The organism is Roseobacter sp. GAI101 (assembly GCF_000156335.1).
Lineage (GTDB): Bacteria > Pseudomonadota > Alphaproteobacteria > Rhodobacterales > Rhodobacteraceae > Sulfitobacter.
Genome location: NZ_DS999213.1, coordinates 2,083,501 through 2,171,487 on the forward strand (window position 1 = coordinate 2,083,501; position 87,987 = coordinate 2,171,487).

An 87,987-nucleotide genomic window follows, 5' to 3' on the forward strand; every position below is an offset into this window, starting at 1 on the left:
GCGATGATATTCGCCACCAAGGTTGCGCGGGCAAATTTACGGGTTTCCTCGTGCCCCATCAATCCTGCGCCCAGCGCATTGCACCAGACCATGATCGGAAGGCACGGCAACAACCACCAGATCAGCAAAGGCCCGTCGCCAAACGGAATCAGCGCCGGCAGCACCGTCATCCCGAAAGCAATGGACACGAGGGCCGCAGTCACCGCCGTTGCGGCCAACACGAGCAGCGTATGACTGACGATCATCGCCTGTCGCGGCGCATCACCCGCAGCTTTGGCAACTGCGCCGGTCAGGCTGAAGGCCAAACCCATGGTCGCAAGCGCCGCCACCATGCCCGTGACATTCTGCAAGATGCCATAGATGCCCAATCCCGCGGTCCCCAAAATGACGGTGACGAACTTGTACCGCACGAACGCGGCGGCCACGTTCAGCATCGACACGAACCCGATCTGCACCGTGCCAAGGCGCAATTTTTGCCGGGATGCCTCTTCGTCAGGAACTGCCGTCACAGGTACGGCACCGGCCTGATTCCCGCGGTCAGACAGTGCTGCTGTCCGGTGCTTCGGCGTTGGCATTCTTGACGCGGAAATTCGGCCACTTAAAATCCAAACCGATCTATCATTGGGGGACCTATGTACTATGGTACCTCAGTATTTAGACTAATTTCGAATAGAGACCAAGCATTTGGAAAAGACGCTCGAAAGCAGACCCGATAGCGAACCGCAAGAAAGCCGATCCGTCACTTTGACACGGTTTCAGAAGGGCTTGATCGTTGCAGGGAACGCGTCAACAGGCGACCCTAAGAACAACATGCCGCTGCTGGTCGAATTCGCGGGTGCAATTGACAATGACAGACTGCGCGCCGCCTTTTCGCAGGTGGTCAAGAAACACACCGCCTTGCGTACACGCATCCATGACCGAGACACCGCCGAGGTTATCCCCGCAGCCGAGTTTCCCGTCGAGACCGATATCATTCCTCTTGCAAAGACCGATCTGCAAGCGTGGGTCAAAACCGCCTCCGCACGCCCCTTCGATCTGACCAAACGGGCCTTAAGGAGCACGCTGCTTGATCACGGCGACGCAGGGTTTTCGTGGTTCCTGATCATGCATCACGCCGTGACCGACGGCAGGTCCGCTGTTTTGATGGTTACGGAAACGGCAAAAGCATATGCTGATGGCGTGCTTGAAGGGTCAAATCTTTACGCCGTCACACCAACGCCCCCTTCCGCGCCGATGACCTTCGACACGGTCACCAAAACCGGCCCGCTCTATTTTCCCACCTCCTTGGGCGGGACCGATGCGACCCAGCTTTCCTTTTGCCTGTCATCTGACGAACAGGACCTGTTGAACACGGCAGCCAAGGGCGGGCTAAGCGTGTTTTCACCGGACCTCAGCCTGCTTGTACTGCACGCGACTGCACTTTGCGTGTGGATTGGCAAGCTGACGGGCAAGCCCCAGCTGACCATCGGTGTCCTGCTGCACCAGCGCAACGGGACGAACATGGATGTCATCGGCCCGCTGGCAGAGGTGTTTCCCGTCACTATCAGTTGCGACCCTGATGACAGCTTCAGAACCCGATTTCGCAAGACCGCCGATGCCGTTCTGAGAATGCTGCGCCACGCGCTGCCGGGGTCAAGCCCGCAGGTCCCGGTTGATGTCCTGCTGAACTATCTGCCCCATTCACAATCCGACGTGCAATTCGGCGATGTGCAGGCGCGGATTGCCTATCTTTTCTCGGGTGCGCTGGATTCCCATCAGGTCGCCCGCTACCAGATACATAAATTCGCCACCACGGTCGGGTCTCCGGTCACGGCGGGGGATCAAGTCACCCATGTGATCGACCTCAAGACCGCGCCCGGTCAAAACGGTTTTGCCTACCCCGCCGCCGCACATCTGAAGCATGCATTGCTGGCGGGTGTACGATCACCGGATACGCCCTTGGATGCCCTTGACCTAAGTCCCCCGGACGAGGCCGAATTTGTTCGAAATTGGGAGAATACCCCACCACTGCTTGGTCCCGAAACCGATGTTGCGGCGCTGTTGAACACGGCCTTGCAGGGCCGGCACGCCCCCGTGCTGGAAGAGAAGGACGCGTCCCTTTCGGGCCATGAACTGTGGCGGGCGGCGTGGGGCTTTGCACGCTACCTGCACAAGCATGGCTGCGGTGCGGGTGATCGCATTTGCCTCGAACGTGCGCCCGGCATGGCTTATGTGATCGCCTCTTATGGGGCGGTGCTTGCGGGGTGCAGCTTTGTGCCGCTTGACCTGTCGCTTACGCCACAAAGACGGGCAACCCTGATAGATCTGGCCAAGCCCGCAATGATCATCGACATGGCGACCAACCTTGACACGATCAGCCCTGCGGATCCGATCCCGGATATGACCTACCAGCCGACGGACGAAGCCTATCTTCTATTCACGTCGGGCACATCGGGGACGCCGAAAGGCGTCGCCATTTCACGCGAAGGCCTTTCGGACTATCTGCGATTTGCGCTTGCCGCATATTTCGATGCCCCCGCAGTCGCGCCGCTGTTCGGCAACATGGGTTTTGACCTGACGATCACCAGCCTGTTCTGCCCCATCCTGAGCGGCGGCCGCCTGATCGCGATCCCCGATGCGGGACCTGCGGCACTGTCCGCACTGGCAGCGCAAAAAGACATAACATGGCTCAAGGCGACCCCGTCCCACCTTGCGATCTTGCAGAAGATTTTGCCCGCCCGTCATGCGATAAACACGATCGTCGTCGGAGGGGAGGCGCTTGGCTTGGGATTGGTGGACGCCCTGCAGCGGGTTGGTCGCCCCATCAGGATATTCAACGAATATGGCCCGACCGAAACCGTCGTGGGCTGCATGATCTTCTCCTCTGACCAGCCCCGCCCGACGGGCGAGACCAACATGCCGATCGGAGTCCCCGCCCCCGGTGTGACCCTGCGCATCGTGGATGCCCAAGGCAACCGCGTCCCGCCGGGCGTTCCCGGCGAATTGCTGGTGTCGCGGTCCGGCATGGCCAACGGGTATCTGGACGGCAGCACAGATGCCTTCATCACTCTGGACGCAAAGACATTCTACCGGACGGGCGATCTGGCCTATCTGAATGGAGACGGCCAGGCCGTCTACCTGGGGCGCATCGACACGCAGCTGAAGGTCGGCGGTGTCCGGTTGGAACCCGAGGAAATCGAACAGGCGTTGACCGCACACCCCGGCGTTGCCCAAGCGGTCGTGCGGCTTTGGTCGCCGCAACCTTTGGCCGCCACGCGCCACTGCCTGACCTGCGGATTGCCGGATAACGTGCCAAATGTCACCTTCGATGCTGATGGCATCTGCGTAGTGTGCCGTGATTTCGAACAGATCGTGGCGCAAACTGAAAGCTGGTTCAAAACACCGCAAGACATGCAGGCGGAAATCAACGGGCGTGCAACGGATGCCCCCCATGATTGCCTGTTCCTGCTGAGCGGCGGCAAGGATTCGACCTATGCCCTTTACCGCACCGTGGCGCTTGGCCATCGCCCCTATGTCCTCACGCTGGACAATGGCTATCTGTCCCAGGACGCCAAGACGAACATTAAAAGGGCAATCCGCGATCTGTGCGTCCCCCACGAATTCGTCACGACCTCGGAAATGGGCACCATCTTCCGCGAGTCGCTGTCAGCCCATTCAAACGTGTGTCACGGCTGCTTCAAGACCATCTATACACTCGCCCTGCAAAAAGCGGCAGAGCTGGACATCCGTGCGATCGTAACAGGCCTGTCGCGCGGGCAGCTTTTTGAAACCAGACTGTCGCCCGATCAATTTCGCGCAGGGCGCTTTGACGCCAACGCGATTGATGATGCCGTGGTTGCCGCACGCAAAAGCTATCACCGGGTCGACGACACGGTGCGCGGCATCGTTGATCCGGATCTGTTGTCCGATGACAGCCTGTTCGACCGCATCGCCTTTATCGATTTCTACCGCTACCATGATGTACGCCTTGAACAGATGCTTGCCTATCTGGCGCACCATACGGCGTGGCAGCGGCCACGCGACACGGGGCGGTCGTCAAACTGCCTGATCAATGTGGCCGGAATTCACACCCATCTGATCGAACAGGGGTTCCATAACTATGCCATTCCCTATGCCTGGGACGTGCGCCTGGGCCACAAAACCCGCGACGAGGCCATTGCGGAGCTGACCGACCATATCAGATCGGACGAAGTCGATCCGATCCTGAACGACATCGACTATGCGCCCGCGGCACGCAAAACCCTGACGGCGTGGGTGGTTCTGTCAGAGGCGGAGAAAGGCCATTTGGACCCCGCAGCGCTGCGCCGCCACCTTGCGGGCTTGTTGCCAGCGTACGCGATGCCGACTGCCTTTGTCGAAATTGACGCCGTCCCGCTGAGCCCGAATGGCAAGATTGACCAAGCCCTGCTTCCAAAGCCCGACAGGACAGTGCGCGCGGCTGCCGAAATCCCGCTCTCCTTTCTCACTCCGACCGAACGCACCCTCATTCAGGTCTGGGAACAGGTGTTGAAAACATCTCCCATCGGGCCGAATGATACGTTCTCGGCCCTGGGGGGAGATTCCCTTTCTGCCGTGACCATGATCATTACCTTAAGTGACCGGCTGGGTAAGCGGATACCCGATCAGATCGCCTTTGCGCCAAACACTCTGTCCGAACTTGCGGCGACCATTGATGCGCTTGATGCCGTGGATTCCCCTCTGCCGCCAGCGATGCCGTCAGAGGGCCAGGATCAGCCCCCGACCCTGTCGCTGCAGGAAAAGTCGATACTTTTCGAACACAGGTCACAGCCCGCATCAAGCCGCTACAATGTCTGCATGATGGCAAGGTTTTCGGCCCCTCTGAACGCGGAGCGGTTCGGCGAAGCGTTGAAGGCCGTGGCCCGGTGCCACGCGCCGTTAATTTGGACTTATGGCGCGACACGCCGCAGATTGCCGATAGATCGCGCTGTCGACATCCGGCATGTCCTGCATGTACCAACGCGCGAGGCGGCCGAGAAAGCCGCCCGCGACTTGCAGCGGTACCCCTTCGATCTTGAGAACGGCCCCCTGTTGCGCTGCCTGCCGATGGTACTGGATGGCGGGGACACCGTCGTCGCCCTGGCCGTCCATCACATCGCCTGCGACCATCAGAGTTTTGCAGTTCTTTGGCAGCAGTTGGATGATTGCTATCAGGATGGGATATTGCCAACGCTTCCAAGCAGCTATGCGTCGGTGTCAGCCTGGCAAGAAGACCGGCAGACAACCGCGCACAAGGATTTCTGGCTGGTCTACCCGCCTGCTACGCGAACGGGTTATCTTGATCGACCGCGCCCGAAGCTGCCAGAGCCTGACGCCCTGCTGACGCACCGGCTGTCGTCGCTGTCGGATGTGTATCGGAAAAATGTGGACCATACGCCTGTCGCCGTATCCATTGCGGCCGCGGTGGTTGCCTTGCGTCCTTTGATCGGGGGCGATGATGTGTCCATCGGCTTGGTGTCGTCGTCACGCGTCCATCCAGATACCGCAGATTTGGTGGGCTATTTCCTTAACCCGCTGCCCTTGGTGATCCATTGCCCCCTCGATGCGACCTATGAAAGCTTGCTGGCCGAGGTTACCCGGACCCTGGCCCAAGTGTTGCCGCTAAAGGATTACCCCTTTGCCCAGATTGTTGCGGATCGAAAGGAAGCGGGCACCCCCTTGCCGCAACTGGATGCGCTGGTCGCCATCATTCACGACAACCCGATCCATTTTGCGGGCGCGCGCATCGACGGCACGTTTCTTTCCGCTGGCGATGCGGTCGCGCCACTGACATTCTTTCACGAGGTCCATGACACCTCGCCCACTGCGATGCTGGAATATTCCGGCACATTCACCGGGTCGGATGACGCGCAGAACCTGCTGGGCGATTTCTGCAAGGCCATTGAACAGATGATCGAAGACCCCAACGCCGCTATTTTCAACGCGCGTTCAGACCAAGACACCGGCGCGATGTTGATCGGCCCCAAGCCGCTCAAGGCCCCGCATATCCTTGACGCCATCCTGTCGCATGTCGCGCACCAGCCCAGTGCCAGCGCAGTCATCTGCGGCGATGAAACGCTCAGCTGGCAAGAGCTTGACCGCCAGTCCGGTGCCATCGCGGCGCATCTTGCGGCGCAGGGTGTTGGCCCCGGTGCCCGCGTCCTGATCAGCGGTGCCCGAAGCGTTCGGCTGATCGCGGCGATCATCGGGATCATGCGCAGCGGTGCAGCCTATGTTCCGGTCAACACGCAAACCCCACAGGCGCGCATAAGGCGCATCGTGGAAACCCTGGGGGTGACCTACGCCCTCACGGATCAGAAAAACACGCAGCTCGGATGCCCGTCGGACGAGTTGAACCGGGACTGGGCGCGCGTTGAGGCCCCCGAGGCCGACCGCGATCTGAACAGCGAAGCCTATGTGATCTTCACGTCCGGCAGCACCGGAAGCCCCATGGGCGTGCCCATCCGTCACGATCAGCTTGCAGCCAGCACCGCCGCGCGGCAGGTCGAATACGCCACCCCGCCCTGTCAGTTCCTGCTTTTGTCGGACATCGGCTTTGACAGTTCGATGGTCGGCATTTTCTGGACCCTCTCGACAGGTGGCACGCTGGTTTTACCCACCGATCAGGAACGCGGTGACATCGACGGTCTTGCCGCACGGCTTGCCAGCGGCCAGATCAGCCATACGCTTTGCGTGCCTGTGCTGTATGCAGGCTTTTTGAAACGCCACAGGGGCAAGACGTGGCCGACGCAGGTCATCCTTGCCGGGGATCACTGTCCTGAATGGCTGGTCAAGGCGCATTTCGAACAGGCCCCCGACAGCCGGTTGTCAAATGAATTCGGCCCCACCGAAGCCACCGTCTGGGCCACGGTCGTGCATTACGAACCCGGCGCTTCAGACGACAGTGTGGGCCATCCGATCCCCGGTGTATGGCTGGGCATACTGGATGATGCAGGGGTCCTGTTGCCACCGTGCCAGCAAGGGCGACTGGCCATTGGCGGGCCGCAAGTCACATCGGGATATATCGGTGCCGATCCAGAAAAATCCGGCCGGTTCGGCAGCCTGGCGGACAGTCCGGACCCGTTTGGGCCTGTGCCAATGCGCTATGTCCTGTCTGGTGACAATGCCATGATCAGGGACGACAGACTGGTCCTGCTGGGCAGAACTGGCGCGCAGCTAAACGTGAACGGACACAGAATTGGCGCAACCGAAGTCGAAGCGCTGGTCTGCGCGACAGGCGAGATATCACATGCGATTTTGACAACGCTTGATCCGCGCCCCCTGACCCAGATCATGCAATCGGTGCCCCCGGCGGTTTTGACTGCAGCCCTTGACGAGGTGAAGACCACCGCCGATCCCGACAGCGCACTGCGGCTGGCACTGGGCACACGGCACAGCGATCACGTCGATCTGGCCCTTGTGGTAGAGACACCGACACAGCCAGATACCGATGCCATACGCGCGGCACTTGCCCGAGAACTCCCCCCCTATATGGTGCCCACGCGCATTGCATGGATGCCGCGCTTTGCGGTCAGCATCAATGAAAAGATCGACCGCAACGCAACCGTTGCGCTGGCCTTGCCAAAGTTGCTTGGCGCAGAGACAACACCGTCCACCCCCACATTCCTGCAACCTAGATCCCCCAGGATCATGGCATCGGTCGAAGATCTTAGCGCTCAAATCCTCGCGGTGTTCCGGGCGGAATTGCGCAATGACCAGCTGACCGCGTCACAGTCCTTTTTCGATCACGGCGGGCATTCTTTGATGGGGCTCAACGCGGTCATGGCGATTGAAAAAACCGGTCTGTCGATTTCCACGACACAGCTTTATGACACGCCCACGGCCCATGGCCTTGCATACGCGCTGCTGGGGGATGTGCCCCCTGCCGCAGTCCAACCGCCGCAGCCCCGGTTTCACCGCGCCCCCCTGCCGCTTCCCGAGGCTGGGGGCTACCGGACCCTGAATATCCCGATCCAGCCCAACGGAACCCGTCCGCCAATTTTTGCAATCCATAATCTGGGCGAGAATGTCGAATTCTTCCGCCACATATCAGAGCAATTGGGGCCGGATCAGCCATTTTTCGGGCTGGGTAAACCGATCAAGTTCAGCCACCACCGCAAACCGTCGGAAATGCTTCACGGCAAGATCGACATTCACGCGGTCGGGCATGCCTATGCAGATGAAATCATGCGCATGTACCCTCAGGGGCCGATTGTGCTGACGGCCCATTGTGGGGGCGTTCCCTTCAGCCATGCGACCGCCGTTGAATTGACCCGCCGCGGACGGACGCCGGCGCTTAACATCATGCTCAACGACTTACATGCGCCCCGCCTGAATCATCGGTATGACAACGTGGTGAAACGCGTTTGGAGACAGCGTTGGAACCAGTTGAAGCGCGATAAATTCGATCTTTTCATCACGCTGCCGCAACGGCTGGGCGGCATCGTCAAGTTGCGCCAGCAGATGATCACGCGGCATATTGAAAACCATCTGGTGCGCCGGGCAGAGGCTGCGGGCAAGCCCCTGTCCCCCCGCCTGACATCGCGCAAATACGTCGAAGATTCGATTGCTCTGCTGTACGATTTTGAACATGTGCCCTACGCAGGGCCGTCCGTTGCGATCCGCAGCACCAAGGAACCCAAGTTTTGGCTGAAAGACGGGGCGGATCGGGGCTGGGGCGGTATTCTGAGCGACTGGAAGGAGATCACCATCGAAGGCTTCGGTGTGGAAATACTCTTTCCCCCGCGGGTACAGGACACAGCCGCGGAGTTTCGCATGATGATCGACAACGTGGTCGCCCGGTGCCATCCGTTTGACGCACAACCGCAAGCAGTGCCGCCGTCTGTGCCCGTCCCCGACGGCACCAAAGCGGACGCGTACCGGATAGAGACCGCAGATTTCAGTGTCGAACTGAAGCTGAAGCATGAAAATGCCGTTGCCATGCCACGGATCGAGCAGCGCAACTGGTTGCTGAATATGGCCGTGCGCGAACTTGCCGAAGAAGTGGATGATCTGTCCCGCCGTGGCCCCAAAATGATCAAGACGGGCGGGATGGCCGCGATGAGCGATCGCGCGACAGCGGCTCTCAGACCTGAGGAGATCATGGAGAACTGGCAAATCCCCTTGATGGAAGCGATGGCTGACAGTGTTTGTGCCCGCGGCGGGGATATTCTGGAAATCGGCTATGGGCGGGGGGTTTCCGCGGCGATGGTGCAGTCGCACGAGATCGCATCGCACACCATTGTCGATTGCAACCCCCATGTTATTGCGGATGCGAACCGCTGGAAGCGCCAGTTCCGCAACCGCGAAATTCAGATCATTGATGCCCTTTGGCAAGACAGTCTTGATCAACTGGCACAGTATGACGGCATCTTGTTTCACACCTACCCTCTGGATGTCGAAGAGCTGGTGCAGAACCTCAGGCATTGCTGCACCTTCGCAGAAGAGTTTTTCCCCGTCGCCGCGCGGCTGTTGAAACCGGGCGGGCGGTTCACCTATTTCGCGCCCGAGCGCGATTCCTTAAGCCGACGACACCAACGCGCGCTTCATTCCCATTTCGACACGGTGGAACTTCGCCTGATCCGCGATCTGGGGCTGCCCCCGGAAAGCCGCGATGCGCATTGGTTCAATGAAATCACCTGCATCACCGCGACGGCGAAACGCGTCTGACATCAGCCGCTATGGAAATGCCCGGTCATCGCAGGTGACCTTTGTCCGGTCGGCCGCACGCGGTGACCGGTGCGAAACCTTGCGTCAGGGCCGTTCTGGGTTTCACCGATATGCGAAATTGACTGAGCGACAGGTTGTCGCTACGAATTATATGCAGATACATATAAAGTGGTACCGGAGCGTTAGACGACGGACCACATTCAACCGGGAGGATTACCATGAACACCTTGAGAATGCTTACTGCCGCTATCGTCACTGCCACCTCGCTGACCTCGCCTGCCTTCGCGCAAGAAGTCACGTTGCGCGGCGTTTCCGCCTTTAATCTTGGCACCACGTTCAGCCGCGAGTTTGAAGCCTTCGTCGGATGGGTCAATGAAAACGGCAAAGGTGTCGTTCAGATCCAGATCATCGGCGGGCCCGAAGCAGTGCCCCCCTTCGAGCTGGGCAATGCCGTGCAATCCGGCGTGGTGGACATTGCCAACAACACGTCGGCCTTCTATCCCAATCTTGTTCCGACCGGCGACGCCATCCACCTGGCGGAAAATACAGTACAGGAACAGCGCGAAAACGGCTGCTATGATGTCATCGACCGCATCCACCAAGAGCAGATGAACGCGAAATATCTGGCGCGTGCGGGTGACGGGATGGGCTTTCATCTTTACCTGACCAAGCCGGTCGAAGGTCCGGACCTAAGCGGCCTGACCATTCGCACCACGCCGGTCTATCAGGCGATGTTTGCGGCGCTTGGCGCAAATCTGGTGCGCACCGCACCGGGCGAGGTCTATAGCGCGCTGGAGCGTGGAGCGATTGACGGCTACGGCTGGCCTTCACAGGGCGTGCTGGATCTTGGCTGGGACGAGCAGACCAAATACCGCGTCGATCCCAGCTTTTACAACGTCGACGTGAACCTGTTGGTCAATCTTGATGTCTGGAACGGGCTGACCGATGAACAGCGCGCCAAGCTTGAGGAAGGGGCCGCGTGGATGGAAGCGTTGAACGCCAACAACGCCGACCTGAATGCCGCCGAATACGCCAAGCAGGCCGAGGCGGGGATCGAAACGATCACCTTTGACGCGGCCGGTGCGGAAAAATGGCTGAACACGGCACGGGACGCCGGTTGGGCCGCTGTCGACGCCATCGATGCGCCGTTGGCCAAAGAACTTCGCGCTTGCCTGGTCAAGTAATCAAAGATGATCGGACACATCTTTGCCCGGCTACTCTGGGTGCTTGCCGTGTTTTCGGCAGGTATCCTGGGTTTGATTGCCGTGGCCATCGCGATCAACGTGGCACTGCGCAACCTTGGCTTGCCCGTCATCTACGGCGCGCTGGACGCGATACAATACGCGCTGATGATTGCCACTTTCATGGGGGCACCCTGGGTTCTGGCGCAGGGCGGTCACGTCAAGGTCGACCTGATCACCAGCGCCCTGCCCCCCCGGACAGAGCAGACAGTAGGCCGCGTCACCAATCTGGTCGGGGCGGTCACGGCGGGTATTCTGGGTTGGTACGGGCTGCAGGCCGCAATTGCGTCGGCCGCGCGCGGGTCGATGATCCGCACGTCATTTGTGATCCCGGAATGGTGGATGCTGGCATTCGTACCTGCCTCCATGGCGCTTTGCGTCATTGTTTTCCTGCGCAAGGTACTTCAGCCTGACATGCCCAACGCCCCGCTGAGCGGGCTTTAGCATCATGGATTGGGGACTCACTTTAACATTGATGCTTGGTGGCCTGGCGGTACTCTTGCTTATCGGCCTGCCTGTCGCCTTCGCATTCATCGCCGTCACCACAGTCGGTGCCTATTTCGTGCTGGGCGGGGATCGCGGCATCCTGCAACTGGCACGAAACTCCGCGCAGTCGGTGGCGAACTTCCAGCTTGCGCCGATCCCGCTATTCATCCTGATGGGCGAGATTTTATTTCAGACCGGTGTCGCACACCGGGCCATTGACGCGATTGAACGGGTCGTGACGCGCATCCCGGGGCGTATGTCCGTGGTCACCATCTTTGGCGGTACGATCTTTGCCGCCTTGTCCGGGTCCACCATCGCAAATACGGCAATGCTGGGCAGTACGCTGCTGCCGGGCATGCTCAAGCGAGGCTACCACCCGTCGATGGCCATGGGGCCGATAATGGCATCCGGCGCGATTGCAATGCTGATCCCGCCCTCGGCTCTGGCGGTACTGGTCGGCTCGCTTGCGGGAATATCCATCGCCGGGCTGCTGATCGCAGGGGTCATCCCCGCGCTGCTTTTGGCGTTCTTGTTCGTGGCCTATGTGGTCGGGCGCAGCATTCTTGATCCTTCCGTCGCCCCCCCAGACACGCAGGAAAAAATGAGCCTGAGGGAAAGGTGGACGCCCTTCGCCCTCTATGTTCTTCCCCTGTCGGTACTTTTTGCCGTGGTGATCGGATCACTGCTGCTGGGGATCGCAACACCAACAGAAAGCGCGGCCCTGGGCAGTCTGACCGCAGTGGCCATCGGTGCGGCCTATCGCGCACTGACCTGGGCAAAGCTGGGACGCGCGCTGATGGAAACGCTCAAGCTTTCGGTGATGATCCTGTTCATCATCGCAGCAAGCCAGACTTTCGCGCAGGTTCTGTCCTTTTCAGGAGCCACCAACGGTCTCATCAACGCCATCAACAGCTTTGACCCGACGCCGCTGATGGTCTTGCTGGGCATGATCGCGATCCTGTTGTTTCTGGGCTGCTTCATTGATCAGGTGTCGATGCTGATGGTCACGGTTCCGGTCTTTGTGCCACTGGCCAATGCGATGGGGATCGACCCGCTGGTTTTGGGCGTGGTCTACCTTTTGACGATGGAGATCGGTCTGCTGACGCCCCCCTTCGGATTGCTGTTGTTCGTGATGCGCGGCGTGGCACCCCCCGAAATTCGCATGCGCGACATCTATGCGGCCGTGACACCTTTCGTTCTGATCAAGCTTTTCGTGCTTGGCCTGATCGTCTGGCTGCCCGAACTGGGCACATGGTTGCCGGGGCTGATGGGCCGGTAGGCTTGACCAAGAAAGCAGAAAGCCGACGTCCGAGGAAAATGTCCCTTGATTGCGTAGTACTCAAGGACCCGCTCAATACTTAGAAGAGGCGCATTGTGGCAACCCGCCGCAACGCGCCTCTTTTCTGTATTTGTCGATACGGGCCAAAGCGAGGCGCGTTTCAGCAGGTCAATGTTGTAGTCTACATCTACCTCCGGGTCAGGCGCAAAGGTCTCACCCTACCATCGAACTCACCGAAAGGGAGGAACTCGACTATCCCAAATGCATTATTTTTTTAATTTCAGCAGGTTGGCCAGAAAACGGCGGGAACGAAGCCCAAACAATAATGCTTTGCTACTATAAAATAATTAGATGAATTCTTGATTCATCTCCACACCTCACACTTCACACCTCACAAGATGTGAGGTTGGGTTGCACCCAAGCGTTCGAGGGGGCCAAGAGCGTTTCTTAAGCCAGAGCGACAGGGTGCGCACCCCCATATCCAATGACAATACGCCTTGGACATGCGCGGACAGCGAAACAAAGTTCCTCCGTAGGCCCGGATCAACATTAAGTTGATGTGATTTTACCTGCGGGACGCTAACTAATGGAACGAACGGCAATCACACGAATGGATTCACAATGGCAGCGCTCCGTCAAATTGGTCTTTTGATCATAGTTCTCGTTGCGGGGCTTTATATTTGGATCACCTATGTTCCTGCAGCACAACCGTTTCTGGATCGCATAGGCTTGCTTGATCTGCTCGGGATCGAGGCATCTCAAACCGCAGCCTCGGAAGAAGGCGGGCGGCGCGGCGGGGGTGCTGCGCGTGTCATTGCGGTTTCTGTCGGCGAAAAATCGGTTACCGACCGGATCAATGCGATCGGCGACGGGCGCGCGCGGCGGTCTGTGACTGTGCGCTCCAGTGCCGTGGGGGTGATAACGGATCTTTACCTGACTGCGGGCGGATACGTGCAAAGCGGTGACATCATCATCAAGCTTCAGGACGAGGAAGAGCAAATTGCGCTGGAGCAGGCAAAAATTCAGCTCGACGATGCGCGCGCAGAGGCGGATCGCATCAAACGACTGGAAGCAACCGGCGCTACCACCGAAGTCCGCAAGCGAGAAGCCGAACTGGCGCAGCGCAGCGCGGAGCTTGCCGTGCGTCAGGCCGAATTTGACTTGTCCCAACGACAGGTCGCGGCACCGATTTCCGGTTGGGTCGGGATCATTGATCTTGAGGAAGGTGACCGCGTCAATGCGCAGGATGTTCTGGTGACGATCACCGATCGATCCGAAATCCTGATCGACTTTCGGGTCCCTGAACGGGTCGTGAACAAGATCGAAATCGGTCAAAGCTTTGCGCTGACGCCCCTGGGCCTGCGCGATACAACACTGACGGGCGAGGTTAGCGCGATAGATTCCGTGGTCGACAGAGCCAGCAGAACCCTGCTGGTGCAGGGCCGAGTTGCCAATGACGCAGATCTGCTGCGCGCAGGCATGGCCTTTTCGGTCAACCTGAGTTTTCCCGGTGAGACAATGTTGTCGATTGCCCCGTTGGCAGTGCAATGGTCAAGCGAGGGCCCTTTTGTCTGGGCCGTCCGGGACGGCAAGGTTTCGCAGGTCGCTGTTGCGATTGTGCAGCGCAACAGCGACGAGGTCCTCGTGACTTCCGAAGGCCTCAAGAAGGATGACATGGTCGTGACCGAGGGCGTTCAAACCCTGCGCGAGGGGGCCGAGGTCAACATTTCAAGCCAAGATGCCTCTGCCCTTCTGGGGCCGGAGAAGTCCCAAGGTGCCTCGCTATGAGCACAGCAAATTCTAGCGGCACAGCGCTTTTTGTACGCCGCCCGATCCTTGCCTTTGTCTTGAATGCGCTGATCGTCTTGGCGGGTGTTGCCGCACTTTTTGGTGCCGAAATTCGTGAATTGCCAAACGTGGATCGGCCGGTTGTCACGATCACCACCCCCTTCCCCGGCGCGTCACCCGAAGCGGTTGATCAGGAACTGACAGGCCGGATTGAAGGTGCCGTGGGCCGCGTATCCGGCGTGCGCAGCATATCGTCAAACTCGCGGTTCGGGCGCAGTCGGGTCACCGTCGAATTCAACGACAACGTCGATATCGATGTGGCCGCAACGGATGTGCGCGATGCCGTCGGGCGTATCGTCAACGACCTGCCCGAAGACGCGGACCAGCCCCAGATCGTAAAGGCTGACGCGAATGCGCAACCGGTGATGCGCATCGCTGTCACCTCGGCGCGACGGTCCCCCCAAGAGTTGACTGCCATCGTACAAGACCGCGTTGAAGATCGCCTGATCTCTGTCGATGGGGTTGCGGATTTGCAAATCTATGGTGACCGTGAACCAATTTTCCGGGTGGATATCAATCAACTGGAACTGGCAAGCCGTGGGCTGACGCTGGGTGATATGCAGCGTGCCTTGTCCAGTGTGGCTTTCGATTCACCCGCCGGTGATCTGGCCGGTGATCGCCAGTCTATCAATGTGCGTACAACGGCCAGCGTTGCCACCGTCGATGCGTTCGAGGCGCTTGAAATCATGCCTGACGTCACCGTCGGCGATGTGGCACAGGTGACCCTGGGGCCGGCAACCGGCGAAACAGCGCTGCGGGCAAACGGTCAGTTGGGGTTGGGCATCGGGGTCATTCGGCAGGCCACGTCGAATACGTTGGAGATTTCAACGAACGTGCGCGAAGTCGTGGCCGACCTTGGCCGCACGTTGCCCGATGACGTCACGATCGCGGTGACGTCCGACGATGCTGTCTTTATTTCTGGTTCAATCGACGAGGTGATCAAGTCGCTTGGGTTTGCAATCGCGATTGTCGTCGCGGTGATCTTTTTGTTCTTGAGGGATGTGCGCGCGACGCTGATCCCTGCGCTGACGTTGCCCGTTGCCTTGGTCGGGACGCTTGCGGCGATCTATCTTGTGGGGTTTTCGATCAATATCCTGACGCTGCTGGCCCTTGTGCTGGCGACCGGGATGGTTGTCGATGATGCGATCGTTGTGCTTGAGAATATCGTGCGCCAACGCGCCTTGGGTATGGGGCCCCGGGCCGCTGCGGTGAACGGTACGGCGCAGGTGTTCTTTGCCGTCATCACCACAACCGCGACGCTGGCCGCCGTCTTTGTGCCGCTCTCGTTTCTGCCCGGTCAGGCAGGCGGTCTGTTTCGCGAATTCGGCTTTACGCTGGCGATGGCGGTGCTTCTGTCGTCGGTTGTGGCGCTTAGTCTGTGCCCGGTATTGGCAAGCCGCTTGCTGACAAAAAAGCCAAAGGAAAACCCGCGTGGGCCGATGATCTGGCTCGGCAACCGCCTGCTGGGCGTCTACGAAAGCACGCTTAAGGGGGCACTCGCGATGCCTTTTGTGATCGTGCTTGTATCGGTCTTTGTCGCCGCCACAGCCATCATGATGACCAACGGCATCAGACAGGAATTGACCCCACCCGAAGACCGCGCCGTGGCCCTGCTGCGTGTTACGGCACCGCAGGGGGTATCGCTGGAATATACGCAAAGCAAAATGCGCGAGATCGAAGATGTGGTTGCCCCCCTGCAAGACAACGGAGAAATCACAAACGTCTTTTCGATAAGCGGCTTTGGCGCAAATAATCGCGGCTTTATGGTTTTCACCTTGGCCAAATGGCAGGACCGCACCCGCGGTCAGCAGGAGATTGTTGCAGAGATTAACGGCAAGCTCAGACAGATCATCGGGGTGCGCGCCTTTGCCATTCAGCCTAATTCCCTTGGTATTCGGGGTGCCGGCCGGGGGTTGGCGTTCGGGATCACCGGCAGCAGCTATGAACAACTTGCCGACGTCGCGGAAACGATGGTCGACCGGCTGCGCGCCATACCCGGGATGGGGCAGGTCCAGCTTGAATATGAACAGACCCAGCCCCAGTTGTTTGTCCAGATCGACCGCGCTTTGGCCGCGGACCTCGAGATTGATATCACCGGTCTGGGTCAGGCTTTGCAGGCATTGCTGGACGGGCGCACCGTTGGCTCGGTATTCATTGATGACAAAAGCTTTGATGTGCAGATGCAATCAACCGCGAACCCGATCAATGATCCGGGCGACCTTGAGAATATTTTTGTGCAGTCGGGCACGGGGCAGATGGTGCCCATGTCCAGCTTTGTCACGCTTGAAGAACGGGCCGTTGCCCCTGAATTATCGCGCGAAGGCCAGAACCGGTCGGTCGAATTGACGGCAGGGCTGACACCCGATCTGTCGTTGGGCGATGCATTTGCGCAGGTATTGGACATAGGCGACGAGGTTCTGGCAGACGAAAACCGGATCGTCCCCTTGGCTGAAGCGGCCACCCTGGATCAAACAAACTCGGGGATCGTGATCACTTTCGGCTTTGCGATCCTTGTGGTGTTTCTCGTGTTGGCGGCACAATTCGAAAGCTTCATTTCTGCTGTGATCGTGATGGCAACTGTCCCGTTGGGGTTGGCATGCGCTGTCTTTGCCTTGCTGTTGACGGGCCAAAGTTTGAATGTCTACAGCCAGATTGGGCTGGTTATCCTGATTGGGATCATGGCTAAAAATGGCATCCTTATCGTCGAATTTGCCAACCAGCTGCGTGACAAAGGCCAGGATGTGCAAAGCGCGATCAAGGACGCCTGCATCATTCGTCTGCGCCCCGTCATGATGACGATGACGTCCACCGTATTGGGCGGCGTGCCATTGGTGTTGTCCACCGGCGCAGGTGCCGAGGCGCGCGAAGCCTTGGGTTGGGTGATCGTGGGGGGGCTGGGACTGGCAACGCTCTTTACGCTGTATCTGACACCCGTGGCCTATGCCCTGCTGGCGCGTTTTTCGACCCCCAAGGCCCAAGAAGAAGCGCGCCTGCAAAAGGAATTGGAACAGGCGCAAGGGATCTGACGGATTGGCCGCAGACCTATTCTGCCAATAGCAATATGCGACCTTCAGGCATGTCCGAGGAATGGAAAAACGACATGCGCGATGTAGTTTTGATCAGGAATAGGAGAGCTTGATCTAAGTGGTATTATTTTCATAAATCGTAATGAGTTGCCGTAGAGAGACCGGTGTTTTCGCGAGGCCCATGACCGGACCAGATGCTGGGTTATCTGATAATCAAACGATCCCGATCAAGATATGTGCGGCCGCTTAAAAGGCTGGCGACGGGTCGGCACCCCATATGGCAAATGCCCAAAGATATGTCTGCAATTGCCCTCTCAGCCACCATCTTGTTTTGCTTTTAACTCAATGAGTTATCGAGCCCAGACCACCGGATCATACAGCAGTCTTAATTCGCGCGCCCGCTGGTTTGTGTTGGTTCGCAATTGTCTTGGCGACATGGGCGGCATCCTCTGCCACGCCCAGAAAACGGCCCGAGCCCCATGTATGCAGCCAGCCCAGCCCCAGAAAGAATATGCCATCCTCATCACAGACCCCGCGCGTATGTATCGGGCGACCGCGCGCGTCCAGACAATCGACCAGAAGCCAGTTGTAGTTTGGGCGGAAACCGATGCACCACAGGATCGAGGTTATGCCTTCGGCAGCGGCGTCGATTTCGGTGATCTCGGCATCCGGACGCCAGACTTTTTCGAAGGGCGGTTCAAGCGGCGCATCAATCCCTTCACGCGCGATGTAGTCGTCTATCATCTGGCGAATACCGACATAGCTTTTGTCGGCGGCATCAAGGTTCTTTTCCAGATCAGGCAGGAAGCGGATCGTCATTCCAGCCATATCCGCAACCGAACCATACATGCGCAGCCCCTCCACAGCAAAGCGGCGCAGGTCGATCTCGTGGCCGCCGTCGCGGCCCGACATATAATGATTGGTCTTTGCCTCGGTGGTTTTCGGGTCGGGCTGTTCCGCGATGGTGGTTTCGTAGTAGCCCAATTGATGCAGCCAATCCGTCGCGTCCCTGCCGCGATACCAGCGCGGACTGCGCGGTGCCGGGCCAACCGCCAGTCGCACGTCGCGGCCTGCGATGGTCAGATCTTCCATCATCTGCACTCCAGACTGGCCGGTGCCGACCACAAGGCACGTGCCGTCAGGAATGTCGGATGGGCGACGATAGGCCTTGGAGTGGAGTTGCGTGATTGCGGGGTCAAGCTGGCTGGCAAAGGGCGGCGTGATGGGGCGGTCATATCCCCCGGATGCCACAATGACGCTGTCAGCGGACCACAGCCCCTGATCGGTGTCCACCTCAAAGACGCCACGGTTTTTTTCCACCCGGGTCACGGTCACACCCTCGTGCAACGGGGCATCGAAACTGTCGCAGAAGCCATCAACGTACTCAATGATCTCTTCTTTGACCATGAAACCGGTAGGATCGTCCCCCCGATAGGGAAAGTCCGGCAACTTGCACTGCCAGTTGGGCGTCACAAGGCAGAAGCTGTCCCAGCGATCTTCTTTCCATGCGTGAAACCGCTCATATCTCTCCAGAACGACGTGATCGACACCTGCCTGGCAAAGGTAATAGGATGCGGACATTCCCGCTTGGCCAGCACCGACAATGACTGTTGTGACATGGGTTCGAGTTTGGGACTTCAGCGGATTGACAGGCATATGACGGTCTCCTCAGGCTTGTATCGGGCAACGGCTGTGGCAAGTTTCGCCGCCTGCGCGTCGGCAGAGGTGCAGCGGAACCCAAACTTGGCCTCAACCCGCCGGGCGGCAAGGTCCAGGGCCATACGGCTTCGGGTGTGGAAGTCATCCACGCGGTATTTTTGACCCACCTTCAGGTGGTCGTGGATGACGGTTGAGGGGGAATAACACTCCTCCTCCGCCCCGTCGGGCCAACGAATTCGGAAAATTGTCTCAGGCATGGTCTGCCTCTTTGATCGGGGGAAGACCAAGATAGGGTGCGACGGCATGATCCCATATCAGATGGTCCGCGGTGACGTCATTCAGGGTCAGGGCGCTGCCAGCGACAACAGTGCCAATAACCTCTGCCCCTATTTCCCGCCTATGGAACCGAGACAGAATAGCGGCGGCGTTTTCCGGCTTTGCGGTCAGCAGAAATCCGAAGCTGGGGAATGCGGTCATCCAGCGGGTCAGATCGCCGTCGGGGGGCGTGATAACATTTGGATCAAGGGAAATGCCGACGCCGGAACATTCCGCCAGCATCAGCGCCGTCCCTGCGATGCCCCCCTGGCTGATGTCCTTGCCCGCAGTGACAAGGCCGTCTTCGGCCAGCGCTGGCAGAATTTCCATGTCACCGCGCAGCCGCTCGTGGGGCGCGTTTAGAAAGGCCGGAAAGTTGCTGCTATCGCCGGCATATGCCCCACGCAGGTCAGCGCATGCAATCAGCACGTCGTCTGGTTGCGCGCCAAAGCTGGTGATCAGCACCTTGGCGTGCCCCCAGATCGCGGCGGCAAGTTGAGGTTGCGCGGTGCGCAGGTTCGTATGCCCGCCAACGATGGGGATGCCATAGGCTTCCGACGCCTGCTTCATCCCTCGCAGAATTTCTTGCGCCGTCGTTGCATCTGGTGCCCAAAGGGCATTTGTCACGGCGGTGGGCCTGCCACCCATGGCCAGTATATCGCTCATGTTGACCATCACGGCACACCAGCCAGCGAACCATGGGGCGGAGGCGACGAAGTCGTTCATGAACCCTTCCGTCGCCATCAACTGCCAGCCGTCGCCGTCCGGGATCGCGGCTGCGTCGTCGCCGGGGCGGCCAGGACTATTCTGTGACAACCCAAGGGCCGCGCAAGCCACGTCGATGTCGCGCTTGCCGGTCACGTGCGGATGCGCGGCCAGATGCGCGGCAAGGGCAGCGACGTCTATCATGCGGCGCGCCGTGTCAACGCCAGCCATCCGCGCGCGGGATCGGTGACCGGGGGATAGGCATCCAGATTTGCCTGCATCTTCATATGCGGGTGGCCGTGCAGGTCCTCCTGACCAAGTGGTTGCCAATTCAGTTTTTCAAAGAGGGCGACATTCTGCATCTGGATATGGGCGAGGAATGTAGTGCAACCACGCGCGTGTGCCGTGCCGACCGCGAGACGGATCAGTTCCGCCCCCAGTCGCCCGACGCGCCGATAATCAGGCGCGACGGCCAGACGCGACCCCCACCAGACGCCGGGACTGTCCTTGTGAATGCGGACGGTGCCGACGACCTCGTCCGCTTCTGATGCCATCGTCGAGACGGCCACCAGCGGAAGGGCGGTGTGATCAATTTGATCACGGTCATGATCCGCAAAGATTGCCTGTTCCGTAACGAAGGTGCGGTGACGCAAGGAGGCGGCACCGCCGATTTCCCAGTTTTCTGTCGCAAGGCGGATCAGGAATTCCGGCGTGACGAAGGCTGCGGGGCGTTCGATGATCATGTCGCAGTCTCCCGCGCAGGCTTTCTGAACTTCTCAAAAGCTGACAGGGCCGAACAGGCCCCGCAGCGTCCGCAACCAGCCTTGATGTCCTCAGCCCGCATCCCCCGATCCACGATCATCTGCGACAGCGGGCCAAGCACGCCGTGCATGAAGGCAGAGGTCGGCGCAGGGTGGCTTTCCAAGGGTGTGCCCGTAACGGGTACGAAGGGCACAACGAAAGGATAGACGCCGATCGCAGTCAGCCGTTCGCAGATCGACAGGATCGCCTCTTGCGTATCGCCAAGCCCGGCAAGGATGTAGGTCGAGACCTGTCCCCAACCGAAAACCTCTACCGCCGCGGCGAAGCTGTCGAAGTATTTCTCAAGCGAGACTTGCGCCTTGCCGGGCATGATCTGCTCGCGCAACGCGGGCGTGACGACCTCAAGATGCATGCCAAGACTGTCGATACCTGCATCCTTCATGCGGCGGTGCCACATGTCATCCTCGGGGGGCTCGCATTGCGCCTGCAGCGGCAGATTGACGGCGGCGCGGATGGCTTCGGCGCTTTCGGTCAGAACTTTGGCACCCCGATCCTTGCCAGCAGGAGTACCGGTCGTCATGACCATGTGTTTAACCCCGTCCAGCAAAACGGCGGCCCGGGCAACTTCGGCCAGTTGCGCGGGCGTCTTGTGGGCGATGGTCCGGCCAGCGGCAAGGCTTTGGCCGATGGCGCAGAATTTGCAGGTCTTCTTGCGGCTCTCATAGCGGATGCATGTCTGAAGCACCGTCGTTGCCAGAACGTCCTTGGCGTGCAGCTGGGCGATGTGGCCGTAGGGGACACCGTCGGCGGTCGAAAGATCAAGGAACTTGGCCCGCTGCGGGAATATTACGTCGGCAAAGAACGCGCCGTCCTTCATGACCCGTGCGTTGCCCGAAGCGTCCGGGGCTTCGACCAGATAGGGCGACGCAAAGGCCGTCGCGGTGTGGACGGGTACCATCACGGTCATGCCACCTATTGTGACAGCCTTGTGGTCTGTCGGTCCGGCACCGCCACGACGGCTGTCGGCCCCGGCGCGGGGATCGACAAGGCGCATGCCTCGGGTCTGCAGGTCGTTGATCAGGTCGCCGGTTGTCGCTTGCATATCAATCCTCCAATGGGATCGGCTGGAATTGGGGTCCGGTCGCACTCACATGCCGTGTGGGCGTCAGATCGGTCTTGTGATGTAGGGAAAGAAGCTCGGGCCGGGCATAGTGGCCAACTGAATCCATCATCCGCTTGCGCTTGGTGACCAGCGCCATGTCGAGATCGCCGTATAGGATCCCTTCCCCACTGGTCAAAGGCGGCACGACATGACGCCCCTCAGGGGTGACGATGCAGGTCATGCAACCGTCACGCAGCGCCTTTTGCAGCGCGGGATCGGCCGTGATGCTTTCGATCTGGTCATCTGTCAGCCAACCCGTCGCATTCACGACGAAACAGCCCGATTCCAACGCGTGGTGGCGCATCGTCACCTCGATCTGCTCTGCAAAAATCGGCCCGACAAGGCTGCCGGGGAATTGGGCAACGTGGATTTCCTCATGTTGGGTCATCAGGGCATAGCGTGCCAGCGGGTTGTAATGCTCCCAGCAGGCCAGCGCGCCGATGCGCCCCACGCGGGTATCAACGACCTGCAGGCCAGCACCGTCGCCTTGGCCCCAGACCATCCGCTCGTGGTAGGTTGGCGTAATCTTGCGCCGCTTCAGCAGCAGCGTGCCATTTGCATCAAAGATCAGTTGCGCATTGTAGAGCGATCCATGGTCGCGCTCATTCACCCCCAGCACGACGACCACACCATGATGGGCGCATCGTTCGGCCACCCGGCGCGTATCGTCTGACGGGACCGTCACGGCCTGTTCATAAAGATTCAGATGCGGCTTGCCCTGCTGGCAAGGCGGCAAGACAAAAGAAAAATACGGATAGAACGGCACCAACGTCTCTGGAAAGACAATCAGGTCCGCGCCGTTTCCGGCAGCCTCGTCTATCGCGTCAAGCACGCGGGCCATTGTCTTGTCGCGGCTTGTCAGATCGGGTGCGATCTGGACTGCCGCTGCCTTGATGGTACGGGACATTGTGTTTCTCCGAATGGATAAGCCGGGACGGCTGTCGCCCCGGCGCTGGCGCTTAAAGCGTCCAGGTATCGACGATCACCGCATTCTCGCGGATGTGCAGAAGCTTGAGATCCAAAACATCCTGCGGCGCTATCGGGATGATGCCTGGCAGCAGCGATGCTTCGCCGTGACCATAGAGTGCCTGAAGCGCAAAGCGGCATGCGTAGATCTTGCTGCCCTCAGCCATGAACTTTTTGAGATTGTCTGCAAAGTTCTGATGCCCTGGGAACGCCGCATCGCCCAGTGTCGGAAATCCGCGCTGGATGCCAAGTGTCACGCCAGGACCGTACAGCAGGATCGAGGTTTCGAACCCTTTGCGTGCCAGACGAATGGCGTTGAGCATATTGACGAGGCCGATGGACCCCTCGAAGGCCACGGTGTGGAAGGTGACAAGCGCCTTCTGGCCCGGTTCTGCTTTCACATCCTCGAAAACCTTGTCTTCGTAATCGACGAAAAAATCGCCGTCCTTGTGTTTTTCTTGCGTTACTGCCGGCATGTATCAATCCCTTTTGCTGGTCGGCCAGTATTGACCGCTTCGTGTAGAGTGAGTGTGCCGCGCCTAAGGAAATCCAATCAATATAAGAATCAATTACACATACAATTTAGAGCAATGAATCCCTTCGCCTTCGTAATATTCACCGGTCGAGACCTATTTATCAGCAGTCCAAGAAGGATTGAGCTGGATTATTTGAATAAAATCCATACAAAGCAATTCAATCCGATATAATTTGGCTGTAGTATTTCCCGATGAAAGACTGGACACCGATTCTGCGCACCGACGGTGCCGCCCGTTACTTGCAACTGGCCGATGCCATTGCCGAAGGGATTTCGAATGGCACCCTTCAGGATGGCGTGCGCCTGCCGCCTCAGCGCAAGCTCGCCGACAGGCTGGGCATCGACTTTACCACTGTATCACGCGGCTATGTTGAGGCGCGGCAACGCGGACTGGTAAGCAGCCACGTCGGGCGCGGCACTTTCGTGATCGGCACAAAACGCGCGGATCCCCAACGCGAGCAGCGCCGACACGCCGACGTCGACCTGACCATGAACCTGCCTCCCGAGCCGGACGAGCCCGCGCTTCTGGCCCGGATGGAGGCAGGCGTGCAGACCGTCACAGCGAACCTGATCGACTTGCTGCGATACCAATCGTCCACGGGCGGCCAGATCGACAAGGAGGCCGCATCGACGTGGTTATCCCTGCGCGGCCTCGTCCCGTCACTCGACCGGATCGCAGTGACACCCGGCGCACATCCCACCATCCTTGCGATCCTGATGAGTCTGGCCAAACCCGGGGATGTCGTGTTGTGCGAGGATGTGACCTATCCTGGTATACGCAGCATCTGCGCGCGGCTGAACCTGCGCCTTGTGGGCCTTCCGGGGGATGCGGATGGGATCGATATTGATGCGCTTAACACGGCGATCCGTGAACATCGGCCAAAGGCTCTTTATCTCAATCCGACCCTGAACAACCCAACGACACGGACAATCTCACTCGCGCGCCGTCAGTCCATAGCAGACGTGATTATTGCCCACCATCTGCCACTGATCGAGGATGACGCCTACGGCTTCATTCCACCCCACCCACCGGCACCGTTGGCCAGCTTCGCTCCCGATCTGGTCTGGCATATCGGCGGGCTGGCCAAGTGTATCGGTGCCGGTTTGCGCCTTGCCTACACCGTCGCCCCCAACAGCCACGCTGCCCGCGAACTGGCACATCAGATCAGGATCATCTCGGTCATGCCGTCACCCTTGATGATGGCACTTGCAACACGCTGGATCATCGATGGCACCGCGGACGGCATCCGCCGCTTTGTCCGCGAGGAAACGCTGGCACGTCAGGCCATCGCTTCCCAAGCCCTGAACGGGTTCCGCTTTGAATCGACCCCACACGCCTTCAATGTCTGGCTTCACCTGCCCGAAGGCATCACGCGCGCCGAAATGATCGGGCGCATGGCAGGCACAGGAGTGGGGATCATGCCGTCAGACGCCTTCACCGTTTCCGGCAATCCAACCGAAGCCATCCGAGTCTGCCTCGGTGGACAGATCAAACGAAGCCAGCTCCACGATGCGATGGGCCTTCTTGCCTATATCATGTCGAGTACGGACTGAGGCTTCTTGTGTTTGGTGTAACGGTGTTTGTTGATTTGTGCCTGCACATTAACGGAAAGTTGATAAGCCCGCTGTCGTGCCCCACGTTGAGGAACCACACTTTGCGCTCTTCGTGCATCAGCGAGCGGACATCACGTTCAGCACCGATGGTGACCGCACCGAAATCGGCGCGCGGCCAAATGAGCGTTGAGAAACTGAACGCCATTGCATGAATTCAAACGCAATGCCGTCAACGGCTTAAGCGTTTTTTCCATGTGGGGCCTTACGTGGGGCCACTACCTAAAATCACTAGTCTACGCAATGATTTCAGAGGGTAATGGCGGAGACGAAGGGATTCGAACCCTCGAGACCCTTCCGGGCCTACTCCCTTAGCAGGGGAGCGCCTTCGACCACTCGGCCACATCTCCGCTGACGCGTATAGCCGCCCAAGCCTTGGGTTTACAAGGGCGAATTTGAAAGTTTCAGGCCGATCGCCTGCGCATGACGAATACCGCTGGCTTGGACGCCTGAACGAATAAATCGGCAGTGTCTTCGTGTGCGCGGCAAAGCTTGCGGCTGCCCCCGACGGGACGTTCGCGCAGGCTATGGGCACCGAAGGTGTGGAAATTTCTTTGAAGGACGAGATCTTGCGGCCTGGATGATCTGGCTTGGCTTACATTCCACCATGCCAGAAACCAGGTTCATCCAAAACCGCCGGCAGGAATTCCCTGACCACCCCAATTGCGCAGCGCTAAAGCTTGAGGTGACAGTGATTTCAAACGGTAAACAGCGGGACAAAAGCCGCGAACGTGCGGCAGATATTAAGTGTTGAACAGGAAGTGCAGCACGTCGCCGTCTTTCACCGTGTAAGCTTTGCCTTCGGAGCGCATCTTGCCGGCTTCCTTTGCCGGCCCCTCGCCACCCAGCGTCACGAAATCATCATAGGCAATCGTCTCGGCTCGGATGAAGCCTTTTTCAAAATCACCGTGAATCACGCCGGCAGCCTTGGGGGCGGATGTGCCGTGCTTGATCGTCCAGGCACGTGCCTCTTTGGGGCCGACGGTAAAGTAAGTCTCGAGGTGCAACAGTTCATATCCGGCGCGGATCAGGCGATTCAGGCCCGCTTCCTTGAGGCCCATCTCCTCAAGGAACATGTCTGCTTCCTCGGGGTCAAGCTGGCTGATTTCCTCTTCGATTTGGGCCGAGATGATGACGTGGCTGTTGCCCTGCGCTGCGGCCATCTCGCCGACGGCGGTGGACAGGGCATTGCCCTCTGCAGCCTCTGATTCGCCGACGTTGCAAACGTAAAGCACGGGCTTGGTGGTCAGAAGTTGCAGCATCCGCCAGGCTTTGGCATCGTCTTCGTCGATGGTCACGGTGCGGGCGGGCTTGCCGTCTTCAATTGCGGCCTGGGCCAGTGCCAGAAGGCGGTCCTGCTGGGCTGCATCCTTGTCATTGCCCTTGATCTTGCGGACCAGGCCAGCGCGGCGCTTTTCGATGCTCTCCAGATCAGCCAGCATCAATTCGGTGTCGATTGTCTCGGCGTCGGCTACAGGGTCGACCCGGCCTTCGACGTGGGTAACGTCGCCGTCCTCAAAACAGCGCAGGACATGGGCGATGGCGTCGGTTTCGCGGATGTTGGCAAGGAACTGGTTGCCCAACCCTTCGCCCTTGGACGCGCCTTTGACGAGGCCCGCGATATCGACGAAAGTCATGCGCGTGGGGATGATCGATTTCGACTTGGCGATCTCGGCCAGTTTATCAAGGCGCGCGTCCGGTACGGCGACTTCACCCACATTGGGTTCAATCGTGCAGAACGGGAAGTTGGCAGCCTGCGCGGCCGCCGTCCGGGTCAGCGCATTGAAGAGGGTCGATTTGCCGACATTCGGCAGACCCACGATTCCCATTTTAAAACCCATGACATGCATCCTTTATAACTTGGCGCTGTCCTAGGGTTTTGACGGGGTTTGCGCAAGTCTTAGCGCGCGCGGCGATCCTCATGCGATTGATAGATCAGGATCCAAGCCAGCAAGATGAACATCGGGTGCGTCAGACCACCGGAAAAGATGATCGCCGGAATCCAGATGAGGAACACGATGATGGCTGTAAAAATCCGGCCTGTCAGCAGGATGGAAAGCGGGGGCAAAAGGAGCGCGAGGACATAATTCATACGCATCATTTAAGCCGACTGCGTGACATTGGAAGACCCCGCAGCGGCAAGTGCGCGGAAAATTCGAATTTTTCGGTCCGGAATTTTTGAAAATTCCACGCCCCACTCGCGCGGTGCTCCATTGATTTCTGTGGTTTTATTGGGCATTGCAAAGCAACCATGCAAAAAGGCCGCACTCATGACACGCATCGACGCAAAATTCGCTGACCTGAAATCCCAAGGCAAAAAGGCTTTCGTGTCTTATGTCATGGCGGGCGACCCGGATTTTGACAAATCCCTTGAAATCGTGCGTGGCCTTCCGGGGGCCGGCGTAGACATCATTGAACTTGGCCTGCCCTTCACTGACCCCATGGCCGACGGCCCCGCCATTCAGTTGGCCGGACAGCGCGCATTGGCGGCCGGCATGACGCTGAAAAAGACGCTGGAACTTGCAACGGCATTTCGTGAACAGGACGACACCACGCCAATCGTCCTGATGGGGTATTACAACCCGATCTATTCCATGGGCGTCGATAAATTCCTGGTCGCCGCCAAGGCAGCAGGCGTCGACGGGTTGATCGTGGTCGACCTGCCCCCCGAAGAAGACAACGAACTGTGCATTCCCGCCCAGGCTGCCGGATTGAACTTTATCCGGCTGGCCACACCCACCACCGACGACAAGCGCCTGCCGCGCGTTGTTCAGAACACCTCGGGCTTTGTCTATTACGTCTCGATCACCGGCATCACCGGTTCAGCCGAAGCGAATGCCGGCGATGTCGCCCCCGAGGTCGCGCGTATCCAGAACGCCAGCGGTCTGCCCGTGATTGTGGGTTTTGGCGTTAATACCCCCGAAAAGGCCGAGGCGATTTCGGCTGTGGCCGACGGCTGCGTTGTCGGCTCTGCCATTGTGTCCAAGATCGCCGGCGGCGCGCCGGTTGCCGACGTGCTTGCCTTCGTCAAGACCCTGGCGGACGGGGCGCATCGCGCCTGATTTATTCAGCGCAAAGCGATTGCGTTAAGCGTTCTGTATTGGTTAGATAATCTGACCAATACAGAGGAAGCCCGCTGATGCCCGTGATCACGAATATCCAAGACCTCAAGCGCCTGCACGAACGCCGCGTGCCGCGCATGTTCTATGATTATGCCGAATCGGGCAGCTGGACCGAGCAGACCTTCCGCGAAAACACATCTGATTTCGATAAAATCCGTCTGCGCCAGCGCGTTGCCGTCGACATGAGCGGGCGCACCACCAAGACACAGATGATCGGCCAGGATGTCGCCATGCCCGTGGCCCTTGCCCCCGTCGGTCTTACCGGCATGCAACACGCTGACGGCGAGATCAAAGCCGCCCGTGCTGCCGAAGCCTTTGGCGTGCCCTATACCCTTTCAACGATGTCGATCAATTCGATCGAGGACGTGGCCGAGGCAACGACCAAGCCGTTCTGGTTCCAGCTTTATACCATGCGTGACGAAGATTACGTGTCACGTCTGATCCAGCGCGCCAAAGATGCGAAATGTTCGGCGCTTGTCATCACGCTTGACCTCCAAATTCTTGGCCAGCGGCACAAGGATCTGAAAAACGGCCTTTCTGCCCCGCCCAAGCTGACCGCCAAGACCATCGCAAACCTTGCGACCAAATGGTCCTGGGGGATTGAAATGCTCAGCGCAAAGCGGCGGACCTTTGGCAATATCGTCGGCCATGTGACGGGCGTCGATGATACGGCAAACCTTGGCGCGTGGACGGCTGAACAGTTCGATCCATCGCTGGACTGGGGCAAGATCGCCAAGCTGAAGGAACAGTGGGGCGGAAAGGTGATCCTCAAGGGCATTCTGGACGCCGAAGACGCCAAAATGGCACTGCAAGTCGGCGCGGATGCGATCATCGTCAGCAACCATGGCGGCCGGCAGCTGGATGGGGCGATCAGCTCGATCAGTGCGTTGCCGTCGATTCTGGACGCGGTTGGCGACCAGATCGAAGTGCATCTGGATAGTGGTATCCGGTCGGGTCAGGACGTGCTCAAGGCGATGGCAATGGGGGCGTCGGGCACCTTTATCGGCCGCGCCTATATCTACGGTCTGGGTGCCATGGGTCAGAAAGGCGTGACCACTGCGCTTGAGGTGATCCACAAGGAACTGGACCTGACCATGGCGCTGTGCGGCGAAACGTCGGTCAAGGATCTGGGAAAGCATAACCTTTTGATCCCCAAGGATTTCGGAGGCGACTGGCAGGACTGACCTGGCCCCGTCCCCGTCTTGCGTGCCAAGGCGGGGATCAGGACGGTCAGGGCCGCGGCACCCGTTACAAACGGCAACCGTGCACCCGCAAGACCACGACCGTCACGCCCAAGGCGATTTTTTGTCTTTCCTCGGTGCCAGATCCCGTCTATACGCGCGGCTTCACGCGGACATACAGCCTTGGAGGATGTCCGCCCTAAACATATTGGAGAATAACATGGCTGGAGAGATTCCTGATCTTGAAGCTTTCGTACGGACGGGGACAGGCAAGGGCGCCGCTCGTCAGGCACGTCGTGACGGCATGGTACCGGGCATCGTGTTTGGCGGTGACGTTGACCCACTGCCGATCAACCTGGATTTCAACAAGCTGCTGACCAAGCTGCGCGCAGGCCGTTTCAAGGCCACGCTGTTCAACATGAAGGTCGAAGGCCACGACGACGTTCGTGTCATCTGCCGCGATGTTCAGCGTCACGTTGTCAAAGACTTGCCAACGCACGTCGACTTCATGCGTCTCAAGCGCACCACAAAAATCAACCTGTTCATTCAGGTCGAAGTTTCGGGTGAAGAAGAATGCCCTGGCCTGAAAAAAGGCGGCGTTCTGACATTGGTACGCCCCGAAGTCGAACTGGTTGTGACTGCGGGCGATATCCCTGATCACATCACCGTTGATATTTCCGGTCTGCAAATCGGCGACAGCGCGACAATCGCGAATGTTGTTCTGCCCGAAGGCTCGAAGCCAGTCATCGACCGCGACTTTGTGATTGCACAGGTTTCGGCACCTTCCGGTCTTGCCAGCCAGGACGACGAAGATGAAGACGTTGCAGCAGACGAAGTGCCAGCAACAGAAGTCAACGAAGACTGATAGAACGCGCAACCCCACGCAAGTGCGGTTGAAGGAATACGGGGTCGCCAGTGGCGGCCCCGTATTTCGTTTGACGCGAGTGTTTGATAAGCAGGGCTGCAATCATAAGGGATCTTTTCATGAAACTGATCGTAGGGCTTGGAAATCCGGGCGCGAAATACGCCCGCAACCGCCATAACATCGGCTTCATGGCGCTGGACATGATCGCGGCCGATCACGGTTTCGCCCCCTGGAAGTCCAAGCACCAGGGACTGGTCAGCGAGGGCCGCTTGGGGTCGGAACGCGCCGTACTGCTCAAGCCAGAGACGTTCATGAACCTCTCGGGCCAGTCCGTGCAGGCGGCGATGCGGTTTTACAAGCTCGAGCCATCGGACGTGATCGTTCTGCATGATGAAATCGACCTCGCTCCGGCCAAGGTGAAATGCAAAACCGGCGGCGGCCATGCAGGCCACAACGGGTTGCGGTCGATCCATACGCATATCGGTCCGGACTATCATCGCGTCCGTCTTGGCGTGGGCCACCCCGGCCACAAGGACGCCGTGCCCGGCTATGTGCTGCGCGACTTTGCCAAGGCGGACGAGGCTTGGCTGGATGACGTATTGCGCGGCATCAGCGACGGCGCGCCGGAACTGGCGCGCGGTGATACTGCAAAATTCATGAATGCCGTCGCAATGCGCGTTTCCCCGCCCCGATCCGGTACCGGCACCAAGGGACCGGCGAAACCGCCGCAAAAGACGCAGGCCACCAAGCCGCCCCAACCGACTGTCAAAGATGACCCCGAACCGCAGGCCGACGAACGATCTTCCCTCCAAAAACTGATGGACCGCTTCAAATGACATTGAAACAAGCCTTTGAAGACCAAGCAGCCCATTGCGTCGCTTTGGGCTCGCCCTTCATGGGGCAATTGATGATGGTTCTGGCCCGCGACTGGCCCAGGGACACAGCGCTTGGTCGTAAATTCGCAAGCGCCAAGGGCGATGTCGGGCCGATGGGGGCATCCTTGCCGCTGCGCATCGCGGGCGGCCTGCATGCGCTGGTGCTCAAGCGCAAGGCACCGGAATTGGTCGCGGTCTACCCGCCGCATCAGACCTCGGATGCCGATCTCTCTGCCGCCGTGCTGGGAGCGCTTCAGACCCACGAGGCGTTCTTGCTGGAGTGGACCGATCATGCGCCCCAGACCAACGAGGTACGCCGTTCGGCCGCTCTGATCGCGGGCGCGCGCGTTGCGGCACAGCATTTCAACCTGCCGATCCACTTGTCCGAACTTGGGGCCAGTGGCGGGTTGAACCTGATGTGGGATCACTTTGCGCTGGAAATTGATGGCCACCACTTTGGCCCCAACATGTCGACCATCCTGCTGTCTCCGGACTGGACCGGTGCCCTGCCCCCGAAAACCCAGCCTCGTGTCGAAAAGCGGCGCGGCGTTGATCTGCATCCGCTTGACCCTACGCGCCACGACCATCTGCTGCGCTTGATGGCCTATCTGTGGGCCGACCAGCCTGAACGGCTGAACCTGACCCGCTCTGCCGCGTCGGTGATGCAGGCCAAGGTGGATCAGGGCGATGCCATCGACTGGCTGGCGCAGCAATTGCCCAAAGCCCCCCAAGGGAGCCTGCATCTGATCCAGCACACCGTCGCGTGGCAGTATTTCCCCAAATCTGCCCAGGCGCGCGGCAAGGCCCTGATCGAAGCGGCGGGCGCGCGCGCCACGGCACAGCGCCCCTTGGCATGGCTTGCGATGGAAAACGACGGGACAGACAAAAAGGGGGCTGCGCTGACCCTGCGCCTGTGGCCGGGCGACATCACGCTGAACCTTGGCCGCGTCGATTTTCACGGGCGCTGGATCGACTGGCAGCACACCGGCTGATGCCGTTGGGCTGGTACGCGACCGCCCCCTGTGGTTGGATGGCCCAAGTGGCAGGGAGTTGATGATGCGAACATTCGGAAAATGGCTGGGGCGGATCTTGTTGGCGCTGATTCTGGCGGCAGTGGTCGTCGGCCTGTGGAAACGGGACGAGATCACGCGGCTGATGGCGGTCAATTCGCTGTTCTCACCCGAAAAGATCGTCTTCAACTTCAGCCACATGGATCAGGCGTTTCTGTCCACCCCTGTGCCCCGCGGCGATGGCCCCACCGCCGAATTGGGCTATGGCGATGAATTCACCTTGCCGCCGCAGGTAAATGACTGGATCACCGCGCGCGATGTCACCGCACTTGTCGTTCTGAAGGACGGGCAGATCGTTTACGAGGATTACTACAAGGGAACGAACCCCGATGACCGGCGGATCAGCTGGTCGGTCGCCAAAAGCTACTTGTCAGGTCTGGTCGGCATCTTGTTGGACGAGGGGCAGATCGGGTCGCTGGATGACCAGGTCACCCAATATGCGCCAAGCTTGATCGGAACGGCCTATGACGGGGCCACGATCCGCAACGTGCTGAACATGGCCAGCGGCGTCACCTTTGACGAGGATTATCTGGACAAGGATTCGGATATCAACCGCATGGGCCGTGTCATTGCATTGGGCGGCACATTGGATGATTTCACCGCCGAGCTGACGGATCGCTTTGCCGCGCCCGGTCAGCAGTGGCAATATGTGTCGATCGACACCCACGTGATCGGGATGGTCGTGCGCGGGGCGACAGGGCGTTCGGTGCCTGATTTGCTCAGCGAAAAGGTGATTGTGCCGATGGGGCTGGAATACGAACCCTACTACCTGACCGACGGGGCGGGCGTGGGCTTTGTTCTGGGCGGGCTGAACCTGACCACCCGCGATTATGCACGCATGGGGCAGATGTTCATGCAGGACGGGGCCTATAACGGCCGCCAGATCATCCCTGCGGCCTGGGTGGCAGCCTCGACGGCGGCATCGGCCCCCACTGCGGCGGGGGCGATCGGGTATGGCTATCAATGGTGGATCCCCAAAGGGGCTGCGGCAGGGGAGTTCATGGCCCGTGGCGTCTATGGCCAGTATATCTATATCAACCGCGCGGCGGGCGTGGTGATTGCCACAAACGCCGCCGACCGGAATTTTCGACAATCAGGGGTCAGCGAACAGAACGTCGATATCTTTCGCCAGATCAGCACCGCCTTGGAGGATATCTGATGGAGCCTGAAGACAGTATAAACGTCCTGAATGGTGTCCTGGTGGTATGTGGCACCGATCCGGTAACGGGCTTCTTTCGCGACGGGCTGTGCAATACCTGCGCCGCCGATCAAGGCAGCCACACCGTCTGCGCCGTAATGACAGCCGAGTTTTTGGCCTTTTCGAAATATGTCGGCAATGACCTTAGCACCCCGCGCCCCGAATTCGGCTTTGTCGGGCTGAACCCCGGCGATCCATGGTGCCTGTGCGCCGGACGTTTCTTGCAGGCAGCCGAAGAAGGCTGCGGGCCGAAGGTGCATCTGGAGGCGACCCACAAGCGTGCGCTGGATATCGTACCTTTGCAGGTGTTGCTGGCACATGCGATTACCGCAGGCGACGCATGAAGGGACGGTTGCTTGCCCTGGCGCTGATCTGCGCCGCACTGCCTGCGACGGCCCAGCAAACGTTGCGCCCTCAGGAACAATCGCGTCTTGAACGGTTCGACCAGACCGCGGGCCGCGCCATGTTGCAGGCGTTTCAAACCGGATCCCCCGCAGATGTGGACGCGCTAACCCGGGCGCTGTCTGGCACCGCTCAGGTCGCCTTTGACGAAGGACTGGGCGGCGAATGGTCCTGCCGCACCATGAAGCTGGGCGGGCTGACCGGATTGGTCGTCTACAGCCCCTTCAAATGCCGCCTGACGTTTCAGGGCGACGGCTATCTGTTCGAAAAGCTAAGCGGTTCGCAACGCACGCGCGGGTTTATTGCCCTGCGCGACGGGCGCGCGATCTATAGCGGCGTCGGCTATGTCGCGGGCAAGACGCCGCCTGACTACGCTGATCTGGCCGCTGATTACGCGGGCGACGGTGAGATACAGCCCGACATCGCGGTATTCGAACGCGTCAGCAACCAGCGCGCACGGCTGATGTTCCCGGCCCCGGTGGTGGAAAGCGACTTCGATATTCTTGAGCTGACACGATAAAAAAGGGCAGCGCGAACGCTGCCCTGATGTATTCGTTGATGAAAGTCCGCTTAGACTTTCATGTCAAAGCTAAGCGCCTTGGCGACGGTAAAGATATCCTTGTCGCCACGCCCACACATGTTCATGCAGATGATGTGGTCTTTGGGCAATTCCGGCGCGATCTTCATCACATGGGCCAGCGCGTGAGACGGCTCAAGCGCGGGAATGATCCCTTCAAGCTTGCAGCTGAGTTGGAAAGCCTCAAGCGCTTCGACATCGGTGATCGACACATATTGCGCGCGACCGATGTCATGCAGCCACGAATGCTCGGGCCCGATCCCGGGATAGTCCAGGCCAGCAGAGATCGAGAACCCTTCGAGGATCTGCCCGTCGTCGTCTTGCAGCAGATAGGTGCGGTTGCCATGCAGCACGCCGGGACGGCCGCCGGTCAGCGACGCACAATGCTCCATCTTTTCATTCACGCCCTTGCCGCCGGCTTCGACGCCGATGATGCCGACCTGTTTGTCATCGAGAAAGGGATAGAACAGCCCCATGGCGTTCGACCCGCCCCCGATCGCAGCGATGACAGTGTCTGGGAACCGGCCCTCGGCAGCCATCATCTGTTCGCGCACTTCCTTGCCGATGATGCTTTGGAAATCGCGCACCATGGCGGGATAAGGGTGGGGACCGGCCACTGTGCCGATGCAATAGAAGGTATCGCGCACGTTGGTGACCCAATCGCGCAACGCATCGTTCATCGCGTCCTTCAGCGTGCCACGGCCTGACGTCACGGGAATGACCTCGGCCCCCAGCAGGCGCATGCGGAACACGTTCGGCGCTTGGCGCTCAACATCATGCGCGCCCATGTAGACGACACATTGCAGGCCAAACTTGGCACATACGGTCGCCGTGGCCACGCCGTGCTGCCCCGCGCCGGTTTCTGCGATGATCCGCTTCTTGCCCATGCGGCGGGCAAGAATGATCTGGCCCAGCACGTTGTTGATCTTGTGGGCACCGGTATGGTTCAGCTCGTCCCGCTTCATATAGACCTTGGCACCGCCCAGATGGTCGGTCAGGCGCTCGGCAAAGTACAGCGGGCTGGGGCGACCCACGTAATGGGTCCACAGATCGTGCATTTCAGCCCAGAAACTGTCGTCCGTCTTGGCTTTCTCATACTGCTCTTCCAACTCGAGAATAAGCGGCATCAGGGTTTCCGAGACGAACCGCCCGCCGAATTCGCCGAAACGACCGTTCTCGTCGGGTCCGGTCATGAAAGAGTTGAAAAGATCATTGGCCATGAGATGCTCCTTGCGCTTGGCATAGCCATAGCGCCCCCGTTCACTTAGGTAAAGACGAGGACGCGGCGGCGATTTGACACGAAACGACCCGGCCCGATGCGGTGGCCGGGAAATTCGAACTTTCCGATACTGAATTTTTGAAAATTCCGGGCAGCCACGCTAGTCGAACATCTTGAACAACTCGCGTTTCAGCTTGTCTTCCAGCTTGTCCTTGACGGCATCTTCAACCGATTGCCCGTCTTGCCGCTGAAGGCCCAGCCTTTCCTCCAGTTTTTGCTCCAGTCTGTTCTGGACTTTCGCCTTTTCGTCCGCAAAGTTCAGATCAAGCGCCGCTTGCAGGTCAGGTTTGATGCGAGGCGCAGCCCAAGGCCCGACAATGCGCACAGGCACGGCCAGACCGCGATCACCGTTCACGCGCAGCGCTTTTGGCGTCACGGTATAATCAATCGTTTGCGCCCCAAGCCCCACCTGCCCTGTGCCGGTTGCCGTGAAATTGGGCAGCAGCATCAGCAGGTCGCCATTTTCCAGCACGCCATTTTCGATCCCGAAGGTTGCCCCAAGCGAATCAAACACTGTCGTGCCCCCTTTGACGTCAAAATTCCCCATCAACGCATCCAGATCGATCCCGTCGATGCTGCCGCGCCCGATGTTGACGGCCCCCTTGCCGCCAAGCGACCGCATGATGGCATCCAGCGTCTGACCGCTGCCCAGGAACGACAGTTCGGCATCACCGGTGCCGCGGAACCGATTCAAGCCCGCAGTCTGCTGCAACAACGGCTGCATTGATACGCCCTGCGCTGCCAGCTTGCCCCCGACAGACAGGCCGCCACGATTGTTCACCACGAACTCACCGCTGATCACACCGTCATAGGCGTTGATTTCGCGCAGTTCAGCCACCATGCGGGATCTGTCATTGCGCAGCAAAACGCGCGTTGCCCCCAAGGTAAGCGCGCCCAGTTCGACGCTGTCCGCCCTCAACGCGATTTCACCGTTGAAAGCTGCAAGCCCCGAAGCGTCAATCGCGGTCTTGGACCATCCCGAGGCGGACGAAGCCTCAGAGGTACCGCCGCCTGCAGTCTCGTTTCCCCCGAAGTCCGCCAGATTCAAGGCACCCGCGCTGAGCTGCGCGTTGATGTCAGGCGTGCCGTTCAGCGTGATATCCGCAGCACCGCGCAGCGTATTCCCACCAAGGTCCGCTGTCATCTCGCGTATTGCAAGACGGCGATCCGGTGTCATGGTCAGCTGCGCCCTGACGTCCATGGTGCGCCCCAACCCTTGGGGCAGATCAACACCCGCTGCCCCCAGAGACGCCAAAAACCGCCCGGTATCAGATGTTTTTATCCAAAAATCGCCCGCAACAGCCCCCGCAAGCCCCGCACGTCCGGTCAGGTTCGCGCCGCCGCCTTTGGTATCGATGCGCGCCTGCAAGGGCCGCACATCCCCGTTCAGAAACTGGTCAAAGCGGTCAATCGTGGCTTCGACCGACACCCTTTCCCCCGCAGGACGAAGTGCTGCATTGATCACGGCAGGGCCAGCGCGTTCGGACCAGTCCAGCGACAGATCGACCCCCTCGTAGCGCACCAGATCACTGCCTTCGGCGTCATAGATCAGCGTCGCGTCCGTGATGTTCAGCCGTTGGATCGTCAGCGGGCGCGGGGTGCTGGCCGGAGCCGTCGGCGCGGTTTCAATCTGCGCGTCGCCGCCCGCGTCGGTGAACTGCCAGCTGGCGCGGCCGTCGCGACGCTGTTCCAACCGGATCGTGGGGCTTTGCGCTTCGATGTTGGTGATCTTGATCTCGCCACGGATCAGCGCCATGGCATCGACGCCAATCGCCGCATTGGCCGCCGACAGCATGGCACCGTCCTTGGCCCATGATGCATTACCCACCTCAAGCCCGTCTGCGTTGATCCCCAACACGGGCCAGAACGTAAGCCCGACATCCCCCGTGATGGCAACGTTGCGCCCCGTCAAATTGCGCAGCTGGTCCGCCGCCACTTTCGCAATCCGGTCCGCCGGCAGCAAGAACAGTGACCCGATCCCGACCACGATGATCAGCAGAACCAGCCCGAACAGCCTGATAATCCATTTCATTGCCCGTCTCCTTGCCGTTACAGGCCCTTTCCCAGACCCTTTGCATGGCTTATAGCGCATTTCATGAGCACAAACCCACCCAATCTACGCCCTGATCTTGCGCCCCAAGCGAAAATCAGTACCCCGTCCCGCCCCGGCCAGCCGACCATCGGCATGGTCAGCCTGGGCTGTCCCAAGGCGCTTGTCGATTCCGAACGCATCCTGACGCGCCTGCGGGCCGAAGGCTACGGCGTGTCGCCAGATTATGCCGGTGCCGACGCAGTGATCGTGAACACATGCGGCTTCCTTGATTCCGCCAAGGCCGAAAGCCTTGATGCCATCGGAGAGGCGCTCAAGGAAAATGGCCGCGTGATCGTGACAGGCTGCCTGGGGGCCGAACCTGATTACATCCGCGAACATCATCCGCGCATTCTGGCCGTCACCGGCCCGCACCAATATGAGCAGGTCCTGGATGCCGTGCACGCCGCTGTGCCGCCATCGCCCGATCCGTTCATCGACCTGCTGCCTGCCCAAGCCGTCAGCCTGACCCCGCGCCACTACAGCTATCTGAAAATCTCAGAGGGCTGTAACCACAAATGCAAGTTCTGCATCATCCCCGACATGCGCGGCCGCCTGCAATCGCGCCCCGCCCATGCGATCCTGCGCGAGGCGGAAAAGCTGGTGCAAGGCGGTGTGAAAGAACTGCTGGTGATCTCTCAGGATACATCGGCCTACGGGGTTGATATCAAACATGCCGAAGATCGCGGCCACCGCGCCCACATCACCGATCTGGCACGTGATCTGGGGTCGCTTGGTGCGTGGGTGCGGCTGCACTATGTCTATCCCTACCCCCATGTCCGCAACCTGATCCCGCTGATGGCAGACGGTCTGGTGCTGCCCTATCTGGATATCCCGTTTCAGCACGCACACCCCGATGTGCTGAAACGCATGGCCCGCCCTGCTGCTGCAGCCAAAACGCTGGACGAGATCGCAGCCTGGCGCGACACCTGCCCCGACATCACCCTGCGGTCGACCTTTATCGTCGGCTATCCCGGCGAGACTGAGGCCGAGTTCCAGACCCTTCTGGATTGGCTGGACGAGGCGCAGCTGGACCGCGTCGGTTGTTTTCAATACGAAAACGTCGATGGCGCGCGGTCAAACGCGCTGCCAGATCATGTGCCGGACGAAGTCAAACAAGACCGCTGGAACCGGTTCATGGAGAAAGCGCAGGCCATTTCCGAGGCCAAGCTGGAAGCCAAAGTCGGGCGTCGGATGGATGTGATCATCGACGAGATCGACGGCGATGCCGCAACTTGCCGGACGAAGGCCGACGCACCAGAGATCGACGGGAACCTGTTCATCGACGAGGGCTTCGAGGGGCTGTCGGTCGGCGACATCGTCACGGTCGAGGTCGAGGAAGCGGGCGAGTATGACCTGTGGGGTCGGGTTGTCTGACGCGACCGAGGCCGGATAGCCCCGGCGAAATGAGGCTCTCGAAGTTTTGATTGGTTTCGAGAGCGCCTTGGTCACGTGCCCTTTAGCAGAGCTTGCATCACAAACGGCTCTTCTCTTGCCAAAGTGACCGCCGCCCTGTTGGGCGGCATTTGGCGTACTCGCGACCATTGAAAATCAGAACGATCTATTCGCCTCTCAAGATACAATTCATCAAGGGCAGCGGAGGCACCTCTGCCTATTGGGCGAAGCAGGCTTAGCGTGGTTCACGTCGTCGCGAGCGAAGGTATACCCACGCCTCTCTCCGCCAGGACATCACTGATTTTGATGCCTCACCGGACATTCCTGACGAAGTGTTCGAAAGCCTTCAACATTATGGAAAAGCCCGAAGCCGAGGGTCGACCAGGCATTTCCCTATTCAGTTGGTATTTCATTCTGATCTGAAGTTGAAAAAGACCAAGGCGGTACCATCGGCATCTGCCCCACCCTGATGGCGTTTCGGGCAAACTCTGTCGCGAAGCACAACACAGCTACCCATTGGATGTTCTCCACACGAAATCGGCGAAGTGCCGCCTATGTAGTTTAAACCTCAACACAGAACCCTACATGTAGAGTTGCGAGTAAGACACCCACACCATTCACCTTGCAAATGTTCCGTTACTGTTCTATATATGTTCCATAGTAAAATGCAGGAGGTTTCACGAATGTCATATCAACCTCACTTCCCCGGTATCTTCTCCTCCGATCAGGTGGCGGTTCCGGCGCATCATCACGATGACCGCCACGCGTTGCCTGCAACGCCAAAGCAGATGCAATATGCGACCGCCCTGGCCGCGAAAACCGGTGCGCAACTGCCTGACGGCATCGAAGCGGATCGGGCGGCTTTGTCGGCATGGATCGACGGCCACAATCCGAAACCCCTTGAGGGGCGCTTTGCCGATTATCCATCGTCCAAGCAGGTGGGTTTTGCCGAGCGTATTGCAAGGCTCAAGCGGACCCAGGTCCCGCAGGAATGTTTCCGCGATAAAACCATGATGTCGCGATGGATCGACAGTAACAAACCGCGCTAGGGACTGTTACTGGGTCCGGCGCGACCTATATTCATAGACATGACCGACAAGACTAAAGTCCTTTATAACGCCAGTTGCGCCGTGTGCAGTCGCGAGATTGACCACTATGAACGGTTGAGCCAAGCGCAGGCTTTGGCGATCCAGTATGACGATCTGAATGATGGCAGCCGGTTGGCTGAATGGGGTCTGACGCCGGATGAGGCTGCAAGACGCTTGCACCTGCGCAAGGACGGGCAGGTCTATGCGGGCATTCCGGCCTTCATTGTCCTGTGGCAGGAAATCCCGCAGATGCGATGGGTGGCGCGGGTTGTCAGCCTTCCCGGCGTGCATGGTCTGGCGTGTGTGGTTTATGACCATGTTCTTGCGCCGATATTGTACCGTTGGCACCTGAAACGGCAGCAAAAGGAGGAGCAGAGATAGCACGTGATGGCCAAAAGTCGTTCATGAAAACAAAACCGTTTGGTGCTAGCATTTAATCATGGCTTATCCTTATTCCCCAGCTGAAACCGTTGCCGATAGCACTGTACATGGGCTTGGGCTGGGCTTTGCGATTCCTGGAACGTTTTTGCTGATGGATCATGCCGGCGTTCAGGGCGCACCGGTCATCGCGACCCTCGTTTACGCGATCTGCTTTATCCTGTCGCTGTCCGCATCGGCGATCTATCACACCTTGCCATTCGACAGGACCCGCCCGCTGCTTCAACGGGTCGATCACGCGGCGATATACTTCAAGATAGCAGGAACCTACACTCCCATCGTCATGGTGATCGGGACCGGTTTTGCCTACGGCATCCTTGGCATCGTCTGGGTGCTGGCGATCATCGGCGCGGTGGCCAAGCTGCTGTTCTGGAGCGCGCAATCAAGGGCCTCGCTGGCCTTGTATCTGGCCATGGGCTGGCTGTCGGTTCTACTGATCTGGCCGATGTGGAATACATTGCCGGGTGTCGCGCTGGTGCTGATCGCCGTGGGCGGGCTGACCTATTCGCTGGGGACCATCGTCTATGCGCATCCCGGCATGCGGTTCCAGAACGCGATCTGGCACGGGTTCGTGCTGGCCGCATCCATCTGCTTTTTCTCGGCAATCGCGATTAGCCTATAGGCCGTTAGCCTCGGCCATCTCGTCCAGATACGCACGCACGCAGCTTTGCACATGGCGAAACCGGTCGCCGCCCAGATGCTTGCCACCGTACCACCGCGTCACGACAATCAGGTGATCTGACAGGCCCTCACGCTCCAACATGCGGATGATGACCATGCCGGCCCCGGCTTCCCCGTCGTCACCCTTTAACGGGGTGCCGTCGGACAGGACGACGCCCCAAGTGTTGTGGGTGGCCTTGGCATAGGACTTGTCGCGCTTGAGTTCTTTCAAGGCCGCGTCGACGGCGTTTCGGTCTGACACAGGGCACCCCGAGACCGCATATTTCGACCCCCGGTCCGTGATGATCTGCCCAAGCTGCCGCATTGAGACGCCTTAAAGTCCCGCAGCCGTGCGGCGGACCGTATCCAACCGCGATGCGTTGGGCGGATGGGTACCCAGGAAACGATCGCCCGGATCGGGAATGCGGGTAAAGAATTCGGCACCGCGCAGCGGGTTATAGCCCGCACGCGCCGTGATCACAGTGCCCAAAGCGTCTGCTTCAAGCTCGAAATCTTTTGAATATGTGCGCGCGCCGACCTGTGCGCCCAACCGCTGTGCCGTTTCCACGGCACTGGAATCCCCGCCGCTTAGCGATGCGAGCCCCGCAAAGATCACCGCCCCTGCAACGGCATTCTGCTGCTGGCGCGCGATATGGCCTTCAATGTGGTGTGACGCTTCGTGCCCCATGACAAAGGCCAATTCATCTTCGTTGCGTGCATCGGCGATCAGCGCTAGCGTAAAGGCGATCACGGGGCGCCCTGCCTTGTCTTCGGTCTGATAGGCGTTGGCGGGCTGATTGGGCCGGTCATCGACCACGATGTTGAAGTCGCAGTTGATACCAGTCGTGCGCGTGCGGCATTCGCGCTCGGCCACCGGTTCGACAGTTTGCAGCACACGCAGGAAATTGCGCGTCGTCTGCTGCCCGCTCAGCGAAGGCTGCGCGTTTTGCACAGGCTGCGGCGTCATCGGCCCCGAGGCCGGGATGGGTTCGCAGGCGGCAACCAGAACCACAGCTGCAATCGCGCTAAAAATTCTCATCATCTGTCTGGGCTTCCTCGTTATGTAATCTGCACAGAATTGATCTTGATGTAGGCCACGTGTCTACCGTGGCAAGATGTGGTTGAACAGCCACCCAAGAGGTGCCCTTGCAATGATCCGCCGAAAGCATACTGTACAAGTCATGTTTACCATCGAACACGAATTTGATGCCAGTGTGATCACCCTGGTCGACGAAGGCAAATCAATCCTGCGCGAAGACGTGATCGTTCACGCCTTTGCCAGCGTGGTGACGTTTGAACAATGGGACCCGCGTACCAATACGGTGAGCAAAATCAATCTGTCTCCTGAACAACTGCGCGATCTTACCCTTGCGCTGAACATGCCCGAAGGTATTTACCGGACCAGCCCGAAACGCTGATCAAAGGAATATCTCATGGCCACAGGCACCCATATCAAAACCTATTTCGAGGGCGCATGGCATGACGGCGATGTGTCGGTCATCAAGGCAGCGGACCACGGGGCCTGGCTGGGCACCACAGTATTTGATGGCGCGCGGATGTTTGACGGGCTGTCCCCCGACCTTGAGGCGCATTGCGCGCGGATCAACCGGTCGGCAAAAGCGCTGATGATCACGCCGACGGTTGAAACGGCAGATATGGTCGAAATGGTCCGCGAGGGGCTGAAAGGCTATGACCGCAGTGCGGCGATCTATATCCGGCCGATGTATTGGGCCCTGGCCGGGGATGAACTGGGGATCGTGCCGTTGCAGGACGCGACAGGTTTCGCCATCAGCCTCGAACAGATCCCGATGGCCGCCCCCGAAGCAGCCACCACCCTGACCCGTACCCGTTTTCGCCGTCCCGTGCTGGAGGACAACGTGGTGAACGCCAAGGCAGGATGCCTTTATCCCAACAACGCCCGCATGATGGCCGAGGCCCGCAGCAAGGGGTTTGGCAACGCGCTGGTGGCCGACGCGATAGGCAATGTCGCGGAAACGGCCTCGGCCAACGTGTTCATGGTAAAGGATGGCGAGGTGTTCACCCCTGTCCCGAACGGCACGTTCCTTGCGGGGATCACCCGCGCGCGGCACATGGCGAACATGCGCGCCGACGGGATCAAGGTGCATGAAACCGTGCTCAGCTTTGATGATTTCCACGGCGCAGATGAGGTATTCCTGTCGGGCAACATGATGAAAGTCACGCCCGTGAAAGCATTTGACGATACCCAATACCAGCTCGGCCCCATCACCCGTAGGGTGCGCGAGATGTATTGGGATTGGGCCGCCTCTGAGCGGGCCTGACGTTTGAAAGAAAATCGCAATTGCCAGCCAAGCCCGCACAAGTCATGATCGCCCAGGATCATGGCGGGCCAACGCTGCCAACCGGAGGACATGATGCGTAAATTTATGGTCGTGCTGGATGACAGCCGCGAATGCCTGAATGCAATGCGCTTTGCCGCGATGCGGGCGTCAAAGTCCGGCGGCGGGGTCGTGATCCTTTCGATCATTCCCCCGGACGAATTCAACCACTGGATCGGTGTGGCTGAAGTCATGCGCGAAGAGGCCCGCGAGCGGATCGAGGTGCATTACGAGGTCTTTGCCAAGTGGATGCGCGACCGTTTGCAGGTTGAACCGGAACTCGTGATCCGCGAAGGCGTGATCGTGGACGAGATCATCGCGCAACTGGCCGAAGACCCCGAAGTCGGCGTGCTGGTGCTGGGCGCGGGAACGGACAAGAAATCAGGCCCCGGCCCCTTGGTCACGCAACTGTCGCGCAATGCGGGCAGCCTGCCTGTGCCGATCACGATCGTACCCGGAGACCTGAGCAAGGAACGGCTCGAAGCGATCACCTGATCGGCCGTCCCGATGCAATCGCCCCGCGTTTTAGAATCGTTCCAAACCTTGACTTGCACCCTGTCAGCCCGCATATCTGGATCAACCCCATAGAGGAGCCTGCAATGTTCATTCAGACCGAATCCACGCCAAACCCCGCGACACTGAAATTTCTGCCCGGCCAGACCGTGCTTGAAATGGGTACCGCCGATTTCCCCGCCCCCGAAGCGGCCAGTTCTTCGCCCCTTGCCACGCGGCTTTTCGCCGTTGATGGCGTGACGGGCGTTTTCTTTGGTACGGATTTCGTGACCGTGACGAAGGCGGATACGATTGAATGGGATCACCTCAAGCCTGCGCTTCTTGGTGCGATCATGGAGCATTTCCAATCTGGCCAGTCGGTCATGGAGCAGGGTCACGAACATGCGTCCGGCCATGCCGAGCACACCGGCGAAGACGGCGCGATCGTGGGTCAGATCAAGGAATTGCTGGACAGCCGCGTGCGCCCGGCCGTGGCCCAGGACGGGGGCGATATCACCTTTCACGGGTTTGAACGCGGTGTGGTCTACCTGCACATGCAAGGGGCCTGCGCAGGTTGCCCATCGTCGACATTGACGCTGAAGATGGGCATCGAAAACCTGCTGCGCCATTATATCCCCGAAGTGACCGAGGTACGCCCGGTTGCCTAAACCGCCCCTGATACTGGCGTTTGACACATCGGCCGCACATTGTGCGGCCGCTTTGCTGTGCGGCGACAAGTTGCTGGCTAGCGTCGAAGAACCCATGGCCAAGGGTCAGGGCGAACGGCTGCTCGGGCTTTGTGCCGAAGTGCTGGAAACTGCGGGCGTGGCCTATGCCGATCTGACCGCGATTGGCGTGGGCATCGGGCCCGGAAACTTCACCGGCATCCGCATTTCCGTTTCCGCCGCACGCGGGCTTGCCCTTGGCCTTGGCATCCCCGCCATCGGCGTTTCCAGGCTTGAGGCATTGGCCTACGGCACGGACGGCGTTGTCGTCGCCAGCCTTGATGCGCGTCAGGATGCCATGTTCGTGCAGGTGTCCGGCACGTTGGATGACCGCGATCCGGTGATGTGCAGCCTTGATGATCTGCCAATGGTCCCCACCCGCGGTGATCCGATCTGCATCGGGTTTCAGGCCGACATGATCGCCGCGCTGTGCAACGGGTCTGCCCGCGCGCCGAAACTGCCCGTCGCCGAGGCGACAGCCCACATCGCGGCAAGCCGTCTGGGCCACGAAAACCCGCGCCCTGCCCCCTTGTACCTGCGCCCTGCCGACGCCGCGCCGGCACGCGACACGCCGCCTGCCATTCTGTCATGAGGCCGAATAAACTGGCGCAGATCCACGCCGCCGCCTTTCCCCAGGACCGCAGCTGGAGCGCGCAGGAATTTGAACAACTGCTGTCCTCGGATTTTGTGACATTGATCAGCGACACCGCCGGTTTTGCCCTGACGCGGCTGATCGCGGGCGAAACCGAACTGCTGACCCTTGCCGTTGATCCCGCACAGCAAAATCAGGGCATCGGGCGAAGCCTCTTGCAGCGTTGGCTAGACATCCCCGCCGATACAGCTTTTCTTGAGGTCGCCGCCGATAACGCGCCAGCGATTTATCTTTATACCAGCCTGGGCTTTGAAACGACGGCCACACGGCGGCGCTATTATCTGCGCAAAGATGCGGCAGCGGTGGATGCTTTGACCATGTCATTGGACTTAACGCGCCGTCACCCGCCCGATTCCACGACGAATGGGTGCGAATCCGGTTGACCCCACCCGTAGCCTAAGCAGTATCTTAGCAGTGATCGACGGGCTCAAGGAAACATCCGGGCCTGCGACCGGGTTTTGGCGCTGCGCCAACACCCCAACATAATGAAACTCGGGAGACCCTTCATGACCCTTATGACCAAATTCCTTGGCGCTGCTGCTGTCACAGCCCTCAGCGCAGGTGCCGCATTGGCCGAACCTGCCCTGATTTTTGACCTTGGCGGGAAATTCGACAAATCCTTCAACGAAGCGGCATTCTCCGGTGCGCAGCGTTGGGCCGAAGAAACAGGCGAAACCTTCCGCGAAATCGAACTGCAATCCGAAGCGCAGCGCGAACAGGCCCTGCGCCGCTTTGCCGAAGCAGGATCGAACCCCATCGTCATGACCGGTTTCGCCTTTGGTGACGCGCTTGGTCAGGTTGCGGGCGACTATCCCGACACCGATTTCGTGATCATCGACATGGTCGTCGACGCACCCAACGTGCGCTCCGTCGTGTTCAACGAACATGAAGGGTCCTATCTGGTCGGCATGATGGCTGCGATGGCGTCCAAATCCAACACCGTCGGCTTTATCGGCGGCATGGACATCCCGCTGATCCGCAAATTCGCCTGCGGCTATGCCGAAGGCGTCAAGGCCGTGAACCCCGACGCAACCGTGATTGCCAACATGACCGGCACGACACCGGCCGCGTGGAATGACCCGGTCAAAGGGTCCGAGCTGACCAAAGCACAGATCAGCCAAGGCGCGGACGTGGTGTATGCGGCGGCGGGCGGCACCGGTGTTGGCGTTCTGCAAACTGCCGCTGACGAAAACATCCTGTCGATCGGCGTGGACAGCAACCAGAACTACATGCACCCCGGCAAGATCCTGACCTCGATGCTGAAGCGCGTCGATAATGCTGTTTATCAAGCCATGGCAGACGGCCCCGGCATGGAAAAAGGCTTTAACGTCATGGGCATCGCCAATGGTGGCGTCGGTTATGCCATGGACGAATTCAACAAGGATCTCGTGACAGCGGAAATGCAGACCGCCGTTGACGAAGCTTCAGCCAAGATCGCAGACGGGTCGTTGATGGTTCACGACTACATGTCCGACGACAGCTGCCCCGCGCTGAGCTTCTGAACGTGACAGACAAGACGGATATGGAGCGGCAGGCAACTGCCGCTCCAGCCATTGAACTGAAGGGCATTTCCAAAGCCTTCGGTCCGGTGCAGGCCAATAAAGACATTTCAATTCGCGTCATGCCCGGCACGATCCATGGGATCATCGGTGAAAACGGCGCGGGCAAGTCCACCTTGATGAGCATCCTTTACGGTTTTTACAAAGCCGATAAGGGCGAGATTTTCGTCGGTGGCAAAAAGACCGACATCCCTGACAGCCAGGCCGCAATCGCCGCAGGCATCGGGATGGTGTTCCAGCACTTCAAGCTGGTCGAGAATTTCACGGTGCTCGAGAATATCATTCTGGGTGCCGAAGACGGGCGGTTGCTGAAACCGTCGCTGGCAAAAGCGCGCAAAAGCCTTTTGACGCTGGCCGACGATTACGGCCTCAAGGTCGATCCCGATGCGCTGATCCAGGATATCGGTGTCGGCATGCAGCAGCGGGTCGAAATCCTGAAGGCGTTGTACCGGCAGGCGGATATTCTGATTCTGGATGAACCCACAGGCGTGCTGACCCCCGCAGAGGCGGACCAGCTGTTCCGGATCCTCGGGCGGCTGAAATCCGAAGGCAAGACCATCATCCTGATCACCCACAAGCTGCGTGAGATAATGGAAACGACCGATACCGTTTCCGTCATGCGCCGCGGGGAAATGACCGCGACAGTCAAGACCTCCGAGACGTCTCCAGCCGCCCTGGCTGAGCTGATGGTCGGGCGCAAGGTTTTGTTGCGCGTAGATAAAACGCCTGCACAACCGGGCGATGTGATTTTGGACATCGAAGGATTGCGCGTCGTCGATGAAAAGGGCGTCGAACGTCTGCGGGGCATCGACCTGCAAGTGCGCGCCGGCGAAATTCTGGGCGTCGCAGGGGTCGCCGGAAACGGCCAGTCGGAACTCCTCGAGGTGTTGGGCGGTTACCGGACCGGCACCGGCAGCGTGCGTGTCAAAGGACAGGCGCTGGACCTGACCGGCAAACATTCCGACGGCCAGTCACGGCGCCAGCACGGGATCGCCCATGTGCCCGAAGATCGCCAGCGCGAAGGTCTGATCATGGACTACCAGGCGTGGGAAAACACCGCCTTCGGCTATCACAATGACCCCGCCTATCGCAGCGGCATTCTGATGAACAACGCCGCGATCAAGGCGGACACAGTGGAAAAGATGGAACGTTTCGACGTCCGCCCCCCGAACCCGAAACTCGAAGCCAAGAATTTTTCAGGCGGCAACCAGCAAAAGATCGTCCTCGCCCGCGAGATCGAGCGGAACCCGGACCTGCTGCTGATCGGCCAGCCGACCCGCGGCGTGGACATCGGGGCCATCGAATTCATCCACCAACAGATCGTCGCCCTCCGCGATCAGGGCAAGGCCATTCTGCTGGTGTCGGTCGAGCTTGAAGAAATCCTCGCCCTCAGCGACCGGGTCGCGGTGATGTTCGACGGTCAGGTCATGGGCGTGCGCGATGCGTCGGCGACCGACGAAAAGGAACTGGGCCTGATGATGGCCGGGATCACTCATGCGGGCGAAGGAACGTAACATGGATACGATGCCAAAATGGGCCGAAGTTGTCCTTGTGCCGCTCATCTCGCTTTTGCTGGCCGCAATCCTGTCGGCGCTGGTGATCCTGGGGATCGGTGAAGACCCTGTTGCCGCTGTCAAACTGATGGTCACCGGCGCATTGGGCAGCACCTACGGCTGGGGCTATACGCTTTATTACGCGACGAATTTCATGTTCACCGGCCTTTGTGTCGCCATCGCGTTTCATGCACGCCTGTTCAACATCGGCGGTGAAGGTCAGGCGATGCTGGGCGGGCTTGGCGTCGCACTGGCCTGTCTGTACATCCCGTGGCCGCATTGGTCGCTGGCGCTGATCGGGGCCACGGCGATGGCTGCGTTGTTCGGGGCGGTCTGGGCCGCGATCCCTGCCTTCTTGCAGGCGAAGCGCGGCAGCCATATCGTGATTACGACGATCATGTTCAACTTCATCGCAGCTGCGGTGCTGAACTACATCCTCGTCAACATGATGCGCCCCCAAGGCAGCATGGACCCGGCCACCGCACGCTTTCCCGATGCGACCAAGCTGCCCACCCTGCATGATCTGCTGGCCCCCATCGGGATCAATTTTTCCAAGGCCGCGCCTGCAAACATCTCGCTTCTGGTGGCAATGGCGGCGTGTATCTTCCTGTGGGTGCTGATCTGGCGCACCCGGCTGGGGTATGAAATCCGCGCGTATGGGCATTCGGAATCGGCGGCGAAATATGCCGGCATTTCCCCGGTGAAAATCACGATGATTGCGATGATTATTTCCGGTGCGCTGGCTGGTATGATGGCCATCAACAACGTGATGGGCGAGGCCGAGCGCCTTGTGCTGAACGCCACCGAAGGTGCCGGTTTCATCGGGATCGCCGTGGCGTTGATGGGGCGTAGCCATCCTTTGGGCGTGTTTCTGGCCGCGATCCTGTTTGGCTTCCTCTATCAGGGCGGCGCAGAGCTTGCGCTTTGGACGTCGATCCCGCGCGAGTTGATCGTCGTCATTCAGGCGCTGGTCATCCTGTTTACAGGCGCGCTGGATAATATGGTCCGGATGCCGCTCGAGAAAATCTTTCTTTCGGTGCGCGCCGCCCGCGCGCCCAAGCCCAAGCGTAAACCGGTGGAGCCTGCAGAATAATGGATTACATGACACTTATCCAACTGCTGGACAGCACGGTGCGCCTTGCCACGCCCTTGTTGCTGGCCTGTCTTGCTGGGTTGTTTTCCGAACGTGCGGGCATTTTCGATATCGGTCTTGATGGCAAGATGCTGGCTGCGGCGTTCTTTTCCGCCGCCATCGCTGCCATCAGTGGCAGTGTCTGGCTGGGTCTGCTGGCGGGCATCGCCGCGTCGCTCGCGCTTAGCCTGCTGCACGGGTTGGCGTCGATCACCTTTCGCGGCAACCAGTTGATTTCCGGCGTTGCGATCAACTTTCTGGCGGCGGGCCTGACGGTGCTGATCGCGCAAAGCTGGTTCCAGCAAGGCGGGCGCACACCGTCCCTGATCGGGGGCGCGCGGTTCAATCCGATCACCCTGCCCTTTGCGGATCAGATCGAACCCACCCCCTTTATCGGGCCGCTCTATGCCGAGCTGATTTCAGGCCATTCGATCCTGGTCTACATGGCCTTTGCCGCCGTGCCTTTGACGTGGTGGTTGTTGTACCGCACGCGCTTTGGCCTGCGCTTGCGCGCCGTCGGTGAAAACCCTGCGGCGGTCGATACGGCGGGCGTTTCCGTGATCGGGCTGCGCTATGCGGCGGTGTGCATCTGCGGCGTGCTGTGCGGCATTGCGGGCGCATACCTCAGCACCGCGCTGCAGGCGGGTTTCATCAAGGATATGTCGGCCGGGCGCGGCTATATCGCGCTCGCGGCGTTGATCTTTGCCAAATGGCGGCCATGGTACGCCCTTTGGGCAACACTGCTGTTCGGACTTTTCGGCGCGCTTGAAACACGGCCGGACGTGATCGAAGCGTTGATCGGCATCAAGGTTCAGGGACAATTGCTTGGGGCCTTGCCCTATGTGATGACCGTCATCATCCTTGCCGGTTTTGTCGGCAAGGCGATCCCCCCCCGCGCGGGCGGAGAACCTTACGTGAAAGAACGCTAAGCCATGCTGCGCCATCCTTAAAATTGTATTGGCGCAGCATCGACAATTGATTTTTCCCATCGGATCGGGCTAACAGCGTCCATGCAAATATACCTGCCCATCGCCGAGATTTCGGTTAACGCGTTCCTTCTTTTGGGACTGGGCGGGATTGTGGGTGTCTTGTCGGGCATGTTCGGCGTCGGCGGCGGCTTCCTGATCACGCCCCTGTTGTTCTTTATCGGCATTCCCCCCGCCGTGGCCGTCGCAACGGGTGCGAACCAGATCGTGGCCTCGTCCTTTTCGGCGCTTCTGGCGCATTTGAAACGGAAAACCGTTGATCTGAGGATGGGCAGTGTGCTGCTCGCGGGGGGGCTTGTCGGGGCTGCCGGCGGCGTTGGCATCTTCAACTATCTGAAATCACTGGGTCAGGTCGATCTGCTGGTAAACCTTTGCTATGTGGTGTTCCTGGGCATCATCGGCGGGTTGATGTTCATTGAATCGGTCAATGCACTGTACAAGACCCGATCGGGCAAGCGGCAACCGCGCAAAAAGCACACATGGATCCAAAAGCTGCCCTTCAAGATGCGGTTTCGCGTCACAGGGCTGTATATCTCGGTCATTCCACCCCTGCTGGTGGGGGCGTTCGTCGGCTTGCTTGCGGCGATCATGGGGGTCGGCGGCGGCTTTATCATGGTCCCCGCGATGATCTATCTGCTAGGCATGCCGACCAAAGTGGTTGTCGGAACGTCCCTATTCCAGATCATTTTTGTGACCGCGTTCACCACACTTCTACACGCCACCACCAACTACACGGTCGATATCATCCTGGCTGTCCTGCTGTTGGTCGGCGGCGTGATCGGCGCACAATTCGGCACGACCCTCGGGGCCAAGCTGAAAGCCGAACAGTTGCGCATTCTGCTGGCACTGCTGGTGCTGATCGTCTGTGGCAAGCTGGCACTGGACCTGTTGTTGCAACCGTCCGAGCTGTATTCGATCGGTTTCAGCTCGTGATGCGCGCGCTGCTCGTCCTGATCACCGCCGGGATGCTGGTTGGCGCTGCGCAGGCCGAAGAAGATATCGTACTGGGTCTGAACCAAAGCGAGGTTTCGATCTCAACCAATTTCAACGGCTCCGAGATCATCATCTTCGGTGCCGTAAAACGCGAAACGCCGATCCCCGATGGCCCGGAGCTTGAGGTCGTGGTAACGGTTTCGGGCCCGTCAAAGCCCCTGGTCGTGCGCCGCAAGGAAAAGAAGTTCGGCATCTGGGTGAACGTCGACGCGGTCGAGGTTGACCGCGCGCCCAGCTTTTATGCCGTCGCGACAAGCGCGCCCTTGCGCGAAGTCCTGAACCGGATCGAGGATCTGCGCTACAAGATATCGGTCCCGCGCGCGATCCGGTCGGTCGGGGCCCCCATGAACATCATGAATTCCGCCGCCTTCACCGAGGCGCTGATCCGCATCCGCCGAAAAGAAAATCAGTATCAGCTGATCGAAGACGGGGTCACCGTCGACCAGCAAACGCTTTTCCGCGCAAACGTCCAACTGCCCGCTGCCCTGATCGAAGGCGATTACAACACCCGCATTTTCCTCACGCGGGGGGGCAAGGTGATATCGCAATACGAAACGGTGATTGATGTGCGCAAGGTCGGGCTGGAACGCTGGCTGTATAACCTGTCGCGCGAACAATCGCTGATCTACGGGTTGCTGTCGCTGGCAATCGCGATTGCCGCTGGCTGGGCTGCCTCTGCGGCCTTTGCCCTGCTGCGGCGCTAACCGCGCCCGATATAGGGCATTTTGGTCGCCATCACCGTCATGAACTGCACATTGGCCTGCGCCGGCATCTGCGCCATATGCAGGACCGAGGACGCCGCATGGGCCACATCCATCGTGTCCATTTCAGGATTGGCGGCTTTCAGATCGGCGACCAGTTCACTTTCTGCATTGCCGATGTCGATCTGACCGCAGGCGATATTAAACGGCCGACCGTCCAGCGACAGGGTTCTGGTCAGGCCGGTCACGGCATGTTTGCTCATCGTGTAGCAGACTGACCCGGGGCGCGGCACATAGGCAGACAGGGACCCGTTGTTGATGATACGCCCGCCGTCCGCCTGCTTGCGCATCTGCTCGAACGCCAATTGTGCGGTGATGAACATGCCGTTGATATTGACCTGCATGACTTCGGTCCAAACCTCGAGAGGGACCTCGTCGATGGGGGCGGAAACGCCGAAGAGGCCCGCATTATTGAAAAGCACGTCAATGTGGCCGAAATCCTCGAACGCCTGTCGCATCGCTTTCGGGTCCGTCACGTCGGCGGGCAAAGCCACCGCATTCGGATGCTCTGCCGCCATTGCGTTCAGGCGGTCCGCGCGCCGTGCGATCAGCCCGACACGCCAGCCTGTCTGCAAGAACAGTTCTGCCGTGGCGCGTCCGATGCCCGAGCTTGCGCCAGTGATAAGAATGCTTTTCATGTTTCTTCCTTCTCGGTCTCGATGGCCAGACGCAGCGGGGCGGCAGGGGCTGCGCGCAGATCATCCACCCGCAAAACGCCTGTCGGTTTTGAAAGCCGGTTCCGAACCACCCAGATCAACCGCTCCTGCGCGCGGGTGATCGCGACATAGGCCAGACGCTTCCACAAGGGCTGTCCCGCCTCAGAGCGCCCCATACGCGCCGCTGCATACAGATCGGGCGCGAACACCTGCACCGTGTCCCACTGGCTGCCCTGCGCCTTGTGGATGGTCACAGCAGCACCATGCAGGAAGGTGGCCCCCATACGCGCGGCAAACGGGATAAAGGGCTCTTCCTCGTCCGGCTTTTCGATCTTTACGATCGACGCTGCCGAAATCTGCGGATCCTCCGCCCCCATGACATGCAGGCGGCTGAACCCCGGCTTGCGCCCGTTGCCCAGATAGATGACCTGCGCGCCTTTGATCAGGCCGCGCGCCTCAAGATCCAGACGTTTCTTGCGATGTTTCAGCGGCAGTTCGATCCCGTCGCAAATCAACGGCTCCCCCTCCAGCAGCGCGTCTTCGGGGGCCCCATGCACGGCACGGAATGCATTGATCAACCGGATGCGTGTCGCGTTGCGCCAGACCAGAACAGGCGAACGTGCCATCAAGTCCACTTCGACCCGCTGCCCCCAGACAACGCGATCATCCTTTTTCGAGGCCGCTTCGATCATCCTCTCGAACTGCTCGAACGTCAGATCGGGGTCGGCCAGCGCATGGGCCAGATCAAGGATGGGGTTGTCGGCCTGTTGACGGTGGATGCGGCTCAGGTTCAGCACACGGCCCTTGGGCAGCTTTTCGAAAACCATGGTGCCGGATTGCCCGACCGGGGCCAGCTGTGCAGGATCCCCGAACAACAGCAAGGTCGGGAAGATCTCTTTCAAATCCTCGAACTGCTTGTCATCCAGCATCGAACTTTCATCGACAAAGCCGATGTCCAAGGGCTCTTCGCGCCGTTTCCAGCCCGTGATGAAATCACTGCCACGCAATCCGGCGGCAGCCAACGCGCCGGGGATCGACTTGTTATTTGCGTAAAAGGCAAAGGCCCGGTCCAGCGAGACTTCGTTCATGCCTTCGATTACGGGCCGCTCGCCATTACCCGCAAGCCATTCGGCAATGCGTTCGTATTCAGGGTCATAAACGGGAGTGTACAGGATCCGGTGGATCGTCGTCGCAGGGACGCCGCGCAGCCGCAACACCGATGCGGCCTTGTTTGTCGGTGCCAGGATCGCCAGCGACCGCTTGTCCTTGCGCTTGCGGGATTCGTAGTCGCCGGAAACGATCTCGACGCCAGCGGCTTCCAATGCCTTGTAAAGTTCGGCCAGCAAAAGGGTCTTGCCCGATCCAGCCTTGCCCGTGACCGCCATCACCTGATCCTTGCCGCCCGCAGGCGGCATCAGCAGACTGTCCTCCAGATCAATGCCGGCAAGGCGCAACATCTCGGCAACACTGTCAAATGCAGCGGCTTGATCGTCGGAATAGGTCAGCGCAGGTGTTGTCATGGCGCGACCCTAAATCAGGGGCGCGCCGGGGACCAGATGGCTTAGCCGCAAATCGCAACATCAAGGCTGCGCTCCGCCCCGAAACGCTGCTCGAACCAGTACCGCGACTGAACCAAAGACACCCCCGCACGCCGTGCAACCTGTTGCTGCGCGGCCTCGTCAAACTCCCACAGACCGACGCTGATCTTGGCCGCCCCCTCACCACTGCTGCCCAGAATTTCCGGCGAAGACCCCGTCATGCGATAAATGCGCACCATACGGGCATCGAACACACCCGCAAAATGAGACACGCCGAAACCTTGCATGATCTCGCCGCCGCCCAACATCAGGGCAGCCGCCACATGCGCCGGTGCCCCCTTGGCCAGACAGAACCGCGTGCATTCCCAAATCAACGGGCTTTTGATCGGCCCGGTCAACAAATCCGCAAAATGCTCGTTCACCATCACCCTGCCGGTGGTTGGCAAAAACCGCATCGACCCGCCATGGGTCCCATCAGGGCGCTCCCAGATCACATAAAGCGGATTAAGGTCGTCGTACGCGTCCCGCTCGAACCCGTTCGCATCAACCGTTACGTCCCAATTCAGGCGCATCTTGAACTGCTCTGCCCGATCCCGAAACATGCTGTGTGCCAAACGCGGATGCGATGCTAGTTCATCGCCATAAAGATATCGCAACATAATCTGCCTCTTTCCCCACTGAATGTGAGAAAAGGGATAACAAGCCGACCCTTAACGCCGCTGCACCCGTCCGTACGCCGCACGACACTGGCACGCAACGATCCTGCTTCCAAATGGATCAAAATCCCGGGGGGAGTCCGCAGGACGGGGGCTGGCCCCCCTTACACCGATGGCTAAACGACGATCAGCCCGCGGCTAAGCGCGCGCGCCACGGCGTGGGTTGTATTCATCGCCCCCAGCTTGAACCGCGCACTTTCAATATAGACACGCAGCGTATGTTCCGAAATCGAAAGCGAGTCGGCCACCTGGGCACGGTTGTACCCGATCGCCAAAAGGGTCATCGCATCAATTTCGCGCGGTGACAAAGCCTGCGCGACCTCGGGCGTGCGCCCCGGTTCGAACTCAAGTGCCTTTTGGTTGAAATAATGCGCAATCAGGATCAGATCTCGCCTGTTGGCCTGCGTAAAAGCCTGCCAGGCATCATCCGTGCAATTGTCGTTGACGGTAAACAGGGCGAATTGTCCGTTGGGGCCTCGGATCGGGACGGTAAATCCCTGATTGCCGACACCGTGGTCGATGGCCTCCGTCAGCAGGGCACGCGCGGCCTTGCTGGACCAATCCAGCCGCTTCCAGTCGACCGGGTGAAACCGCTGAAAGCAGCCCGACACGACCGGATCAACCCGTAGATAATTCTGATCAAGATAGCGGGACCGCCATTCCGGTGAATAGGTTCCGCACCCATACTGATCACCCGCAGAGTCCACCCAATGGTAAACGATATGCGCGACACCCAGAAACGTGCGCAGCGCTTCGGTCGCGGTCTGAAGACCGTCAAGCGTGTCGGTCTTTTCCAGCGCCGCCAATATCTGGTCCAGCGTGAGAGTCATTGCCATGCGTTTGCCGTCCGATCCGTTCTTTCAATGCAGATATCTCGGCCAATGCTATAATCGCGGTGTCATCCAGTTGCTCTGCAAGTGCAGGCAGACCATTGATCGTCGCGAAAGTTTTAAGATCGGTGAGAACGTCAAGTATCCAGTCACTTTGCATGTTTAGACTCTCGCTTAATTGGTTAATTCTTTATTAACACAACCATAACATGTGCCTAAATCTGGGTATATTCGCATATTCCAACTCCCCAATTATGGTGAGGCCCCGATTTCCAAGTCCCTGTTTCGTCTGGAACCGCCTTCCGGAACGAAAATCGCCCGCGGATCAGATAGCTGATTCGCGGGCGATTGCTTCCAAATCGTAAACAGTCAGATTATTTTTTGAACTCCAGCGCGTCTTCCAGCGTGCGCAGACCCGTGGTCGGGGATTGAACCAAAACCGACATGTTGCCCGGCTTATGTTCGTTCGCGAGCATCTTCATATGTGCAGCGGGCAGATCGGCCCAGCTGAACACTTCCGACATGCAAGGGTCCAAACGACGCTCAAGCATCAGCTTGTTGGCCGCCGACGCTTGCTTGAGATGGGCAAAGTGGCTGCCCTGCAGGCGCTTCTGGTGCATCCACATATAGCGCACGTCAAGGGTCAGGTTGAACCCCGTCGTCCCGGCGCAGATCACGACCATGCCGCCCTTCTTGCACACGAAAGTAGAGACGGGGAACGTCGCCTCGCCTGGGTGTTCGAATACCATGTCGACGTTCACACCCTTGCCGGTGATCGCCCAGATCGCGGCACCGAATTTCCGCGCTTCTTTGAACCATTCGGCATATTCAGGCGTGTTCACGGTGGGCATCTGCCCCCAGCAATTGAAATCCTTGCGGTTCAGAACGCCTTTGGCCCCCAGATCCATGACGAAATCCCGTTTGGATTCGTCCGAGATGACCCCGATCGCATTCGCACCCGCGGTGTTGATCAACTGGATCGCATAAGACCCCAGCCCGCCCGAAGCGCCCCAGACCAGAACGTTCTGGCCCGGCTTCAGGTCGTGTGGCTCGTGACCGAACAGCATCCGGTAAGCGGTGGCCAGCGTCAGCGTATAGCACGCCGCTTCCTCCCATGTCAGATGCTTGGGGCGCGGCATAAGCTGCTGTGCCTGCACATTGGTGAACTGGGCAAAGGACCCATCGGGCGTCTCATAGCCCCAGATCCGCTGGCTTGGCGAATACATCGGATCGCCGCCATTGCATTCCTCGTCGTCCCCGTCGTCCTGGTTGCAGTGAATAACGACCTCGTCGCCGACCTTCCACCGTTTGACCTTGTCGCCCACCGCCCAGACAATGCCCGCAGCATCGGAACCCGCGATGTGATAGGGTTGCTTGTGGCCGTCAAACGGGCTGATGGGTTTGCCCAACGCAGCCCAGACGCCGTTGTAGTTCACACCGGCCGCCATCACCAAGACCAGCACTTCGTGGCTGTCAAGCGTGGGGACATCGACCACTTCTTCGACCATCGCAGTGTTGGGGTTGCCATGCCGCTCGCGGCGGATCGCCCACGCATACATTTGCTTGGGAACGTATCCCATGGGCGGAATCTCACCCATTTCATACAGGTCTTTTTCGGGGGCGTCATATTGCGCGATATTGGTGTCCAAGGCCATGTCCGTCTCCAACAGTCAGAATAGAGTTGTGCCGCAGTGCAGAATCGCGGCGTCTAAAGCTGGGATATGACCGCTTGCGCAATAATGCAACATGAATTGGCTTCTTTTTGTAATTTTATAACCTCGCAACCGCAGCAATTTGCGAAGTTTCGCCTAAACATCAAAGAAATGCGCAACCGAGTTTGCATAATAGGTCAAAGCCGGCCGTTCATCCGCCGCAGCGACATAGCCATCGCCCACCTTGATGATGAACGCGCGCTGCAAAAGATGCTCGCGGGCTTTGGCAACCGATGCGGGAAAATCAACATGGTCAATCGCATCCGACGCCTTTGCGCGCGCGATCAAACGGTGCATCTCTGCCTCGAGCCTGCCCTCGTCCAACGGCCCTTCGGCCAGAAGCAGAATACGCGCCATCAGGGGCACAAACAGCAGCGGCATCTCATCGGCAATCCGGCGCATCAGATCCTGCGCCAACAGGTTCACATCAGGGGTCGGACCATAATCGCTGAGCAGCACAGGTTCGCCAAACACAACCGCCGCCTCTCCGAAGCGCAAAAACTTGCCACGAATGCGCAGCCACGTCTTGCGCAGGATAAAGACCAGGATCACGGATATACGCGCCTTGAACCGTCTGGTGCCAGCCCGGTCGGCAGCAATCAGAACGCGGTCTTCCAACACCCTGTCGTAATTGATCGCAACGGGTACAAACACCACATCGCGGTCCGCCAGATCAGCTTCGGTCACATAGCCCAGCAGACCCATCTTGGGCGGCATCAATTTCCCATCCAGGCTCAGCCCGCCTTCGGGAAAGATGGCCTGCGTCACGCCGCCTTCGGTTGCCATCTGCACATAACGCGCCAGAACCCTCCGGTATAGCGCACCACGAGATTTGCGCCGGATGAAATAGGCCCCCAGCGACTTGATCAGGCGACTCAACGGCCAGACCCGCGCCCACTCTCCCACGGCATAACTCAACGCCGACGCATCCCCCGCCAGATAAGTCACCAACATGTAATCCATATTGCTGCGGTGGTTCATGACAAAGATTACGGTCGCATCGCCGGGAATTGATTCGATCAATGCAGCATTGTTCGACCCGGTGCGCACTTCGTATAGGGCATTGGCCAGAAACCGGGCCAGTCGGATGCCAAAGCTGAAATAGGCAAAGGCGCTGAAACTGGGCACAATTTCACGGGCATACCGGCGGGCTTGTTCAAAGGCGACGTTTTCCGGCACGCCCTCCTTGCGGGCATGGTTGACGATCGCCTGACTGACTTGCGGATCATAGATCAACCGCTGGATCATGTCGTGACGCCGCGCCAGCTTGAACGGCTCGATCGGTCGGGTCAGACGCCGGTTCAGACGCTCGACGGCCTTTTCTAGTCGGCGTCGGAAAAACCAGCGCACGGAAGGCAGCAGAAAATGACTAAGGGCCGTGACCGCCGCAAAAAGCACGATCACCACAAAAAGCCATACAGGAAGTTCAATCGTATCCGTCATCGTGCAACCCTTGCAGCAGCAAAGGCGTCTGGGCAATATCCCTCCTTTGATTAGTTGTTATCGCGCTATGCGCGCACGCTGCGTCGAAATCACTTTCGTTGAGAAATAAAGCACCGGCACCCCATCGGCTGAATTTGGGTCTTTGAGACTGGAATGAACTGGACACAAGCCAATCGTTCGGTCGACAATGCCGCAACGCAGCGAATTGACACCGCCCGATTGTTTCAAGTATCAGTCACGCAACGCAAGATTATTACGCAACCGATTCACGAGAGGCCGCCCCATGTCGCATCCGCAAAAAGACCGCCCCTGGCTGATCCGCACCTATGCCGGACATTCGACCGCAGAGGCGTCGAATGCGCTGTACCGCGCCAACCTGTTAAAGGGCCAGACCGGACTGTCGGTGGCCTTCGATTTGCCCACGCAGACCGGTTATGACAGCGACCACATTCTGGCACGGGGCGAAGTCGGCAAGGTCGGCGTGCCCGTCAGCCACCTGGGGGACATGCGAATGCTGTTCCGCGATATTCCGCTGGACCAGATGAACACCTCCATGACGATCAACGCGACGGCCCCTTGGCTGCTGGCGCTTTATATCGCCGTGGCCGAGGAACAGGGCGCTGATGTCTCGGCCCTTCAAGGCACGGTGCAAAACGACCTGATCAAGGAATACCTTAGCCGCGGCACCTATATCTGCCCCCCCGCGCCCAGCCTCAAGATGATCGCGGATGTTGCCGAGTATTGTTATACCAACGTGCCGAAATGGAACCCGATGAACGTCTGTTCCTACCACCTGCAAGAGGCCGGTGCCACGCCGGAACAGGAACTGGCCTTCGCCCTTGCCACCGCGACCGCCGTGCTGGATGCCCTGCGCCCACGCGTGCCGGAAAAGGACTTTCCGATGCTGGTCGGGCGGATCTCTTTCTTCGTTAACGCTGGCATCCGATTTGTCACCGAGATGTGCAAAATGCGCGCCTTTGGTGACCTATGGGATGAAATTTGTCTGGAACGCTATGGTGTCGAAGACCCGAAATTCCGCCGCTTCCGCTATGGCGTGCAGGTGAATTCCCTTGGCCTCACGGAACAGCAGCCCGAAAATAACGTCTACCGCATATTGATCGAAATGCTGGCCGTGACCCTGTCGAAAAACGCCCGCGCCCGCGCTGTGCAACTGCCCGCATGGAACGAAGCGCTTGGCCTGCCGCGCCCGTGGGACCAGCAATGGTCGATGCGGATGCAGCAGATCATGGCCTATGAAACGGATTTGTTGGAATTCGACGATCTGTTCGATGGCAACCCTGCCGTGGATCGCAAAGTCGAAGCGCTGAAGGAAGGCGCGCGCGCCGAACTGGCCAATCTGGATGGCATGGGCGGCGCGATCTCGGCCATCGATTATATGAAATCACGACTTGTGGAAAGCAACGCCGACCGTCTGGGCCGGATCGAGGCCGGCGAGACGATCGTGGTGGGTGTGAACAAGTGGCAACAAGGCGAACCGTCCCCTCTGATGACCGGCGATGGCGGCATCATGGTGGTGGACCCCGCCGTGGAGGCCGACCAGATCGACCGTCTGAATACATGGCGCGCGAACCGCGATCAGGCGGCGGTGGACAAGGCGCTTGCCGATTTGCGCGCAGCGGCTGCCGAAGGGCGCAACGTGATGGAGCCTTCGATTGCAGGAGCAAAGGCTGGCGTGACCACAGGCGAATGGGCTGCACAGATGCGCGCCGTCCATGGCGAATATCGTGGGCCGACCGGGGTCGGCACGGGCCGTTCCAACAAGACCGAAGGGCTGGATACCCTGCGCGAAGCGGTTGATGCCGTCAGCACGCGCCTTGGCCGACGCCTGAGCTTTCTGGTGGGCAAGCCCGGCCTGGATGGCCATTCCAACGGTGCGGAGCAAATCGCCGTGCGCGCGCGCGATTGCGGCATGGATATCTCTTACGAGGGTATTCGCCTCACGCCGTCAGAGATCGTCGCGGCGGCTGTCGCGGGCAAACACCACGTTGTCGGGCTTTCTATTCTTTCCGGATCCCATATACCGCTGGTAGAAGATTTGGTGAAACAAATGCGTGACGCCGGTATTGGACATATTCCTCTCATTGTGGGGGGTATTATTCCTGACGACGATTCAAAACGTCTTCTCGCTATGGGTGTAGCGCGCGTCTATACGCCGAAAGATTTCGAATTGAATACCATCATGCAGGACATCGTCACATTGGCAGATCCGCAAACAGTTGCGGCCGAATAATAACGTCATGAATTATTTACTCTCTTTTTTTATCGCTCCTTTTGGAGTAAGGCGACATCACGCTTTTCGAGAGAGGGAATAGCAAAATGACAATCAATCTTGACAGCATGACCCATAAAGAGCTCGAGACGCTCTTGGAAGATGTGAAAAAGGCAATCAAGTCGGCTTACCAACGTGACCGCGTTGAAGCACGTAAAGCAGCAGAAAAAGCAGCGGCACAATTCGGCTTTTCTTTGGATGAAGTTTCCGGCGGCACAACCGGGAAGAAACCGGCGGCAACCAAGGCACCTGCGAAATACGCCAATCCGGAAGACCCTTCCCAAACCTGGACGGGAAAAGGACGCCAGCCAAATTGGTATCGCGAGATGGTTGCCAAAGGCGTTTCACCGGACGACTTGCTGGTTTAAGCCGACATCGGCATAGATCCAGCATCATGATCCAGACTAAAAAGGAGTTTTCCGTGCAAACGTGAAACTCCTTTTTTAATATCCCCAACAACTTATTAAGGCGTCCCATGACAATTCATATTGGTGCAAAACCCGGCGATATTGCCGAAACTGTTTTAATGCCGGGCGATCCGTATCGCGCGAAATGGGCAGCGGAGAATTTCCTGCAAGATGCAAAGCTTGTGAATGACGTGCGTGGCATGTTGGGTTTCACGGGAACCTGGAACGGGCACCGGGTGACAATTCAGGGATCAGGCATGGGGATGCCGTCACTTTCGATTTATGTGAATGAATTGATTACACAATATGACGCCAAAACGCTGATCCGTATTGGGTCATGTGGCGGTATGCAGCCACATGTCGGCATTCGGGACGTCATCATTGCCATGACCGCGACCACCATTACATCACCATCTTCGGGAATATTTCGCGAAATGAATTATGCGCCCTGTGCGGATTGGTCATTGTTGCGGGCTGCCGTCGCGGCGGCAGAGGCAATGGGCACCACGACCCATGTAGGCGGCATCTATTCGTCAGATGTATTTTACGCCGAGCGCCCGGATCTGGACGAGCAGATGACACGCCATGGTATCTTGGGCGTCGAAATGGAGGCGGCAGAGCTCTATACGCTGGCCGCCCGCCACAAGCGGCGCGCATTGGCCGTGCTGACCGTCAGCGATCATCTACAAACCGGTGAAGCGCTTTCGGCGGCAGACCGTGAAGGGTCTTTTGGCGATATGGTCGAAATCGCGCTGGAAGCGGCTTTCGCGGACGTCTGATCGCGTCGATGGCTCTGGACGCTCCGCGGGGGATTTAAGTCCATTTGGAAAACAAGGGCTGCGGCACCAACCGAATGTCAGGTGCCGTGGCTGCGGTCGTAATGGTTGCGCGGGGCTAAATTGATCCCTTCCAAAACGGCCGGATCGGCGGCGAATATTTCAACCAGCAGCGGATGACAGGCAGCCGCGTCTGAAGAATGTTCGGACGAACAGTCCCCCCCTGGGCATGCGCTAAGTGCCCCCAGCAGGTCGATCTCGGCAAAAAACTCGAGGTAGTCTCCCGGCCGGACGGGGCTGGCTTTCATGAAGTATTGCCCTGTGTCCTGCGTAAACCCCGTACACATGAAAACATTGAGAACGTCATGGACATGAGGCTCTGCCTGTAGGGGCGGGACATCCAAGTGGGCAGCCAAGGCACGGACAAGATTGGAATGGCAGCATTGATGATACTGTCCCCCCGCCAGAAGATTATGCGTATAGGGGTCGCAGCGCGTGCCGATCACGTCATGAACAGATCCGCCGAACGCGTCCTTGCCATACCATTCCAGCGTATCATGCGTGATCGTCGCCATGGGCCGCAGATGAGGGAAGCTCGACCACATGCGCTGTCCTGTCGTGATATGGGTCCCATGCAGCGCGCGGGTCTTGCCGGAATAAAATCGTTCGGTCAGGTCGTTTTCCGCCCAAAGGTTCAAATCGCCGACTTGCGGTCCTTCCACCGACCTGATGCGGAAAAAATGGCCCGCCGGGACAGAAAAACATCGCGCATCACGCGCCGGGACAAGCACTTCGTCCACCTTGGTCAGTGTCGCGCGCGCGCGTGTCAGGGCAGCCATATCCGGCACGGGCAGTGTATCAACCGGATAGCAGATCACGGGTTTGACCGCGCGGCGCGCGGCGGCGTCTTCAGGTTCCATCATGTATTTTGTCCTGCTATGCGTCCGGAGAACAGGCAACCGCCCAGAAATGTCCCCTCAAGCGCGTTATAACCATGGTAACCGCCGCCGCCGAAACCGCTGACTTCACCTGCTGCGAATAGTCCCGGGAGTACGGCTCCGGTCGGGGTAAGCACGCGACCCTGCATGTCCGTGTGCAGCCCCCCCAGACTTTTGCGTGTCAGGATGTTCAGCCGCACGGCGATAAGCGGCCCGTTTTGGGGGTCGAGTATTGCATGGGGTTTGGCCGTGCGGATCAGCCGATCCCCCCGGTAGGCGCGCGCGCCTCGGATGGCTGTGATTTGCGCATCCTTGGCAAAGGGGTTGGCCAGTTGCCCGTCCCGTGCCGAAATCTGGCCGCGCACATCCGCCAGATCCAACGGCTGCTCAGGGGTCAACCGGTTCATGCCCGCGACCAAGTCCTCGAGCCTGTCCGCCACGATAAAATCAGCGCCCTTTTCCTTGAACGCTTCGACTGCAGGCGTCGCCCCTTTCCCAAGCCGCGCCTTGAGAACATCGCGCCACCCGCCGTTGGTAAGGTCCGGGTTCTGTTCAGACCCCGACAGGGCGAATTCCTTTTCGATGATCTTTTGGGTCAGGATGAACCAACTGTGGTCGCCGGCGTGCAAAATGCGTTTCAGCGTGGCCAGTGTATCGAAACCGGGCATGCAGGGGGCCTCCATCCGGTCGCCCTTGGCATCCAGCCAGATCGAAGACGGTCCCGGCAGAATGCGAATGCCGTGATTGGGCCAGATGGGGTTCCAGTTTTCGACCCCCTCGCAATAATGCCACATGCGATCTTCGTTAATCAGTCCGGCCCCTGCATCGGCGGCAATGGCGTGCATCTTGCCGTCCACATAGTCGGGAACGCCGGAAATCATGCGCTTTGGGGGCTGGCCCAGACGGTCAACCGGCCAATGCTTGCGCACAAGGTCATGGTTCGCCCCGATCCCGCCGGTGGTCAGGACAATCGCCTCGGCCTGATGATTAAAACCGCCCACGACCGTCCGCCCTGTGCTTTCACCGCGCGGTGCCGTGTTTGGCTCAAGTACATCGCCTGTAACGCCCCTGACAGCGCCATTGGTGACGTCAAGCGCGGTCACACGGTGCCGGAATGCAAGTTTGACCTTACCCGCCAGTACATGTTCTTGCATCAGCTTGGCAAAGGGCGCGACGACGCCCGTGCCTGTCCCCCAGGTGATGTGAAACCGCGGCACCGAATTGCCGTGGCCGCCCGCCAACGCCCCGCCCCGTTCGGCCCAACCGACAACGGGAAACCAGCGCATGCCCAAGCCGTGCAGCCAGGGGCGCATACCGCCGGCCGCCCAGTCGACAAAGCGTTCTGCGTAGGCGCGCGGGTTTGCGTCTTGCTCGCGGTCGAACTGGGCCGACCCCATCCAGTCCGTCAGGGCCAATTCCGCGCTGTCCCGGATACCAAGGCGGCGCTGTTCGGGGGTATCGACCATGAACAAGCCCCCCAGGGACCAGAAAGCCTGCCCGCCAAGGCTTTGCGGACCTTCCTGATCAACCAGCAATACACGCCGCCCGCGCAACACGGCCTCGTGGGCGGCAACCATTCCGGCAAGCCCCGCCCCCACAACGATAACATCTGCTTTGAAGTTTTGATCGGCCATGATCCCCCCGCGCCCGGCAACGCTAAACCACGATGCGTTGCGCTGTCGAGGGGCCGCGTTTTACAATGGGCGCGACGCCACTTTGGCCTTGCAATCGCGTGGGGGACCTTTGGTCGCGGTATAGGCTTCGGCCCCACAGGCGGCGCAGCGATAGAAGTGCAACGCACCCTTGTCGCGCGCGGTGTCCTGACGCCAACGGCATCCCCGCGTGCCTTTGTTGCGCCGCGCAAAATACGCGACGATGACAAAAGCGATCAGGAGGCCGAGGATAATATGCATGGCATTCTATGGCCCATCCCGCGAGAGGCGGGATGGGCATTTACAATCAAACGGTCCGTTCGACCATCATTTTCTTGATATTCGCAATCGCGGCTGCGGGATTAAGGCCCTTGGGGCACGTCTTGGCGCAGTTCATGATCGTGTGGCAGCGGTACAGCTTGAAGGGGTCTTCAAGATCGTCCAGACGTTCGCCTGTGGCCTCGTCACGGCTGTCGATCAACCAGCGGTACGCGTGCAGCAAAGCTGCTGGCCCAAGGTAGCGATCACCGTTCCACCAGTAGCTGGGGCAAGATGTCGAACAGCACGCACACATGATGCATTCATAAAGACCATCCAGCTTGGCACGGTCATCAATCGACTGCTTCCACTCTTTCGCAGGCGCGGGCGTTTCGGTTTCCAACCAAGGCTGGATCGACGCATGCTGCGCATAGAAATGCGTGAGGTCCGGGATCAGATCCTTGACCACTGGCATGTGCGGCAGCGGATAGATTTTCACCGCACCTTTGACCTCTTCGACGCCGTAGGTACATGCAAGCGTGTTGATCCCGTCAATGTTCATCGCACAGGATCCGCAAATCCCTTCGCGGCAGGACCGGCGGAAGGTCAGTGTCGGGTCAATCTCGTTCTTGATCTTGATCAACGCGTCCAAAATCATCGGACCGCAGGTGTCCATATCAACGAAATAGGTGTCGATGGCCGGGTTCTTGCCATCATCAGGATTCCAACGGTAGACTTGGAACTGCTTGAGGTTTTTGGCACCTTCGGGCTTGGGCCACGTCTTACCGGTCGTCATCCGGGAATTCTTGGGGAGCGTGAGTTGAACCATATCGCTTCTCCTGGTCTGGTGGGCCGCAGCCCTTTTCGTTTCAATTCAGGCGCTTACTTCTTTTTGATGTAAAGCGCGTTGCCTTCGGCCTGTAAGGTTTCTTCAAACCCAGCGGCCAGTATTTTTGCACAAAGATCGGTTTGCCATTGGTGGGCGTGGCGCACTTCGATCAGGATCGCATCGGGCAGCCATCCACCGTCTGCCGCGCCATCAAGCATCGGGTTCAGCACGACTTCCTCGGCCCCCTCCACGTCGATCTTGATTACGGTAAGATCGTGATTCTTTGCAGCATCGGTGAAGGCCGAAAGGGGGCGCGTCGGCACCAGCAGCCCGCCGGTGCGCTGGCGCGGCTGAACCCGCTTGAGCGACGCCTGCCCATAGTTATGGCCCCGAAAGTTCAAGACCGCTTCGCCATCGCGGTCGGACAGGGCACAGCCTTCGATGCGAACTTTGCTATGCAGATCATTTAGCTGGATGTTGGTCGCCAGCCGTCCGATCATCACGGGGTTCGGCTCAAACGCGACAACTCGGGAGCCGTCACCACTGGCCAGGCCAAGCGGAATGGTGAACGCCCCGCAATTCGCACCAATATCCAGAACCAGAACATTACGGTCTTCGACCAATTGAACCAAGGCCAATAGCGATTTCAGTTCGGGCGGATATCCTTCCAGCCAGATACAGGTTTCTGTGTAATTATCACGCGGGTCGACCACCATCCGGATGTCCGCGAATTCGATTTCGACAGGGGAGAGTGTAGCATTGATCGCAGCGCGTTCCTTGGACGTTCCGTTGCGAAAACGGTCACGCAACGTGTCCATGTCGGCCGCTTTGATCTGGTCCATCATATCTGAGGTTCCATGCACAGCGCTCATCACCCCAGCGTCCCAGTCATGCCCAAGGTCGATTGCGACAGGCATCGCACGGTTTCAGGACGCGACAATACCGTGCGGACGGTTGCGACGGTTGTGTCATCGACCCCCATCACGGCCGACTTGGCGAAAACCCGAATCTCGATCGCGTCGGAATTGTCGATGATGCAATCGGTAAAGGGGGTAATCATTTGTTTTGGGACCTGCGGGAAACGGGTAGCGATCGTTTGGGATACGACGCCTTTGGCGCTTTCGCGCGCAAGGGTATCCACGCGCTGCGATGCCTGATCGCAGGCTGTCAAAGCAAAAAGAACAACTATGGCTAAAACCTGTTTCATACGCTCCGCTTTCCAAGATCGCTGCGACAAACCCGTGCATCGCTCACGTGACCCACCTGCACCTTGCAGAGGTCACAATAAGCCGCATAGCAAGCCTTCGACGTCCCCGTCATGACAGGGCCGCCGCTAAAATTACGTTCCTCCGCAAGGCAACAGCCATGCGGAGGCCCAGAGGACTGCCGCATTCAGTAGGGCTGATGCCTTGGGTAAAACCCGTCATTCGATCAATAAACCCGCGCTTTGGGCGCGATCTTTTTCAAGTCGATGCCGCCGTCGTTATGGCTTGTCAGCGGTTGCAGGTGCACCCCACGGTAGCCCAGCGTCGCCTCGTTGCCCTTGAACCAGACAAGGCTGTGCTTGCGCCAGTTCTCGTCGTCGCGATCGGGGTAATCCTCGTGAGCGTGTGCCCCACGGCTTTCCTTGCGTGCCGCAGCAGCCGAGATTGTCGCCACCGCATTCGGCATCAGGTTGGTCAGCTCGAGGGTTTCCATCAGGTCGGAGTTCCAGACTAGGGATTTATCCGTCACCTTGAGGTCGGAAATCTTGCCTGCAACCTCGTCCATCTTGACCTTGCCTTCGTTCAGCGTCTTGTCCGTGCGGAACACGGCAGCATCGGCCTGCATCGTTTTCTGCATCTCAAGGCGCAGTTCAGCAGTTGCAACATGCCCCTTGGCATAGCGCAGACCATCGAACCGGCTGAACGCCGCTTCGATCGACCGCGTGTTCGGGGTTGGCACAGGTGTCGAAGGATCGACGATTTCCTTGGCACGGATCGCGGCAGCGCGGCCAAAGACCACGAGGTCGATCAGCGAGTTCGATCCAAGACGGTTGGCACCGTGAACCGACGCGCAGCCGGCTTCACCAACGGCCATCAGACCGGGTGACACGTTGTCAGGCTTGTCCGCCGTGGGTGCCAGCACCTCGCCCCAGTAATTCGTGGGGATGCCGCCCATGTTGTAATGAACGGTTGGCAGTACCGGAATAGGTTCCTTGGTCAGATCTACACCGGCAAAGATGCGCGCGGATTCAGAAATACCAGGCAAACGCAGATCCAACGTTTCCTTTGGCAGGTGGTTCAGGTGCAAGTGAATGTGATCCTTGCTCTCTCCCACACCGCGGCCTTCGCGAATCTCCATCGTCATGCAGCGCGAAACAACGTCGCGGCTGGCAAGGTCTTTGTAGGTCGGCGCGTACCGCTCCATAAAGCGTTCGCCTTCGGAGTTGGTCAGATAGCCACCTTCACCCCGCGCCCCTTCGGTGATCAGACAGCCTGCGCCATAGATACCGGTGGGGTGGAACTGAACGAATTCCATGTCTTGCAGGGGCAGACCGGCGCGTGCAGTCATGCCGCCGCCATCGCCTGTACAGGTATGTGCAGAAGTCGCGCTGAAATAGGCGCGGCCATAGCCGCCTGTCGCCAGAACGACCATCTTGGCGCTGAACAGGTGCATTGTACCGTCATCAAGCTTCCAGCACAGCACACCCTGGCAGACGCCATCATCAGACATGATCAGGTCAATCGCGAAATATTCGATGTAGAATTCCGCGTTGTGCTTGAGCGATTGACCATAAAGCGTGTGCAAAATGGCATGGCCGGTCCGGTCCGCGGCGGCACAGGTGCGCTGCACGGGGGGGCCTTCACCGAATTCGGTGGTGTGGCCGCCAAAGGGCCGCTGATAGATCTTGCCTGCTTCAGTGCGCGAGAACGGCACGCCGTAATGCTCAAGCTCGTAAACGGCCTTTGGCGCTTCGCGTGCAAGGTATTCCATTGCATCGGTATCGCCCAACCAATCAGACCCTTTGACCGTGTCATACATGTGCCACTGCCAGTTGTCGGGCCCCATGTTGGACAGCGACGCCGCGATGCCGCCCTGTGCGGCAACCGTGTGCGAGCGGGTCGGGAATACTTTGGTAACGCAGGCTGTCTTCAGCCCCTGCTCGGCCATGCCGAGGGTCGCGCGCAGACCGGCACCGCCAGCCCCCACGACAACCACGTCATATTCATGCGTCTCATAGTCATATGCAGCCATGTCTCGGTCTCCCGTGTAGCGAATTCTTGTTTTAAAGCGCGAGGCGGATGATGGCGAACACGCCAGCCGCCGCTGCGCCGTAGCTGAGGCAGGTCATCAGGATGATCGCGACTTTCTGCGACAGCCCATGAACATAGTCCTCAATCAGCACCTGCACACCGTCGTTGAAATGCTTGAAGCCAACGGCGATCGTGAGGGCTGCGATCAATGCAGGAAAAGGCTTGGCGTAATAGGCCAAAATCTCTTCGTAGGTGCCACCAAGTGCCGCACCAAAAGTAAAGACGAACAAGGGGATCAGGATCAGCAATGCAACCGAGCTGACTTTCATCGCCCAGAAATGCGCGGTCCCGGATTTTGCCGACCCCATGCCGACGGCGCGTTTGCGGTCTGTCAAATAAGCCATGTCTATCCCCCTCAGATGATCAGCGCGGTGATGATGGTCAGCAGGACGGAGCCCACCAAGGCGGCCCACCCCAGTTTTTCCGCCGTCTGAATGTCCAGCCCATAGCCGTTGTCCCAGATCAGGTGCCGGATGCCCGCCAGTGTGTGATACCACAGACCGAGCAGAGAGAAGAACATGATCAAATCACCAAACCAGCTGGTGATGAAACCGTTTGCCGCCGCGAATGCCTCGGGGGATGTGGCCGCCGCGAGGAACCACCACACGATCAACAACGCAGCAACCAGCATCGCGTTGCCGGTGATGCGTGTCAGGATCGACGTCATCGAGGTCAATTGAGGGCGATAGATCGTTAGATGGGGTGACAGCGGGCGGTTGCCCCGGTTCACATCAGCCATGATGGATTCCTTTTCTCGTCTAATTGAGCCTATAGATAGCGGTATTTTCTGTGCTGTCACGCGCAGACGTCTGTTTTGCACGTCGTTTAAGGGTTTTTGCGGCAAATTCCTCCGAAAATCCTAAAAGTAACCTAATTTGTGATCACGGATTTTTCGGCTGTGATCACAAAATTCGCGCTATAGTGCATTCAATATCTTTTACGGCACCAATTGCTACCGATGCTTTAATGGGCGTGCATTGAACGCTTTTCGACGGTGCCCGTGTGTATGTAACTTGGCTTTTACGGCTCAAGATGGATTTCCGCCTCTGCCCGATTGAAGCTCGAGCGATAAGAAAGTGCTGAAACTTGAGGAACGACACAGGGACACAACAGCGCAGCAAAAGCTGCAAGGCATACCGGTCTTAGCTGTTAAATGACGGGAAATCTTGTCTGCCTGACGGTCTGCGGGTGGCGCTGCTTCGTCGGGGCGTGTGCAGCAGGCGGTCACGATCAATGCAAAAAGGTTTTGCCAATCGCCTCGCCTGCTGCGTCTTCTTATCAGCTCAAGGAGCCATCAATGCCTTTGCATGCATCGACCAAGCCTTTGACAGCGTTGACGGAATTGTCGAACATCGCCTGCTCTTCCTTATCCATCGAAATCTCGACAACACGCTCGACGCCACCGGCACCGATCACGGTTGGCACACCGACGTAGAAACCATCAAGACCGTAAGCACCGTCAACATAGGCGGCGCAAGGCAGCACGCGCTTTTGGTCTTTAAGATAGGCTTCTGCCATCTCGATCGCGGAAGTCGCAGGTGCGTAGAACGCGGAACCTGTCTTGAGCAGACCAACGATTTCGGCACCGCCGTCACGGGTGCGCTGAACGATCGCGTCCAGTTTTTCCTGCGAGGTCCAGCCCATTTTTACCAGATCAGGCAATGGGATACCGGCGACGGTCGAATAGCGCGTAAGCGGCACCATCGTGTCACCATGCCCGCCCAGAACGAACGCGGTCACGTCCTTCATCGAGACATTGAATTCAGTCGCGAGGAAGTGGCGGAAGCGTGCCGAATCAAGCACACCGGCCATGCCGCACACCATGTGATGGGGCAGACCTGAAAATTCGCGCAGGGCCCAAACCATCGCATCAAGCGGGTTGGTGATGCAGATTACGAATGCATTCGGCGCATGGGCCGCGATACCTTCGCCGACGGATTTCATGACCTTGAGGTTGATGCCCAGCAGGTCATCACGGCTCATCCCCGGCTTGCGGGCAACACCGGCAGTCACGATGCACACATCGGCACCGGCGATATCGGCATAATCATTCGCGCCGCTCATGGTGGCGTCGAACTTGGCCGAAGGGCCCGATTCTGCGATATCCAGCGCTTTGCCTTGCGGCACGCCTTCGGCAATATCGAACAGGACGACGTCGCCAAGTTCTTTAATTGCTGCAAGATGGGCAAGTGTGCCCCCGATCTGCCCAGCGCCGATAAGCGCGATTTTGGGTCTGGCCATGTGGTATTCTCCGACAAGGTTGCGTTGAGGCAGGGGATAGCGAAAAGCTTCTCACCGTGCAAGTTGCGCATGAACCTTGGCGTATCGAAGGTGAATAAACGCATAAAAATAGGCCATTCCCGGTTGGAAATGGCCCATTTTCTTGTCTTGCTCAGCCCTTGCGAGCCAGTATTAATCGCGCGTTAGCGAATTAGTCCTGGTATTCTGGCAGAGCTTCCAGCGCTTCTTTGTTGCTGTCGATGTAGATGCGGAAGTCATCGCCATCGGTTTCTTTCAGGACCTGAAGTTCGTCCCAAGTTACGGCAACAGGCTTTTCGCCCAGACCCAGGAAGCCACCAACGTTGATCACAACTGCGGTTACTTTACCGGCATCGTCCAGAACGAGTGCACCCACTTCACCAACGGTTTCATCGTTTGTACCGTAGACATAAGTACCTTCCAGCTCTTCTGCTGTCAGACCCTGCATTTCTTCCATGTTGGCGTCTGCAAAGCCTTCATATTCGGCTGTCGGGCGGGCCAGCATGGCGCGCTCTTGATCCGCGTCAGCGTTTTCAACTTCAGCTTCAGCGTTCTCAGCTGCGGCTTCTGTTTTGTCTGCGGCCTCGTCTACCTCTTTGGCAGCCTCATCGGCGGCTTGGTCAACTTCTTTTGCGGCCTTGTCTGTCGCTTGGTCTACCTCTTCGGCAGCCGCTGCAACATCATCGTCCATGGCGCGGTCGAATTCGGGGGCTTGCTCAAGCTCTTCCTTGGAAGTGGTTACAACTAGGAAACGATCGTTCGAATCGCCCTCTTCCATGACAACTTTGATGGCGTCCATGCTGACGGTTACGTCACGTTCGCCCATACCAAGGAAACCGCCGACGCCCAGAATAACGGCCTTCACGTCGCCGTTTTCGTCCAGCAGAATGTCGTTGATTTCGCCGATGTCATCCCATTCGGCTTCTGCGCCGTCTGCGATTTTTGCGTTGCCGTCAACTTCGGTTTCGGAGTTATAGATGCGCATGCCGATCAGGTCGGAAGCGAAAAAATCAGATTGTTCAGCAGTTGTGGTACCAAACCCTGCAGAGGTGTGGGATTCAGCAAATGCTGCGCCCGAGAGAGAAAGAAGGATAGCTGTTGTTCCAAGAATACGTTTCATTACTGGTTACTCCGTTTTGAGGTCCGTGCGAATATCGCCCGGTTGTAGTATTAACCACGATCTCGTGATTTCGTTCCAAACGGGTGCGGTTTTTTTCAACTCTTTTTATTTCGCGCGGACAGACTCAAAGACATGAAACGATGACGCTGGATTTCTGGTTTTTCTGCATCGCTGGCCCCGCCGTTCTTTTCGCCGGCATTTCGAAAGGCGGGTTCGGATCCGGTGCCGCTTTTGCCAGCGCGTCGATCCTGGCGTTGGTCATTGAACCGGGCATGGCCCTTGGGATCATGCTGCCGCTTTTGATGCTGATCGATGTATCGACGCTCAGACCCTATTGGGGCAAGTGGGGCGCGTCCGAGGTAAAGTTGCTTGTCGCTGGCGGAGTCCCGGGCGTCATCTTGGGCGCGCTTTTGTACAAGATCGCGTCACCCGATTTCTTTCGTCTGCTGATCGGCGGAATATCAGTGGGTTTCGTGATCTGGCAATTGGGCCGAAGCACGGGATGGATCGCAGCTGGAAAACGCAGCCTGCCAAGCTCTGCCGGTTTGTTCTGGGGCGCGGTCGCAGGGTTCACCAGCTTTGTCAGTCATGCCGGTGGCCCCCCGGCCGCCGTCTACCTTCTGTCGCGCAACCTGAGCAAAACGCAATATCAGGCAACCACAGTCCTTTTGTTCTGGACATTGAACGCCGTCAAATTCGTGCCCTATGCCTTTCTCGGGATTTTCACGATGGAAACGATGACGGCGGACCTGCTTCTGGCACCATTCGCAATTGCGGGCGCATGGATCGGCGTCAAGGCGCACAGGCTGATCTCGCAAAAGGTGTTCTTTGGCATCACCTACCTCTTACTTATGGTCACGGGTACCAAGCTGATCTGGGACGGGCTGACCTAACTTGCCTGCGCCTTGCTTTTTGCCAGACCTTGTTCAGGTGTGCTTTCCCCCTGCACCAACCCGATATCCTGCGTCGCCGCGATGACGATGGCGGCGGCGGCAGTCAAAGCGGCCAATTGAAACAGCTTGTGGAACTTCGCCATACAACCCTCCTGTCCTGAAGGCCCTTTGAGGATACACCATCAAAGGGCGACAACGCTTTCGGGACGCCCACATGCGACCCACCTGATAGCAAAAAACCAACGCCAATCGCAACCATTCGGACTTTGGGCATCCAAGTTGAATTTTTGGTTAACTCAACCGAGACAATAGGCAGCACCCTATTATTGCTGCGCTGCGGCGGGTTTGGACTTGAAGTTTTCATCTAAAAATGCAGACCTGCGCGCAACATTATTTCTTCGGAGACTCACATCATGTCGAAAATCACCCGCCCCTTACGCTCCGTCCTCTATATCCCCGGCTCGAAGGACCGTGCCCTGGACAAAGCGCGCGGCCTGCCTGCTGATGCGATTATCTTTGATCTTGAAGATGCCGTGATCCCCGAAGAAAAAAGTGCGGCGCGCGAAACGCTGGCACAGGCACTGAAAGACGGGGGCTATGGCAGCCGCTACAAAGTGATCCGCATCAACGGGCTGGACACGGAATGGGGCGCGGACGACGCCCGTGCCGCCGCGACGATGGATTGCGATGCTATTCTATTGCCCAAGGTCGGCAGCCCCGCGGATCTGGACGCACTTGCCGCAATCACCGGCGACATTCCCTTGTGGGCCATGATGGAAACCCCGGGCGCGATGTTGAACGCCGCCGCCATCGCCGCACATCCGAAACTGCAATGCATGGTCATGGGCACCAATGACCTGAACAAGGATCTGCAAACCCGCGTCCGCGCTGACCGCCTGCCTCTGTTGACCGGTCTTGGCCTGTGCGTGCTGGCGGCCAAGGCCTACGGGATCGCGATCATCGACGGCGTCTACAATGCCTTCAAGGACGACAAAGGCCACCGCGTTGAATGTGACCAAGGCCGCGACATGGGTTTTGACGGCAAGACACTAATCCACCCTGCACAGCTGGACGTGGCGAACGAAGCGTTCTCACCGTCAGAGGCCGAAGCAGACCTTGCCCGCCGCCAGATCGCAGCGTTTGACGAAATGCAGGCAACAGGTCAGGGTGTAGCAGTCGTGGACGGCCGCATCGTGGAAAATCTGCATGTTGCAACCGCACGCGAAACATTGGCAAAACTGGACGCAATCGCGGCCCTACAAGCGGAGTAGCCCCATGATGGCACTTTTGATCCTCGGCATGATCCTTTGGGTCGGTGCACATTATTTCCGGCGACTGATGCCCGACCAACGCGCCGCTCTTGGCAACAAGGGAAAAGGCATGATTGCCGTGGCGATTGTGGTGGCTTTGGTGATGATCATCATCGGCTACCGCGGCGCGGCGTTCATCAACGTCTGGTATCCGCCCAGTTTCCTGACCCACGTCAACAATCTGCTGATGGTTCTGGCGTTCTGGGTCTACGGGTCAAGCGCTGCCAAAGGTGCCAAGGCCTGGCCCGCCAACAAGACCCGCCACCCGCAACTGATGGCAGTGAAAATCTGGGCCGTCGCGCATTTGCTGGTGAACGGTGACCTTGCGTCGATCATCCTGTTTGGCGGCATGCTGGCCTGGGCTGTCGGATCCGTCATCCTGATCAACAAGGCCGAACCGAATTGGACACCGCCCCCCGCCGCAGGCAAGGCGACCTATATCCGCCTCGTCGTGATCACGGCCGTCGTGCTGGTCATCGTCATAGGCATCCACACGTGGCTTGGCGTCTCGCCGTTCCCCTGAAACAGTCCGCCCCTAACCTGAAAGTACCCGCATGAAACTTTACCGTTTCCTGTCCGAAGAGGACACCTCCGCCTTTTGTCATAAGGTCACCGATGCCCTGAACAAGGGTTGGGAACTATACGGCACCCCCACCCAGACATTCGACGCCGCCGCAGGTGTGATGCGCTGCGGTCAGGCCGTCACCAAGGAAGTCGAAGGCACCTATACGCCCGACACCAAGCTGGGGGCGCATTGAATGGCCGTCACGAAAACCAACGCGGGCCGTTTTTTTGAAGACTATAAAGTCGGACAGACCCTGAACCACGCGGTGCCCCGCACCGTAAAGGGCGGCGAACGCGCCTTGTATCATGCGCTTTACCCGGCACGACACGCGCTTTACTCGTCCGATCAATTCGCCCAAACCTGCGGCCTGCCATTCAGCCCGATGGACGACATGATCACCTTTCACATCGTCTTCGGCAAATCCGTGCCCGATGTGTCACTGAACGCCGTTGCCAATCTGGGCTATGCCCAAGGCCGCTGGCTGGCCCCCGTCTGGCCTGGCGACACCCTGCGGTCAGTATCCGAAGTGATCGGCCTAAAACAGAATTCGAACGGGAAAACCGGCGTGGTCTATGTACGTACCGCTGGCTTTAACCAGGACGATACCAAGGTGCTCGAGTATGTACGCTGGGTAATGGTGCGCAAACGCGACTTCGACGCCCCGGCCCCTGCCGAAGTCGTGCCGAACCTGCCAAAAGCGCTGAGCGTCGGGCAGTTGCATATTCCCGACGATCTGGATTTCAGCAACTACGACTTCACCCTGGCCGGCGAACCGCACCGCTGGAACGACTACGAGGTAGGTGAAAAAATCGACCACGTTGACGGCGTCACGATCGAAGAAGCCGAACATATGATGGCCACCCGACTGTGGCAAAACACAGCAAAGGTCCATTTCGACACCTCGGCGCGCCCCGACGGGTCGCGGCTGATCTACGGGGGCCACGTGATTTCGATGGCGCGTGCGCTGTCGTTCAACGGCTTGGCCAATGCGCAAATGATCGTCGGGCTGAACAGCGGGGCCCATGCGAACCCCTGTCTGTCGGGTGACACCGTCCGTGCATGGTCCGAAGTTCTGGACAAGGCCGACACATCCGCCCCCGGCGTCGGTGCGATCCGGCTGCGGTTGGTGGCAACCAAGGGCGGCGATCCGTTCAAGCTGAAGGGTGACGATGGCAAGTACCTGCCCGATGTGCTGCTGGACCTGGATTACTGGGCATTGATGCCAAAGTGAAATCACTGCTCTTGCTCGTGCATACAAAGGCTTGCTGACCAAGCAGACACACAGCTGTTAAATCAGTACAAGCCGGGTCCGCACATCGACCAACCGTTCGAAGCGGGCCCCGGCAACCAGTCCGATCCATATCGGTGCGGATAGATGTTGTTACCGGCCATGAAACCCGCTCTGTGGTTGCCACGTTTGACATATTTCTAACCCTGTTTGTAGCATTGATGACCACCTTCGCGCCTTGTGGTGAGCCCGTGACCTTGTGCGACCCCTCCTTGCCGAGCGCCATAATTTGCGGTGAATTTAAACCGCATTTGCGTCAAATTGCCCTATGAGGGCCGACGTGTGCGCCAACAAACAAGTGATTCTCTTACCACATTTGATATTTTGTGATCACACGATAAATACGTGTGATCACAAATGTCGCTTTTGTTTGGAAAATCCTGTATTTCCCGAAAAAACTGTTTACCCAGTATCAAGACTAAATCGTATACCGCGATTTGACTGGAACAAAAAACGGGACCGTTTTTCATGAACATCCACGAATATCAGGCGAAAGCCCTCTTGCGCAGCTACGGCGCGCCAGTATCCGACGGTCGCGTCGTGCTGAAAGCAGAAGACGCGAAAAATGCCGCTGGCGAAATGGATGGCCCCCTTTGGGTGGTCAAGGCCCAGATTCACGCCGGTGGGCGTGGCAAGGGGTCTTTCAAAGAAGCCGACGCTGGCGAAAAAGGCGGCGTGCGCCTGACGAAATCCGTCGAGGAAGCCGCTGAAGAAGCCAAGAAAATGCTGGGCCGCACCTTGGTCACGCACCAGACCGGCCCCGCCGGCAAGCAGGTCAACCGCATTTACATCGAAGATGGCTCGGGCATTGAAACCGAACTGTATCTTGCGCTGCTGGTCGACCGCCAGACCGCTCGCGTCGGGTTTGTCTGTTCGACCGAAGGCGGCATGGACATCGAAGAGGTCGCCGAGTCGACACCCGAGAAGATCATCAGCTTTTCCGTTGACCCGGCCACGGGCTTCCAACCGTTTCACGGCCGTCGCGTCGCCTTTGCGCTTGGCCTTGAAGGCAAGCAGGTAAAGCAGTGCGTGACCCTGATGGGTCAGCTGTACAAAGCCTTCACCGACAAAGACATGGAAATGCTCGAGATCAACCCGCTGATCGTGACCGACAGCGGCGACCTCAAGGTGCTGGATGCCAAGGTCAGCTTTGACGGCAACGCCATGTACCGTCACGCCGACATCGCCGAGCTGCGCGATACCACCGAAGAAGACAGCAAGGAACTCGAAGCGTCCAAGTACGATCTGAACTACATCGCTTTGGACGGTGAAATCGGCTGCATGGTCAACGGTGCCGGTCTGGCGATGGCCACGATGGACATCATCAAGCTTTATGGCGCTGAACCAGCCAACTTCCTTGACGTTGGTGGCGGTGCGACCAAGGAAAAAGTCACCGAGGCGTTCAAGATCATCACCTCCGACCCGCAGGTCAAAGGCATTCTGGTCAACATCTTCGGTGGCATCATGCGCTGCGACGTCATCGCCGAGGGCGTGATCGCCGCGGTCAAGGAAGTGGGCCTGAAGGTTCCGCTGGTCGTCCGTCTGGAAGGCACGAATGTTGAGCAGGGTAAAGAGATCATCAAGAACTCCGGCCTTGATGTGATTGCTGCCGACGATCTGAAAGACGGTGCACAGAAGATCGTTAAAGCAGTCAAAGGCTAAGGCATTAGGGTAAAGGAAAGACCGATGGATAATTCCCCTCGCACATCGCCTCTGTTGGCGGGCTTGGCACTGGTTGGCGCGGGACTGGCCCTGCGCCAGATCCAGCCGTCGGTCTTGGCCTTGCCCGAACCGGATGGCCTTGACCGCAACGACAGTGGTGTCCGCCGCGCCGCGCGCAAGTCGCGGGACGGTCTGGCAAGTGTACTGCCCAGTAATTTGACAGGCTCCATCGGGCGGTCGTTGATGATCATGGGCCTTGGCCTCGTGACCATTCGCGCGCTTGATGCGCTCGTCGATGACAAAGATGCGCTATACTGATGCGATTGACTGCTTTTCTTTTGGCCGGCCTCGCGCTTGGCACCCCGGCATTGGCCCAAGGGCAGAACGCGGCAATTGCTGCGTTCAATGCGTGGTGCTTCAAGGCTGGCCAGACGGAAAGCAGCATACGCTCCAATATGGAGCGTAGCGCAGGCTCCCCCCTGCCCTTTGATCTGGTGTTCTGGGACGTGTCGCTTGAACCGGTCTCGCAAGATCTGCCCAAGGGCGTCGAACGTCGCTGCGAAGTCTCTTTCGCGGGGGATCACACCGACGACGCCATCACGGGGCTGCGCAAGCAAATGGCGACACCTCCGGTTTTCGGCACGCAAATCCCGTTGCCCGACACACATCAAGCGTTGGCCGGCACAGCCTTGATCGAAGGGCGGGAACTACTGGCCGGACGTGTGGCCGTCGTGCATGTCGGACAGCGGGACACCAAAACCTTCATGGCCGTTGATCGTTTGTTTGACGGTCTCGGGCAGCCAGGGAAGGGTGGATAATATGCTGCGACATCCATCCTTGCTGCGGGTTTTCAAAACAGGCCTGACCGCCGCATACCGATCCAGATCAATACCTTCACAAGACGCGCCCTACACGGCCGCGACTTTCTAAATATACCACGCACATCTCGTGCGTATTCATGCAAGACAGGAGGGCCTCATGGCCGTACTCGTAGACGAAAACACCAAAGTGATCTGTCAGGGCCTCACCGGCTCGCAGGGGACATTCCACACCGAACAGGCGATTGCCTATGGGACGAAGATGGTCGGCGGTGTGACCCCCGGCAAAGGCGGCCAGACGCATCTGGACCTGCCCGTGTTCAACTCTGTCCACGAAGCCCGCCACGTGACTGACGCAAACGCGACCGTCATCTATGTGCCGCCCCCCTTCGCCGCCGACAGTATCCTTGAGGCGATCGACGCCGAAATGGAACTGATCGTCTGCATCACCGAAGGTATCCCGGTGCTGGACATGATGCGCGTCAAGCGCGCGCTGGACGGGTCGAAATCCCGCCTGATCGGGCCGAACTGCCCAGGCGTCATCACGCCCGATGCCTGCAAGATCGGCATCATGCCCGGCCACATCCACAAGCGCGGGTCCTGCGGTGTTGTATCGCGGTCCGGCACGTTGACATACGAAGCGGTCAAGCAGACCTCTGATCTGGGCCTTGGCCAATCCTCTGCCGTCGGCATCGGTGGCGACCCCATCAAAGGGTCCGAGCATATCGACATCCTGGAAATGTTCCTCGCCGATCCTGAAACTCATTCGATCATCATGATCGGTGAAATCGGCGGCTCTGCCGAAGAAGAAGCGGCGCAGTTCCTGGCAGACGAGAAAAAGAAGGGCCGTTGGAAGCCCACAGCTGGCTTCATCGCCGGTCGCACGGCCCCTCCCGGTCGCCGCATGGGCCACGCCGGTGCCATCGTTGCCGGCGGCAAGGGTGACGCGGAATCCAAGATCAACGCGATGCGCGAAGCAGGCATCGTGGTTGCGGACAGCCCTGCGACCTTGGGCGAAGCCGTCCAGGAAGCCATCAACAAAGGGTAACACCCATTGGCCGGGCGCGCACACCGCATGCCCGGCTTACCATATCAATCCGTTGCGCTCTCATCAGAGGTATCGCCATGACCGACCACCCAGCAAACGACCAGTTTCATGATTCCTCTTTTCTCGAGGGGCAGAACAGCACGTATCTCGAAGCGATGTATGCGCGCTATGCCAATGATCCGACGGCGGTCGACGACGCATGGCAAGCATTCTTCAAGGCGATGGATGATGATGGCGAAGACGTAAAGGCCGAGGCCGCCGGTCCATCCTGGGCGCGCAGCGACTGGCCCCCCATGCCGCAGGATGATCTGACGGCAGCACTTACAGGGCAGTGGCCCGCACCGGTTGAAACCAAAGCCGCTGGTCAGAAGATTGTCGAAAAAGCCGCCGCCAAGGGCGTGGAGCTTTCGGATGCGCAGGTACAGCGCGCCGTGCTGGACAGTGTCCGTGCGTTGATGTTGATCCGCGCCTACCGCATTCGCGGCCATCTGGCCGCCGATCTTGACCCGCTTGGTATGCGCGATACCGGCGGGCAGCCCGAGCTTGATCCCGAAGCATATGGCTTTACCCCGGCCGACATGGACCGCCCGATCTTTATCGACAATGTGCTTGGCCTGCAGATTGCCACGATGAAACAGATCGTCGACATCGTGAAGCGCACCTATTGTGGTACATTCGCGCTGCAATACATGCATATTTCGAACCCCGAAGAAGCATCGTGGCTGAAAGAGCGGATTGAAGGCTACGGCAAGGAAATTCACTTTACCCAGAACGGTCGCAAGGCCATCCTGAACAAACTGGTCGAGGCCGAAGGCTTTGAGAAGTTCTTGCATGTCAAATACATGGGCACCAAGCGTTTTGGTCTGGACGGCGGCGAATCCCTGATCCCCGCGATGGAACAGATCATCAAACGTGGTGGCCAGTTGGGCGTTCAGGACATCGTCATCGGCATGCCCCACCGCGGGCGCCTGTCCGTGCTCGCCAACGTCATGCAAAAACCTTACCGCGCGATTTTCAACGAATTCCAGGGCGGGAGTTTCAAGCCCGAAGACGTCGATGGATCGGGCGACGTGAAATACCACCTAGGTGCATCTTCGGACCGCGAATTTGACGGCAACACCGTGCACTTGTCGCTGACTGCCAACCCGTCCCACCTTGAGGCGGTGAACCCCGTGGTTCTGGGCAAGGTCCGCGCCAAGCAGGACCAGTTGAACGATCCCAACCGGATCAAGGTCATGCCGATCCTGCTGCACGGCGATGCGGCCTTTGCCGGTCAGGGTGTCGTGGCGGAATGTTTCGCGCTGTCCGGCCTGCGCGGTCACCGTACCGGCGGGACCATGCATATCGTGGTGAACAACCAGATCGGTTTCACCACCGCGCCGCATTTCAGCCGCTCCAGCCCCTACCCGACCGACAACGCGCTTGTGGTCGAAGCTCCGATTTTCCACGTGAACGGGGATGATCCCGAAGCGGTGGTTCATGCCGCCCGCGTGGCCACCGAATTCCGCCAGAAGTTCCACAAGGATGTGGTTCTGGACATCATCTGCTACCGCCGCTTCGGTCACAACGAGGGCGATGAACCGATGTTCACCAACCCCGTGATGTATCAGAAGATCAAAAAGCAAAAGACCACGCTGACGCTCTATACGGATCGTCTGGTCAAAGATGGCCTGATCCCCGAGGGCGAGATCGAGGATATGAAAGCCGCCTTCCAGGAGAAGATGAACACGGAATTCGAGGCCGGCAAAGAGTACCGCCCCAACAAGGCTGATTGGCTTGATGGCAAGTGGTCGCATCTCGATAAGGCGAAGGAAAAGAAGTACCAGCGCGGCAAGACCGCGATTGCCGAAGAGACGATGGCCGAAGTTGGCAAGGCGCTTACCACGGCACCGTCCGATTTCCCGGTACACAAGACCATCACGCGTCTGCTGGATGCCAAGGCCGAAATGTTCAAGTCAGGGACAGGCTTTGACTGGGCCACGGCCGAAGCGCTGGCGTTCGGGTCCCTGTTGACTGAAGGCTACAAGGTGCGCCTTGCCGGCCAGGATTCCGCGCGCGGCACATTTTCGCAACGCCATTCCGCCCTGATCAATCAGGAAAACGAAGACCGTTATTACCCGCTAAACCACATCCGCGAAGGGCAGGCAGAATACGAGGTCATCGATTCAATGCTGTCCGAATATGCGGTTCTTGGTTTTGAATACGGCTATTCCTTGGCCGAACCGAACGCCCTGACCCTTTGGGAAGCGCAATTCGGTGATTTCGCCAACGGCGCGCAGATCATGTTTGACCAGTTCATCAGCTCGGGCGAAAGCAAATGGCTGCGCATGTCCGGTCTCGTCTGCCTGATGCCGCATGGCTACGAAGGGCAAGGGCCTGAACACTCCTCTGCCCGTCTTGAGCGGTTCCTGACCATGTGTGGCGGGGACAACTGGATTGTCGCCAACTGCACCACGCCTGCGAACTATTTTCACCTGCTGCGCCGCCAATTGCACCGCAGCTACCGCAAGCCATTGATGTTGATGACCCCGAAATCCTTGCTGCGTCACAAGATGGCAGTCAGCAAGACCGAAGAATTCACCACCGGTTCCAGCTTTCACCGGGTTTTGTGGGATGATGCGCAGCAGGGTAATTCGGAAACCACGCTGGTTGCAGATGACAAGATCAAGCGCGTCGTGATGTGTTCGGGCAAGGTCTATTATGATCTGCTCGAAGAACGCGATGCCCGCGGGATCGACGACATCTACCTGCTCCGGTTTGAACAATTCTATCCCTTCCCCGCTCAATCCGCGGTCAAGGAACTGGAACGCTTCAAGAATGCTGAAATGGTTTGGTGTCAGGAAGAACCCAAGAACCAGGGGGCCTGGACCTTTATCGAACCCAACATCGAATGGGTTCTGGGCCGGATCAATGCCACACACACCCGCCCCGTCTACGCCGGGCGCGCCACAGCCGCTTCGCCCGCCACGGGCCTTGCCTCTCAACATAAAGCACAACAAGCAGCACTCGTTAACGACGCGCTGACCATCGAAGGAAAATAACCATGACAAGCGAAGTACGCGTCCCCACCTTGGGCGAATCCGTTACCGAAGCGACCGTGGCGACATGGTTCAAGAAACCCGGCGACAGCGTCGAAGTCGACGAAATGCTCTGCGAGCTGGAAACCGACAAGGTTACCGTCGAAGTGCCTAGCCCTGTGGCCGGAACATTGGCGGAAATCGTCGCCGCAGAAGGCGAGACTGTCGGCGTTGACGCCCTGCTGGCCAACATCTCCGAAGGTGGTGAAAAACCAGCCGCCAAGGCAGAAAAGCCCGCTGCCGAAGCCAAGGAAGATGCACCTGCCGCGGGCGGTGACACCGTTGATGTCATGGTCCCGACCCTTGGTGAATCAGTCACAGAAGCGACGATCAGCACCTGGTTCAAGAAAGTCGGCGACACCGTTGCGGCGGATGAAATGCTGTGCGAGCTTGAAACCGACAAGGTCAGCGTCGAAGTTCCTTCGCCCGCTGCAGGCACTCTGACCGAGATTCTGTTCGAAGAAGGTGCCACCGTCGAGGCAAACGGCAAGCTTGCCGTGATCACGGAAGAAGCCGGCGGCGCATCCGCGACGTCCGGCACGCCCGAAACCACGGCCAAGCCCGGCGGCCGCGATGCATCCCCCTCGACATCTTCCGGTGACATCGAAGACGCGCCATCAGCCAAGAAGGCAATGGCCGAGGCAGGCATCACACGCGATCAGGTCACCGGCACCGGCCGCGATGGCCGCGTGATGAAGGAAGATGTGGCCAAGGCGGTTTCCGCGGGTACATCTGCTGCGAAACCAGCACCCGCCGCCGCACCACGCGCCCCTTCGGCCCCCCAGGATGCCGCGCGCGAAGAACGGGTCAAAATGACCCGCCTGCGCCAGACAATCGCCCGCCGTCTGAAAGACAGCCAGAACACCGCCGCGATGCTCACGACCTATAACGAGGTCGACATGACGGAAATCATGGCGCTGCGGAACGAATACAAGGATCTGTTCCTTAAAAAGCATGGCGTCAAACTGGGCTTCATGTCCTTCTTCACCAAGGCCTGCATCCACGCGCTGCACGAAGTCCCCGAGGTGAACGCCGAAATCGACGGTACCGATGTTGTTTACAAGAACTATGTGAACATGGGCATCGCGGCAGGCACTCCCACCGGCCTAGTAGTCCCCGTAATCAAAGACGCCCAGGACATGTCCTTTGCCACGATCGAAAAATCGATTGCGGACATGGGTGCCAAAGCGCGCGATGGCAAGCTAAGCATGGCCGAAATGCAAGGCGGCACATTCACCATCTCGAATGGTGGCGTCTATGGCTCGCTGATGTCTTCGCCGATCCTGAACCCACCGCAATCGGGTATCTTGGGCATGCACAAGATCCAAGACCGCCCAATGGCCATCAATGGTCAGGTCGTGATCCGTCCGATGATGTATCTTGCCCTCAGCTATGACCATCGCATTGTCGACGGCAAAGGGGCGGTCACTTTCCTAGTGCGCGTCAAAGAAGCGCTAGAAGACCCCCGCCGGCTGCTGATGGATCTGTAAAAACCGCGTGGCGGGTGCATAACCCGCCACGCTGAACGAATGGTGCGCGAAAGCGGCGAAAGGATATCCGATGACAGAAACGACAATACTTGCTGCCTATGGTCTTCTCGTGCTTCTGACGATCCTTCTTCAGGTTCTTGGCGGGATGCAGCAGCTTAGCCTCGGCTACCTGATGTCCTCCCGTGATGAATCGCGCACCGTGACCGGCATGACCGCCAGACTTGGGCGCGCACTGAACAACTCGGTGGTGGCGATGGCACTTTTCGCGCCGGCGGTCCTGATCCTTGTGCTGCTGGACAGAACCAGTTCCGCCAGCTTGCTTGCCGCACAGGTTTTCCTGATCGCACGTATCGTCTACCTGCCCGTCTATGCCTTCGGCATCCCGGCTGTGCGCACTCTGGCGTGGCTTGCAGGCTTCGCCGCCACGGCTTTCCTGTACCTCCTCGCGCTTTAGCGGATCGAAATCTCCATGACACCCGAACTGACTGTCCTCATCCTCACCACGTTGCTGCAAATCGTGACCTTCGTCCTCTACGCGATCCCAGCGAACCGCGAACTTGGCCCCGGCTACACCATGTCCGCACGCGACCGTGAACCGACCCGCAAGATGTCAGACCGGACGGCCCGCCTCGGCCGCGCGATGGACAACACGTTCGAGGCTCTGATCCTCTTTGGCATCGCCGCCATCGTGATCACCCTCACGGATCAAAGCACCCCCTACACCGCACTGCTGTCTTGGATTTTTCTCGCTGCCCGTATCGTTTACATCCCCGCCTACGCTTTCGGCTGGCGTCCCGGCCGCTCACTGATCTGGGCTGTAGGCTTCACCGCCACGACGCTCATGCTGATCGCAGCCCTATTCTGATCTTCCAAATGGGCCTAAATCCCGGGGGAGTGCGCTTGCGCACGGGGGCAGCGCCCCCTAGCCTACCCCTCGACCACCACACGGCCTGAAACACCCACTCGTCCGACCTTCTCAAGGAGACCTCCCATGTCCAGCTACGATGTCATCATCATCGGCTCCGGCCCCGGCGGCTATGTATCCGCCATCCGCTGCGCCCAATTGGGCCTCAAGACCGCCTGCGTCGAAGGGCGCGACACCCTGGGCGGCACCTGCTTGAACGTCGGCTGCATCCCGTCCAAGGCTCTGCTGCACGCGACCCATATGCTTCACGAGGCTGAACATAATTTCGGCGAGATGGGTCTGAAGGGCAAAAGCCCCTCGGTCGACTGGAACCAGATGCAGGCCTATAAGCAGAACACCATCGATACCAATACCAAGGGCATCGAATTCCTGTTCAAAAAGAACAAGATCGACTGGATCAAAGGCTGGGCCACGATCCCCGAGGCCGGCAAGGTCAAGGTCGGTGACGACATTCACGAAGCGAAAAACATCATCATCGCAACCGGATCCGAACCGGCGTCCCTTCCCGGTGTTGAGGTAGACGAGAAAGTCGTTGTCACCTCGACCGGCGTATTGTCGTTGAACAAGGTGCCCAAGAAGATGGTCGTCATCGGCGCGGGCGTGATCGGGTTGGAAATCGGATCGGTCTATGCCCGTTTGGGCAGCGACGTCACCGTGGTCGAATACCTCGATGCGATCACGCCCGGCATGGACGCCGAAGTGCAAAAGAACTTCATGCGTATCCTGAAAAAACAGGGGATCAACTTCATCATGGGGGCAGCAGTGCAAGGCACAGAGGCGTCCAAATCCAAGGCGAAAGTCACTTATAAACTGCGCAAGGATGAAAGCGAACATACGCTGGATGCAGATGTCGTGCTTGTCTCGACCGGTCGCAAACCGTTCCATGACGGGCTCGACCTCAACGGTCTCGGCGTCGAGATGACCAAGCGCGGCCAGATCGCCGTGAATGATCATTGGGAAACATCCGTCAAAGGCATCTATGCGATCGGCGACGTGATCGAGGGCCCGATGCTTGCGCATAAGGCGGAAGACGAAGGTATGGCGGTCGCCGCGGTCGTTGCGGGCAAGCATGGCCACGTGAACTACGGCGTGATCCCCGGCGTAATTTATACCCACCCCGAAGTCGCAAATGTCGGCATGACCGAAGAACAACTGAAGGAGGCCGGACGCGCCTACAAGGTTGGCAAATTCAGCTTTATGGGCAATGCCCGCGCAAAGGCCGTTTTTGCAGGCGAAGGGTTTGTGAAAATCATCGCCGACAAGGATACAGACCGCGTTCTGGGGGCCCATATCATCGGGCCAGCGGCAGGCGATCTGATCCATGAGGTCTGTGTGGCCATGGAGTTTGGTGCATCTGCAGAAGATCTGGCAATGACCTGCCACGCCCACCCGACATATTCCGAAGCGGTGCGCGAAGCAGCCCTCGCCTGTGGAGACGGCCCGATCCATATGTGATCGGATTGCGACAATCTTGCGTCTGG

The 87,987-nt window shown here is 58.9% G+C and carries 80 protein-coding genes and 1 tRNA gene (1 of these 81 only partly in view); 48 read left to right on the forward strand and 33 right to left on the reverse strand.

Annotated elements, in window-relative coordinates:
• Positions 1–575, reverse strand: partial view of an oligosaccharide flippase family protein gene (locus RGAI101_RS09690; protein WP_008226002.1) — the 5' portion only. Its footprint begins 967 nt before the window's first position; 575 of the gene's 1,542 nt are visible here — the first part of the coding sequence; its start codon is at positions 573–575; the stop codon falls past the left edge of the window.
• 109 nt (positions 576–684) lie between these two features.
• Here RGAI101_RS09690 and RGAI101_RS09695 point away from each other — a divergent pair, with 109 nt between their 5' ends.
• The 6 genes from RGAI101_RS09695 (at position 685) to RGAI101_RS09720 (ending at position 17,546) form a co-directional block, all read left to right on the forward strand.
• Positions 685–9,666, forward strand: coding sequence for an AMP-binding protein (locus RGAI101_RS09695; RefSeq protein ID WP_008225924.1), 8,982 nt, complete (start codon positions 685–687; stop codon positions 9,664–9,666).
• Positions 9,667–9,884: 218 nt separating this feature from the next.
• On the forward strand, positions 9,885–10,850 hold the full coding sequence (dctP, locus tag RGAI101_RS09700; protein WP_157044671.1) for a TRAP transporter substrate-binding protein DctP: 966 nt from the start codon (positions 9,885–9,887) through the stop codon (positions 10,848–10,850).
• A 6-nt stretch (positions 10,851–10,856) separates the two neighbouring features.
• Positions 10,857–11,351: a TRAP transporter small permease gene (locus tag RGAI101_RS09705; RefSeq protein ID WP_008227040.1), complete on the forward strand. Its 495-nt coding sequence runs from the start codon at positions 10,857–10,859 to the stop codon at positions 11,349–11,351.
• Positions 11,352–11,355: 4 nt separating this feature from the next.
• Complete coding sequence (locus RGAI101_RS09710; RefSeq protein ID WP_037227881.1) at positions 11,356–12,672, forward strand: TRAP transporter large permease; 1,317 nt, start codon at positions 11,356–11,358, stop codon at positions 12,670–12,672.
• Between the two features lie 621 nt (positions 12,673–13,293).
• Complete coding sequence (locus tag RGAI101_RS09715; RefSeq protein WP_008224892.1) at positions 13,294–14,460, forward strand: efflux RND transporter periplasmic adaptor subunit; 1,167 nt, start codon at positions 13,294–13,296, stop codon at positions 14,458–14,460.
• The gene (locus RGAI101_RS09720; RefSeq protein ID WP_008225232.1) at positions 14,457–17,546 is read left to right on the forward strand and encodes an efflux RND transporter permease subunit; all 3,090 of its coding nucleotides are present in this window, start codon (positions 14,457–14,459) and stop codon (positions 17,544–17,546) included. The genes RGAI101_RS09715 and RGAI101_RS09720 overlap by 4 nt, the downstream gene beginning before the upstream one ends.
• 372 nt (positions 17,547–17,918) lie before the next feature.
• On the opposite strand, the gene RGAI101_RS09725 is transcribed toward RGAI101_RS09720, so the two are convergent.
• The 7 genes from RGAI101_RS09725 to RGAI101_RS09755 are packed head-to-tail and all read right to left on the reverse strand — an operon-like array spanning position 17,919 to position 23,591.
• On the reverse strand, positions 17,919–19,202 hold the full coding sequence (locus RGAI101_RS09725; RefSeq protein WP_037227884.1) for an MSMEG_0569 family flavin-dependent oxidoreductase: 1,284 nt from the start codon (positions 19,200–19,202) through the stop codon (positions 17,919–17,921).
• Positions 19,184–19,462, reverse strand: a complete 279-nt coding sequence (locus RGAI101_RS09730; protein WP_037227887.1) for an MSMEG_0570 family nitrogen starvation response protein — start codon at positions 19,460–19,462, stop codon at positions 19,184–19,186. The genes RGAI101_RS09725 and RGAI101_RS09730 overlap by 19 nt, the downstream gene beginning before the upstream one ends.
• The gene (locus tag RGAI101_RS09735; protein WP_037229386.1) at positions 19,455–20,429 is read right to left on the reverse strand and encodes a sll0787 family AIR synthase-like protein; all 975 of its coding nucleotides are present in this window, start codon (positions 20,427–20,429) and stop codon (positions 19,455–19,457) included. Before RGAI101_RS09735 ends, RGAI101_RS09730 begins: the two co-directional genes overlap by 8 nt.
• The gene (locus RGAI101_RS09740; RefSeq protein ID WP_008227099.1) at positions 20,426–20,968 is read right to left on the reverse strand and encodes an MSMEG_0567/Sll0786 family nitrogen starvation N-acetyltransferase; all 543 of its coding nucleotides are present in this window, start codon (positions 20,966–20,968) and stop codon (positions 20,426–20,428) included. The genes RGAI101_RS09735 and RGAI101_RS09740 overlap by 4 nt, the downstream gene beginning before the upstream one ends.
• Positions 20,965–22,089 (reverse strand): MSMEG_0568 family radical SAM protein, encoded by a 1,125-nt coding sequence (locus tag RGAI101_RS09745; protein WP_008229209.1) that lies wholly within the window; start codon positions 22,087–22,089, stop codon positions 20,965–20,967. Before RGAI101_RS09745 ends, RGAI101_RS09740 begins: the two co-directional genes overlap by 4 nt.
• 1 nt (position 22,090) lies before the next feature.
• The gene (locus tag RGAI101_RS09750; protein ID WP_008225401.1) at positions 22,091–23,056 is read right to left on the reverse strand and encodes a Nit6803 family nitrilase; all 966 of its coding nucleotides are present in this window, start codon (positions 23,054–23,056) and stop codon (positions 22,091–22,093) included.
• A gap of 52 nt (positions 23,057–23,108) precedes the next feature.
• Entirely contained in the window at positions 23,109–23,591 is a 483-nt protein-coding gene (locus RGAI101_RS09755) for an MSMEG_0572/Sll0783 family nitrogen starvation response protein (RefSeq protein WP_008228825.1), read from the reverse strand.
• A 251-nt stretch (positions 23,592–23,842) separates the two neighbouring features.
• Here RGAI101_RS09755 and RGAI101_RS09760 point away from each other — a divergent pair, with 251 nt between their 5' ends.
• Positions 23,843–25,204, forward strand: a complete 1,362-nt coding sequence (locus RGAI101_RS09760; protein WP_008227709.1) for an aminotransferase-like domain-containing protein — start codon at positions 23,843–23,845, stop codon at positions 25,202–25,204.
• A 317-nt stretch (positions 25,205–25,521) separates the two neighbouring features.
• Here RGAI101_RS09760 and RGAI101_RS09765 read toward each other — a convergent pair.
• From RGAI101_RS09765 to RGAI101_RS09775, 3 genes are all read right to left on the reverse strand, one after another.
• A tRNA-Ser gene (locus tag RGAI101_RS09765) sits at positions 25,522–25,611 on the reverse strand.
• A 393-nt stretch (positions 25,612–26,004) separates the two neighbouring features.
• Positions 26,005–27,102 (reverse strand): redox-regulated ATPase YchF, encoded by a 1,098-nt coding sequence (gene ychF, locus RGAI101_RS09770; protein WP_037227890.1) that lies wholly within the window; start codon positions 27,100–27,102, stop codon positions 26,005–26,007.
• Between the two features lie 59 nt (positions 27,103–27,161).
• On the reverse strand, positions 27,162–27,353 hold the full coding sequence (locus RGAI101_RS09775) for a hypothetical protein (RefSeq protein WP_037227892.1): 192 nt from the start codon (positions 27,351–27,353) through the stop codon (positions 27,162–27,164).
• A gap of 178 nt (positions 27,354–27,531) precedes the next feature.
• On the opposite strand from RGAI101_RS09775, the gene trpA reads away from it, so the two are divergent.
• The 8 genes from trpA to RGAI101_RS09815 all read left to right on the forward strand — a co-directional run bounded on the left by trpA (position 27,532) and on the right by RGAI101_RS09815 (position 34,494).
• Positions 27,532–28,323, forward strand: coding sequence for a tryptophan synthase subunit alpha (gene trpA, locus RGAI101_RS09780; protein ID WP_037227894.1), 792 nt, complete (start codon positions 27,532–27,534; stop codon positions 28,321–28,323).
• Positions 28,324–28,400: 77 nt separating this feature from the next.
• Positions 28,401–29,567: an alpha-hydroxy acid oxidase gene (locus tag RGAI101_RS09785; RefSeq protein ID WP_008229474.1), complete on the forward strand. Its 1,167-nt coding sequence runs from the start codon at positions 28,401–28,403 to the stop codon at positions 29,565–29,567.
• A gap of 217 nt (positions 29,568–29,784) precedes the next feature.
• On the forward strand, positions 29,785–30,429 hold the full coding sequence (locus RGAI101_RS09790) for a 50S ribosomal protein L25/general stress protein Ctc (RefSeq protein WP_037227896.1): 645 nt from the start codon (positions 29,785–29,787) through the stop codon (positions 30,427–30,429).
• Positions 30,430–30,548: 119 nt separating this feature from the next.
• Positions 30,549–31,265 carry an aminoacyl-tRNA hydrolase gene (pth, locus tag RGAI101_RS09795; RefSeq protein WP_008225917.1) on the forward strand — a complete coding sequence of 239 codons (717 nt, stop codon included), beginning with the start codon at positions 30,549–30,551 and terminating at the stop codon, positions 31,263–31,265.
• Positions 31,262–32,296 (forward strand): DUF2332 domain-containing protein, encoded by a 1,035-nt coding sequence (locus RGAI101_RS09800; RefSeq protein WP_008227464.1) that lies wholly within the window; start codon positions 31,262–31,264, stop codon positions 32,294–32,296. The genes pth and RGAI101_RS09800 overlap by 4 nt, the downstream gene beginning before the upstream one ends.
• A 64-nt stretch (positions 32,297–32,360) precedes the next feature.
• Positions 32,361–33,533: a serine hydrolase domain-containing protein gene (locus RGAI101_RS09805; RefSeq protein WP_037227898.1), complete on the forward strand. Its 1,173-nt coding sequence runs from the start codon at positions 32,361–32,363 to the stop codon at positions 33,531–33,533.
• Positions 33,533–33,916 carry a DUF2237 family protein gene (locus tag RGAI101_RS09810; RefSeq protein ID WP_037227901.1) on the forward strand — a complete coding sequence of 128 codons (384 nt, stop codon included), beginning with the start codon at positions 33,533–33,535 and terminating at the stop codon, positions 33,914–33,916. Before RGAI101_RS09805 ends, RGAI101_RS09810 begins: the two co-directional genes overlap by 1 nt.
• Entirely contained in the window at positions 33,913–34,494 is a 582-nt protein-coding gene (locus tag RGAI101_RS09815; RefSeq protein ID WP_008225976.1) for a DUF4893 domain-containing protein, read from the forward strand. Before RGAI101_RS09810 ends, RGAI101_RS09815 begins: the two co-directional genes overlap by 4 nt.
• Before the next feature lie 50 nt (positions 34,495–34,544).
• On the opposite strand, the gene trpB is transcribed toward RGAI101_RS09815, so the two are convergent.
• On the reverse strand, positions 34,545–35,771 hold the full coding sequence (trpB, locus tag RGAI101_RS09820; protein ID WP_008228728.1) for a tryptophan synthase subunit beta: 1,227 nt from the start codon (positions 35,769–35,771) through the stop codon (positions 34,545–34,547).
• 159 nt (positions 35,772–35,930) lie between these two features.
• Entirely contained in the window at positions 35,931–37,862 is a 1,932-nt protein-coding gene (locus RGAI101_RS09825) for an AsmA family protein (protein WP_008229016.1), read from the reverse strand.
• Between the two features lie 63 nt (positions 37,863–37,925).
• On the opposite strand from RGAI101_RS09825, the gene rimO reads away from it, so the two are divergent.
• The 4 genes from rimO (at position 37,926) to trhA (ending at position 41,462) form a co-directional block, all read left to right on the forward strand.
• The gene (rimO, locus tag RGAI101_RS09830; RefSeq protein ID WP_008225669.1) at positions 37,926–39,296 is read left to right on the forward strand and encodes a 30S ribosomal protein S12 methylthiotransferase RimO; all 1,371 of its coding nucleotides are present in this window, start codon (positions 37,926–37,928) and stop codon (positions 39,294–39,296) included.
• A gap of 701 nt (positions 39,297–39,997) precedes the next feature.
• Positions 39,998–40,363 (forward strand): hypothetical protein, encoded by a 366-nt coding sequence (locus tag RGAI101_RS09835; protein ID WP_157044672.1) that lies wholly within the window; start codon positions 39,998–40,000, stop codon positions 40,361–40,363.
• A 39-nt stretch (positions 40,364–40,402) separates the two neighbouring features.
• On the forward strand, positions 40,403–40,783 hold the full coding sequence (locus tag RGAI101_RS09840) for a thiol-disulfide oxidoreductase DCC family protein (RefSeq protein ID WP_008226742.1): 381 nt from the start codon (positions 40,403–40,405) through the stop codon (positions 40,781–40,783).
• A 58-nt stretch (positions 40,784–40,841) separates the two neighbouring features.
• Positions 40,842–41,462: a PAQR family membrane homeostasis protein TrhA gene (gene trhA / locus RGAI101_RS09845; protein WP_008229141.1), complete on the forward strand. Its 621-nt coding sequence runs from the start codon at positions 40,842–40,844 to the stop codon at positions 41,460–41,462.
• On the opposite strand, the gene RGAI101_RS09850 is transcribed toward trhA, so the two are convergent.
• Both RGAI101_RS09850 and RGAI101_RS09855 read right to left on the reverse strand, forming a co-directional pair.
• On the reverse strand, positions 41,457–41,825 hold the full coding sequence (locus tag RGAI101_RS09850) for a YigZ family protein (protein ID WP_037227904.1): 369 nt from the start codon (positions 41,823–41,825) through the stop codon (positions 41,457–41,459). The two genes, trhA and RGAI101_RS09850, sit on opposite strands and share 6 nt — an antisense overlap.
• A 9-nt stretch (positions 41,826–41,834) precedes the next feature.
• Positions 41,835–42,539 carry a M48 family metallopeptidase gene (locus tag RGAI101_RS09855; protein WP_037229389.1) on the reverse strand — a complete coding sequence of 235 codons (705 nt, stop codon included), beginning with the start codon at positions 42,537–42,539 and terminating at the stop codon, positions 41,835–41,837.
• Positions 42,540–42,681: 142 nt separating this feature from the next.
• Between RGAI101_RS09855 and RGAI101_RS09860 the strand changes: the two genes are divergently transcribed.
• From RGAI101_RS09860 to RGAI101_RS09915, 12 genes are all read left to right on the forward strand, one after another.
• Positions 42,682–42,918, forward strand: a complete 237-nt coding sequence (locus RGAI101_RS09860; protein ID WP_008226959.1) for a hypothetical protein — start codon at positions 42,682–42,684, stop codon at positions 42,916–42,918.
• 15 nt (positions 42,919–42,933) lie between these two features.
• On the forward strand, positions 42,934–43,800 hold the full coding sequence (locus RGAI101_RS09865) for a branched-chain amino acid aminotransferase (RefSeq protein ID WP_008226360.1): 867 nt from the start codon (positions 42,934–42,936) through the stop codon (positions 43,798–43,800).
• A 93-nt stretch (positions 43,801–43,893) separates the two neighbouring features.
• Positions 43,894–44,352: a universal stress protein gene (locus tag RGAI101_RS09870; protein ID WP_037229391.1), complete on the forward strand. Its 459-nt coding sequence runs from the start codon at positions 43,894–43,896 to the stop codon at positions 44,350–44,352.
• A 104-nt stretch (positions 44,353–44,456) separates the two neighbouring features.
• A complete protein-coding gene (locus RGAI101_RS09875; RefSeq protein ID WP_037227906.1) occupies positions 44,457–45,017 on the forward strand; it encodes a NifU family protein in 561 nt (186 codons plus the stop codon).
• Positions 45,010–45,666: a tRNA (adenosine(37)-N6)-threonylcarbamoyltransferase complex dimerization subunit type 1 TsaB gene (tsaB, locus tag RGAI101_RS09880; protein WP_037227909.1), complete on the forward strand. Its 657-nt coding sequence runs from the start codon at positions 45,010–45,012 to the stop codon at positions 45,664–45,666. Before RGAI101_RS09875 ends, tsaB begins: the two co-directional genes overlap by 8 nt.
• Positions 45,663–46,109, forward strand: a complete 447-nt coding sequence (locus tag RGAI101_RS09885) for a GNAT family N-acetyltransferase (protein ID WP_008227266.1) — start codon at positions 45,663–45,665, stop codon at positions 46,107–46,109. Before tsaB ends, RGAI101_RS09885 begins: the two co-directional genes overlap by 4 nt.
• A 123-nt stretch (positions 46,110–46,232) precedes the next feature.
• The gene (locus tag RGAI101_RS09890; protein ID WP_037227911.1) at positions 46,233–47,228 is read left to right on the forward strand and encodes a BMP family lipoprotein; all 996 of its coding nucleotides are present in this window, start codon (positions 46,233–46,235) and stop codon (positions 47,226–47,228) included.
• 20 nt (positions 47,229–47,248) lie between these two features.
• Complete coding sequence (locus RGAI101_RS09895) at positions 47,249–48,799, forward strand: ABC transporter ATP-binding protein (RefSeq protein WP_085980060.1); 1,551 nt, start codon at positions 47,249–47,251, stop codon at positions 48,797–48,799.
• A 1-nt stretch (position 48,800) separates the two neighbouring features.
• Positions 48,801–49,931: an ABC transporter permease gene (locus tag RGAI101_RS09900; RefSeq protein WP_008225818.1), complete on the forward strand. Its 1,131-nt coding sequence runs from the start codon at positions 48,801–48,803 to the stop codon at positions 49,929–49,931.
• Positions 49,931–50,899: an ABC transporter permease gene (locus RGAI101_RS09905; RefSeq protein ID WP_008229136.1), complete on the forward strand. Its 969-nt coding sequence runs from the start codon at positions 49,931–49,933 to the stop codon at positions 50,897–50,899. The genes RGAI101_RS09900 and RGAI101_RS09905 overlap by 1 nt, the downstream gene beginning before the upstream one ends.
• Before the next feature lie 81 nt (positions 50,900–50,980).
• Positions 50,981–51,889: a sulfite exporter TauE/SafE family protein gene (locus RGAI101_RS09910; protein ID WP_008228225.1), complete on the forward strand. Its 909-nt coding sequence runs from the start codon at positions 50,981–50,983 to the stop codon at positions 51,887–51,889.
• The gene (locus RGAI101_RS09915) at positions 51,889–52,653 is read left to right on the forward strand and encodes a TIGR02186 family protein (protein ID WP_008226189.1); all 765 of its coding nucleotides are present in this window, start codon (positions 51,889–51,891) and stop codon (positions 52,651–52,653) included. Before RGAI101_RS09910 ends, RGAI101_RS09915 begins: the two co-directional genes overlap by 1 nt.
• Here the strand turns inward: RGAI101_RS09915 and RGAI101_RS09920 are convergent.
• The 6 genes from RGAI101_RS09920 to RGAI101_RS09945 form a co-directional block, all read right to left on the reverse strand.
• The gene (locus RGAI101_RS09920) at positions 52,650–53,348 is read right to left on the reverse strand and encodes an SDR family oxidoreductase (protein ID WP_008227761.1); all 699 of its coding nucleotides are present in this window, start codon (positions 53,346–53,348) and stop codon (positions 52,650–52,652) included. The genes RGAI101_RS09915 and RGAI101_RS09920 overlap by 4 nt on opposite strands.
• Positions 53,345–54,886: an ATP-dependent DNA helicase gene (locus RGAI101_RS09925; protein WP_008227240.1), complete on the reverse strand. Its 1,542-nt coding sequence runs from the start codon at positions 54,884–54,886 to the stop codon at positions 53,345–53,347. The genes RGAI101_RS09920 and RGAI101_RS09925 overlap by 4 nt, the downstream gene beginning before the upstream one ends.
• A gap of 41 nt (positions 54,887–54,927) precedes the next feature.
• Positions 54,928–55,563 carry an acyl-homoserine-lactone synthase gene (locus tag RGAI101_RS09930; RefSeq protein WP_008229040.1) on the reverse strand — a complete coding sequence of 212 codons (636 nt, stop codon included), beginning with the start codon at positions 55,561–55,563 and terminating at the stop codon, positions 54,928–54,930.
• A 173-nt stretch (positions 55,564–55,736) separates the two neighbouring features.
• Positions 55,737–56,456 carry a helix-turn-helix transcriptional regulator gene (locus tag RGAI101_RS09935; protein WP_008225238.1) on the reverse strand — a complete coding sequence of 240 codons (720 nt, stop codon included), beginning with the start codon at positions 56,454–56,456 and terminating at the stop codon, positions 55,737–55,739.
• 368 nt (positions 56,457–56,824) lie between these two features.
• On the reverse strand, positions 56,825–58,105 hold the full coding sequence (gene ccrA / locus RGAI101_RS09940) for a crotonyl-CoA carboxylase/reductase (RefSeq protein WP_008227210.1): 1,281 nt from the start codon (positions 58,103–58,105) through the stop codon (positions 56,825–56,827).
• A 153-nt stretch (positions 58,106–58,258) separates the two neighbouring features.
• Positions 58,259–59,605, reverse strand: a complete 1,347-nt coding sequence (locus RGAI101_RS09945; protein WP_008229273.1) for a 1-acyl-sn-glycerol-3-phosphate acyltransferase — start codon at positions 59,603–59,605, stop codon at positions 58,259–58,261.
• A 187-nt stretch (positions 59,606–59,792) separates the two neighbouring features.
• On the opposite strand from RGAI101_RS09945, the gene RGAI101_RS09950 reads away from it, so the two are divergent.
• From RGAI101_RS09950 to deoD, 3 genes are all read left to right on the forward strand, one after another.
• Positions 59,793–61,856 carry a protein meaA gene (locus tag RGAI101_RS09950; protein ID WP_302621178.1) on the forward strand — a complete coding sequence of 688 codons (2,064 nt, stop codon included), beginning with the start codon at positions 59,793–59,795 and terminating at the stop codon, positions 61,854–61,856.
• 86 nt (positions 61,857–61,942) lie between these two features.
• Positions 61,943–62,263 (forward strand): H-NS histone family protein, encoded by a 321-nt coding sequence (locus tag RGAI101_RS09955; RefSeq protein WP_008227246.1) that lies wholly within the window; start codon positions 61,943–61,945, stop codon positions 62,261–62,263.
• A gap of 107 nt (positions 62,264–62,370) precedes the next feature.
• Positions 62,371–63,081, forward strand: a complete 711-nt coding sequence (gene deoD / locus RGAI101_RS09960) for a purine-nucleoside phosphorylase (protein WP_008227924.1) — start codon at positions 62,371–62,373, stop codon at positions 63,079–63,081.
• A gap of 77 nt (positions 63,082–63,158) precedes the next feature.
• On the opposite strand, the gene RGAI101_RS09965 is transcribed toward deoD, so the two are convergent.
• The 11 genes from RGAI101_RS09965 to RGAI101_RS10015 all read right to left on the reverse strand — a co-directional run bounded on the left by RGAI101_RS09965 (position 63,159) and on the right by RGAI101_RS10015 (position 73,430).
• Positions 63,159–64,001 carry an urea carboxylase-associated family protein gene (locus RGAI101_RS09965; RefSeq protein WP_008225836.1) on the reverse strand — a complete coding sequence of 281 codons (843 nt, stop codon included), beginning with the start codon at positions 63,999–64,001 and terminating at the stop codon, positions 63,159–63,161.
• Positions 63,998–65,650 (reverse strand): FAD-binding dehydrogenase, encoded by a 1,653-nt coding sequence (locus RGAI101_RS09970; protein ID WP_008225182.1) that lies wholly within the window; start codon positions 65,648–65,650, stop codon positions 63,998–64,000. Before RGAI101_RS09970 ends, RGAI101_RS09965 begins: the two co-directional genes overlap by 4 nt.
• Positions 65,651–65,710: 60 nt before the next feature.
• A complete protein-coding gene (locus RGAI101_RS09975) occupies positions 65,711–65,929 on the reverse strand; it encodes a hypothetical protein (protein WP_008228734.1) in 219 nt (72 codons plus the stop codon).
• A gap of 46 nt (positions 65,930–65,975) precedes the next feature.
• The gene (locus RGAI101_RS09980) at positions 65,976–66,755 is read right to left on the reverse strand and encodes a succinate dehydrogenase iron-sulfur subunit (protein ID WP_037227917.1); all 780 of its coding nucleotides are present in this window, start codon (positions 66,753–66,755) and stop codon (positions 65,976–65,978) included.
• 53 nt (positions 66,756–66,808) lie between these two features.
• Positions 66,809–67,600, reverse strand: a complete 792-nt coding sequence (locus RGAI101_RS09985; RefSeq protein ID WP_008226263.1) for an FkbM family methyltransferase — start codon at positions 67,598–67,600, stop codon at positions 66,809–66,811.
• Positions 67,601–67,626: 26 nt separating this feature from the next.
• Complete coding sequence (locus RGAI101_RS09990) at positions 67,627–67,962, reverse strand: hypothetical protein (RefSeq protein ID WP_037227924.1); 336 nt, start codon at positions 67,960–67,962, stop codon at positions 67,627–67,629.
• Between the two features lie 224 nt (positions 67,963–68,186).
• Positions 68,187–69,992 carry a succinate dehydrogenase flavoprotein subunit gene (sdhA, locus tag RGAI101_RS09995; protein WP_008229017.1) on the reverse strand — a complete coding sequence of 602 codons (1,806 nt, stop codon included), beginning with the start codon at positions 69,990–69,992 and terminating at the stop codon, positions 68,187–68,189.
• A gap of 31 nt (positions 69,993–70,023) precedes the next feature.
• The gene (gene sdhD, locus RGAI101_RS10000) at positions 70,024–70,395 is read right to left on the reverse strand and encodes a succinate dehydrogenase, hydrophobic membrane anchor protein (protein WP_008226558.1); all 372 of its coding nucleotides are present in this window, start codon (positions 70,393–70,395) and stop codon (positions 70,024–70,026) included.
• A gap of 11 nt (positions 70,396–70,406) precedes the next feature.
• Positions 70,407–70,790 carry a succinate dehydrogenase, cytochrome b556 subunit gene (gene sdhC / locus RGAI101_RS10005; protein ID WP_008227999.1) on the reverse strand — a complete coding sequence of 128 codons (384 nt, stop codon included), beginning with the start codon at positions 70,788–70,790 and terminating at the stop codon, positions 70,407–70,409.
• 539 nt (positions 70,791–71,329) lie between these two features.
• Positions 71,330–72,292 carry a malate dehydrogenase gene (gene mdh, locus RGAI101_RS10010; RefSeq protein ID WP_008228589.1) on the reverse strand — a complete coding sequence of 321 codons (963 nt, stop codon included), beginning with the start codon at positions 72,290–72,292 and terminating at the stop codon, positions 71,330–71,332.
• Positions 72,293–72,482: 190 nt separating this feature from the next.
• On the reverse strand, positions 72,483–73,430 hold the full coding sequence (locus RGAI101_RS10015) for a PRC-barrel domain-containing protein (protein WP_008226071.1): 948 nt from the start codon (positions 73,428–73,430) through the stop codon (positions 72,483–72,485).
• 140 nt (positions 73,431–73,570) lie between these two features.
• On the opposite strand from RGAI101_RS10015, the gene RGAI101_RS10020 reads away from it, so the two are divergent.
• The gene (locus RGAI101_RS10020) at positions 73,571–74,323 is read left to right on the forward strand and encodes a sulfite exporter TauE/SafE family protein (RefSeq protein ID WP_008225910.1); all 753 of its coding nucleotides are present in this window, start codon (positions 73,571–73,573) and stop codon (positions 74,321–74,323) included.
• On the opposite strand, the gene RGAI101_RS21910 is transcribed toward RGAI101_RS10020, so the two are convergent.
• Positions 74,320–74,466 (reverse strand): hypothetical protein, encoded by a 147-nt coding sequence (locus tag RGAI101_RS21910; RefSeq protein WP_157044673.1) that lies wholly within the window; start codon positions 74,464–74,466, stop codon positions 74,320–74,322. The two genes, RGAI101_RS10020 and RGAI101_RS21910, sit on opposite strands and share 4 nt — an antisense overlap.
• A gap of 270 nt (positions 74,467–74,736) precedes the next feature.
• Between RGAI101_RS21910 and RGAI101_RS10025 the strand changes: the two genes are divergently transcribed.
• The 13 genes from RGAI101_RS10025 to lpdA all read left to right on the forward strand — a co-directional run bounded on the left by RGAI101_RS10025 (position 74,737) and on the right by lpdA (position 87,961).
• Positions 74,737–75,594 (forward strand): HpcH/HpaI aldolase/citrate lyase family protein, encoded by an 858-nt coding sequence (locus tag RGAI101_RS10025; RefSeq protein ID WP_008229284.1) that lies wholly within the window; start codon positions 74,737–74,739, stop codon positions 75,592–75,594.
• A gap of 4 nt (positions 75,595–75,598) precedes the next feature.
• On the forward strand, positions 75,599–76,156 hold the full coding sequence (locus tag RGAI101_RS10030; RefSeq protein WP_008228076.1) for an NnrU family protein: 558 nt from the start codon (positions 75,599–75,601) through the stop codon (positions 76,154–76,156).
• Between the two features lie 31 nt (positions 76,157–76,187).
• Positions 76,188–76,391: a DUF1737 domain-containing protein gene (locus RGAI101_RS10035; protein ID WP_037227927.1), complete on the forward strand. Its 204-nt coding sequence runs from the start codon at positions 76,188–76,190 to the stop codon at positions 76,389–76,391.
• The gene (locus RGAI101_RS10040) at positions 76,392–77,429 is read left to right on the forward strand and encodes a MaoC family dehydratase (RefSeq protein WP_008227778.1); all 1,038 of its coding nucleotides are present in this window, start codon (positions 76,392–76,394) and stop codon (positions 77,427–77,429) included. It begins immediately after the preceding gene.
• Between the two features lie 525 nt (positions 77,430–77,954).
• Complete coding sequence (sucC, locus tag RGAI101_RS10045) at positions 77,955–79,148, forward strand: ADP-forming succinate--CoA ligase subunit beta (protein WP_008228686.1); 1,194 nt, start codon at positions 77,955–77,957, stop codon at positions 79,146–79,148.
• A gap of 24 nt (positions 79,149–79,172) precedes the next feature.
• Positions 79,173–79,466, forward strand: a complete 294-nt coding sequence (locus RGAI101_RS10050; RefSeq protein WP_037227929.1) for a hypothetical protein — start codon at positions 79,173–79,175, stop codon at positions 79,464–79,466.
• Positions 79,466–79,966: a hypothetical protein gene (locus RGAI101_RS10055; protein ID WP_008229227.1), complete on the forward strand. Its 501-nt coding sequence runs from the start codon at positions 79,466–79,468 to the stop codon at positions 79,964–79,966. The genes RGAI101_RS10050 and RGAI101_RS10055 overlap by 1 nt, the downstream gene beginning before the upstream one ends.
• Positions 79,967–80,126: 160 nt before the next feature.
• Positions 80,127–81,014, forward strand: coding sequence for a succinate--CoA ligase subunit alpha (sucD, locus tag RGAI101_RS10060; protein WP_037227931.1), 888 nt, complete (start codon positions 80,127–80,129; stop codon positions 81,012–81,014).
• Between the two features lie 77 nt (positions 81,015–81,091).
• Complete coding sequence (locus RGAI101_RS10065) at positions 81,092–84,055, forward strand: 2-oxoglutarate dehydrogenase E1 component (RefSeq protein ID WP_008228740.1); 2,964 nt, start codon at positions 81,092–81,094, stop codon at positions 84,053–84,055.
• Positions 84,056–84,057: 2 nt separating this feature from the next.
• The gene (odhB, locus tag RGAI101_RS10070) at positions 84,058–85,581 is read left to right on the forward strand and encodes a 2-oxoglutarate dehydrogenase complex dihydrolipoyllysine-residue succinyltransferase (protein WP_008226009.1); all 1,524 of its coding nucleotides are present in this window, start codon (positions 84,058–84,060) and stop codon (positions 85,579–85,581) included.
• Positions 85,582–85,651: 70 nt separating this feature from the next.
• Complete coding sequence (locus tag RGAI101_RS10075; protein WP_008227657.1) at positions 85,652–86,035, forward strand: MAPEG family protein; 384 nt, start codon at positions 85,652–85,654, stop codon at positions 86,033–86,035.
• A gap of 15 nt (positions 86,036–86,050) precedes the next feature.
• The gene (locus RGAI101_RS10080) at positions 86,051–86,446 is read left to right on the forward strand and encodes an MAPEG family protein (RefSeq protein ID WP_008228278.1); all 396 of its coding nucleotides are present in this window, start codon (positions 86,051–86,053) and stop codon (positions 86,444–86,446) included.
• Positions 86,447–86,572: 126 nt separating this feature from the next.
• Positions 86,573–87,961, forward strand: a complete 1,389-nt coding sequence (gene lpdA, locus RGAI101_RS10085; protein ID WP_008227510.1) for a dihydrolipoyl dehydrogenase — start codon at positions 86,573–86,575, stop codon at positions 87,959–87,961.
• The last annotated feature ends 26 nt before the right edge of the window (positions 87,962–87,987 follow it).

Coding starts and splice junctions, on each gene's coding strand:
- dctP (WP_157044671.1), top strand. CDS start 9,885: ATGAACACCTTGAGAATGCTTACTGCCGCTATCGTCACTGCCACCTCG.
- RGAI101_RS09705 (WP_008227040.1), top strand. CDS start 10,857: ATGATCGGACACATCTTTGCCCGGCTACTCTGGGTGCTTGCCGTGTTT.
- RGAI101_RS09710 (WP_037227881.1), top strand. CDS start 11,356: ATGGATTGGGGACTCACTTTAACATTGATGCTTGGTGGCCTGGCGGTA.
- RGAI101_RS09715 (WP_008224892.1), top strand. CDS start 13,294: ATGGCAGCGCTCCGTCAAATTGGTCTTTTGATCATAGTTCTCGTTGCG.
- RGAI101_RS09720 (WP_008225232.1), top strand. CDS start 14,457: ATGAGCACAGCAAATTCTAGCGGCACAGCGCTTTTTGTACGCCGCCCG.
- RGAI101_RS09725 (WP_037227884.1), bottom strand. CDS start 19,202: ATGCCTGTCAATCCGCTGAAGTCCCAAACTCGAACCCATGTCACAACA.
- RGAI101_RS09730 (WP_037227887.1), bottom strand. CDS start 19,462: ATGCCTGAGACAATTTTCCGAATTCGTTGGCCCGACGGGGCGGAGGAG.
- RGAI101_RS09735 (WP_037229386.1), bottom strand. CDS start 20,429: ATGATAGACGTCGCTGCCCTTGCCGCGCATCTGGCCGCGCATCCGCAC.
- RGAI101_RS09740 (WP_008227099.1), bottom strand. CDS start 20,968: ATGATCATCGAACGCCCCGCAGCCTTCGTCACGCCGGAATTCCTGATC.
- RGAI101_RS09745 (WP_008229209.1), bottom strand. CDS start 22,089: ATGCAAGCGACAACCGGCGACCTGATCAACGACCTGCAGACCCGAGGC.
- RGAI101_RS09750 (WP_008225401.1), bottom strand. CDS start 23,056: ATGTCCCGTACCATCAAGGCAGCGGCAGTCCAGATCGCACCCGATCTG.
- RGAI101_RS09755 (WP_008228825.1), bottom strand. CDS start 23,591: ATGCCGGCAGTAACGCAAGAAAAACACAAGGACGGCGATTTTTTCGTC.
- RGAI101_RS09760 (WP_008227709.1), top strand. CDS start 23,843: ATGAAAGACTGGACACCGATTCTGCGCACCGACGGTGCCGCCCGTTAC.
- ychF (WP_037227890.1), bottom strand. CDS start 27,102: ATGGGTTTTAAAATGGGAATCGTGGGTCTGCCGAATGTCGGCAAATCG.
- RGAI101_RS09775 (WP_037227892.1), bottom strand. CDS start 27,353: ATGAATTATGTCCTCGCGCTCCTTTTGCCCCCGCTTTCCATCCTGCTG.
- trpA (WP_037227894.1), top strand. CDS start 27,532: ATGACACGCATCGACGCAAAATTCGCTGACCTGAAATCCCAAGGCAAA.
- RGAI101_RS09785 (WP_008229474.1), top strand. CDS start 28,401: ATGCCCGTGATCACGAATATCCAAGACCTCAAGCGCCTGCACGAACGC.
- RGAI101_RS09790 (WP_037227896.1), top strand. CDS start 29,785: ATGGCTGGAGAGATTCCTGATCTTGAAGCTTTCGTACGGACGGGGACA.
- pth (WP_008225917.1), top strand. CDS start 30,549: ATGAAACTGATCGTAGGGCTTGGAAATCCGGGCGCGAAATACGCCCGC.
- RGAI101_RS09800 (WP_008227464.1), top strand. CDS start 31,262: ATGACATTGAAACAAGCCTTTGAAGACCAAGCAGCCCATTGCGTCGCT.
- RGAI101_RS09805 (WP_037227898.1), top strand. CDS start 32,361: ATGCGAACATTCGGAAAATGGCTGGGGCGGATCTTGTTGGCGCTGATT.
- RGAI101_RS09810 (WP_037227901.1), top strand. CDS start 33,533: ATGGAGCCTGAAGACAGTATAAACGTCCTGAATGGTGTCCTGGTGGTA.
- RGAI101_RS09815 (WP_008225976.1), top strand. CDS start 33,913: ATGAAGGGACGGTTGCTTGCCCTGGCGCTGATCTGCGCCGCACTGCCT.
- trpB (WP_008228728.1), bottom strand. CDS start 35,771: ATGGCCAATGATCTTTTCAACTCTTTCATGACCGGACCCGACGAGAAC.
- RGAI101_RS09825 (WP_008229016.1), bottom strand. CDS start 37,862: ATGAAATGGATTATCAGGCTGTTCGGGCTGGTTCTGCTGATCATCGTG.
- rimO (WP_008225669.1), top strand. CDS start 37,926: ATGAGCACAAACCCACCCAATCTACGCCCTGATCTTGCGCCCCAAGCG.
- RGAI101_RS09835 (WP_157044672.1), top strand. CDS start 39,998: ATGTCATATCAACCTCACTTCCCCGGTATCTTCTCCTCCGATCAGGTG.
- RGAI101_RS09840 (WP_008226742.1), top strand. CDS start 40,403: ATGACCGACAAGACTAAAGTCCTTTATAACGCCAGTTGCGCCGTGTGC.
- trhA (WP_008229141.1), top strand. CDS start 40,842: ATGGCTTATCCTTATTCCCCAGCTGAAACCGTTGCCGATAGCACTGTA.
- RGAI101_RS09850 (WP_037227904.1), bottom strand. CDS start 41,825: ATGCGGCAGCTTGGGCAGATCATCACGGACCGGGGGTCGAAATATGCG.
- RGAI101_RS09855 (WP_037229389.1), bottom strand. CDS start 42,539: ATGAGAATTTTTAGCGCGATTGCAGCTGTGGTTCTGGTTGCCGCCTGC.
- RGAI101_RS09860 (WP_008226959.1), top strand. CDS start 42,682: ATGTTTACCATCGAACACGAATTTGATGCCAGTGTGATCACCCTGGTC.
- RGAI101_RS09865 (WP_008226360.1), top strand. CDS start 42,934: ATGGCCACAGGCACCCATATCAAAACCTATTTCGAGGGCGCATGGCAT.
- RGAI101_RS09870 (WP_037229391.1), top strand. CDS start 43,894: ATGCGTAAATTTATGGTCGTGCTGGATGACAGCCGCGAATGCCTGAAT.
- RGAI101_RS09875 (WP_037227906.1), top strand. CDS start 44,457: ATGTTCATTCAGACCGAATCCACGCCAAACCCCGCGACACTGAAATTT.
- RGAI101_RS09885 (WP_008227266.1), top strand. CDS start 45,663: ATGAGGCCGAATAAACTGGCGCAGATCCACGCCGCCGCCTTTCCCCAG.
- RGAI101_RS09890 (WP_037227911.1), top strand. CDS start 46,233: ATGACCCTTATGACCAAATTCCTTGGCGCTGCTGCTGTCACAGCCCTC.
- RGAI101_RS09895 (WP_085980060.1), top strand. CDS start 47,249: ATGGAGCGGCAGGCAACTGCCGCTCCAGCCATTGAACTGAAGGGCATT.
- RGAI101_RS09900 (WP_008225818.1), top strand. CDS start 48,801: ATGGATACGATGCCAAAATGGGCCGAAGTTGTCCTTGTGCCGCTCATC.
- RGAI101_RS09905 (WP_008229136.1), top strand. CDS start 49,931: ATGGATTACATGACACTTATCCAACTGCTGGACAGCACGGTGCGCCTT.
- RGAI101_RS09910 (WP_008228225.1), top strand. CDS start 50,981: ATGCAAATATACCTGCCCATCGCCGAGATTTCGGTTAACGCGTTCCTT.
- RGAI101_RS09915 (WP_008226189.1), top strand. CDS start 51,889: ATGCGCGCGCTGCTCGTCCTGATCACCGCCGGGATGCTGGTTGGCGCT.
- RGAI101_RS09920 (WP_008227761.1), bottom strand. CDS start 53,348: ATGAAAAGCATTCTTATCACTGGCGCAAGCTCGGGCATCGGACGCGCC.
- RGAI101_RS09925 (WP_008227240.1), bottom strand. CDS start 54,886: ATGACAACACCTGCGCTGACCTATTCCGACGATCAAGCCGCTGCATTT.
- RGAI101_RS09930 (WP_008229040.1), bottom strand. CDS start 55,563: ATGTTGCGATATCTTTATGGCGATGAACTAGCATCGCATCCGCGTTTG.
- RGAI101_RS09935 (WP_008225238.1), bottom strand. CDS start 56,456: ATGGCAATGACTCTCACGCTGGACCAGATATTGGCGGCGCTGGAAAAG.
- ccrA (WP_008227210.1), bottom strand. CDS start 58,105: ATGGCCTTGGACACCAATATCGCGCAATATGACGCCCCCGAAAAAGAC.
- RGAI101_RS09945 (WP_008229273.1), bottom strand. CDS start 59,605: ATGACGGATACGATTGAACTTCCTGTATGGCTTTTTGTGGTGATCGTG.
- RGAI101_RS09950 (WP_302621178.1), top strand. CDS start 59,793: ATGCCGCAACGCAGCGAATTGACACCGCCCGATTGTTTCAAGTATCAG.
- RGAI101_RS09955 (WP_008227246.1), top strand. CDS start 61,943: ATGACAATCAATCTTGACAGCATGACCCATAAAGAGCTCGAGACGCTC.
- deoD (WP_008227924.1), top strand. CDS start 62,371: ATGACAATTCATATTGGTGCAAAACCCGGCGATATTGCCGAAACTGTT.
- RGAI101_RS09965 (WP_008225836.1), bottom strand. CDS start 64,001: ATGATGGAACCTGAAGACGCCGCCGCGCGCCGCGCGGTCAAACCCGTG.
- RGAI101_RS09970 (WP_008225182.1), bottom strand. CDS start 65,650: ATGGCCGATCAAAACTTCAAAGCAGATGTTATCGTTGTGGGGGCGGGG.
- RGAI101_RS09975 (WP_008228734.1), bottom strand. CDS start 65,929: ATGCATATTATCCTCGGCCTCCTGATCGCTTTTGTCATCGTCGCGTAT.
- RGAI101_RS09980 (WP_037227917.1), bottom strand. CDS start 66,755: ATGGTTCAACTCACGCTCCCCAAGAATTCCCGGATGACGACCGGTAAG.
- RGAI101_RS09985 (WP_008226263.1), bottom strand. CDS start 67,600: ATGATGGACCAGATCAAAGCGGCCGACATGGACACGTTGCGTGACCGT.
- RGAI101_RS09990 (WP_037227924.1), bottom strand. CDS start 67,962: ATGAAACAGGTTTTAGCCATAGTTGTTCTTTTTGCTTTGACAGCCTGC.
- sdhA (WP_008229017.1), bottom strand. CDS start 69,992: ATGGCTGCATATGACTATGAGACGCATGAATATGACGTGGTTGTCGTG.
- sdhD (WP_008226558.1), bottom strand. CDS start 70,395: ATGGCTTATTTGACAGACCGCAAACGCGCCGTCGGCATGGGGTCGGCA.
- sdhC (WP_008227999.1), bottom strand. CDS start 70,790: ATGGCTGATGTGAACCGGGGCAACCGCCCGCTGTCACCCCATCTAACG.
- mdh (WP_008228589.1), bottom strand. CDS start 72,292: ATGGCCAGACCCAAAATCGCGCTTATCGGCGCTGGGCAGATCGGGGGC.
- RGAI101_RS10015 (WP_008226071.1), bottom strand. CDS start 73,430: ATGAAACGTATTCTTGGAACAACAGCTATCCTTCTTTCTCTCTCGGGC.
- RGAI101_RS10020 (WP_008225910.1), top strand. CDS start 73,571: ATGACGCTGGATTTCTGGTTTTTCTGCATCGCTGGCCCCGCCGTTCTT.
- RGAI101_RS21910 (WP_157044673.1), bottom strand. CDS start 74,466: ATGGCGAAGTTCCACAAGCTGTTTCAATTGGCCGCTTTGACTGCCGCC.
- RGAI101_RS10025 (WP_008229284.1), top strand. CDS start 74,737: ATGTCGAAAATCACCCGCCCCTTACGCTCCGTCCTCTATATCCCCGGC.
- RGAI101_RS10030 (WP_008228076.1), top strand. CDS start 75,599: ATGATGGCACTTTTGATCCTCGGCATGATCCTTTGGGTCGGTGCACAT.
- RGAI101_RS10035 (WP_037227927.1), top strand. CDS start 76,188: ATGAAACTTTACCGTTTCCTGTCCGAAGAGGACACCTCCGCCTTTTGT.
- RGAI101_RS10040 (WP_008227778.1), top strand. CDS start 76,392: ATGGCCGTCACGAAAACCAACGCGGGCCGTTTTTTTGAAGACTATAAA.
- sucC (WP_008228686.1), top strand. CDS start 77,955: ATGAACATCCACGAATATCAGGCGAAAGCCCTCTTGCGCAGCTACGGC.
- RGAI101_RS10050 (WP_037227929.1), top strand. CDS start 79,173: ATGGATAATTCCCCTCGCACATCGCCTCTGTTGGCGGGCTTGGCACTG.
- RGAI101_RS10055 (WP_008229227.1), top strand. CDS start 79,466: ATGCGATTGACTGCTTTTCTTTTGGCCGGCCTCGCGCTTGGCACCCCG.
- sucD (WP_037227931.1), top strand. CDS start 80,127: ATGGCCGTACTCGTAGACGAAAACACCAAAGTGATCTGTCAGGGCCTC.
- RGAI101_RS10065 (WP_008228740.1), top strand. CDS start 81,092: ATGACCGACCACCCAGCAAACGACCAGTTTCATGATTCCTCTTTTCTC.
- odhB (WP_008226009.1), top strand. CDS start 84,058: ATGACAAGCGAAGTACGCGTCCCCACCTTGGGCGAATCCGTTACCGAA.
- RGAI101_RS10075 (WP_008227657.1), top strand. CDS start 85,652: ATGACAGAAACGACAATACTTGCTGCCTATGGTCTTCTCGTGCTTCTG.
- RGAI101_RS10080 (WP_008228278.1), top strand. CDS start 86,051: ATGACACCCGAACTGACTGTCCTCATCCTCACCACGTTGCTGCAAATC.
- lpdA (WP_008227510.1), top strand. CDS start 86,573: ATGTCCAGCTACGATGTCATCATCATCGGCTCCGGCCCCGGCGGCTAT.